Genomic DNA, 114141 nt, shown 5'->3' on the forward strand with positions numbered 1-114141 from the left:
GCTGGCCGACATCGACGCCTATGCCCGCGCCAAGGACGAGCGAGTGCGGCAGGTCAGCTGCTCGATCAGCGGCGAATGGCAGGCGGTGCAGATCATGCGCGCCGACGGCGTGCGCGTCGCCGACCTGCGCCCGCTGGTGCGCCTGAACGTTTCCGTCGTGGTTGCCGAAGGCGACCGGATGGAGACCGGCGGCTATGGCGGCGGCGGCCGCGTCACCTACGAGCACTATATCCAGCCGGAAACCTGGCGCGGCTTCGTCGACGAGGCGCTGCGGCAGGCACTGGTCAACCTGTCCTCCGTTCCCGCCCCGGCCGGCGAGATGACGGTGGTGCTCGGCAGCGGTTGGCCCGGCATCCTGCTGCACGAGGCCATCGGCCATGGGTTGGAGGGCGATTTCAACCGCAAGAAGACCTCCGCCTTCTCCGGTCTGATGGGCCAGCGCATCGCCGCCCCCGGCGTCACCATCGTCGATGACGGCACCATCGAGAATTCGCGCGGGTCGATCAGCGTCGACGACGAGGGCACGCCCGGCCAGTGCACCACGCTGATCGAGGACGGCATCCTGGTCGGCTTCATGCAGGATCGCATGAATGCCCGCCTGATGGGCATGCGTCCGACCGGCAACGGCCGGCGCCAGAGCTTCGCCTACAACCCGATGCCGCGCATGACCAACACGGTGATGCGCAACGGCAACCACACGCCCGACGAGATCATCGCCTCGGTCAAGAAGGGCATCTACGCCAAGAACTTCGGTGGCGGTCAGGTCGACATCACCAACGGCAAGTTCGTCTTCTCCGCCAGCGAGGCCTACCTGATCGAGGACGGCAAGCTCGGTCCCGCCGTCAAGGGCGCCACCCTGATCGGCAATGGCCCGGACAGCCTGACCAAGGTGTCGATGATCGGCAACGACAGCCGCCTCGATCCCGGCGTCGGCACCTGCGGCAAGGACGGCCAGGGCGTGCCGGTCGGCGTCGGCCAGCCGACGCTGAAGCTGGAAGGCCTGACGGTCGGCGGCACCGCCGCCTGACGGCACAGCACATTACACCGCCTGCGATGAAGGGGCCGGACCGGGACATGGTCCGGCCCCTGTCGCATTCGGGGCTTGGCCGGACCGATTGCATGGGTATCATTCTGCCGGACATTTTCAATTTTCCGGATGCGGTGAATACCCATGAAATCCCTTTCCCGCCTTCTCAAAGAGCCATTGCTCGCTCTCTTTCTCCTGCTGGGCCTGTCGATGGCCGCAGCGCAGCCGGGCATCGCCCAGACCGCTCCGACCGCGGAGCAGGTGGCCGTCGCAAAGGCCACGGGGTCCAGCGCCGACCAGCTGAACGCCCGTGTGGTGGTCGCCAGCTATTTCTATGCCTCGACCGACCTCACCTCCGCCCGGTATGCCGACGACTCCAAAGGGATCGACTTCTCCAAGCCGCTGGAGGTGATCGACATCCCCGCCGGTACCATTTGGTACCAGTATGTCCGCACCGGCTACGACACCGTCCGGTTCGGGAACTTCTTCTCTCCCGTCGTCACCGCCACTCCCGATTGCCTGGGCATTTCCGGCGCCGGACGGGCGGAGTACAAGGCGGTGCTGCCGTCCGGCCAGGGGCTGAAGTCCGTCGCCGCCCCCATCGTCGACAATTGGACCACGCCGGGCACCAGCGTGCAGACCGCGGGCGGCTGCGCCCAGGTGGTGGTCCCGAACAGCGTCAAGTCCGGCGTCACCAGCGGCGGCCTCGCCCAATAGCGCCGCGACCTTCAGCCCCGATTTCCTGTTCTCTGGCTGGCGGCGGACGGTCAGACTGTCCGCCACCATCCAGAGGAGGCTCCCGCCATGTCCGACATCGCCACCGCCGACGAGCTGCGCCGGCGCATCGCACGCGCCTCCGCCGGAATTGCGGCACTGGCCGGACGGGAGCCGGACAACAGCTGGCTGACCAGCATCCAGCGCCAGCTCGACTATGTGGACGGCGCGGCACGGGATGGCGCCAAGCGGCTGGACCGTGCCGCGGACCTGAATTTCGGCCTGCTCGCCTCCCACTATGTCGACGACATCGACCCGGCGCTGGCGGCGGAGCTTCACGCCATCAGCGCCGCCACCCGCCGCCTGTTCGGCAGCTGAACGCCATTTTGTGCTGGCGTTCCCGGCACCCCGCTTCGATGATCGCGCATCCGGACGGCACGGCCGAAACCGTGACCGCGAAGAATACCGACACGGGAGATGTGCGATGGCGACGGACTCGACTGCCGGGCTGGCTCTGGTTTCCACCTTCTGCCCCGACCGGGTCGGGCTGGTCTCCGGCATCACAAGCCACCTGTTCGAACAGGGCATCAACCTGCGCGACGCCACCTTCGCCGCGCTCGGCACCGGTGCCGAGTTCTCCGCCGTCTGCGAGCTGCCCGCCGGGCTGACGGTGGGGGAGGTTCAGGCCAGCCTGTCATCCCTCCCTGTTCTGGCCGGCGCCGAGGTGAAGGTCACGCCCTTCGCCTTCGATCCCCAGCCGGGTCCGCAGGCCATGATCACCCACCGGGTCGAGGTGTCGGGCGGCGACCAGCCGGGCCTCGTTGCCCGCCTGTCGGAGATCTTCACCCAGTTCGACGCCAATATCGTGCGGCTGGATGCGCAGACCCTGCCCGACCGTGCCGGCGAACGCTATGTCCTGCGCTTCTCGGTGTCGATCCCGGCGGAGCGGGCGGAGGTCTGCCTGTCGGCGGCGGCGAATACCGCGGAGACGCTGGGGCTGACCTGCCGGACGGAGGGGGTTTGAGGGGGTTTCGGTTCAAATGCCCCCACCCCATCCCTCCCCCGCTACGCGGGAGAGGGGGCAGGAAGCTTGTTAAAGTAGTTTAACGCGAAGCGGCGGAGTTCCCTCTCCCGCGTGAGCGGGGGAGGGTTAGGGTGGGGGCATTCAGAGACCACTCACCCATGCAGAACCTTCAGCCCCACGATCCCGCCGACGATCGCCGCGATGCACAGCAGCCGCAGCGCCCCGGCGGGTTCGCCGAACAGCCACATCCCCAGCACCGCGGTGCCGACCGTGCCGATCCCGGTCCACACCGCGTAAGCCGTGCCCAGCGGCAGAGTCTTCAATGCAACCCCCAGCAGCAGGATGCTCGCCAGCATCGCCGCGGCGGTCAGCACGCTCGGGACCAGACGGGTGAAGCCCTCGGTGTATTTCAGGCCGACGGCCCAACCGATTTCGAACAGGCCGGCGAAGAACAGCGTGACCCACGCCATGACGGTACCTCCGTCTTGGAATGGCGGGGTCGTCCCCACCCGGTAACCCTCTGCTCATCGGCGGGGTCGTCCCCGCGGGCAATTGGGCAGATAGGACATCCACCTCCGGCGGTCAAGCCAGGCGGCCGAGGTTGCATCGCGGCGTCTGCCCGTGCAGGATGGGGTTCCTGAATGGTTCCCCCTTCGCCGCTGGTGGCGCTGGGGGTTTTCGACGTTGGACAGCAATGACCGAAAACGGCACCCCCCCGGCTTCCGAATCGCCGGCTCCCGAGAAGGCCGAATCGCTTGAGAACCGGCGCAAGCGGCTGCGCTTCCGCTCCTGGCATCGCGGCACGCGCGAGATGGATCTGCTGATGGGCAGCTTCGCCGACGCCCATGTCGGCGAGTTCGACCATGCCATGCTCGACCGATTCGAAGCGCTGCTGGAGCTTGGCGACCCCGACCTCTACGACTGGATGTCGGGACGGGAGCCGGTTCCCGCCGAACATGACAGCGACGTGATGCACCTGTTGACGGCGTTCCGTTACACACCACGTCAAGGCTCCTGACGGAGCCGCGTTCAAGGCTCTGTCAAAAGCACTTCCCTTCTCCGAGGCATCCTCCTTTGGTCAGTTACGATCTCCAGCCCGGCCGCGCCGGCCGTCTCCTGATCGGCGGCGCGCCCGAGGGTCATGACGCCCGCATCCTGGCGGAGCTTGCGCAGAAGGCCGGGGCCTATGGCCTGCTGCATGTGGCGCTGGACGACACGCGCTGCGCCCTGCTGGCGGAGGCGCTGGCCTTCTTCGCGCCGAAGCTGGAGGTGTTGACCTTCCCGGCCTGGGATTGCCTGCCCTACGACCGGGTGTCGCCGAACGGCGGCATCGTCGCCCGCCGCATCGACACGCTGACCCGGCTGATCGCAAGGCGTGAGGCAGCGCCGAACCGCGACGGGCTGGCTCCGCTGATCGTGCTGTCCACCGTCAACGCCGTGGTGCAGAAGGTGCCCCCGCGCAGCGCCTTCAAGAACGCGGTGTTCTCGGCCAAGCTGCGCGACCGCATCGACCTGGAGAAGCTGCAACGCTACCTCGCCGGCAACGGCTACACCCGCGCCCAGACGGTGCGGGAGCCCGGCGAGTTCGCGGTGCGCGGCGGCATCGTCGACCTGTTCCCGCCCGGCACGGAGGAGCCTCTCCGCCTCGACCTGTTCGGCGATGAGCTGGAGGGGGTGCGCGCCTTCGATCCCATGACCCAGCGCACCACCGACAAGCGCGACAGTGTCGAACTGAAGCCGATGTCGGAGGTCTTCCTGGACGAGGCGGGGATCGCCCGTTTCCGCTCCGGCTACCGCGAGCTGTTCGGCGCGGTGACCGACGACGATCCGCTCTATGAGGCGATCTCCGCCGGCCGCAGCTATGGCGGGATGGAGCACTGGCTGCCGCTGTTCCACGAGAGCATGGACACGGTGCTGGATTACCTGCCGCGCGGCATCGTCAGCCTGGACCATCAGGCAAACGAGTCGCGCGACGCCCGCATCGCGCAGGTGGTCGATTTCCATGCCTCGCGCGATTCGATGATGAGCATCGAAAAACGCACCGGGTCGCCGGTCTACAAGCCGGTGCCGGTCGCCTCGATGTTCATCGACGCCACCGGCTGGAACGCGCTGATGGCGGAGCGCGCGGTGGCGCAGCTGCAGATCTTCTCCACGCCCCCCGGCATCAAGGGCACGGTGGATGCCGGCGGCAAGCGCGGCCACGACTTCGCGGAGGAGCGCAACCGCCCCGACGTGAACGTCTTCGACGCGGTGAAGGACCATATCCGCGCGCTGCGCGCCGACGGGCGCCGGGTGCTGATCGCGGGATATTCCGCCGGGTCGCGCGACCGCCTGTCCAACGTGCTGGCCGACCACGGCATTCCGGGGCTGGAGCCGGCGGAGAGCATCGAGGATGTCCGCCGTTTCGACCGCGGCATCATCGGCACCATCGTGCTGGGGATGGAGCATGGCTTCACCTCCGCCGATCTCGCCGTCATCACCGAACAGGACATCCTCGGCGACCGTCTGGTCCGCCCGGCCAAGAAGAAGCGCAAGGCCGCCAACTTCATCGCCGAACATTCGGCCCTGCATGAGGGCGACATCGTCGTCCATATGGACCACGGCATCGGCCGCTATGACGGGCTGGAGACGCTGGAGGTCACCGGCGCCCCGCACGACTGCCTGCGCCTGATCTACGAAGGCGGCGACAAGCTCTATGTCCCGGTCGAGAACATCGAGGTGCTGTCGCGCTACGGATCCGAGGACGCCAACGTCCAGCTCGACAAGCTGGGCGGCGCCGGCTGGCAGGGCCGCAAGGCGCGGGTCAAGAAGCGCCTGAAGGACATGGCCGAAGCCCTGCTGAAGATCGCGGCGGAGCGCATGCTGAAGAAGGCCGATCCGGTGCTGACGCCGGAAGGCGTCTATCAGGAATTCGCCGCCCGCTTCCCCTACCCCGAGACCGACGATCAGTTGAAGGCCATCGAGGACATCTTCACCGACCTCGGCAGCGGCCGGCCGATGGACCGGCTGGTCTGCGGCGACGTCGGCTTCGGCAAGACCGAAGTGGCCCTGCGCGCCGCCTTCATGGTGGCGATGAGCGGCAAGCAGGTCGCCGTCGTCGTGCCCACCACCCTGCTGGCCCGCCAGCATTTCAAGACCTTCTCCACCCGTTTCAACGGGCTGCCGGTGCGCGTCGTCCAGCTGTCGCGCATGGTCACCGCCCGCGAACAGACGCTGGTCAAGAAGGAACTGGCGGAGGGCACGGCCGACATCGTCGTCGGCACCCATGCATTGCTCGCCAAGGGCCTGGACTTCAAGCGGCTCGGCATGGTCATCGTCGACGAGGAGCAGCATTTCGGCGTGAAGCAGAAGGAACGGCTGAAGGAGCTGCGCGCCGATATCCACGTTCTGACGCTGACCGCCACGCCGATCCCGCGCACCCTGCAGATGGCGCTGTCCGGCGTCCGCGAGCTGTCGCTGATCGCGACGCCGCCAGTGGACCGTCTGGCGGTGCGTACCTTCGTACTGCCCTACGACCCGGTGGTGATCCGCGAGGCGATCCTGCGCGAGCATTATCGCGGCGGCCAGAGCTTCTACGTCTGCCCGCGCGTGGAGGATCTGGCGAAGGTCGCCGAGCGGGTGCGCGAACTGGTGCCGGAGGTCAAGATCGTCACCGCCCACGGACAGATGGCGGCCAGCGAGCTGGAAGATGTGATGACCGCCTTCGACGAGGGCAAGTTCGAGGTTCTGCTCGCCACCAACATCATCGAAAGCGGCCTGGATATCCCCAACGCCAACACGCTGATCGTCCACCGCGCCGACCTGTTCGGGCTGGCCCAGCTCTACCAGATCCGCGGCCGTGTCGGCCGGTCGAAGAAGCGCGGCTACGCCTATCTCACCTATGCCCCCAACAAGCCGCTGAGCAGCACCGCCCAGCAGCGCCTGCACGTCATCGAGACGCTGGACAGCCTGGGCGCCGGCTTCCAGCTTGCCAGCCACGACATGGACATCCGCGGCGCCGGCAATCTGCTGGGCGAGGAACAGTCGGGTCAGGTGCGCGAGGTCGGCGTCGAGCTCTACCAGCAGATGCTGGAGGAGGCCGTCGCCAACGCCCGCGCGGCGATGCAGGAGGGGGCGGTCGCCGCTGCGGCGGCGCAGGAATGGGTGCCGCAGATTAACCTGGGCACGCCGGTGCTGATCCCGGAAAGCTACGTCCCCGACCTGACGGTGCGGCTGTCGCTCTACCGCCGCATCGCCGATCTGGTCGACCGGGCGGAGGTCGACGGCTTCGCCGCCGAACTGATCGACCGCTTCGGCAAGCTGCCGGAGGAGGTGGAAAACCTGCTGGACGTCGTCACCATCAAGCGCTGGTGCAAACAGGCCAACATCGACCGGGTCGATGCCGGGCCAAAGGGTCTGGTCCTGGCCTTCCACGACAATTTCTATGCCGAGCCGGCCAAACTGCTGACCTACATCGCCCAGCACCTGACGCTGATGAAGCTGCGGCCCGACCACAAGCTGGTCTACAGCCGCGAATGGCCCGACCCGCAGGCCCGCGTGCGCAGCGTGCAGAAGCTGGTGAAGGATCTGGCGGAGATGGCGTCGGGCGGCGGCGTGCCGCGCGGCGAAACTCCGCCGCCGCCCCCTCCCCCGCCGCCGCTGCCACCGAAGCTGAGGCCGACCGGCGCCAAGATCGCGTCGCGCTTCGGCACGCCGTCCCGCTTCGGCCGTCCAACCGGGCGGCGCTGAGATGACCGACCTGAGCCGCAATGCGTCGCTCGCCCGCCGGCTGGCGCGCGGCGACCGGCGGTCGGTGGGCGACGCGCCCTCCGTCGCCGACGAGGTATCGGCCGACCGCGGCAAGTTGGCGGAACTGGTCGGCTGCCTGTTCGACCAGGATGCCAGCGTGCGCATGCGCGCCGCCGACGCGCTGGAACGGGTGTCGCGCGGCAATCCCGGCTGGCTCGATCCGTATGTCGACCATCTGCTGACCGACGCCGTCGCCATCGAGCAGGCGGAGGTGCGCTGGCACATCGCCCAGATCGTTCCCCGCCTGACCATGGACGACGCACAGCGCCACCGCGCCGCCGTCCTGCTGGCGGACTGGTTCGAGAACAGCCCCAGCCGCATCGTCCAGACCAGCGCGCTGCAGGCCGTGGTGGATCTGGCCGAATCGGACGCCGATCTGCGCGCCACCTCGGCCGAGATGCTCGGCCGCGCGATGCGCTCCGGCGTGCCGTCGCTGGCCGCCCGCGCCCGGCGCATCCTGAAGCCTTTCGAGGTGGACGAGGCGACATTGACAGCGGCATTGGTGCGGGAGCAGAGCGGCCTGACCCTGTCCGTGCTGCCCGACCGTCTGGCGGTGGCGCAGTTGCCGTCCGGCAGCGGCCTGCCCGACTGGCTGGACTGGACCGACCCGCTGGTCGGCGCCACCCGCACCGGCGAGGAACTGTCGATCCTCTGCCGCGAGGACCGCGTGCCCGACGGGGTGAAGGCCGAGCGCGGCTGGCGCGCCTTCCGGGTGGAAGGCGTCCTCGATTTCTCGCTGTTCGGCATCCTGGCCCGCATCGCGGTTCCGCTGGCCCAGGCCCATGTGCCGATCTTCGCGATCTCCACCTACAACACCGATTACGTGCTGGTCCGCGCCGACGATTTGGATAAGGCGGCGGACGTGCTGTCGCTGAGCTGCACGGTCAAGCGATAGCAGGGTGCGACTGCGCGTCGCATACCGCGGCCTTGGTTGCGCCTGAAAGTGAACGATGTTAAATTAATGTCATTCACTTTTACGGAGGTCCGAGATGCCGGTTGAGTGCTCAGCCGCTTTCCACCGCCTGACATCGCTCGGCGCGTTGGCGGGTCTGACAGCGATGAAGTTGGTGATGCTCGGAAGCATGTTCAGCCGAACTCCACCCTTCCCGCCTCTTGAATTCGCACCGTTGTTTGCCGCCTCAATCGGGCTTGCCGCCTTGTGTGCCGCCTTGATCGTCGCGGGTTCGCGGTGGTTCGGGCCGGCCGCCGTCCTGCTCGCGCTGGAATCGTTGCTGTCATACGGCCCGCATAAGTTCTATCCGGGCGAATCGAGCTTCTTCGCCCAGACAGCCGCGGTTTATCCGGTGCTCGCCATCGGCACTCTGCTGATTGCCGTCTTTGCCGCAAGCGGCTGGGCGCTGTTCCATTCCATGGGAGGTGGAAAATGACCGCAGCCGAAGGGAAGAAAAGCGGTGCATGGCCGTTGCGCCTGGCAGCGACCTTGTGGGCCGGGGTTATGAGCGGATTCTTCTGGTCCTTCTCGACCGTCGTCATGCCGGGATTGGCATCGGCAAATCCTCAAACGGCGATGCAGGCGATGCAGTCCATCAACACCGCCGTCCACAACGGCCTGTTCGCTGTCGGATTCTTCGGTATGCCGCTGATTTGCATCCTGGTGATCGGACATGCCGCCCGCATCCGCGACAAGGGCGCGCCCTGGGCAGTGGCCGGCGCTCTCTGCTACCTGCTCGGGACCTTCCTCGTTACCGTCATCGGCAATATCCCGATGAACCGGCGGCTGGCACCGCTCGACCCGCTGCTGCCGGAAAACGCAACGATGATTTCCGGCTTCATTCAAGACTGGACAATGCTGAACGATCTACGCACGGTAGCGGCCCTGGCAGCATTCCTGCTGCTGACGGTCAGTCTTTCATTGACCGATTCGCATATCGAATCGCAACAGGCAGTTCCCTATGGTCCGCCCGCGCAATGACGAACGGATCGACATCGAGCACCGCGCCGTCGAAGTCGCCACCCGCCTTCTTACCGAACGGGGCGCCGAACAGGTAAGCCTTCGCGATATTGCCGAAGAGGCCGGATGCCGCCCACCGGCACTCTATCGTTACTTCCCCAACAAGGATGCAATCCTTCTCGCAGTGCATGATGAAGGTTTCCGCCGCCTCTACGCCCATAAGGCGGAGGCGGTGGCTGCGGCGGGAAGCGATGCCTTCGAAAGGCTGCGGATGGGCGGCCTTGCCTATGTCCGGTTCGGGCTTCAGAACCCCAACCTTTATGAACTGATGTTCATGGAGCGTGGGCCGTTCAACCGCATGACCGAACTTCCGGACCGGGATGACGTCGCCGGCCGCGCCCTGCAACTGCTCACCGACAGCATCGTCGGGTGCCAGAAGGCCGGCTATCTGGAAGGCGTCGACCCTCTGGCGGCGGCCTTTACCTTCTGGTCGGTCGTGCATGGCGCGGTCAGCCTCGCGTTGCGCCGCCGCTCGCCCTTTCGATCCATCGATCCGGAGCAGGCGGTGGCGCAGGCGGTGGAGATCACGATGCGCATGGTCGCGGCGACCAGCCGCTGAACGGAAAATCGCGGAGATCTCAGCCCCCGCCCCCCTCGCGCTGGCTCTGTTCGATGATCTCCTCGCGCTCGCCCATCTCCTCCCATTTCTTCTGGACGGGCTTGTCGGGGTCGCCCGACGCCTTGCCGGTTTTGTCGACCAGCTTGTCCTCGATTCGCTGAGCGGCGTCCGACGGCGCGTCGGAGGTCACGGATTTGGAGCGGTCCTGGTCGGTCATGGGGTCGGTCATGGCGGCGGTCTCCCAAGAGATTGGCTGACCACACAAACACTCCAGCCCCGGCAAAGTTCACGCGCCCGCGCGCAGGGCCTCCGCCAGCCGCTTCACCAGCGCATCTGCCTCCGCCGGTTCATACGGTCGGGCATGGCCGGCCCCCCAAACCGGACCCGGCCAAGCCGGATCGCCGCGCGTCCGGCCGATCACATGGACGTGCAGCTGCGGCACCATGTTGCCCAGCGCCCCGACATTCATCTTGTCCGGCGCGAACAGCCGCTCCACCACGCGAGACGCGCGCGCGATCTCCCGCATCAGGGCACTCTGGTCGGCCTCGTCGAGCCGGTGGATTTCCACCGCGTCCTCGCGCATCGGCACCAGGATCAGCCAGGGCCACAGGGCGTTGTCCATCAGCAACACCCGGCAAAGATCCAGATCGGTCACATGACGGGTATCGGCCTGTAGGCGTTCGTTAAGGGTAAACATGCTTCACTCCGTTGGTGGCGTCCCAGGGACGCAACTCGGGGAATAAACCGGACGCTGCTGTGTTATAGCCGGCAGTGGCGGGGCAACCGCGAAGCTTGTATAGAAGGCCGTGCGCGCCGGCCATACGGCGCAGCGGCATTCGTTGGACGATTATAGAGTTCGGTCCGAGGAGATGGTCGGGGCGGCATAGGTCGCCTTGCGCCATTTTCACGGGCCGTATCCATGTTTTCTGGTGCGGCGAGCGAGAACGACCCACATGCGCAAATCAGCCTTCGCGGTTCTGATTCTGGTGATCCTCGGCAACGTCGCCCTCTGGGCGCTGTGGAACCGCCCGGTGGACGAACGGTCCTGGGCCGGCGCCATCACCGGCGTCGCCTATACCCCCTTCCACGCCGACAAGAGCCCGTCTAAGGGCGACAAGGCATCCGCCGACGACATCGAGAAGGACATGGCGGCGCTGGAAGGTGCCGTGAAGGCCGTCCGCACCTATTCCACCACGGACGGTTCGGAAATGGTGGCGGCCATCGCCGCCAAGCACGGCCTGCCGGTCACCGCCGGCGCCTGGACCGCCGGCAAGCCCGAGATCGACGAGCCCGAACTGGCCGGCCTGATCAAGCTGGCGCGCGCCAACAGCAACGTCCGCCGCGTGCTGGTCGGCAACGAGGCGATCCTGCGCGCCGACCTGACCGTTCCGCAGGCCATCGAGTACGTCAAGCGGGTGAAGAAGAAGGTCAACGTCCCGGTTTCCATCGCCGAGCCGTGGCATGTCTGGCTGAAGCACCCGGAACTGGCCGAAGCGGTGGACTTCCTCGCCGTCCATCTGCTGCCCTACTGGGAGGGCGTTCCGGTCGACCAGTCGGTCGACTACGCCATGTTCCGCTACAACGAGCTGAAGCAGAAATTCCCGAACAAGCACATCCTGATCGGCGAGATCGGCTGGCCGGCCGACGGACCGTGGCGCCGGGGCGCCGAGGCCAGCCAGGTCAATCAGGCCAAGTTCATCCGCAACTTCCTGAATGTCGCCGCCCAGAACAAGCTCGACTACTTCATCATGGAAGCCTTCGACCAGCCCTGGAAGCGGGAGATCGAGGGCACGGCCGGCACCAGCTGGGGCCTGTGGGACTATCAGCGCAACCCGAAATTCCCGATGATCGGCGGGGTGCAGGAGATCCGCAACTGGGAGGTCAAATGCGCCACCGCGGTCGCGCTGGGCTTCCTGCCGCTGGTGTTCTTCCTGTGGCGCCGCAGCGACCTGAAGATCGGCGGTCAGATCTTCTACGGCGCGCTGATCCAGGCGGTGGCCTCCGTCCTGGTCTTCACCGTCAGCGCCGCGTCCGCCGCCGGTCTCGCGCTCACCACCGAAATCGCCTGGGGCCTGCTGATCTTCTGCCAGCTGGTGCTGTTCGCGGTCATGCTGATCGACGGCATGGAGCTGACGGAGGTCGTCTGGCAGCACAAGTTCAAGCGCAAGTTCGTCCCCTGCTCCGCCGCCCCGCTGCCCAACGCGGCGAAGGTGTCGATCCATGTGCCCTGCTACAACGAACCGCCGCACATGGTCATGCAGACGCTGGATGCGCTGGCCCGGCTCGACTATCCGAACTACGAAGTCCTGCTGCTGGACAACAACACCAAGGATCCGGCGGTGTGGCGGCCGGTCGAGGAATATTGCAAGAAGCTGGGGCCGAAGTTCCGCTTCTTCCACCTCGACAACTGGCCGGGTTTCAAGGCCGGTGCGCTGAATTTCGGTCTGGCGCAAACCGCCCCCGATGCCGAGCACATCGCCGTCATCGACAGCGATTATCAGGTCCATCCCGACTGGCTGAAGGCGACCATCCCACACTTCAACCGGCCGGAGGTCGGCTTCGTCCAGTCGCCGCAGGACTATCGCGAGTGGGAACACGACCTGTTCCAGCGCATGACCAACTGGGAATATGCCGGCTTCTTCCACATCGGCATGATCCAGCGGAACGAGCGCAACGCGATCATCCAGCACGGCACCATGACCATCATCCGCAAGTCGGCCCTGGAAAAGGTCGGCCGCTGGGGCGAATGGTGCATCACCGAGGACGCCGACCTCGGCCTGCGCCTGTTCGAGCATGGCTATGAAGCCGTCTATATGCCGGAGAGCTACGGCAAGGGCCTCGTCCCCGACAGCTTCTCCGCCTACAAGACACAGCGCTTCCGCTGGGCCTATGGCGCCGTGCAGATCCTGAAGCATCACTGGCGGCAGCTGTCGCCCGGTGCCAAGGAGCTGACGGCCGGCCAGAAGTACCATTTCATCACCGGCTGGCTGCCCTGGTTCGCCGATGCCGCCCATATGATCTTCGGCATCGCCGGCATCCTGTGGTCCATCGGCCTGATGGCCTTCCCGAAATATTTCGAGTTCCCGCCCAACGTCTTCATGATCCCGACGCTCAGCGTCTTCGCCTTCAAGGTCGGCGCGTCGCTCTGGCTCTATGAGGCGCGGGTGAGGTGCGGCTTCTGGGACAAGGTCGGCGCAGCGGTGGCCGGAATGGCGCTGACCCACACGGTCGGCCGCGCCATGTGGCTGGGCATCTTCACCTCCGGCCGTCCCTTCGTCCGCACGCCGAAATGCGAGAACCAGCCGGCGCTGATGCAGGCCTTCCTGATGGCGCGCGAGGAGCTGGCGCTGCTGGTGTCGCTGTGGGGCGCGGCGCTGGCCATCGTGATGGTCTTCGGCCACGAGAACCGCGACGCCTTCATGTGGTCGGGCCTGCTGGTGGTGCAGTCGCTGCCCTATCTGGCTGCCTTCATCACCGCGCTGATCAACGTCTTCCCCACCATCGGCTTCGGAAAGAGCAAGCCGGGGGCGGCGGACGACGCGGTCGGCGCCGGAGCCGGCGACTGAACGGCCTCCTTTAGGCGATGGATATAGGCCGGCGCTTTCGCGTTGACGAAAGCGCCGGCTCTGCCAGACTTGACCACTGGGGGATACGTGTCCCGGGAGGCGGTTCATGTCCGGCACTCTCACATCCGGCCGCGGCATCGGTCCGCCGGAATTCAGCGTCCGCACCACTGCGGGTGTCGAGCGCAGCGGCAGCGCCACCGACCGCAACAGCCGCCGCAATCCCCGCCAGGAACGGCACGACCGCGAGCAGGAACGGCGCGATCATAACCCACCCAATCCGCAGCGGCGGCGCCTGTACGATCTTCTGTTCGACGAGGTCGACCAGTTCGACGGGCTGGATGAGCGCCAGCGGACCCGTCTCAAGGAAAATCTCCGCGGTCATCTGGCCCGGCGTGCCCCAGCGCCCACGACTGCGCCGCCTCCGCTCCATCATGACGAGGAGGCGATTGCCGAGGCGCTGCTGAAGGACCCGGCCGCGCCGCTACCGGTCGATCCGGAACATATCGTTCAGGCAGCAACGGCCGCGGCACCCGATCAGGACGCCGAGACCGCCCGGATGGCTGAACAATTGCGCGATTGCCTTGCCCGCAACACCGACCGCGCCCGCAAGGTCGCGGTCTACCTGCATCTGCTGCTGACGCTTGAGGGTGCCTTCAGGCCACACATGACGATGGACGTGTAGCCGAACCGGCCATCGCCCAAGCCGATCCCCTGGCTACTCCGCATCCACGAGAAAAAGGACGCCGTGGCTTCCTTCCAGGACGCGATGGCTCTTTCCGGCGGGCACGACGAAAAAGTCGCCTGCGCCCATTTCGATCAGTTCGCCTTCGACATCGAGCGTCATCGCCCCTTCGAGGACGAATAGCGCCTCGTCGAAGTCGGAATGGCTTTCAAAGGGAATGCCGGATTCGTCCATGCGGATGATCTTCAGATTGGCCCCGGCAATCTTCGCAACGATCCGCGACTTCCAGGATTGAGGGAGTTCTGCAGCCTCCTGAATGAGATCGACCATGCTCATCTCCCTTCTTTGTCCTTGATCTATGTATTTACAATCTCGGCGACTCAAAAAAAAGCCCGCTGCCCCGTCAGGCAGCGGGCTTCCTGCTCGCTTGGGAACCTCACTCCGGTGTGGAGGCTTCGCCGTCGGCTTCCGGGGTGCCCATCATGGCGTCGGCGACCAGACCGGCGTTGCCGCGGATCTTGGCCTCGATCGCATCGGCCATCTCGGGGTTGTTGCGCAGGTAGGTCTTGGCATTCTCGCGGCCCTGGCCGATGCGGGTGCCGTCATAGCTGAACCACGCACCCGACTTATCGACCACACCGGCCTGGATGCCGAGGTCGAGCAACTCGCCGACCTTCGACACACCCTCGCCATACATGATGTCGAACTCGACCACGCGGAACGGCGGGGCCATCTTGTTCTTCACCACCTTGACGCGGGTCTGGTTGCCGACGACGGTGTCGCGGTCCTTGATCGAGCCGATGCGGCGGATGTCGAGACGAACGGAGGCGTAGAACTTCAGCGCGTTGCCGCCGGTCGTCGTCTCCGGGTTGCCGAACATCACGCCGATCTTCAGGCGGATCTGATTGATGAAGATCACCAGGCAATTCGACTTGGAGATCGAGCCGGTCAGCTTGCGCAGCGCCTGGCTCATCAGGCGGGCATGCAGGCCGACATGGCTGTCACCCATCTCGCCTTCCAGTTCGGCGCGCGGAACCAGCGCGGCAACCGAGTCGACGACCAGCACGTCGATGGCGCCGGAGCGCACCAGTGTATCGGCGATCTCCAGCGCCTGCTCGCCGGCATCCGGCTGGGAGATCAGCAACTCGTCGATGTTGACGCCCAGCTTGCGGGCATAGGACGGGTCGAGCGCGTGTTCGGCGTCCACGAAGGCGCAGGTGCCGCCGGCCTTCTGGGCCTGGGCGATGGCGTGCAGCGCCAGCGTGGTCTTGCCCGAGCTTTCCGGCCCGTAGATTTCGACGATGCGGCCCTTCGGCAGGCCACCGATGCCCAGCGCGATATCGAGACCCAGGGAGCCGGTGGAAATGACCTCCGTCTCGACCAGGTTCTCACGGGCGCCGAGCTTCATGATCGAGCCCTTGCCGAACGCGCGTTCGATCTGGCTCAGGGCGGCATCGAGCGCCTTCTGCTTGTCCATGGAATCCTTCTCGACCAAACGAAGCTGTGCGGACGACATGCCCGGTACCCCTCTCTTAGAACACACGGTCGGCGCTCTTGCAACGAAGCTGAATGTACTCTCTTCGTTCTCATTTGCAAGGACTGATGTTGCCGGTGCGTTCCTATCTTATGAGGTGTACGGAATGGTGTTCTGTCCCCTCACCGCGCATCGCGGATGACCTCCTTCACCTTGGAGGCCAGCTGCTTCAGCGAGAAGGGCTTGGGCAGGAAATGGGCCACCTCGACGCCGTCGATTTCGCCCAGGCGGTCTTCGGCATAGCCGGAGATGAATATCACCCGCATCTCCGGGCGCAGCTTGCGGACATGGCGGGCGAGCGTCGGGCCGTCCATCTGCGGCATCACCACGTCGGTGATCAGCAGGTCGATGGAGGCGCCATTGGTCTCGATCTGCTGCAGCGCCGCCTCGCCGTTCTTGGCCTCCAGCACCTGATAGCCCTTGTTGCGCAGTGCGCGGGCGGAGAAGACGCGCACCGCGTCCTCATCCTCCACCAGCAGGATGGTGCCGGTGCCGGTCAGGTCGCTGCCGCGCCGCTCCCGCGGCTCGGCGGTGTCGACCGGGCGCAGGTCGCCCTGGTGGTGCGGCAGCAGGATGGTGAAGGTCGTCCCCTCCCCCACCGCCGAATCGACCAGCACGAAACCGCCGGTCTGCCGCACGATGCCGTAGACGGTCGACAGGCCGAGCCCCGTCCCCGACCCGACCTCCTTGGTCGTGTAGAAGGGCTCGAAGATGCGCTGCAGATTCTCCCGCGCAATGCCGCAGCCGGTGTCGATCACGTCGATGGAGACGTAACTGCCGGGCGGCACCGTCTCATGCTCCCGCCGCTCGGGCTGGGTGACGACATAGTTGGTGGTGTTGACGGTCAGCTTGCCGCCGCCGGCCATGGCGTCGCGGGCATTGACCACCAGATTGATGATGACCTGCTCCAGCTGGTTCTGGTCGACCTTGACCAGCCCCAGGTCGCGGCCATGGATCATCTTCAGCTCGATGTTCTCGCCGATCAGCCGGCGCAGCAGATTTGCCAACTCCGCCAGCACGTCGGTCACGTTGATGACGCGCGGCTGCAGGGTCTGCTGGCGCGAGAAGGCCAGCAGCTGCCGCACCAGATTGGCGGCGCGGTTGGCGTTCTGCTTGATCTGCATGATGTCGCTGAAGGACTGGTCGCCCGGCTTGTGCCGCAGCAGCAGCAGGTCGCAGAAGCCGATCATCGCCGTCAGCAGATTGTTGAAGTCGTGGGCGACGCCGCCGGCCAGCTGCCCCACCGCCTGCATCTTCTGCGACTGGGCGAACTGGGCTTCCAGGCTCTTGCGCTCGGTCATGTCGATGAAATGCAGGATCAGTCCGACGCCTATCGCAGTCCTCTCGGCCTCGCCGCGCCCGTCCGTGCGCACCGGATTGGCGAGGCGCCGGGCATAGAGCTGGGCCGTCAGCTCCCGGCCGCCGGACAGCCGGACCTCCAGCGGATGGGCCGGATCGGCGCCGCCCTGGACCGACTTCAAGCGTGCGCTCACCGCCTCGCGCTCCGCCGGGACGATCAGGTCGGCCATCGGGCGGTTGATGACGCTGCCGGCCTCGCTGCCGATCAGCGACAGGAAGGCCTCGTTGCATTCCGTCAGCTGGCCGGTCTCGTCGACCAGCGCGATGCCGATCGGCGCGTCCTCGAAGAAGCGCTGGAACCGCTGTTCGGACTGGCGCAGAGCCTCCTGCCATTCCCGTTCGGGCGACAGGTCGCGCACCACCGACCGGGTGTGGATCGTCCCATCGTCGGCACGCACCACGCTCTGCGCCACCGCCACCTGGAACCGGCGGCCGCGCAGCCCCACCATGGTCAGTTCGCCGCGCTGCTCGCCGCCGCCATGGTCGAACAGGTCGTAGGGCGCGGCGGACCGCGGCGGCGCGGCCAGGATGTTGTGAAGGCGCGCCTCCCCATCGGTCAGGTCACCGGGAAAGGCCTCCAGCCATTGGGCCAGGGTGGCGTTGACGAACAGGAACTGGCCGTTCTGGTCGACGGAGAAGAAACCGACCGGCGCATGTTCCATGAAATCGGCGAGCTTGGCCTGCTCGCGCAGCATCACATGCTCCAACTCGCGCCGCGCGGTGATGTCCTCGACCCGCCAATGGACGGAGCCGGCGAAACCGGGCACCGGCTGGCCCTGCACCTTGCGCCATTCCGGCGGATGATTGTCCAATGCCGGGATCGCCAGTTCGGCGGATGCCGCGGCTCCCGCCCGCACCCGTTCGCGCAGGCGGCGGAACTCGCGCGCGCTGTCGGGATCGTCGGAGAACTGGCGTGCCAGCGCATCCAGCGGCCGTTCGCCGCGGCGCCAGCCGGAAAGCTCGCGGAAAGCGGCATTGACGAAGACCACCTCGTCGGCGCCGTCGCAGACCAGCTGGCCCGCCGGCATGCCTTCCAGCGCCCCGCCCAGCAGCGCGCCGATTCGCGCCGACCGCCGGACGACGGCGATGCTGCGGCCGATCAGCAGGGCGACGCCCGCCGCCGCCAGCACCGCGCCCGCCCACCCGATCTCTTCCCGGTCCAGCAGCAGGCCGGCGGCCAGAACCAGCAGCCCGGCCGGCGCCATACAGTATTGGACCAGCATCAGAACCCCGCCGGACGGTGCCGCGCGGTTGGCCGTGTTGCGTGCGGTGTCGGAAAGGGAAGTCGAATCGTCCACCAGATCTCCAGGCACCAGAACCCCAAGCCCCCACTGTCAAGGCGCACGAAGGTCAATCGTCCCACCCGGTGCCGTCAACCGTTCCAGGCGCGCATCAGTTGCGCAGCGACCGCCCTTTCAGCTTGAAGACATAGGTAATGACTTCGGCGACCGCCCGATAGTGCTCGGATGGGACTTCCTCGTCGATATCGCATGCGGCATAGAGCGCACGGGCGAGAGGCGGGTTTTCTATGACCGGGACATTGTTCGATTCGGCGATCTCGCGAATCTTGAAGGCGACCTGATCCACACCCTTCGCCAGCACCAGCGGTGCGCCCATCTGGCTGGGATCGTATTTAAGCGCCACCGCGAAGTGGGTCGGGTTGGTGACCACCACGTCGGCATTGGGCACGGCGGCCATCATGCGCTTGCGCGCGCGTTCGAAGCGAAGCTGGCGGATGCGGCCCTTGACCACGGGATCGCCTTCCTGCTGCTTGTGCTCGTCCTTCACCTCCTGCTTCGTCATCTTCATCTTCTTGTCGAACTGGGTCTTCTGCCACAGGAAGTCCCCGGCGACGATGAAGGTCAGGACCACGAGGACCCAGATCAGCAGGCGGTGCGCCAAGCTGTCGATCTGCAGCAGCATCGCGATCATGTCGATGCCGATATAGGTTTCGACAGCCCCAAACATCGGCTTCAGCGCCATGTAGGCGACGCCGCCGACCACCGCCAGCTTGGCGATGCTCTTCAGCAGTTCCACCCCCTGGTTGGCCTTGAACAGGTTCATCAGGCCGGGCAGCGGATTCAGCTTGGAGAATTTCGGTTCGATCATCTGCCAGGAGACATTGAAGCCGATCTGCCCGATCGTCGCCATCACGCCGGCCACGACGAACAGCAGGATCGGCAGCCACAGCGCCCACATGGCATCCGCCATCACGCGGAACAGCAACGCGCCTACCCCGGCGCGGTCGAAAGTGATCTGATCCAGATTCTCGAAGTAGTAGTTCAGGCGGAAGACCATCCCCTTCATCGTGCCGGGCAGGATGGCGACCAGAACGACCAGCATCGCCGCGACCATCAACCAGTTCGCGGCCTCGCGGGTCATCGCGAACTGGCCCTGTTTGCGGGCCTCGTCGAGTTTCTTGGATGTCGGGTCCTCTGTTTTGGAGGACTCGTCCGCATCTTCCGACATCGGCGTCCTCCCTTTACAGCGGCTTCAGCAGTTCGATGAAGCTCGATTCGAACCGCGACAGCCAGAACAGCATCATGGCGCCCAGGGTCAGCGCGAACAGGAACAGCCCCATCAGCACCTGGACGGAGGTGAAAATCTGGAACACCTGCACCTGCGGCGCCAGCTTGTTCAGCAGGCCGAGCGCCAGCGCGAACAGGATGCCGGTGATCAGGAAGGGGGCCGACATCTGCACTCCCATCAGGAAGGTCTTCGACACCAGCTGCCCGATCACGTTCGCCATGTCGTCCACCGGAATCGCCGCCCCCGGCGTGAAGGTGGCATAGCTGTCGACCACCGCCATGATCAGCAGATGATGCAGGTCGGTCACGAACAGCAGGAGCAACCCCAGCCAGCCCATCAGCGCGCCCGGCAGCGAGCCCGCAGTGGCCAGCGCGGGGTTGAAGATCTGGGCGTTGGCAAGGCCGCTCTGCAGGCTGATGATGGTTCCGGCGACCTCCAGCGTGCCCATCAGCAGCCGCGCGATGGTGCCGAGGAAGATGCCGATCGTCATCTCGCCGGCCGCCAGCACCAGAAGCTGGAAGGGACCGCCGGGCATCGGCGGCAGTTGCGGCCGGATCACCGGCGCCACCAGCACGCTGACCGCCAGCGCGAACAGCAGGCGCGTGCGGGGGGTGATGAAGGCGTCGCCGATTGTCGGCATCACGCTGAAGGCGGTGCCGACCCGCAGGAAAACCAACATCCAGACGAAGATCTGCTCGCCCAGAAGCTGCTGGAGGACGTTCATCCGCCCGCCGCGGCCGCGGTCGGCGCCGGGGCCGGCGTTATGCCGGTGCCCGGCGTGAAGGGTGCGCCGCCATTGTCGTGGGCGCCGACGCCGATGGCAACGATCCGGTCGGCGACCTCATGCTCGAAGAACTCGGTCAGCTTGCCCAGCATGAAAGGCATCAGCAGGATGCTCAGCCCGAAGACCAGCATCACCTTCGGCACCATGGCGAGGGTCTGCTCGCTGATCTGGGTGACGGCCTGGAAGATCGAGATCACGGTGCCCAAAAGCATCATGATGACGAGAATCGGCCCGCACACGATCACCAGTGTGACGATCGAGGTGCGGCACAGCTCGATGACTTCGGTCTCGCTCATGACGACACGTGATTCGATGCGGTTGCGAAGGACGGCCGGCCGTCACATCGGCATGCGCAGGATTTCCTGATAGGCGTTCAGAACCTTGTCGCGAACGGCGGTGACGGTCTGCAGCGTCACCTCGGCGTTGGTCACTGCCTGGACCACCTCGTTCAGGTCGGCCTTGCCGACGGAGGCGAGTGCCGACATGTCCTCGCTCTTTTTCAGGGTGCCGATGCTCTCCTTGGCCGCCTGTTCCAGCACGTCGCCGAAGGAGGCGCCGTCGCGCGCGGCCAGACCGGGTCCGGTCGTCTTCGCGGCGGTGGTGGCGTAGGCCGCGGCGGCGTTCAGCGGATTGATCATGGCGGCGGTTCCGGTCGGTCAGGGAGATGGAGCGATTGGGCGGGAGAAATCAGGTGCGCAGAATGTCGATGGTGCGTGTCAGCATCTGGCGTGCCGTGTCGATGGCCGACAGGTTCGCCTCGTAGCTGCGTTGAGCCTCGCGCATGTCCATCGCCTCGACCACCGAATTGACGTTCGGCAGCAGGACGTAACCGTCGGCGTCGGCCGACGGGTGGGACGGGTCGTAGCGGCGCTGGAAGTCGCCCTTGTCGACGCCGACCTTGGCGACGCGGACCTTGTCCACGTCCATCGCCCGGTCCAGCTCGTTCTTGAAGATCACCGTCTTGCGGCGATAGGGCAGATCGCCCGGCGTTTCCGCCGTGGTGTTGGCGTTGGCCAGATTCTCCGCAATGACCTTCAGGCGCGTGCCCTGAGCCTTCAGGCCCGAGGCGGATACCGCCATCGACTTGTAGAGATCCATAGCAACCGCCTCCTCGAACGCCCGCAAATCCTAAACGCCCGCAAACCCTAAGCGACCTTAAACGAAGCCGGTCAACCGCCGGAGCGGATCGCCGACTTGATCATCGTGACCTGTTTTTTGTACAGGTTGGTGATGGTCTGGTAATCCATCGCGTTCTGACCCATCCGCATCATCTGCTCTTCCAGGACGACGTTGTTGCCGTCCGGCGCCGTTTCGTACGGATCGCGCACCTTCTGTTCCTTGGCGAGGCCGCCGGGGCCGCGGGTGCCGGCCAGATGGGACGGATCGGTCGCCACCGGGGTCAGGCGCCGGTTGTCGCTCAGTGCGTCGCGAAAGCTGAAGGACTTCAGGTCGCGGCTCTTGTAATCCGGCGTGTTGGCGTTGGCGATGTTCTGCGAGAGGACTTCCTGACGCTGGGTCAGCCAGTCCATCTTGCGCGACATCAGCTTGAAGATGCCGAGATTTCCGAGGTCCATGGCCCTGATCCCGTCCTTGATGCCTCCGGTCACGCGGACCGACGCCAATCGGCCGACGCCAAACCTCCGGCAGAACAGCCGTTGGAAGGCCACGCTCCCCATGGTCGCCCGTTTGCGTTAACGAAGGATGAATCCCGGCAGTCGGGAGTCGCACCGGCGAACCGCCTTTACAGTTCGTTAAGCCTACCGGTCCAGGATGCGGCGAGGAAGGACCCCTTGAAAAGGCCGCCTTTTGTCCGCGCAGCCCCGCTCCCCCGCATCGAAGCCGGCCGGTACGTCACCGCGCCCGTCCGGGCGCATGCCTGCGCGGCGTCCGGTCGCCGTCGCGCTGAAATACGAGCTGGGAACACAGACTCTGCCGCGGATCGTCGCCACCGGCAAGGGAACGGTGGCGGAGCAGATCCTGGAGGTCGCCTTCGCCAACGGCGTCAAGGTGCGCGAGGATGCCGATCTGGTGGAGATCCTGTCGGCGATCGAGGTCGACAGCGATATTCCGGTGGAGGCCATCGCCGCCGTGGCGGAAATCCTTGCCTACGTCTACCGGGCGAACGGCACCCTGCCGCCGGAACCGCAACCGGAAGAGCCCGCCGAGCCCATGGCCGCCGCACAAATGGCCGCCACACAAAGGGAGGACAAGCCGTGACCCGTCCACCATCCCCTCCCCGCTCTCCTCAGGATGCCTTTTCCGTCGCCGAACTCACCGAACGGGCGGCACGTCTCGGCGCGGCCCTGGAAGAGGCGCGGGCGGAGGCGGAGGCCGGCGTACTGATCGACCTTGCGGGGTTGGAGGACAGCGTCGCCCAGCTCTGCGCCGCGGCGGAAGGAATGCCGCGCAGCGATGCGCGGACCCTGCTCGGCCCGCTGGGCGATCTCGTCGCCGCCCTGGATCCTCTGGCGGCGTCCCTGACCGACCAGCAGGCCAAGCGCGAGCAGTCCCTCGCCGCCGCGCTGGCGGGACGCGACGATCCGCACACCGCCCGTCAGCGCGCCGCCGCCGCCTATGGGCGCAGCGGTCCCGGCCGCACAGACGATCTGCCCTGATTAGAGAAAGCCCGCCGCTTCCATGGATCTCGACCAGTATATCCGTTTCCTGATGGCGCTGTTCTTCGTGGTGGCGCTGATCATGGTCGTCGCCTGGGTGATGCGCCGCGTCGGCATGGCAGGCGGCACCATGCGCGGCCGCGCCCGCCAGCGACGGCTGAGCGTGGTGGAGGCGCTGCCCATCGACGCCAAGCGGCGGCTGATCCTGGTCCGCCGCGACGACCGCGAGCATCTGATCCTGCTGAGCGCCAACGGCGACCTGCTGGTCGACAGCGCGCCGGCCGGCGGCTTCGACAGCGCGCTGGCCAAGTCGGCCGACACGGCCCCCGCCATCTCACCTCCCGCGCCGGTCGCGGCCGGGAGCCAGCCGCAATGAGGGCGCTCCTCCTCCGCCGTCTGGCGGGCTGCTGGGCGGGCTGCTGGAAACCGCTGTCCGCCGGGCTGCTTCTGGCGCTCGCCGTCGGGGTCGTCGCCGGCCTCAGCGCCGGCCCGGCCCTGGCGCAGAGCCTGACCTTCGATCTGGGCGACGCCGGCGGCACCGCCACCGGCCGCATCGTCCAGATGGTGGCGCTGATCACGGTGCTGTCGCTGGCGCCGTCGATCCTGATCATGATGACGGCCTTCACCCGCATCGTCATCGTGCTGTCCTTCCTGCGCAACGCGCTGGGCGTGCAGCAGGTGCCGCCGACCACGGTGATGATGTCGCTTGCCCTGTTCCTGACCTTCTTCGTCATGGCCCCGGTGTTCGAGCGCAGCTACACCCAGGGCATCCAGCCGCTGATCAACCAGGAAATCGACGAGATGGAGGCGTTCCGCCGCACGGTGGCGCCGCTGCGCGAGTTCATGCTGAACCACACCAGCGAGAAGGATCTGCGGCTGTTCATGGACATGGCCCGCATCCAATCGGTGCCGGAGCCGTCCGACATGCCGCTGCACGTCCTGGTCCCCGCCTTCATGATCTCGGAGATCAAGCGCGGGTTCGAAATCGGCTTCCTGCTGTTCCTGCCCTTCCTGATCATCGACATGGTGGTGTCGTCGATCCTGATGTCGATGGGCATGATGATGCTGCCGCCGACCATGGTCGCCATCCCGTTCAAGATCATCTTCTTCGTGCTGGTCGACGGGTGGTACCTGATCGCCGGATCGCTGGCGCGCAGTTTCGGCACGCTTTGAGGAACGGATAGGGGCGGAAACCACACGCGGAGGGTGAAAGACCCTGCGCACTTCGTCGCATCCCCCGTGCTTGGGCTTCGCCGCGCAAGCGGGCGCTGGCGTCCGCCGTCGTAAACGCGTATGAGGAAGCCGATGAGCGCAGGCGGGGGACCGGCAAGGGGGCCGGACCGTCTGATGGCTCCGATCTGTCGCGACCGCCGGACCGGGGTTCGACAGTGCGGACCGTACCGTCGCACCGGGCGCCATCGCAACGACGGACCAACCTCGGACCGCAACCACCGCATGACAGACACCGCTTTTAAGGCCGCGCCGCCAGACACCGGCAAGCTCGCGACGCTGACCCTGGGCGCGCTCGGGGTCGTTTACGGCGACATCGGCACCAGCCCGCTCTACACGCTTCGCGAATGCTTCGGCGGCGAGCATGGGCTGGCACTGACCCCCGACAACATCCTCGGCATCATGTCGCTGGTGTTCTGGGCCTTGGTGATGGTCGTCACCGTGAAGTATGTGGGCTTCGTCATGCGGGCCGACAACAAGGGCGAGGGCGGCATCCTGTCCCTGCTGGCGCTGGCGTCGAAAACGCGGCCGGATGCGTCGGGCCGGCTGACCCTGCTGACCGCGCTGGGGCTGTTCGGCGCCGCGCTGTTCTATGGCGACGGCATGATCACCCCGGCGATGTCCGTACTGTCTGCGGTCGAGGGGCTGGAGGTGGCGGAGCCGGCGCTGGAGTCGGTCGTGGTGCCTCTGACGATGGCCATCCTGATCGCCCTGTTCGCCATCCAGAGCCACGGCACCTCGCGCGTCGGCGCGCTGTTCGGCCCGATCATGCTGGCGTGGTTCTCCACGCTCGGCATCCTGGGGCTGGTCGAGGTGGTCCAGCAGCCGGGCGTCCTGGTCGCCTTCAACCCGCTCTACGCCATTTCCTTCTTCGCCAACCACGGGGTGGCCGGCTTCCTGGTGCTGGGTGCCGTCGTGCTGGCGGTGACCGGCGGCGAGGCGCTCTATGCCGACATGGGCCATTTCGGCCGCCGCCCGATCCAGGTGGCGTGGCTGACCGTGGTGCTGCCGGCGCTGCTGCTCAACTATCTGGGCCAATGCGCGCTTCTGCTGAGCGATCCGTCGGCGGTGCGCAGCCCCTTCTATCTGCTGGCGCCGGAATGGGGGCTCTATCCCCTGATCGGCTTGTCGACGGCCGCCACCGTCATCGCCAGCCAGGCGGTGATCTCCGGCGTCTTCTCGCTGACCCGGCAGGCGGTGCAGCTGGGCCTCTGCCCTCGCCTGGACATCCGCCACACCTCCAACGAGGAGGAGGGGCAGATCTACATCCCCCGCGCCAACTGGGGCCTGCTGGCCGCGGTGCTGGGGCTGGTGGTGCTGTTCCAGTCCTCCAGCCGTCTCGCGGCCGCCTACGGCATCGCGGTGACCGGCGACATGATCATCACCACCACCCTGTTCCTGGTGGTGGCGCGCCGCCGCTGGAACTGGAGCCTGCCGCTCTGCCTTGCCGTCGGGGCGGTGTTCCTGACCATCGAGATCTCCTTCTTCGCCGCCAACGCGGTGAAGATTCCCCATGGCGGCTGGGTGCCCCTGGTGATCGCCGTCCTCACGCTCGGCCTGATGGCCACCTGGCGCCGCGGCCGGGCCGTTCTGACCATGCGGCTGGCCGAGGAATCGCTGCCGCTCGACGCCTTCATCAAGCGGCAGGCGAAGTCCTCCGACATCCTTCGGGTGAAGGGCACGGCGGTCTTCATGACCTCCAGTTCCAACACCGTGCCCATCGCGCTGCTGCACAACCTGAAGCACAATCAGGTCCTGCACGAGCGCGTCGTCTTCGTCACCGTGGTGGTGGAGGACGTGCCGCGCGTTCCCGCCAAGGACCGCGTGGTGGTGGAGGGGCTGGCCGAGGGCTTCTACCGCATCACCGTGCGCTACGGCTTCTCGCAGGAGCCGAACATCCCGAAGGCGCTGCGGCTGTGCAAGGCGTTCGGGCTGGAGTTCGACGTGATGGCGACCTCCTTCTTCCTCGGTCGCGAGACGCTGATTCCGCAGATGAACTCGCAGATGGCGCTGTGGCGGGAGAAGCTGTTCGTCGTGATGTCCCGCACATCGGTCAGCGCCACCGACTTCTTCAAGCTGCCGCCCAACCGCGTGGTGGAGTTGGGAACGCAGGTGCAGCTGTAGGGCCGGCAAATCCGCTGTTCCCCCCTGCCCTCCGCACCGGCAGGGGGGAACAGCAATCCGAAAGGCCTACCTCCTTCGAGAAAAGAAAATCGCTGCCCGGTCGGAGAATAGCTGTGATCCGACCGGAAGCCTCCCCCGTAACGGTGGTGTGTCCGCGGGAAGCGGACCTTCACCGATAAGAGGGAATGCTATGAAGAAGGTTGCCACCGTGGCGATCGCCACCCTTCTTTTTGCCGGTTGCGCCAATGCCGCCATGGAGAAGATGGTCGGCGGCGCGCCGATGTACCCCAGCAAGACCATCGTTGAAAACGCGTCCCAGTCGAAGGACCACACCACGCTCGTCGCCGCCGTGAAGGCCGCCGGGCTGGTCGACACGCTGAGCGGCAAGGGTCCCTTCACCGTCTTCGCCCCCACCAACGCGGCCTTCGCCGCCCTGCCCGCCGGCACCGTCGACACGCTGCTGAAGCCGGAAAACAAGGGCCAGCTGACCAAGGTGCTGACCTATCACGTCGTGCCGGGCAAGATCGACGCGAAGGATCTCGTGGCCGACATCAAGAAGGGCAACGGCAAGGCGATGCTGAAGACGGTGGAAGGCATGCCGCTGACCTTCACCCAGTCCGGCGACGCCGTGATGGTCGCCGACGCATCGGGCAACATGGCCCGCGTCACCATCGCCGACGTCCAGCAGTCGAACGGCGTGGTCCACGTCATCGACAAGGTTCTGCTGCCGAAGTAACGGCGCGGAAGGGGCGGCGGGACGGGTCCGTTCCCCCCGCAGGGTGCGTCCCGCCACCTCACCGTCGTCAGGACGTCGGTTTGTCCGCCGGCTGTTTTCCGCCGCGGTATTCCTTCAGGAACTTCTTGAACATATCCACTTCCGCCACGCGGGAGCGGATCGTTCCCACATCGATCAGGCCCATCGCCTGCTCGGGGCGGGTCAGGATGCGGAAGGCGTCCTCGTTCGGCCCGCCCTTCATCGACCCTTCGAAGTCCTTCTTCAGCAGGTTCAGCCCGTTGCCGTCGCCGGCCAGCGCCAGCGCCACCGCCCGGTTCAGCACCAGCTGCGACATGTTGGGATCCAACGGCTTGGCGGGCGATGGCGGCGGTCCGATCACCTTGTTCAGCGCCAGCGCCGCGGCATCCCATTTCTGGCCCTTCCAGGCGATGTCGACGCGCAGCAGGTTGGCATTGATGCTGTCGTCCTGAGCCAGCAGCTGCATCGCCTCGTCGCCGCGATTCAGCTCGGCCAGCGCCTTGGCCTGCATCAAGCGCCGTTCCGCCGCCAGATCGGCCGGCAGGCCGGCGATGTTGGACAGCTCCAGCGCCTTCAGTGCCTCATCCGGCTTGTTGTCGAGCAAACGGACGGAGGCGAGCCGCGTGCCGATCCGCGCCTTGTCCAGACCGGACAGGCGGAATTCCACCTGATGCTGCAGCAGGTCGGCGGCCCGGTTCAGCAGGTCGATGGAGATCAGGCGCTCCGCCAACTGCCGGATGATCTCGTCGCCGGCCTCTCCCACCGGGGTCAGCTCGCGGAACTGGTCGTAGAGCTGCAGCGCATCGAGCGTCGGCAGACGCTGCGCCCCATCCTTGAACAGGTCGGCGAAGATGCGCGACATCTCCTTGGTGATGGCTTCCGCCCGCGGCGTGTCGGCGACCAGGGCCGCCGTTTCCTTCATGGTGTTGAAGCCCTTGGCATATTCGCCGCCGGCGATCAGCACCTCGCCCATGCGCGAGCGGATCTGCATCTCCAGGTCGTCGCCGCGCCAGGTGAAGGTCAGGCCGGCCAGCTGTTCCGCCGCCGCAGTCGGCGACATCTTGCCTTCGGACAGCTCCAGGTTGGTCAGGGCCAGCCCGGCCTTGGCGCGATAGAACCGGTCATAGCTGTTGTAGGCGGCGGTCAGCTGCTCGCGTGCCTGTTCGGTCTCGCCGGTCTGGGCATAGAGCAGGCCGCGCAGATACTGGGTCTGCGGGTTCTCCTCCTGCTCCGGGCCGCTGTGTTCGATCACGCGGTCGAACAGCCGTTTGGCGGTGGCGGTGTCGCGCGTCTCCAGAGCCGCCTCCGCCGCCCGCAGTCCTAGCTTGCCGATCATCGGCTCCGGATAGCTGTTCAGGATCTGGCCCGACGCCTTGAAACCGGCCATCGCCTTCGGCCAGTCGCGCCGGTCGGCGGCGATGGCGGCACGCCACAGGTTGGCTTCCGGGTTGTTGGCCAGCGACGGGATCGACAGGTCGGCCTCGCCGCCCTCCAGGTCGCCGGTCAGCACGCGGGCGGCCCCGCGCAGAGCGCGGAATTCCGGCCAACCCTCCAGGTCCGGCTGGTTCTGCTGCAGCACGTCCAGCAGGCCCAGCGTCTCCTGGCCGAAACCGTTGGCGAAATAGAAACGGGCAAGGTCGAGCTGCGCCTTCGCCCGCTCCGACTCCGGAGCATTGACGACGGCGAGCTGGAGGTCCTGGCGCGCCTGGGTGAAATTGTCGAGATCGCCGTGCTTCCAGGCCGGCAGATTGAACAGGCGGCGTCCTTGCGCCTGGGCCGGCTGAGCCTTCGGCGGCTCCATCGACGAGGCACCGCCGGTCGCCGGAACAGGCTGCGGAGCGGCGGCGAGCTGCGCCGGCACCGGCTGCGGCGCCGACTGCTGGGCCGGGGCGGGCATGGCACCGGGCGGCGGTGCCACGGCCGGATTGCCGGAATCGGCGGCCGACGACAGGTGCAGGCCGCCGGCGGTGGTCAGTTCCACCCCCTCTTTGACAGCGCGAACCGTCACATTGTCGGAGATCGGCCGCACCACCACACCTTGATAGGAGGGCATGACCTCCAGATCCGGGTATCGATGCGGCTCGGGCAGGCCTTGCCCCGGGCTGGACAGCGGCACCACCTGGATGCGGTCGCCGACGTCGGGATCGGCGAACTGGACGACGTTGGCGGCATCGGGGGCACGAACCAGCAGCCGGGCCCCCAGCAGGAAATCGGGATCGGGTTCGACCCGCAGGTCGCCGGCACTGCCCATGTTGGCGGGACGGCCGGAGGACAGGATGCGCCAAGTGGTGCCCTGCCGCTCCACCGTCGGCCACACCATCGGGCCGATCTTGGTGCGGAACACGCTGCCGCCGGTCGCCGGCACCGGCTCCACCGCTCCCATCAGCTCGGATCCGGGGCCGCTGAGCTTGCCGGCACCGATGGGCATGGGCCGGTCGAACACGACATAGAGCTGGCCGGCCCGCGGATAGACCGCGATGGACGACGGTCCGCCGGTCTCGAAGGTCAGAACCGGCCCGGTGAGCCCAGCCGCCGGCTGACCCTTCGCATCGACGGGCGCCACAGGTGCCGCCTTTGCGACCGCCGGAGGCGCCGGTTGGGCGCTGGCCGCCGGTGCGGCGGCCGGTGTCGCGGCGGGTGTCGCGGTCGCCGCATTGGCGGCGGTGGCCGAGCGGCTGGTCGTGGTCGACGCCACGACCGGCCCGTCGGTGGCGGGCGCCTGACTGCTCCCCTGGCCGCTCCCCTGGCCAATCTGGGGCGGCATCGCTCCCTGCGATCCGGCAGCCGGCGGCATGGCTTCGGTCTTCGGCAAGCCGGCCCGCGACCCTGGATTGCCGACCGACAGAATCACGGATTTGCCCGACGCGCTGTCGCTCACCTCGGCATCCTGCGGCACGGCCAGGGTGACCGCCAGCGCCCCGTCCGGCTGACGGAAGGATTCCACGTTCTGGATGTTGCGCAGCTTCGCCTTCGCCACTGCCGACAGGTCGGCGCTGCCGCCCTTGTCGAAGAAGACGGTCACAGCCGCCCCGTCGCGCTTGACCGAATAGCCGACCGGCGACGGCCAGTCGAAGGTCAACCGGCTCTGGTCCGGCTGGTCCGCGCCCCGCACCCGGACCCGGCCGGCGGACGGCACCGGCTTGGCAGCCTCCGCCTTTGCCGGTTCCGTTCCGGCCGATGCCGTCTCAGCGGGTTGTGCCGGGGCGGGTTGCGCCGCAGTGGGTTGCGCTGCGGTGGATTGCGCCGCGGCGGGGGACAGGTCGATGGCGACGGCGTTGCCGTTGCGGAAGCTCTTCAGCGAAACCGGGCGTTTCAGGTCGAAGGAGAGCGTCTTGCCGTCCGGCTCCACCCGGCCGCCGGCCAGATAATCCGGCAGCGCCCGAACCAGACGGTCCAGTTGCGCGTTGATCGGTTCGGTGAAGCTCACCACCAGCCGGCCGCCGTCAACCGACGCTGTGAAATCCACCTTGCCCGGCCAATCGAAGACCAGCCGTCCGAATTCCTTGTGGGTGCCGCCACGCACGGGCACGGTGGCGGCGTCCGCCGAAAGAGGGGACAGCAGGACCGGCACGGCCGACAGCGCCACCGCGGCGGCACAGCCGCGCAGCCAGCGCTTTCTCCGATAGGCCGACCGGTCCGTCACCTCAATCCGCTCCTTCCTCTCGCACCACGATATCCACCGGCAGGCGTCCGCCGCCAGCCCCTTCGACCGGCATCATCACCGCCCGTGCCACCAGATCGCGGCGATAGCCGGTCTCCCGCAATGCCGCGGAAACGGCGACCGCCCTGGTCAGCGCCCGTTCCCAGGCCACGCCGCCGGCCGGATCCTCGCGCTCGGCATGGCCGACCAGCTCGATCCGATTGCCGATGCGGCCGATGACCGCGCCCAGCAGAAACAGCACCCGCCGCCCCCCCTCGGTGAAGGCGGCGCCGGTCGGGTCGAACATCCGTTCCCCCGGCAGGCGGATGACGACGCGGTCGTCCTCGCGCCGGACATCGACCACCGACAGCTCGGCGTTCGACCGCAGCTGGCTGCCCAGCAGGGCCGCCAGATAATGAAGGTCGATGGCTGCCCGCTGCTCCACCGCTTGAGCGTTGAAGGCTGCCGACGGGTCGGCCGGCCGGTCGGACGGTGCGGCGGCGGTCGAGCGAGCGGCGGGAATCGACTCCGCCACGCCCTTGGCCAGACGGGTCCAGCGCTCGGCCTCCGGCTCGCTCATCGAATACATCAGAACGAAGAAGGCGAGCATCAAGGAGATCAGGTCGGTAAAGCTGATCAGCCACAGCGTCTTGCGCTGCCCGCCGCGATCCTCGGCTCCCGACCTGCGGGATATGTTGGGAACGCGGATCACTTCCGCACCTCCGGCCGGCGCTTGGCCGTCCCATTCTCGTCCCAGCGCAGGGAAAACAGCAGGCGCACCCCGCCCGGCTCGCCGCGCTCGATGCCGACGGTGACGTTGCGGGCCGGTGCGCCGTCGGCGATCAGCGCGCGGGCCAAGGCTCCGGCACGGGCGACCGGTCCCGGCGGCTGGCTGGGCGTGCCCGTCGGGCCGATGCCGAGCAGCGCGTCCAGTTCCACCCGCTCGCCCTGGCGCGACTGGCGCAGCGCATCGGCGATCCGGTCGATCAGTCCCTGGCGATCCGGCCGCAGCGTCATGGTGCCGGCAACGAACAGGTCGTCGGCGGGCAGACGCACCTCCAGCAGCCGGCCGGGAGCGACCACCTCCACCTTTGCGACCGCGATTTCGGTGGCGAACAGCGTGCCGACACCGTCGAGCCGCTGAACCGCGAAGACCGTCCCCGCCCGCGATGCCACCGTCTCCGTCCCGTCGCGCAGGCGCGGATCGATGACGAAACTCGGGAAGGTCCGCTCCAGCGAGGCGGCGACCGCCTTCACTTTCTGCACGGTCTGCACCGAATGGGCGTTGAGCACGATGAAGAAGACCAGCAGCAGCAGGAACAGCGACAGCAGCAGCAGGATGCTGCCATTGTTGGGGTTGGCATGTTCCTGCCCGCTCCCAAGGCCCCCACCCCCACGGCCGGCCCGCAGCGTCGGAAACCCGATGCCGGCCGGACCCGGTCCGCGGCCTTGGGTCGCCCGACCGCTGGTGAACCCGCTGGTGGGTTTGCCGGCCAGCATGGCGTCAGTCGAAGCTGGCGAGCAGGCGGTCGATCTCGTCCTGGTCCATGGCGTTGCCCGGCAGCTGCGGCCCATGCAGAAGCTGCTTGTCCGCCTCCTCCGCACTCATCGGTTCGTAATGGACGGCCGCCTCCGCGTCCTCCGCCGCCAGCTTGGCCAGCCGGGGGGCATGGTTCTGGCGCACCTCGCTGCCGAAGGCGGCGACGATCATGTCCACCTTCGATTCGATGTGCTTCAGAGTCCGCACCACCTTGCTGATGCGCTGGCCGGTAATGTCCTGGAAGTTGCAGGCCTCGTAGATCGCCGTGATCTGGTCGTTCAACTTGACCGCGGTTTCCGCATCCGACTGCCCGGCGATGGCGCCGATGGCGTCGCAGGCGTCGAAGATGGCGAAGGTCGCCTTCTCGGTCGCGCCGATCACCGCGTCCAGCTCGTCCGTGGCGGTGCGGATATGCTCGTCGCGGATTTCCGCGGGCTGGAGCGCCGCGATCTCCTGCTTGGCCGTCTCGATGTATTTGGCGAGGTCGACGACCTCCTTGTAGAGGCGCAGGTCGGTGGCGGAGATGTCACCGTCCATGCTGCCCAGGATGGTCCGGACGATGTCCGTCACCTCCTCCCGCGACAGGGGCTTGGCGGCCTCCGCAAAGGCGGCGTCGAGGCGCTGTCTCAGAAGCTTCTGTTCCGTCACGGCGGAATGGGCGGAGAAGGTCATCGGGCGTGTCCAGCGAGAGGGGCTAGGCCTTGGCGGAATATGCCGGATCCTCCCCGGTCGGCGCCCTCCAGCGAGCGCCCGTCGGTGCCGCAGGGCGGAGGTTCAACGCTCCGACCGCTTGTGGCGCCCAACCGTCCCAGGAACTGTCCGAGCCGACTAAGCCTATGGCGCGAGGGTTAAGAGCCCGTAAAGACGGCCTTGCCGGAACGCCGCTGTGACCCGTTCGCCACAGTGTGATCCGCCCAGCCCGCGACCGCGGTGGGGGCGGAGCGGGCGATCAGAACAGGCCGGCGGCGACCGGCGCGCCCAGCAGGGCGATCAGGACCAGAATGGTGACGGCAGCCAGCCGTTCCGCCGGTGACCAGCGTTTCCAGTCCTTCCTGAAGCTTTTCAGTTCGTCGGCCATGACAGACCTTCCGGTTTCGAGAACTACACTGCAACGCAACGAAACTGCACCGGGTCCAGTTGACGCATGGTTAACACCCAACTCAGGAGCATACTTCCAACCGAACTGGCACAGAAATGCCACAGTCGCTGTGTCCTGACGCATGATGCAAATCAAAGATCGGCCAAATTTTCGACATTTCCCACCTCCCGCGCGGCGATGGGAGATGCGCCGGCGGCGTGCCCCTTCCGCTCGCTTCCATTGACGGTCGACCATTCCCAAATGGTACGCTCCAGATCAAGCCGCCGGGTCGGCCGGGCGGCACCGACAGGGGTTGCGGATGGCGAAAGGAACCGACCTGAAGATCGGGCTTGCGTTGGGAAGCGGTGCCGCCCGGGGTTGGGCTCATATCGGCGTCCTGCGCGCGCTGGAAGAGATCGGGATCGAACCGGACATAATCTGCGGCACCTCCATCGGCGCCGCCGTCGGGGCCGCCTACCTGACCGACCAGATGGACGAGCTTCAGTCCTGGGCGCAAAAGATGGGCTGGCTCGGCATGCTGGGCATCATCGATCTCACCTTCCGGCGCGGCGGTCTGGTCGCCGCGGAAAAGGCGTTCGGCCGTTTCGACAACGAACGCAGCAACATCCTCATCGAGAATCTGCGGCGTCCCTTCGCCACGGTCGCCACCGACCTGTCGACCGGGCGGGAGATCTGGCTGCGCGACGGGCCCCTGATGTCGGCGGTGATGGCGTCGGCGGCGATGCCCGGCCTGTTTCCCGCAGTGCGGCGCGACCATCACCTGCTGGTGGACGGCGCGCTGGTCAACCCGGTGCCGGTATCGCTCTGCCGGGCGCTTGGGGCCGACGTGGTGGTGGCGGTGAACCTGAACAGCGAACTGTCTCCGCTCGGCCGCCCCAACGGGCGGGGAAACGGCGGGCGTTCGAACGGCAAGCCCGCCGCCAAGGCCCCGGTGCCCGAGGCGGCGGCAGCCGGCGGCGATGCCGGCTCCCCCGCCCTGTCACACCTGACCAGCCAGATCTCCACCTGGCTCGGCCGCAAGCCCAGCCGGCGCACCCGCTTCATCGCCGATCAGATCGACGACGCCCATGCCCAGAAACCGATGCCGAACGCGCTGGAGGTGATGGCGGGCTCTATCGACATCATGCAGGACCGCATCACCCGATCCCGTCTTGCCGGCGAGCCGCCGGACGTTCTGATCGCACCCAGGCTTGCCCATATCGGCATCCTGGAGTTCGACCGCGCGGCGGAGGCGGTGGAAATCGGCCATGCCGCCGCTTCCATGCTCCGCCCGTCGATTGAACTTGCCCTGCGCCGCGCCTGACCGGCGCCTGTCCCACGTATCACCGGCAGGCGGGCCCCTGCCCCGCTCCTCTTCCGATCCGCACGGGAGCCAAGCGTCCATGAGCCAGTCCACGCTGACCGATTACATCTCCGCCCTCCTTCCGAGCGGAACGCCGCATTGGGGTACCGGCGGAACGGTGCTGGACGGAAGCTCCGTCGGCTCTGCTGTCACCGTGACCTATGCCTTCGCGACCAGTTCGCGTCAGGTGGCCGGTGCCGATGCAAGCGGCTTCGCGGCGATGAACAGCGCACAGCGCACCGCCGTCCGTCAGGCATTGGCGGCCTGGAGTGCCGTGGCCAACATCACCTTCGTCGAGACGACCGACGTTTCCAGCGCCACGCTGCGCTTCGGCACCAACCGCCAGAACGGCGAATCGGCTGCCTATGCCTATTACCCGTCCAGCTCGGCACAGGGCGGCGACGTCTTCCTGGCCAACGACAGTGCCGGCAACGTCAACCCCACGGCGGGTAGCTATGCCTACATGACGGTCATCCACGAGATCGGCCATGCGTTGGGTCTCAAGCATCCCGGCAATTACAACGCCGGCAGCAGCGAGGGAACCGAGGGCCCCTACCTGCCCTCGACCACGGACAATTATGCGTACAGCATCATGTCCTACAACGACAACACCGCCCTGCCGGCGGGAACCTACCTGACCGGACCGAGCCTCTACGACATCGCGGCGATCCAGTATCTCTACGGCGCCAACACGTCCACCGGTGCAGGCGATACCAGCTACACCCTGAACACCGGCAGCTTCACCACGCTGTGGGATCCGAACGGCCGCAACACACTGAACGGCAGCGCACAGACGGTCTCGCTGTCGCTGGATCTGCGGGCGGGCTATTTCAGCAGCGCCGGAGCCACGACCTTCCTGGCGCTGGCCTATGGCACCACGGTCCAACTGGCGATCGGCGGCAGCGGCGACGACAGCATCACCGTCAATACGCTGGGGAACGTCCTGGACGGCGGCAGCGGCACCGACACCGCCGTGTTCAGCGGCAGCCGGTCGCAATACCGCGTACAGCAGTTGGACGGCAGCCGTTTCATCGTCAATGGCGCCGACGGGATCGACCTGCTGACCAATATCGAGTATCTGCGCTTTTCCGATACCGGCACGACCCTGTCGGCGAGCGTGTCCGGCAGTTTCGACGCCTTGCGCTACATCGCGTCCAACGCCGACCTGATCGCGGCCTTCCGCACCGACACCGCCGCAGCGACGCAGCACCTCACCAGCTTCGGCGTCTATGAGGGGCGCAGCCTGAGCGGCTTCGATCCCTACAATTATCTGGCCGGCTATGGCGACCTGCTGAACACCTTCGGCAGCGATGTCGGCGCAGCGACCCGCCATTTCATCGAATACGGGTATCGCGAGGGCCGCAACTCCACCCTGTTCGACACGCTGTCGTATCAGGCCAGCAACCCAGACCTGATCGCCGCCTTCGGAAGCGACCGAGAGGCGGTGGAGCTTCATTACATCGTCAACGGACGTTTCGAAGGCCGCTCCTTCACCGCCTTCAATGCCACCGCCTATCTGGCCGCCAACCCCGACGTGAATGCCGCGGTCGGCGGCAGCATTGCCGGGGCAAAGCAGCATTATGTGAGCTACGGCTACGCCGAAGGACGGGCGCTCGCCTGACTGCCGACGCTTACGTCGCCGGCCAGATCCAAGTCAGCTCGTGCTTGTTGTGGTGGAGGTGGAGCACCCGGCCGCCGGGGATCGCGGCGAAGGCGCGGGCGGTCTCGTGGTCGGTTTCGGCCTGGAACTTCAGCGTGCAGACGAAGCGCTTGGCCAGCCCGCTGTCCATCCACTCCTTCACCAGCCGCAAGAGGCGGGTCGGATAGCAGATCACGTCGCAGCACAGCCAGTCCACTGGACCGACCGTCGCCGGCTTCAGGCCGAAGGCACTTTCCTGACGGATTTCCACCCGCGGCAGGGCGGCGATGGCGGGATCGAGCGGCGCCTTGTCGACGCTGACCACCGAAGCGCCCAGCTCGTGCAGCACCCAGGTCCAGCCGCCGGGACAGGCGCCGAGGTCGAGACAGCGGTCGCCCGGCCCCGGCTGCTCCCCGAACAGGGTCAGCGCCTCCCAAAGCTTCAGATAGGCGCGGTTGGGCGGAGCGGTGCGGTTCTCGACGAAGGTGACCTCGCCGTTGCGGAAGGGGCTGGAACAGCGCGCGGCGGCGATGATGGTGGACTCGTCGGTCAGGGTCCACGACCCCAGCGGCGCCGTCGGCAGCGGCGACGGGAAGACCACCGGCTTGGCCGAGACATGCGGCAGGTTCTCCTGGATCAGGGCGGCGCGGCGGTGGTGCCGTTGCGACCACAGCGCCCAATTGCGCTGGATGCCGCGCAGCGCCTTCGCCCCGCCCTTGATCGAGGCGAATTCGATGCGCACCGGGTCGTACCAGATGTTCTGCGCCCAGGCCGCCGGCCGTGCCGGGCCATCGACGAAGACCAGCCGGCCGTCGACCGCTGCGACCTCCCCCAATTCCGCCACCAGATCGTCGAGGAAGCCATCGGCCGCCAGATAGACCGTCTGGCCGAGCGGGGTCACCGCCGCGCCCGGAGCGCTCTCACCGGGAGCGGTCTCACCGGAAGCGGTCTGCGGCAGGGAAGCGGAGGTGCTTTGGGGGATGCTGTCGTCCATGCCCCAGGGGCTAACGCCGCCGGCCGGCGAATGCAAGCGCAAGGATGCGATCCTCCCCCTTTCGCGGTGACGCGATGGGGGCTGTGACAAAGCGTCTCGAAACCTCTTATATGCGACCGGTTCGCAAAGTGAGCGTTGACAACGATTCTCAGTCTCAGGTACTCCTGGGGTCAGGACAATCTTCTCACACCGACCATCGCCGAGGGCTTATGTACGTCTGCATCTGCCACGCGTTGAACGACAAGAAGGTCAAGGCTGCGCTGGACAATGGCGCTACTAACCCGGCCTCGGTGTTCCGCCATCACAATTGCCAGGTCCAGTGCGGCAAATGCGTGCCGATGATGCGCAGCATGGCCAGCGAGCATCGCGCCGCCATGGCCCAGCATGCCGCTACCGTGGCTGCGACCGCCGTGCCGGCCCCCTGCTGCGGCACTGCGGTGCCCGAACCGGCCAATGCCGAAGCGGTTCCGGCCTATGCCATCGCGGCCGAATAACGGCTGTCGAACAGGCGCCTCCGCGGCAACCTGCGTTATCGCAAGCTCTACCACTTCAGACTTTCAGGTCGATACCTGGTCTACAACCTCGCCTTTCGGCTGCGACAGAATGCGCCCCATCTATGATTTTTGGGCGGATTGACCGGGTACACCCAATCCGGCACAAAAGCGTCACCAAAACCAAAGAACGTCGTCAAAATGTCGGCGTATAAAAAGGCCAACGGGCCGGATGAAACCGGCCCCGGAGGAAACGCAATCCAACCAGGAAGACTTCCTCGGCCACCGGGTTTGCCTTGTCCGTAAAGGATCGGGCAGCCCGGCGGAATTTGGATTCGAACGGCTGTCCCGCAATTGCTCACGCATTTCGCAATCGTATCGCGGCCATCCCCCATTCGGGCTGTGTCGACTGCGCTTCCGATGCGTTTTCGCAGCAATCGCGCGGGGCTATCGTTTTTCGTCCGGCCGAGACGTCTGAAACGGTTGAGGATCAAAGGAGGATTTTTCATGAGCCGCCGCAACCGGCACGCCTTCGACACGTTGAGCCGCGATCTCGTCCTTCGCGCCACCGACCGTATGGAGACCCTCCGGTCCATGGTCGAGCGCGCTGGCAGCGACCGGCGCGAGACGTGGGAGCGTACGCTCGACCGTCTCCGCGGCCTGAACAACCGCGCCATCGCCCGCATCGAAGCCGCTCATCTGGCCGACGACGACGCATGGCCCTTCGCCCGTGCCCAGGCCGATCAGGCGATGATGGACCTCATGCGCGCACTCGACGATTTCGACGGCCACCTGCGCCTGCTGGCCGCGTAAGGCTACCGACCGGACCACAGGCCGCGGCCGATCAAAAGGAAAAGGCCCCCTCCCGGTCGGGAGGGGGCCTTTTTCATTACGAAGCCCCGAAATCCAGGCCCCAGGCCGAATAGCGTTCAGGATCGTCGACCCAGCCCTCGCGCACCTTCACGAACAGGATCAGGTGGACGCGGCGCTCCAGCATTCCCTGCAACTCGCCGCGCGCGGCGGAACCGAGAGCCTTGATCCGCTGGCCGCCCTTGCCCAGCACGATGGCCTTCTGGCTTTCGCGCTGCACGAAGATGACCTGCGAGATCTTGACCGACCCGTCCTCGAACTCCTCCCACACCTCGGTCTCGACCGTGGCGGAATAGGGAAGTTCCTGGTGAAGCTGCAGGAACAGCTTCTCCCGGGTGATCTCCGCCGCAAGCAGACGCATGGGCATGTCGGAGATCTGGTCCTCCGGGAAGTGCCACGGCCCTTCCGGCAGCCGGTCGGCCAGGAACTGCTTCAGGTCGGCGACGCCATCCTCGGTGAAGGCCGACACCATGAAGATGTCGGAGAAGATCCCCTCCTGCCGGAAGGCGTCGGCGATGCCCAGCAGGACGTCGCGCTTGACCAGATCGATCTTGTTCAGGATCAGGATCGCCTCGCGCCCCTGTTCCTTCAGGCGGGCGACGATGCTGCGGGTGTCCTCGTCGATGGAGCGGCGCGACACGTCGTACAGCACGCCGATGACGTCGGCGTCCTCCGCTCCCTGCCAGGCCGCCGCCACCATGGCGCGGTCCAGCCGGCGCTTCGGCTTGAAGATGCCGGGGGTGTCGACGAAGATCATCTGGGCATCGCCCTGGATGGTGATGCCCAGCACGCGGGTGCGGGTGGTCTGCACCTTCGGGCTGACGATCGACACCTTGCTGCCGATCATCGCGTTCAGCAGCGTGGATTTGCCGGCATTCGGCGCGCCGACCAGGGCGATGAAGCCGCAGCGCGGATGTTCCGGCATCGTCGGCAGAGGCGGCAGGACGGAGATGGGCTGCCCGCGCGGGGCATCCTCATCATCGTCCTCGTCATCCTCATAGTCGCCGTCCTCATACTCGTCGTCTTCGAAGTCGCCCTCTTCGGCGTCCTCTCCCGCGACGGCGTCGTCCTCATGGTCCAGCGCCTCATCGTCCTTTTCGGACTCCGGGGCCACGGACTCACGCGCCGGCTCCATTGCTTCGGAACCGGGCGTCTCGTTCTGCATCTTGTCGATGTCGTCGCGACCGTCAGTCATCGACCTGTACTCCCACCTGGCGCAGCAATGCGCTGGCCGCCTTCTTTTCCGCGATGCGCTTGGACGAGCCGGACCCGTTGACCGGATCCATGCCCGCCACATGCACAGCAACAACGAACAGCGGCTCATGCGCCGGGCCGCTGCGTTCGATCAGTTCATAGCGGGGCAGCGGCTTGCCGCGCCCCTGCGCCCATTCCTGCAGCGTGGTCTTGCTGTCCAGCGGCGGCGGCGTCGCCTTGTCGATCTCGCCCGCCAGGGCTTGCCGGACGAAGCGCGTCACCGGCTCCAGCCCGCCGTCGAGATACATGGCGCCCAGCACCGCCTCGCAGGCGTCGCCCAGGATGGTGCGGTTCTCGCGCCCGCCGCTCGACGCCTCCGCCGGCGACAGGCGCAGATAGGCGCCCAGCCCGATGGTGTCGGCGACCCGGCCCAGCGATTCCCGGCGCACCAGCGCGGCATGCCGCTTGGCGAGCGCGCCCTCGCGTTCGTTGGGATAGCGTTCCAGCAGCCACTGCGCGACGACCAGCCCGACGACGCGGTCGCCCAGGAATTCCAGCCGCTCATAGGCGATGCCCGGCCCCTTGTGCGACTTGCGGCCGGCCCGCTCCAGCCCCATCAGGCTGGGGTGGGTGACCGCATCGCGCAGGAGCGACAGGTCGGCGAAGTCATGACCCAGCGCGTGCGCCAGTTCCACCACATCGGCGGATTGGACGGCGCCGTCGGTTTCGGTTTCGGAGCCGGCACCCGTATCGGCGGGCGCGTTGGTGACGGTGGACACTTACCGGACTCCGTTGAACAGGCGGCTGAAGCGCAGATCGACCGGCCAGCGCCAGATCTCATAGAAGCGCGTGCCCTCGTCGAGCGAGAAGAACAGGAATTCGGCGCGGCCGACCATGTTCTCGATGGGAACGAAACCGACCTGCGACGGCACGCGGCTGTCCAGCGAGTTGTCGCGGTTGTCGCCCATCATGAACAGGTTGCCGGCCGGAACCTTGAACACCGGCGTGTTGTCGAGCGGGCCGTTGTCCGACTCCTCGATGATGCGGTGGCTGCGGCCGTTGGGCAGGGTTTCGATGAACTGCGCGGTGCGGATGCTGCGGCCCAGCGAATCCGTGGTCACGTAATCCTCGATCCGCTCGCGCTTCACCGGCTGGCCGTTGATGTGCAGGATGCCGCCGATCATCTGGATGCTGTCGCCGGGCAGACCGACGACGCGCTTGATGTAGTCGGTCTTGTTGTCGCGCGGCAGCTTGAACACCGCCACGTCGCCCCGCTCCGGCTGAGAGCCCAGAATCCGGCCCTCGAACAGCGGCAGGCCGAAGCCGACCGTGTATTTGCTGTAGCCGTAGCTGAACTTCGACACGAACAGGTAGTCGCCGATCAACAATGTCGGGATCATCGACCCGGACGGGATATTAAAGGGCTCGAACGCGAAAGTCCGCACGCCGAAAGCGATCAGAACCGCGAAGAACACCGTCTTCACGGTTTCGACGAACCCGGATTCCTTGTTCTTGGCGTTGGACGCCGTTTCTTTCTGAAGGGTCATTCTGGGGTCGCCGTGTTGGTGGGCATTGCAGACTCGATCGGTTCGGCGCTGATGACGACGAAGGCCTCGGCCATCGGGTATTCGTCGGTCAGCGTCACATGGATGCGGGCGCGCATGCCCGGCGGCGTGATCGCCTCCAGCCGGGCCAAAGCCCCGCCGGTCAGGCGCATGGTCGGCTGGCCCGACGGCAGGTTGACCACCCCCATGTCACGCCAGAACACTCCGTCGCGAAAGCCGGTGCCGAGCGCCTTGGAGCAGGCCTCCTTGGCGGCGAAGCGCTTGGCGTAGGTCGAAGCGCGGGCGTTGTTCTTCGCCGCGGAACCGGCGCGGCGCTCGGACTTGGCCTGCTCGATCTCGGTGAAGATGCGGTCGATGAAGCGCTGTCCGAAGCGCTCCAGCGACTTCTCGACCCGTCGGATGTCGATCAGGTCGTTGCCGATGCCGAGAATGGTGCCGGACATCATCATGCGGAGGCCGCCGCGGCTCGCGCCGTGTCCATGGCCTTGCGCATGCGCGCGATGGAGTTGGTCAGACCGACGAAGATCGCCTCGCCGATCAGGAAATGGCCGATGTTCAGTTCCACGATAGTCTGGATCGCCGCCACCGGGCCGACGGTGTCGTAGCTGAGGCCATGGCCGGCATGGCATTCCAGCCCGATCGCCTCGGCATGGGCCGCGGCGCGGACGATGCGGGCGAGTTCCGCCTCGCGCTCCGCCGGCTCGACGGCGTCGCAATAGGCGCCGGTGTGCAGTTCGACCACCGGAGCACCCAGCCGCTTGGCGGCGTCGAGCTGAGCCGGCTCCGGGTCGATGAACAGCGAGACGCGAATGCCGGCAGCGCTCAGCTCCCCCACCGGGCGCACCAGATGATCGTGCTGGCCGATCACGTCCAGCCCGCCTTCCGTCGTCACCTCCGTGCGCTTTTCCGGGACAAGGCAGGCGGCGTGCGGCTTGTGGCGCAGCGCGATGGCCAGCATCTCGTCGGTCGCCGCCATCTCGAAGTTCAGCGGACGGTCGATCTCGGCCATCAGCCGTTCGATGTCGCGATCCACGATGTGGCGCCGGTCCTCGCGCAGATGGGCGGTGATCCCGTCGGCCCCGGCCTCGATGGCCAGCCTCGCCGCACGCACCGGATCGGGGTGCGCCCCGCCGCGTGCGTTGCGGACGGTCGCCACATGGTCGATGTTCACGCCAAGGCGCAGGAAACGGGACATGCACGGACTCCAAAGCGTCGCCGCCCGCCGGAACGGGCGGGAGCGATTCCGTCTATATAGCGGTGCACCGGCGTTCCGTCACGCCGAACTGACCGATGCACCTGCGGATGACAGGGATTTCACCGTCGAATGACGGGGTGTTCAGCGCCCCCGAGCCCGCTCCACCGAATGGATGGCCGGTGTCGCACGCAGGGCGGCCATGATGTTGGTCAGGTGCTTGGCGTCCTTCACGTCGATATCGATCAGCAGCTCGAAATGGTCGGTGCTGCGATTCGTGATCTTCTGATGGATGACGTTGCCCTGATTCTTGCCGATCACCGTGAACAGAGTGCCGAGGGAGCCCTGTTCATTGGCGATGACGACGCTGATGCGGCCGACATGCTCCTCCGGCGAATCCGGCCCGGTCTCCCACGACACGTCGATCCAGCGCTCCGGCGATTCGTGGAAGCTCTCCAGCGTCTCGCAGTCGATGGTGTGGATCGTCACGCCCTTGCCGGTGGTGACGATGCCGACGATGCGGTCGCCGGGCAGCGGGTGGCAGCAACGGGCGTAATGCACGGCCATGCCGGGGATCAGGCCGCGGATCGGCAGAGCCGATTCCTTGCGTGCCTTCGCCTTCGGCTTCGGCGTGCTTTCCTCCGCCTCGCGGACGGCGGGGGCGGCCTGAGCCTTGTGGCCGGGGAAGACTGCGTGGAAGACCTCGCGCACCGAATGCAGGCCGGAACCGACACCCGCCATCAGGTCGTCGACCGTCGGCTGCTGGAAGATCTTGGTGGCGGCCTCCAGAGCCTTCTCGGTGAACTCGTAGCCTTCCGACTTGAACTGCCGCATCAGCATGCCGCGGCCCAGTTCCATGTACTGGGCGCGCTGCTGGGTGCGCAGGAACTTGCGGATGCGGGCGCGGGCCTTGCCGGTGACGACGAAGCGTTCCCAGCCCGGAACCGGCGTCTGCGCCTTGGAGGTGACGATATCGACCTGATCGCCGTTCTGCAGCTGGGTGCGCAGCGGCAGCATGCGGCCGTTGATCTTGGCGCCGACGCAATGGTCGCCGACCTGCGAGTGGACGGCATAGGCGAAGTCGACCGGCGTCGCGCCGCGCGGCAGCGCGATCAGGTCGCCCTTCGGCGTGAAGCAGAACACCTGGTCCTGGAAGAGCTCCAGCTTGGTGTGTTCCAGGAACTCTTCCGGCTTCTGCGCATGCTCCAGGATGTCCAGAAGCTCGCGCAGCCAGCGGTACTCGCCACCGTTCGGGCGCGGCTGGTGGTCCTGCTTATAGGCCCAGTGGGCGGCGACGCCCAGCTCGGCGATCTCGTGCATGTCCTGGGTGCGGATCTGCACCTCGATCCGGTTGCGGCCGGGGCCGATCACGCCGGTGTGCAGGCTGCGGTAGCCGTTGGGCTTGGGCGTGGAGATGTAGTCCTTGAAGCGCCCCGGCACGACCGGATAATGCGCGTGGACAACGCCCAGCGCCTGATAGCATTCGCCGACCGAGCCGACCGTGATGCGGAAGGCCATGATGTCGGACAGCTGTTCGAAGCTGACATTCTTGCGCTGCAGCTTGCGCCAGATCGAATAGGCCGACTTCTCGCGCCCCGACACCGTGGCGTCCGGCAGCCCTTCGGAGGCCAGCAGTTCGCGCAGCTCGGTGATGATGGTCTGGACGCGGTTCTCGCCTTCGTTCCGCAGGCGCGCCAGCTGGGCCAGGATGCTGTCGCGCGCGTCGGGGTTCAGCTCCGCGAAGGCAAGGTCGTCCAGCTCGTCCTTGATCTTGTGCATGCCGATGCGTTCGGCCAAGGGCGAGTAGATTTCGATGGTTTCGCGGGCGATGCGCTTGCGCTTTTCCGGCTTCTTCAGGTGGAACAGCGTGCGCATGTTGTGAAGCCGGTCGGCCAGCTTCACCAGCAGGACGCGGATGTCCTCCGACATCGCCAGCACCAGCTTGCGGAAATTCTCCGCCTGCTTGGCCTGCTCGCTGTTCAACTCCAGCCGCGACAGCTTGGTCACGCCATCGACCAGCCGGGCGATTTCCTTGCCGAACACCCGCTCGATATCCTCGAGCGTGGCGACGGTGTCCTCGACCGTGTCGTGAAGCAGCGCCGTGGCGATGGTGCCGGCGTCCAGCTTCATCTGGGTCAGGATGCCGGCGACCTCCAGCGGATGGAGGAAATAGGGATCGCCCGACGCGCGCGTCTGCGATCCATGCGCCTTCATGGAATAGACATAGGCGCGGTTGAGGAGATCCTCGTCGGCGTTGGGATCATACGCCTTGACGCGCTCGACAAGCTCGTACTGCCGGATCATGCGGCCCGACCCGGCGCGCGCGGCGCCTCTGATGTGTTCGTGGAGGTTCTGTTCGAACCGAAGGGGAGCCGGATGCTCCCCGCCTTTCTCATCGGTGAGGGGACGGTGTCGCGCCCCCTCCGGGTCCTACGGTCGTTGTCCAGAATCAGAGGTCTCCGTCGGGATCCTCGGTCATCGCGAAACCGGCGCCCGGCTCGGCGTCCATGTCGGCGGCGACGTCGTCGTCCTCGCTCAACTCCTCGCCGTCGCTCTCGCTCATGCCGTCTTCATCGCCCAGCGAGGTGTTGCCGCGGGCGGCCCAATCGTTCTCGCCGGCCATCAGCTCGACGATCTCTTCTTCCGGCTCGTCCGGCTCGACGTGCTTCTGGTGGCCCTTGATCAGGGCGTTCTTCAGATATTCGAGCGAGACCGTCTCGTCCGCAATCTCGCGCAGGGCGACCACCGGGTTCTTGTCGTTGTCGCGGTCGATCGACAGCGGAGCGCCGCTCGCGACCTCGCGGGCGCGCTGGGCAGCCATCATGACCAGCTCGAAACGGTTCGGAACCTTCAGGACGCAATCTTCAACGGTAACGCGGGCCATGCCAGACGAACTCCGGATTCATAGGAGGCTCTAGACTATATGGATGTGGCCCGATAGGTGCAAGCGCGAACGACAGCGCTGCTGCATTGCGCCAGAGGAACGGCCGCGAGCCGCGCCGGCATACTGCCAAGGCTGCCGGCAATCAAGTCGGCGGGTGTTGCCCCCTTGTATGTTTTCGCGTAATACACTAAATTTCAAAATTGGAACGCGAGCTTTTGCGCATGTTCCGTCAGATTTCCACAAGCTGCGATGAGAGGATTATAACTTTGGACCGAAATTCGACTTTGCCGCGTGACGTCAGCAAGTTGTTTTACAAGGAAGAACGTCTCGCCCTATTTATTGATGGCGCCAACCTTTACGCCGCTGCGCGATCATTGGGTTTCGACATCGATTACAAAAGGTTGCGGGACGGCTTTGCCGGGGAAGGGCGGCTGGTGCGCGCCTTCTACTATACGGCACTGGTCGAGGATCAGGAATATTCCCCGATTCGTCCGCTGGTCGACTGGCTCGACTATAACGGCTACACCATGGTGACCAAGCCGACCAAGGAGTTCACCGACGCGTCCGGCCGGCGCAAGATCAAGGGCAACATGGATATCGAGCTGGCCATCGACGTGATGGAGATGGCCGACCATGTCGATCACATCCTGCTCTTCTCCGGCGACGGCGATTTCCGCCGGCTGGTGGAGGCGGTGCAGCGCAAGGGTGTGCGCTTCAGCGTCGTCAGCACGGTGCGCTCGCAGCCGCCGATGGTGGCCGACGAACTGCGCCGACAGGCGGACAATTTCATCGAACTGCAGGAGCTGGCGCCCTTCATCGCCCGCACCCATCATCACCGCGATCAGGCGCCTTCGCACCACGATCATCAGAGCGGCCCGACGATGTACGATCCGGACGACCGCGGCTGATACGGGTAGCGAAGTCGGCATAAAAAAAGGAGCGCTCCAGCGCTCCTTTTTCGTTTTCCGGAAACGGCGTTCAGTGGGTGGCCGGCTTCTGCCGGTTTCGAGCCATCCCGTCCGCGGTCTTCAGCGCCGCGATCAGGCTCGTCGCATTCGCCGCTCCGGTCCCGGCGATGTCCAGGGCCGTGCCGTGGTCTGGCGAGGTTCGGACGAAGGGCAGGCCCAGCGTGATGTTCACGCCGCTGTCGAAATCCACCGTCTTGACCGGGATCAACGCCTGATCGTGGTACATGCACAGCGCGGCGTCATAGCCGCGGCGGGCGGCGGCGTGGAACATGGTGTCGGGCGGACGCGGACCGGACACGTCGATGCCGTCGGCGCGCAACACCGCTATGGCGGGCGCGATGACGTCGATCTCCTCGCGCCCCATCGCCCCGCCCTCCCCCGCATGGGGATTGAGGCCGGCGACCGCCAGCCGGGGCCTTTCGATGCCGAAGTCGCGAACCAGCGCCGCCGCGGTGATGCGGCCGGCATGGATGATGGCGTCCGTGGTCAGCAGGTCGACCGCATCGCGCACCGACACATGGATGGTGACCGGCACCACCCGCAGGTCGGCGGCGGCCAGCATCATGATCGGCTCCTCGGTCAGGCCGGCCAGATGCGCGAGATATTCGGTGTGGCCGGGATGGCGGAAACCGGCGGCATAGAGCGACGATTTCTGAATGGGGTTGGTGACCACGGCGGCAGCCTGCCCCGCCTGCACCAGGGCAACCGCGCGGTCGATGCTGGCGATCACCGCCGCACCATTGGCCGGGTCGGGGGCGCCGGCGACGACCGGGTTGCCGAGCCGCACCGGCAGGACCGGCAGGGCTTGAGCGAACAGGTCCACCGCTTCGCCGGGGGAGGCGACCTCGCGGACCGGTACCGCCATTCCCAGCCTCGCCGCCAGCGCACTCAGCCGGTCGGGGTCGTCCAGGACGACGAAGGGCGGCACCGCCGCTTCATGGCGTGCCGCCCAGGCCTTGAGGGTGATGTCCCCGCCGACGCCTGCCGGCTCACCCATGGTGAGGGCCAGCGGCAGGCTGTCCGGCAGGGCGGCCGTCACAGGCGCGTCTCAATGAAGGCGCTACGGCGCAGATCGCGCAGGTAGCGGCGCGACAGCAGTTCGGCCCGCTCGTTGATCAGGTCGCGTTCAACCTCCTCGCGGGCCGGCAGCTTGGCTTCCTTGATCGGAGTCGGCGCGGCAGGCGGCGGCGGAGCGGGCTGGGCTTGCGGCGGCGGCTGGATCATCGGCACGTCGCGCTTGCAGACGATCAGGATCACCGCCGCGGCCTGGCTCATCAGGACCGGGCTGGCCTGCCCCAGCGGAATACCGAGCGCGAGGTTCTGCAGGCCCGGCGCCATGTCCTTGACGCGCATGGTGCCCATGTCGCCAGACTCCGGCATGCCGGTTTCCTTGGCGCGCGCCTGGAAGTCACCACAGCTCTTGATCGACTTCCGCAGCTTTTCCGCCTGCTCCTTGACGGCCTTGGCCTGATCCGGGGATTCGATCGGAATGATGATCTGCTTCATGTTGACCGTGGCCTTGGCCACGTCGGGCCGCGGCTGCGGACGGGGAGCCGCCGGCTGGGCCGCCGGCATCGGCACCTCGCCGCCGCTGCTGCCGAACGGCCGCTGGCCGCGCACCAGCAGGATGTGATAGCCGGTGGCCGTGCGGATCGGCGTCGAAAGCTGGCCGCCGCGCATGCCCGACAGCGCCTTGTCGACTTCCGGCGACAGTTCGCCGCTGCGCACCCAGCCGAGATCGCCGCCCGACGCGGCACCGGCGGACTGCGAGAACTGGCGGGCCAGCGCCGCGAAATTGCCGCCGCGCTTCACCTCTTCCACCAGACGCTCGGCGTTGCGGCGCACCTCGTCGTCCTGGTCGGGGCTGTCCACCGCCAGGAAGATCTCGGCGACCAGATATTCGGGCTTGCCGATGTTGGCCTTCAGCCGCTCCATCGCCGCGTCGACCTCGTCCTCGCCGACGACCACCTCCTGGCGGATGCGGCGCTGCATCACCTTCTGCCAGGCCAGCAGAGCACGGATCTGGTCCTTCAGGGTGGAGACGGGCACGTTCTGCCGCTTCAGCATGTCCTGAAGCTGCTGGCCGTTCAGCCGGTTCTGTTCGGCGATGCGCTTGATCGCCTCGTCGATCTCGGCGGCCGAAACCGTGATGCCCAGGCGCTTGGCCTCCTGCATCTGCAGCCGCTCGTCGATCAGCAGGCGCATGACCTGCGGCGTCAGGCGCTGGATCGTGTCCGGGTTGCCGGCGGCGCCGGCATTCAGCAGGGCCATGCGGATGCGGGCATTGACGTCGGAGACTGACACCACCTCGTCGTTCACGACCGCGGCGATGCCTTCCGCCCCCGGCGCCCGTGCCGGGCGGGCGGATTCGTCGCCCGTCCTCGGCGCCACGGCACCGGCGGCCGCCTTGCTGGACTGCGCCGCGGCGGGCAGGGCCAGAAGCGCGCAGGCGGTCGCCACGGCGACGGTGGTCCGGACGGCTCGCAAACTCGACATGGTGCTCAAGCTCCAAAAACGGGTCGCCCGTTATTACGGTGGGGCCGGTGCCCCATGCAAACGGAATCGGACCTCGCCCTTTCAATGCAAAACCAACGGGGCGGAATTATGACCGACAGGGATAATTCCGCGCTTTGCGGCGAATGGACCCACCCTTCCCGGCAGGGGATCCGCGGCCCCGCGTCTCAGCCATCCTCCAGATGCAGCAGCGCCGCGGTGCCCAGCAGCAGGCTGATTCCGGCCGGACTCCAGGCGGCCATGACGATGGGGATCGTTTCCGACATGCCGAAGGTGCGCACCACGTCGGTCATCACGAACAGCACGAAGCCGGTCAGCACGCCGCCGGTGACCATCGCCATCGTCCCGCCCCGCCGCGGCAGCCGCAGCGAGAAGGCGGCGGCGAACAGCACCATCGCCAGGAACAGGAAGGGCTGGGCGAGCAGCGACTGGTAATGCAGCCGGTGGCGCACGGCGGGGAAGCCGGTGGTCTCCAGCGTGTGGATGAAGCGCGGCAGTTCCCAGAAGGAGATCGTCTCCGGCGGGGCGAAGCTCTCCTCGATGGTCGTCATGTCCAGTTCGGTCGGGATGGTGTAGGTGTCCAGCAGCTCCGGATCCTTCTTGGCCCGGTTCAGGATGGCATCCTGCAATTCCCACTTGCGGTCCCTCAGCACGGCGCTGGGGGCGTCGATGCGGCCCAGATAGGTCTGGTCGGCGTCGAACAGGAAGACGATGACGTTCGACAGCTCGAAGGTCACCGGGTTCACCAGCTCCGAATGGATGAAGAACTGTTCCTTCTCGTTGGTCTGGCGCAGCCACAGGCCGGAGCGGGAGATGTTCAGCGTGCTCGACTGAAGCTTCAGGTATCGGTCCTGCAGCTGTTCGTATTTGGCTACGAACACCGCGCCGACCGGGTTGATCAGCGTCACCTTCACCACGCCGATGGCGGCGGCGGCAAACATCACCGGCATCAGGAACTGCCAGGCCGACACGCCGACCGCGCGCGCCACCACAAGCTCTGCGCTGCGGGTCAGCCGCCAGAAGGTGAACATGCCCGCGAACAGGACGACGAAGGGGAAGATCTGCTGGCCGATCTCCGGCAGCTTCAGCAGAGCCATCTGGATCACCAGCCCGAAGGTGACGTTGGGCTTGCTGCCGGCGCGGCGCAGCAGTTCAACCGTGTCCAGCAGCAGCACAATGGCGAGCAGGATCACCATCAGCAGGCAGAACCAGACGATGAACTGCCGGCCGATGTAACGGGAAAGCGTTGGCGAGGAATACATGCGGTGTCCGGTCTCCGGAGCCCCGCCCGGCGCGCCGGCATGGCGCTTGGGACGGACTGGCGGGCCACCGCGGCCGATGGGCCGGTCGCGGCACCCGCCGGAACAGGTTCCGGCTGTTTACCCCCGTTGCACAGCGATGACAACTGGGCGGGGACGGCAACCGCCTCGGGGCGGCATCGGCAGCGTCAAATTCCCGCCTCCTTTTCCGGCTGGACTTCCTGCATGGGCGATCCAAACTATCGATACAGAGGCTGCACGGGAGGGTCGGTCGATGACGGACACCACGGTCGCAATCCGCCAGGCACGGGCGTCGGACGCCGCCGGCATGGCCCGCGTCCATGTGCAGAGCTGGCGGTCGACATACCCCGGCCTGATCCCGGCGCAATTCCTGGTCAACCTGTCCGAGCCGCCCGCCGCGCAGCGCTGGGCAGCCATCGCCGAAATGCGCGGCCCGGGTCAGGGCGCCTTCGTCGCGGTCGATGTCGCCGGCCTGATCGCGGCGCCCGGCACCATCGTCGGCATCGCCTCCTTCGGCACGCGGCGGGTCGCGGTGCAGGGCCATGCGGGCGAGTTCCATGCGCTCTATCTTCTTGACGACGCAAAGGGTTACGGCATCGGGCGGCGGCTGATGGCGGCGATGGCCGACCGCTTCCTGGCCGCCGGAGTCCGCTCCGCCGCGGTGTGGTGCCTGCGCGACAACCCGTCGCGCTGGTTCTACGAGCGGCTGGGCGGGATCAAGGTGGCGGAGCGCCCGATCCGCTTCGCCGACACCGATCTGGTGGAAATCGCCTATGGCTGGCGCGACCTGACGCCGCTTGCACGCTTGTCGGCGGGGCCGGAGGTGCGGTAGTGAGGGGCCTTGAGTCCCCACGCATCAGGATTCGCCGATGTCCAGCGCCGCTTCCCTTTCCGCCGAACGCGTCCTCATTCTCGATTTCGGGTCGCAGGTCACCCAGCTCATCGCCCGCCGCGTGCGCGAGAGCGGTGTCTATTGCGAGATCCACCCCTTCGGCATGAGCGACGAGCGCATCCGCGAGTATGACCCGAAGGCGATCATCCTGTCCGGCAGCCCGGCCTCCGTCACCGAGGCGAACGGCCCGCGCGCGCCGCAGGCGGTGTTCGACCTGAAGGTCCCGGTGCTCGGCATCTGCTACGGCCAGCAGACCATGTGCCACCAGCTGGGCGGCACCGTTTCCGGCTCCGACCACCGCGAGTTCGGCCGCGCCTTCATCGAGATCAAGGAGCCCTGCGCCCTGTTCGACGGGCTGTGGGAGATCGGGTCGAAGGAACAGGTGTGGATGAGCCACGGCGACCGCGTCACCGCGCTGCCGGACGGCTTCCGCGCCGTGGCGGTCAGCGACGGTGCCCCCTTCGCCGCCATCGCCGACGACAGCCGCCGCATGTATGGCGTGCAGTTCCACCCGGAGGTGGTCCACACCCCGCACGGCGCCCAGCTGCTGGCGAACTTCGTCCACCGCGTCGCCGGCATCGAGGGCGACTGGACGATGGCCGCCTTCAAGCAGCAGGCCATCGAGAAGATCCGCGCCCAGGTCGGCACCGGCAAGGTGATCTGCGGCCTGTCGGGCGGCGTCGATTCGTCGGTCGCGGCCGTGCTGATCCATGAGGCCATCGGCGACCAGCTGACCTGCATCTTCGTCGACACCGGCCTGATGCGCGCCGGCGAGTCGGAAGAGGTCGTGCGGCTGTTCCGCGACCACTACAACATCCCGCTGGTCCACCGCGAGGCATCCGACCTGTTCCTGGGCAAGCTGGCCGGCGTCACCGATCCGGAGCAGAAGCGCAAGATCATCGGCGGCCTGTTCATCGACGTCTTCGACGAGGAGAGCGCCAAGGTCGGCGGGGCTGAGTTCCTGGCCCAGGGCACCCTCTATCCCGACGTGATCGAGAGCGTGTCCTTCACCGGCGGCCCGTCGGTCACCATCAAGTCGCACCACAATGTCGGCGGCTTGCCGGAGCGGATGAAGCTCAAGCTGGTCGAGCCGCTGCGCGAGCTGTTCAAGGACGAGGTCCGCGCTCTGGGCCGCGAACTCGGCCTGCCGCCGGCCTTCATCGGCCGCCATCCCTTCCCCGGCCCGGGCCTCGCCATCCGCGTCCCCGGCGAGATCACCCCGGAGAAGCTGGAGATCCTGCGCAAGGCCGACACGATCTATCTGGAGGAGATCCGCAACGCCGGCCTCTATGACGCGATTTGGCAGGCTTTCGCCGTGCTGCTGCCGGTCCGCACCGTCGGCGTGATGGGCGACGGCCGCACCTACGACCATGTGCTGGCTCTGCGCGCCGTGACCTCCACCGACGGCATGACCGCCGACTGGTATCCCTTCCCCCACGACTTCCTGGCGCGCGTGTCCAACCGCATCGTCAACGAGGTCCGCGGCGTCAACCGCGTGGTCTACGACATTACCTCGAAGCCGCCCGGCACCATCGAGTGGGAATGAGGCGGGACGCGCGTTAAGACCGGCCCGGCGGATCGACCCGCCGGGCCGTCATGCTGTCCGGGCCTTTTCATGCTGTTCGGGCGGTGCCGCTGGTCGGCCGGCATCGTCATCACTCGCAAAGCCGGCGCTTCGGTGCGTAGGTCGAAGGAGTGCCAGATGGACGAGTCCAGTTCCCGCGCCGCCATCCTGCACGATCTGATCGCCCGCCTGCATGGACCGGCCGGCACCGGTGAAGCATTGAGGGACATCTCCCAAGCCTGCGAATCCGCGCGTGTGGCCGGTCTCGGCAGCGATATCGAGGCGATGGCCGCGCTTGACGGTGCCACGGCCGATTTGGACCCCATCCTCCGGGAATCGGCATTGGCCTATGTTTCCGGTGATCTGGGCCGTTATTCGCGCATTCTCGACATGCTGGACAATGTGCTCGATCTGGCGCCCCTGGACGGCATCAACCAGATCTATTGGAGCATGCAGCGCCAGCTGTTCCTGATGCGGATGGACATGACGTCCGTTCCGGACTTCGTAGCTGGACGGGTTTTGCCGTTCTACGAGCGGTTCCTGACGCAGATTTCCCTTCGGCTGGGACTGGCACCGGCAGCGAGACCGGTGGGGAAGCCCGCGACCGGCCGGGTCGTCATGGTCACCAACCAGTTCCTGTCCGACCAGCACCAACCATCGCGCGACCTGCTGACCCAGGTGGTCCGGTTGCAGCGGGAATTGGGCCGGACGGTTCTGGCGCTGAACACCAACATGATGCCGGACCGCTATCACAGCCCCTTCATCCCCCCCTTCGCCGCCGCGGTGGAAGAGAGGCTGTCCGGCGACCAGACGATCCGGTTCGGCAACGATACCGTCCGTCTCCTGTCCTCCACCGCACCCGGCATCACCGCGGGAAAGCTCAATGGCTTCTTCTCAGCAGTGGAGGAGTTCGACCCCGATCTGGTGATCGCCTTCGGCGGATCGGTGATCGTCGCGGATCTGCTGGTCGCCACCCGGCCGCTGTTGTGCATTCCGACCACCAGCGGCCAGACCATCTCGCTCGCCGACATCGTCCTGGACTACGGCGGCCGGACGGTTCCGCCGGGCGACGGCCGGCTGGCCCGCTCCTGGCGGCCGTTCAGGCTGGGAATGGCGCTGCGGCAGGATGACGATGTGGCCTCGCGGGCGGAGTTCGGCGCTGCGGACGACGCCTTCCTGTATGTGGTCGTCGGCAACCGGCTGGACACGGAGGTGGATACCGCGTTCATTGCGCTGCTGGAGCAGGTGCTGGATGCGGTCCCACATGGCGAGGTTCTGTTCGCCGGCCCTGTCGATACACTGCCCAAGCGTCTCGCCGACTCCCGCCATGCAGCGCGGTTCCGCTGCCTCGGCCATGTCGAACGCATCGGCGCACTCCTTCGTCTGTGCGACGTCTTTCTAAATCCCCGTCGCACAGGCGGCGGCGGCAGCGCGGCCCATGCGCTGGCATCCGGGCTGCCGATCCTGGCCTTCGACAGCGGCGACGTGGCAAGCATCGCCGGACCTGGGTTCCTGGTAAGCGACGACGACGCCTTCATCGAAAGGTCGGTTGCACTGGCTGCCCAACCGGTCCTTCTGTCCCGAAGCCGTGAAGATGCACGCAGCCGCTTCGCCGCGGTGAAGCGGGAAGAATCCGATCCGAACCAACTCCCCGTGTACATGGACGAGGCTGTCGATCTGTATCGTTTAAGGAGTTGAGCCCGTGCGTTTCCTCCTGTGTGGCCACGGCACCTCCGAAGTCCTGTGGTCGCTCCATGCTGCACTGATCGACCTTGGCCACGAATCGGTGCTGGCCCTGCCGGACATCTCGCAGGACATCATCGACCGTCCCATCGATGCCCTGCTCGTACTGAACCTCTTTCAGATTCCGCGCGACACCATCGAGATGCTGCTGGCGTATGTCGCAAGCTTCGGCAAGCGGCCCGCAGTGGTCCACATCTGCCTGAACCACCCGGTCGAGGAGATCGGTGCCCGAACGGTGGAGGAGATCAGGGAAATCGATCAGTGGATGGATCGGCAGAGTGTCTTCATGTGGTGCATGTGTCCGGCAGCGGCGCAACAGGCGAATCGAATGGGTTTGTCGCGCATATTTTACGAGCCGCTCGGCGTGCATCGCTGGATCTACACCGCACGATCGGCGGACGGCACGTCCGATCTCTACAAGCGGTGGATGTCTCTGAACGATACAGGGCTGGTCCGCCATCCCTATGCGGCTATGAAGGGTGAGGCCGATGCCGCAGAGGGCGAGGCGCTGGTCCGGAACCGAATCCTCTATCTGGGACAGGGCTGGCCGGAGCACATTCCGACCGGACCCGAGTTCTCAGACCAGTCAATCTCCGTCGCAACCGCGACTGTTGCCGGTTTCATGATGGAAAGGCCAGAGTTGAATCGGATTCAGGCAATGGATCTGTGCGGATTGGCCGAGCGGTCGGCGGATCCAGGCTGGATACTCCGCTTTAACCGCGCCTTCACCATTGCATTTTCGGTGGAGAATCGCCGCAGATTCTCTGCCGCCATCCGCCGTGCCTTCGGGGAGACCTTCTCCCTCTGGGGCAATGGCTGGGAGCGTCTCGGTATAGATGCAGGCCCCGTGTCCTCCGCTCTGCGGAACGCATACGGAAGCGCTGCCGCCTGCCTGGATTTCGGCAGCCTCGCCTATGACACCGCTGTCTTTCCCAGAACCCTGGAGATCATCAAACGGAATGGGCTGCTGGTCGGTTGGCGGCATACCGATGCCGCGCAACTCTTCGGCCCGCATGAGCAGGAGCTTACCTTCATCGATGAAGCCGACGCGGTGCGGGTCCTGGCAAGGCTGGCAGTCGATCCCGACCACCGTGAGAAGCTGCGCAAGGCCCATCTGAACTGGGCATACGAATCTTTAGCCCTCACCGGTATTTTGCCAAGGATTATCGCACGCATGCAGACCTGAGCGGAAATCCCGTCACGAGGGCCGACCTCAGAACAGCGGTTCGGCGGCCGGTGACCGGGTACCCGGCTTGGTGCCGCGCCGCCTGCCGCGGATCGGCTTCGGACTGGCGGGAAGCAACCCCTCCCTTTGGGCGCAGAGATCGTGCCAGACATGTCCCGGCCGCTCCGGAGTCCAGTACATGGGCTCGCCGAGCAGAACGTCTTCCCCGCAGCAACTGCAGGGAGGATATGGGCTGGATGTGTGTTCGGACCTGTCCATCACACCGTTATGCCAGTGACGAGGCGACCCGTAAGTGATGCGGATCAAATCCGACCGCAAGAGGGCAAAAAAATGTTCCGCTCAAGCTTGAGGGCGGAATCGCGTACGCGACCCGCCCTCTTCTGACTTTGGGGCGGGGCTGCACGCCCGCCTTTGCTATGTCCGTCCCCGTTACTGTGCGTCCGCCAGCGCCACGCAGGCGCGGTCGCGACCGGCGAGGCTGCCGCAGCCATCGGCACGCTGCGAGACGAAGCGCATCACCACGCGTTCCCCCTTGCCGACCGACTGCGGGGGCAGCAGGGCTTCGGCGACCTGGGTGGTGAATTGCGGACTGACCCGGTGAGTCGACGGGGCCGGGCGCGGCTCGGATCCTGCGACCTGGACCGGCATGGCGGGTGCGGCGGCCGGGTGCGGCAGCGACGCGACGACGATCGGCGCAGCAGCCGGGATCGGAGCCGCAACCGGCTCCGCGGCCTTCTGTTCCGCCGGGCGCGGCTCCATCCGGCGCGGTTCGACCGCCCGGGACGCCGGGGCTTCGGCGGAGGCGACCACGACCGGCGCCGGCTCGGACTGTTGCGGAGCAGGCGCCGCCGGCTGGCCGCCGCGCGGCTTCGGCGCGTCGTCCGGCACCACCGCGATCTCGATGGCGCCGGCACCGGCCGCCAAGGACGGCTCACGGGGGGCGGAGCCGCGCAGCACCGGGGTCAGCGCGGCCAGATACAGCTTGGTCTCGCGCGGCAGGCGCTGCTTGCCGGCCAGATGCTGGGCATAGCAGCCCGGTCCGCAATTGTAGGCAGCAAGGAATCCCGGGGCGCCGAACAGGTCGTACATCTCGCGCAGATAGGCGGTGCCGGCCATGATGTTGTCGCGCGGATCGGACGGATCGGGGCCGAGGCCGTATTGCGCCCGCATCAACTCATAGGTGCCGGGCATCACCTGCATCAGGCCGATGGCCCCGGCGGAACTGGTCAGAACCTTGCCGTTCCGGTTGGTGGCGCGGCCGTTGCTCTCCCGCATCATCACCGCACGGATCCACTTTTCCGGCATGTCGTAGCGCTGGGAGGCCTCGCGGATCAGCGGGACCCAGCGCGACAGCGGATCGTTCGGGTCGGGTATGTAGGCTGCTTCGACAGAGGGTGCCGTCTGCACCTGCGGCGCTTCGGTGGCACAGCCGGCGAGGCCGAGCGCGAGGCACAGCATAGCTCCGGCGGCGTGGATCGTCGCGAGGTTCCGTTTGACCACTAGGGAATTTCCGTGCTGTTGGCGCCGGCGGGACAAGAGATGGATCGCTTTTCGATGTATAGCCCACGGCTGTCAAGCGACAACGCCACCGTTTTCCGAATCCTGTCCCGAAGATGCCCCAAAAAAGCCCTATTGATCCCTTGCTCTGAGGTGGACAATTAGGATTTTCGGCAAATGTCTGTATGCCTATGTTGGCTGTCCCTTCGAGCAGGACAGTCCGGGCACAGGCCGCGACAATGGGAACCTTGACGGAACATCGGCGCCACCCTTAATGGAGAGCGACGGCCGCGCCCTCAACTGGTACCGACATTGCGGGCGTCGACACTGAAGACCACGCAGGCCTGGCCGAACTGGATCGAGCATGATGACCGCCCCGCAACGGACAGTCCCCCCGGCCCCTCAGCCGCTCAAACCGCAACGGCCATTGCCGCAGGACGACGCCCCTCCCCCACCCCGTCCGCGGCGCTTGCGCTGGCTCGGCTGGCTCGTCGTTCTGCTGGTGGCGGTCGGTGGGCTGGCCCTGTGGCGGACCCAGGGCCCGGCCGCGCCCTCCACCGCCCCGCCCGTGCCTGCCGGCGAGCGCCCGGTGGAACTGTCGGCGCTGGAGGTGACCGCCGTCGCCCCCCGCAAGTTGACCGAGACGGTCCGCCTCAGCGGCTCAGTCTCTCCCATGGAGCAGTCGGCGGTCAAGGCGGAGGTGGCGGCCCGGCTGGCCGAGGTGCCGGTGCGCGAGGGGCAGGCCGTGCGCCGGGGGGAGGTGCTGGCCCGCTTCGAAACGGTCGAACTCGCCGCCCGCCTGAGCGAGAAGCAGGCGAACCTGGAGGGCGCCCGTGCCCAGCTGGTCCTGGCGGAGAAGACGCTGGCCAAGAACCGCACGCTGAACCGCAACAACATCGTCTCCGACACCAGCCTGGATCAGGCGGAAAGCAGCTTCGGTTTCCAGCGGGCGCAGGTGGACGCGCTGGCCGCCCAGGTGGAACTGGCGCGCAAGGCCCTGCGCGATGCGGTGGTGGTGAGCCCGATCGACGGGATGGTCGCCACACGCTCGGTCAATCCGGGCGAAAATCTGGCGGTGAATGCCGGCATGTTCACCATCGTCGACCTCTCGCGGGTGGAGGTGGAGGCGACCGTCCCGGCGGAGCGGGTGGCGAGGCTGGCCGTCGGCCAGACCGCCCGCCTGCGGGTGGAGGGCTTTGGCGAGCGCGAGTTCGCCGGCCGCGTCGCCCGCATCAATCCGATGGCGCAGGCGGGGTCGCGCGCCATCCCGGTCTATGTGACGGTCGACAACAGGGACGGTGCCCTGCGCGGCGGCATGTTCGCCAGCGGCGAGGTTCTGGTGGCGGAGGCATCGGGCGCCATCGCGGTGCCGCCGGTCGCCATCCGCCACGACGACCAGGGGGATTTCGTTCTGGCGATTGCCGACGGCCGCACCGTGCGCCGCCCGGTCACGCGGGTGGCCCAATGGGCGCGCGGCGATCTGGTGCAGGTGGAGGGGCTGGCACCGGGCGACCGGGTCGTCACCGGCAACCTGCCCGGCCTGACCGCCGGCCGCGCCGTCGCGGTCGCCGGCTCCTGAACCGCGGACAAGCCCCATGCCGATCACCCGCATCAGCGTCGACAACCCGGTCTTCGCCACCATGATGATGGTGGCGCTGATGGTGCTCGGCCTCTTCTCCTACAACCGGCTGGGCGTCGACCTGTTTCCCGACGTGGATTTCCCGGTGGTGGTGGTCAGCACCAGCTATCCCGGCGCCAGCCCGGAGACGGTGGAGACCGACATCACCCGCCCGGTCGAGGATGCGATCAACACCATCGCCGGCATCAAGACGCTGACCTCACGCTCCTACGAAGGCCAGTCGGTGGTGATCGCGGAGTTCGACCTGAAGACCTCCTCGGTCCAGGCGCTGCAGGATGTGCGCGAAAAGGTCTCGGCCATCCGCGCAACCTTCCGGGACGAGGTGAAGGACCCGCAGATCACCCGCTTCAATCCGGATGACCAGCCGATCCTGTCCATCGCGGTGACGTCGGACCTGCGGACCTTGCGCGACCTGACCACGCTGACCGACCAGATCATCCTGAAGCGGTTGCAGAATGTCCGCGGCGTCGGCAAGGCCACCATCGCCGGCGGGGTGAAGCGCCAGATCCTGGTGCGCCTGAAGCCGGAGAAGCTGGAGGCCCTCAACGTCGGCGTCGACGAGGTGATCGCCACCGTCAGCGGCGAGAACCAGGACGTGCCCGCCGGCACCGTCACCGGCCAGGGGCGGGAACGCGTGGTGCAGGTGGAAGGGCGCGTGCGCAACCCGCGCGATCTGCTGGACCTGATCGTCGCCCGCCGCGGCGACAGCCCCGTTCGCCTCGGTCAGGTCGCCGAGGTGATCGACGGACAGCAGGAGCAGGACTCCGCCGCCATGCTGAACGGCAACCCGGCGCTGGCGGTCGATGTGGTGAAGGTCCAGGGCGCCAACACGGTGGAGGTCGCGCGCGGCCTGCATGCGGCGATCCAGGATCTGCGGACCAAAGGCTCGCTGCCGCCCGACGTTACGCTGGCGGTGGTGCGCGACAGTTCCCGCGGGATCACCAACTCGCTGAGCAACGTGCAGAAGACCCTGGTCGAGGGCGGCATCCTGACGATCCTGATCGTTATGGTCTTCCTGGGGTCCTGGCGCAGCACGGTCATCACCGCGCTGACCCTGCCGGTCGCCGTGCTGGGCACCTTCGGCATGCTGGCGGCGATGGGCTTCACGCTGAACATGATGACGCTGATGGCCCTGTCGCTCGCCATCGGCATCCTGATCGACGACGCCATCGTGGTGCGCGAGAACATCATGCGCCACCTCGCCCGCGGCCAGGGCCACCGGCAGGCCGCGCTCGACGGCACGGCGGAGATCGGGCTGGCGGTGCTGGCGACCACGCTGACCATCGTCGCGGTGTTCCTGCCGGTCGCCTTCATGGGCGGCATCATCGGCCGCTTCTTCCTGCAATTCGGCATCACCGTCTCGGCGGCTGTGCTGATCTCGCTGTTCGTGTCCTTCACGCTCGACCCGATGCTGTCGAGCGTGTGGTACGACCCGGCGGCCCACGGCAAGCATGGCCGCTCCATCTTCGGCCGTTTCGCGGTTTGGTTCGAGCGCGGGTTCAATGCCGTCTCGCACGGCTATGGCCGGCTGCTGCGCTGGGGCCTGCGCCGCCGCTTGCTGGTGATGATCGTGGCGCTGGCGATCTTCTTCGGCAGCTTCCTGCTGGTGCCGCGCATCGGCGTGGAGTTCGTGCCGGCCGCCGACCTGGGCGAGCAGATCGTCGAGGTGGAGACCCCAGTCGGCTCCTCGCTCGCCACCACCACCGCCAAGACCAAGCAGGTGGAGGCGGCGATCCGCGAGTTCCCGGAGATCGCCTACACCTACAGCACCGTCAACACCGGCGTAGCGATCGGCCACAACCGCGGCAGCATCTATCTGCGCTACACCCCCATCGACCAGCGCAAGCGGTCCCCGAACCAGCTCGCCCCACTGCTGCGCGAACGGCTGTCGGCGATCCCCGGCGTCACCATCGGCATCGCCATCCCCGGCGTCGGCGGCGTGCAGAAGCAAATCCAGGTGTCGGTGCAGGGCCGCGACATCGCCGAGCTGGACCGGCTGTCGCAGAAGGTCATCGGCGCCATGCGCGCCATCCCCGGCTTCGTCGACGTCGACAGCACGCTGAAGGCGGCCAAGCCGACTCTGGCCGTACGGCTGGAGCGCGACATCGCCAGCGACCTCGGCATCGGCACCACCAAGGTCGCCGACACGCTGCGCCCGTTGTTCGCCGGCGACACAGTGTCGAGCTGGAAGGCGCCGGACGGCGAAAGCTACGACGTGCTGGTCCGCCTGCCCGAGGGCGACCGCGCCGGCCGCGCCGACCTCGACCGCATCCATTTTGCCGGCGGGAAGGACGCCAACGGCACGCCGCGCATGATTCCGCTGTCCCAGGTGGCGGAGGTGGTGACGACGCTGGGCGCCTCGCAGATCAACCGGCGCGACCTGCAGCGCGAGGTGAATGTCCAGGCCAACGTCCAGGGCCGCGCCGCCGGCGATGCCGGGCGGGAGTTGCAGGCGGCATTGGCGAAGATCGAGCTGCCGCCCGGCTACCGCATCGTCTTCGGCGGCTCCACCAAGGACATCGCGGAGACCAGCAGCTACGCGGCGCAGGCATTGGCGCTCGCCGTCATCCTGATCTACCTGATCCTGGCCTCGCAGTTCGGCAGCTTCCTGCAGCCGCTCGCCATCATGGCCTCGCTGCCGCTGTCGCTGGTCGGCGTGTTCCTGGGGCTTCTGGCGGCGGGTTCGACGCTGAACATCTTCAGCGCCATCGGCTTCATCATGCTGATGGGTCTGGTGACCAAGAACGCCATCCTGCTGGTCGATTTCGCCAACCAGGCGTGCAAGCGCGGCGCCGACCTGCACGATGCGCTGGTGGAGGCCGGCATCATCCGCCTGCGCCCCATCGTGATGACCACCGCGGCGATGATCTTCGGCATGATCCCGCTGGCGCTCGGCATCGGCGAGGGCGCGCAGCAGCGGGCGCCGATGGCCCATGCGGTGATCGGCGGCCTCTTGTCCTCCACCATCCTGACGCTGCTGGTGGTGCCGGTGGCGCTGACCTATCTGGATGTCCTGTCGCGCCGGATGAAGCGCTGGTTCGCCCACACCGATCCCGACGCGCAGCAGCACCCGGCGGAGTGAATTAAGCCTTTGGAACCAAAGGGACTTTGCGTCATCCCCGCGAAGGCGGGGATCCAGGAAGCTCCGCAATGAAGCGGCTGAAGTGGCCGGATTCCCGCCTTCGCGGGAATGACGGCCGAGAAACTCGTATGTGGAATGATAGCTCGACAGAGCGTCACGCCAGGGCCGGCGTCCGCGCGGAACTTTCGGTGCCGACACGCCCCAGATTCTGCTCCACCCACCGGCTCGCCGCCTCCCGCCCGGCGTCGCGCAGCCAGTTCAGGAAGCTCCAGTCGGTCATCAGCTTGGAATAGACGCCCAGATCCTGCAGATGCTCGTCGGCATCGATCAGATGCAGGCGCGGGGCGGCGGCGCGCGCGGACAGGCAGCGCAGTTCCTGCAGCAGGGCCGCGTTGAAGGTGATCTGGTTCAGGCGGGCGGCGATGCCGGCCGGATCCTGCGGGGTGGTGGCGCAGGTGAAGGGGTTGATCGCAACCACCAGCAGGTCGGCACCGGGGCAGGCCTCCGCCAGCGGCGACAGCGGCGGGTTGGCGAGATAGCCGCCGTCCCAGTAATCCTGCCCGTCGATCCGCACCGCACGGAACAGGTGCGGCAGGCAGGCCGAGGCCAGCAGATGATCGACTTCGACCTCCGTCTCGTCGAACAGGCGCAGGGCACCGCTGCGCACATTGGTGGCGCTGACGAACAGCCGCAGCCCGCTCCGGCGGATCAGCTCCGGCTCCACCGTCTCGGCCAGCAGGCCGCGCAGGGGGTGGAAATCCGCCGACTGCGTCTGATAGGGCGTGATCCAGCGCTTAGCCCACTCCACCAGATGCGAACCCGGCGCATTGTCGACGTTCCAGCGGCCGAGCAGCCGGTCGGCCAGGTTCGGCCGGATCGGACCCAGCCGGCCGGCGGCGCTCACCCGCTCCCAAAAATTCGCCAGTTCCGCCCGCGCGCCCTCCCTCGCGCCATCCGGGCCGCCCCGCGCCCAGCCCTGCACCAGCATCGCCGCGTTCATCGCCCCGGCGCTGGCGCCGCTGACGCCGACCAGCCGGATATCCTCCTCCAGCAGCCGGTCGAGCACGCCCCAGGTGAAGGCCCCATGCGCCCCGCCACCCTGCAACGCCAGCGCCAGCGTGGGCTTCGGCGGCGGCAGGGCGAGCATCGGCCCGGGCCCCGACAGTTCCAGCGGTTCCGCCGGTGCTGTCGGCTGGACGGTCGCGGGCTTGCCGCACACGCGGTTCCACAGTCGGCGGATCATGGTCATGTCGGCACGTCCTCGCTCTGCGATGCTGCACCGCAACATGAGCGGAGGCTCGAGCTTCGGCAAGGGGGTATGCCCACGGAAGGAGAGGATTGGCGCCGCTCCGGCCGCCCCCGTATTGGAAAGCAGCCTTCTTATGCACTAAGTAGGCGCACACCCCAGACGCCGAGTGTCCCCTTGCCCAGCCCGCCCTATCAGGTCATCCCCATCACCGACCCCGAGGATCCGCGCATCGAGCCCTACCGCGACGTGCGGGAGCGCGATCTGGTCGGCCGTGACGGGTTGTTCATCGCCGAGGGGGCGGTGGTGGTGCGCAGCCTCCTCCAGTCGACCCGCACCCTTGCCCGCTCGCTGCTGATCGCCGACAAGCGGGTGGAGGCGCTGGAACCGATGCTGACCGCGCTGCCCGCCGGCACCCCGGTCTATACCGCCACCCAAGCGGTGCTCGACCGCATCGCCGGCTTTCCCCTGCACCGCGGCATCCTGGCGGTCGGCGAGAGGACCGAATTGCCCACCGCGGCCGATCTGCTGGGCGCCTGCGGCCCGGTCGCCCGCGTGGTGATGCTGTTCGGCATCGGCAATCACGACAATATGGGCGGCATCTTCCGCAACGCCGCCGCCTTCGGCGCCGATGCGGTTATCCTCGATTCCGGCTGCTGCGATCCGCTCTACCGCAAGGCGATCCGCGTTTCGGTCGGGGCGACGCTGCTGGTACCGACCGCGAAGCTTGGCATCGGCGAGGATCCGCTCGCCCTGCTCGACCGGTTCGGGTTCGAGGCGGTGGCGCTGAGCCCCGCCGGTGCCGAGACGCTGGCCGCCCTCACGCCTCCGCGCCGCGCCGCCCTGCTGTTCGGATCGGAGGGACCGGGCCTGCCGCCGGCCCTGCTGGCCCGCGCCCGCAGCGTCCGCATTCCGATGGCCGGCAGCTTCGATTCCCTCAACGTGGCGACCACCAGCGGCATCGTGCTGCACCACATCGCTTCCGGACAGGTTCCATGACAGACGATGCCAACACGAACGCGACCGACCCGCATCTGGTCCACGACCTCGCCGTCGCCCATCCGGAGGTGACGACCCTGGGGGCCGCCGGCGTGCTGCGGATGCCCGATGCCGAGGCGCGCGGACTGGTGCCGCTCGGCCTGCCGCTGCCCAAGGGCAAGCGCGACCTGCTGGTCCCGGCGGAGCGGCGGGAGGCCATCCTGCTGGAGATCACCGGCCGCATCGACCGCGCCCACCGCCGCGACGCGCTGCTGGCGCAGGGAAGGCGGGCGCTGGCCGGCAGCCATACGGCACTGCTGTCCTGCGAGGACCGCACCCGCGTCCGCGCCGTGCGCAGCGACGAGTTGCCCTGGCCCGGCCTGTCGCCCGCGATCCGGCTGCAGGTGTCCAGGACCTTCGATGCGCTGGAATTGTCGGACCTGTCCGATGCCGAACTGTCGGCACGGCTCGACCATGATCCGGCATTGCACTCAGCACTCGACGATGCGTTGTCCCGCGTGGCGACCCGGCTGCGCGACTTGGCCGAGCGGGCCGGCGACGATCCCGATTGGGGCTTCGCCAGTCTCGCCGAGCGGCTGGGCAAGGCCGCCCGCAACCGCACCGATGCCGACGAGTTGCTAGACCGCTGGGACCGCGAGTACGACCAGTGGCGCCGCGACCGGGCGGAGTCGCGCGGCCGGGCCTATGTCGACCGCCATTTCGACTTCTCCCGCTTCGAGCGGCTGTTCCCGGTGGCGCGGGGCATGAACCGCCGGCTGGTTCTGGTGATCGGCCCGACCAACTCCGGCAAGACCCATCGCGCCATCACGGCCCTGCGCGAGGCGCGCGACGGCGTTTATCTCGCTCCCCTGCGCCTGCTGGCGTTGGAGGTGATGGAGCGGCTGAACGCTGAAGGCACCCCGACCACGCTCATCACCGGGGAGGAGGAGATTCGCACCCCCGGCGCCCGCCACACCGCCTCCACCATCGAGGTGATGGACCCCGACCGCCCGGTGGAAGTGGCGGTGATCGACGAGATCCAGATGCTGGCCGATCCGGCGCGCGGCTGGGCCTGGACCGCCGCGCTGATGGGTGTCCCGGCCGAAACCGTCTACATCCTCGGCGCGCCGGAGGTCCGCCCACTGGTGGAGCGTGCCGCCGCCCATCTCGGCGAAGCGCTGGAGGTGGTTGAACTCGACCGCAAAACCCCGTTGTCGATGCTCGACCGCCGGCTGGACTGGGCGGAGGTGGAGCGCGGCGACGCCCTGATCGCCTTCTCCCGCCGCGAGGTGCACAGCGTCCGCGACACGCTGCTCGCACAGGGCCTGTCGGTCGCCGCCATCTATGGCGCGCTGGCTCCGGCGGTTCGGCGGCGCGAGGCGGCGCGCTTCCTGTCGGGCGAGGCCGATGTGGTGGTGGCGACCGATGCCATCGGCATGGGCCTGAACCTGCCCTGCCGCCGCGTGCTGTTCACCGCGCTGGAGAAGTTCGACGGCAGCAGTGTCCGCCCGCTGACCGCGACGGAGGTGAAGCAGATCGCCGGCCGCGCCGGCCGCTTCGGCCAGTTCGAGGAGGGGCATTTCGGCGTCATCGCCCGCGGCACGCCCACCGCCCTGAAACGCCTGCTGGAGGCGCCCGACCGCCGCCTGCGCGCCGACGCCCCCCTGCCGGTCCGCCCGACCCGCGCCATGCTGGCCCGCCTCGCCTCCCACATCGACAGCGATGAGACGCGCCTGCTGGTGGAGTGTTTCGGTACCGCGGAAACTGCCGGCTCCCCCTTCCGGCTGGCCGATCTGTCGGCCCTGCACCGCGCCGCGCCGATGCTGGACGCCCGGCGGCTGGCCCTCGCCGCCAAGCTGGAGCTGCTGCTCGCCCCGGCCGATCTGGAGGAGCCGGAGGATGCCAAGGTCTTCGCCGCCATCCTCGACGCGGTGGAGGCAGGGGAGGTCCTGCCGCTTGCGCGCCTGATCCCGGCCCGGCTCGACGGGCTGACCGCCAATGTGCTGGAAGCGGCGTCCCGGACCTGCGACCTCTATTTCTGGGCGTCGCGCAAGTTCCCCGACTCCTTGCCCGACCGCGACCGCGTGCGCAGCGCCCGCGACGCCATCGGCCAGCGTTTGTCGGAAGCCCTCGCCTCCCGCGCCCGCCACCGAGAGCCGCCGCCTGCCGCCGGCTTCCGTGGAGCCCCGCGCAAGCGCTTCGGTCCGCGCCGACGGTGAGGACCGCGGATGGTTCCCGGCAAAATTCGTCCGCATGGCACTGCTGCGCTGCGAACGAAGTGATTTTCCCGTTGTTCTGAACTGGACCTGCTCCGGCAGTGCCACCATATCGATAGATATTCCCTATTGCGATGTTGCGAAGCATCGATTGGACACTATCGAACTGGCCGGCCATTCTTGCATCGGCGGTCAAGTCCGTGGCCGCCATGGACCGTTCAGGAGCAACCGGCGTGAAGACCGCATCCCCCACCATCCACACCGATATTCCCACGCGCATTCCTGCACCGGGGCGCCGGTTCTGGACCATGCTCGGCCCTGGATTCGTGGTGGCGGTCGGCTATATGGACCCGGGCAACTGGGCGACGGACATCGCGGCTGGCTCCAGCTTCGGCTTCGCGCTGCTGTCGGCGGTGCTGATCGCCAGCCTGGCGGGCATCTTCCTGCAGGGGTTGATCGTCCGGCTGACGCTGGCGACCGGCAAGGATCTGGCCCGGCTGATCCGCGACCGCTTCCCCCGCCCGGTGGCGATGGGGGTGTGGGCGGTGTCGGAACTGGCGATGATCGCCACCGATCTGGCCGAGTTGCTGGGCAGCGCCATTGCGCTGAAGCTGCTGTTCGGCATCCCGATCATGGCCGGCGTGGTGATCTCCGCCGTGCTGACCTTCGGCATCCTAGCCCTGCCGGGTGCGCGGGGCCGAGCGCCCGAACTGGTCGTCGGCGCGCTGATGAGCGTGGTCGTGGTCTGCTTCGCCTGGGAACTGGTGATCGCTCGCCCCGATCCCGGCGCCCTGCTGGCCGGGCTGGTTCCGACCATCGAGTTGGCCCGCGATCCGGAGATGCTGTACCTGTCGCTGGGCATCATCGGCGCCACCGTCATGCCGCACAATCTGTTCCTGCACTCCGGTCTGGTCCGCTCGCGGCTGGCCGAGGTGAAGACGGCGGAGGAGCGCCGGCAGGCCGCCCGCTGGCTGACCATCGACCTGTCGACCGCGCTGGCGCTGGCCGGTCTGGTCAACGGCTCCATCCTGGCGGTGGCCGCGGTCGCTTTCCAGGGCGTCACCACCGGCGGCACCCCCGGCATCGAGGATGCCCATGCCCTGCTGGGCAGCAGCATCGGCGGGGCCGCCGCGCTGATCTTCGCTATCGCCCTGCTGGCCGCTGGGCAGAGCTCCACCACCACTGGCACCATGGCCGGGCAGATGGTGACGGAGGGCTTCCTGAACCTGCGCCTGCGCCCGGTCACCCGTGCGCTGATCACCCGCGGCGCCTCGCTGATCCCCGCGCTGGCGGTTCTGGGCAGCGCCGGCGACAGCGCGGTCGACGAGTTGCTGGTGCTGAGTCAGGTGGTTCTGGCCCTGACCCTGCCCTTCATCCTGATCCCGATGCTGTTGCTGCTGCGCAATGCCAAGCTGATGGGCGGGCTGGCGATGGCGCCGATGACCCTGCGGCTGGCGAGCCTGACCGTCCTGCTGCTGACCGGCCTGTCCGGCTGGCTGGCCGGCACCACGGCGATGGCGTGAGCGGAAAGGCACCCTCGACCCGGAGCGGGGAATGGTCCATCTTGCGGCCCCTCCCCGTTCTTCACTGTCTGACCGGTGCCCCATGGATCCCGCCCTCGAACAGCGTCTTATCGAAGAACGTCTGGCCGATCTCGAAAGCCGTCTCGCCCACCACGAGCGCATGGCCGAGGAGATGTCGGAGGTCATCTTCGCCCAGGGCCAGACCATCGACCGCCTGACCGCACAGCTGAAGCGCATGCGCGACCGCGTCGAGGCGGCGGAGTACGCGCTAGCCTCGCCGCAGGACGACCGGCCGCCGCCGCATTATTGAGGGTGGGAATTGCTAGCGATGCCCCCTCCCCCTCCATCGGACGGACCTTCGGCCCGCCGAGAGCGGGAGAGGGGACTGCCGCCACGATGCAAATCGCCCCCTCTCCCTCGAAGAGCTATGGCATTCACACATCTCGCCTCTGCGAAATGGCAGCAACCACCAGTGGTGAAAAGCCCTTCTCCCCTTGCGGGAGAAGGGTTGGGATGAGGGGTGCAGCCGGCCGAAGGCCCGTGGGAATCAAGTTTCCGCCCCTCACCCCAACCCCTCTCCCGCAAGGGGAGAGGGGCTTTCATCAATGTTAAGTTGCGCGTCTTTTCGCAAATGCGAAATGTGTGCATCCCGTAGCCCTCGAAGAGGGGGAGGGAGGGACCCGCGGCGAAGCCGTGGGAGGGTGGGGGCACAGGCACCTAGCCGCCCTTACCCCACCCCCTCGACCACCACCTCCGTCATCATCCCCGTCGCCATGTGCAGCAGGTTGTGGCAGTGGAGCGGCCAGCGGCCGGGGTTGTCGGCGTCGAAGGCCACCGTCACGCTGCCCATCGTCGGCACCAGCACGGTGTCGCGCACCGCCCCCACCACCGGGCGGCCATCGATCGCCACCACCTGGAAATGATGGCCGTGCAGGTGCATGGGGTGCGCCATCATCGATGGGTTCTCAAAGGTCAGTTCCACCCGCTGGCCCTGACGTACCACCAGCGGCGCATGCGTGCCGAAGGTCCGGTCGTCCAGGCTCCAGACATAGGGAGCCATCGTTCCGGTCAGCCGCACCCGCGCCGTCCGATCCGTTGCACGGGTGCCGAGTGATTGTTCGGCGACGAGCCGTCGCTCCAGCGACAGGTCGAGCGCTTCGGTCGCGGCCTCTCCCTGTTCCGCCACCCGCTGCACAATGGCGCCGGGCGTGGCGAGGATGAGGCCGGTCCGCTGCGCCGCGCCTTCGCGCAGGGCAAGGATCGGAAAGGCACCGCCTTCGGAGGGCAGCGTCAGCCGGATGTCGAGCCGCTGCCCCATGCTGATCCCGAAGCGGTTGCCGGCAACCGGCTGCACCGGATTGCCGTCCGCCGCGACCACCTCACCAGTCAGGCGCCCCAGATCGAGATGGAAGGCGGTTGATGTGGCACCGTTGATCACCCGCAGCCGCACCCGGCCGCCCCGCTCCACCCGGACCACCTCGGGGTCGGCAACCGTGCGGTCGTTGGCGAGATAGGCGTCATACTCGACGTCGTTCAGGTCCATCGCCATGCCGCCGTGGTTCATGGAGCCGTGATTCATGCCGCCGTTGTTCATGGCGCCATGCCCCATGGAGCCGTGGGAGCCATGTCCCATCTGGCCGTGACCGCCATGCCCCGTCCCGCCGGCCGATCCGGTCAGCGCGGCCAAAACCTCGGCCGGATCGCGGAAGGTGAAGTCGTGCAGCAGGACGATCACCTCCTGCTCGTCGGCACGGAGGTCGTCGGCACTGCGGACCACCAGCGGGGCGGCCATCAGCAACTGTTCCTGCAGGCCGTGATGGGAATGCATCCAGTGCGTCCCCGTCCGCGGCGCGAAGTCGTAGCTGGCGGAAGCGCCGTCGCGGATGGTCGGGCGGTTGATGTCGGCCACGCCGTCCTGGGCATAGGGCGGCGTCTGGCCATGCCAGTGGATCACCGCCTCTTCCCCCGCCCGGTTGGCGAGATCGACCAGAAACCGCCGTCCGGGGTCGAGGACGAGTCCATGCGTGCCGTCGGGCTGGCGGATTCCGAACACGCTCGCCGCCTTGCCGTTCACCTCCAGCGTGCGGCGCTCGATGATCAGGCCGACGGGGCGATCCGTGGCCGGCGCGGCGGCCAGGGCGGAGCGGGGAAAGGCGGGCAGCAGGGCGGCACAGCCGCCGGCCATGGCCGTCGACAGCAGACGGCGGCGCGAAAGCGCGAGAGTCATTGCGGACACCGGTAATTCGAGTTGGGGGAAAGTGCCGAAGGCGCCGTCAAGCCCCGAACCGGCGCGGACGGCGCGAACGCCTCATCCCAGCCGCGGTGGCGGCAGGTCGGGGCGCACCCCCTGCCCTTCGCGCAGCGGTCCGGCGGGCCAGCCCGGCATCGACCTCGCCAGTTCCACCGGAGCCATCAATCCTTCCACGGGTGCCGCCATGGCCATGACGGCGCATGCCATGCCGCCGCAGCAGGGTTGCGGCACACCATGCGGGCCGGCTCCCTGATGGCCTGACCCTTGCGGGTGGACCGGAACCGGGCACACATGCGCAGCCTTCGCAACGGGCTGCACATGATGCTGCGCCATGGCTGCGTCCGAAGGGCTGCCGCCGTCATGCGGGCATGCGGCGACGGCGGTGCCCTGCCACAGCAGCAGGCCGAACATCGCCAGGGCCACCGCCCCCGCGATACCCGTCAGCTTCCGCAGCCAGTCGGCGACGCAGATCGGCACCGCAATGCTCCCGCTCGTTACCAAGCCTTTTCAGATAGGACGTCGGGTGGATGCGGTCAATCGCCGCCGACAGCCGGACAGCCTAACCACCCATTCAGACCTAATACCAGCGGCTTTAGACATTGACCGCTGCCCACGAGCGTGAGGCGATTGAGCGAATGATTTCGGGTGCCTGGGCGAGAGCGTTCCACGCCTCGCAGCAGGCCTCGACGATGGCGGCATAGGAATCGAAGACGCGATGGCTGAGGTGGTTCTGTCGCAGGAACTGCCAGATGTTTTCGACCGGATTGAGTTCCGGGCAATAGGGCGGGAGATGCAGAAGGCTGATGTTTTCGGGCACGACCAGCTTGTCGCCCGGCTGGTGCCAGCCTGCGCCGTCGAGGATGAGCACCGCATGGTGGCCGTCGCTCACTTGGCCGCTGATCTCGGCCATGTGCAGGGTCATTGCCGCGGCGTTGGCCTTGGGCAGGACCAAGGCCGCGGCGGCGCCACGGCTCGGGCAGACGGCGCCGAACAGGTAGGCCCAGCTATGGCGCTGGTCGCGGGGCGCGCGTGGCCGGCTGCCCTTGGCGGCCCACACCCGGGTCAGGGTCCCTTGCTGGCCGACCCGGGCTTCGTCCTGCCACCAGAGCTCCAGCGGCTTGCCGCGGGCGGTGTCGGGGAGGGCGCCGGCAACCAGAGCGGCAAAGTTTTTTTGTGAGCCTCGAGCGCCTCGCCATCCTGCTGAGGATGCTGGGGGCGCACCGACAGGCGACGGAACCCCAGACGGCGCAACAGCCCGCCAACGCTGCGCTCGGCCAGCACCACGCCGAACCGGCGCTCGATCTTGCGGGCCAGATCGCACCGCCGCCACCGAACCACGCCATCCTCGGCGAGGTCCGGACCGGAGCGGACCCAGGACGCCACCTCCGCTTCCTGCTCCGCCGACAGCTTCGGCTTGGCTCCCGGTGCCTTACGATCCCGCAGCCCCGCCACGCCTTGGGCGTTGTAGCGGTGAACCCAATCCCGCAACGTTTGCCGATCCATCCCGCAAGACCGCGCGGCGTCCTCGCGAGATCGCCCCTCCAAAACCAGAGCTAGGGCGAGAAGGCGCCGCGCTACATCCGGATCGCCAAAACGCACCGCCCGCTGGCGCAACTCCGCTGAACTCAGCTCCAGCCGCGTGATCGCAATCGCCGCCATACCCGCCTCCTTCCGAGAGCTGGCAGCGAATCACAGGGCGGACCAAAAGGGAATCCACCGTGACGAGTCACACTTCAAAGCCGCTGGTATAAGAGTTTTCCCGAGCATGGAACTGCAACACAGCGCGCATATATTCGCGCTCACCCGAAACTACCCACCTCCGTCGTGACCATGTCCGCCTCCGCCCGTCCGGCCAACACCCCGCACACCGCGACCCGCCAGCTGCATTGCGCCTGCTGCGGCCGTCCATTCGTCCGTCCGTCGACGCGGGGGCCGGCACCGCTCTATTGCTCGGTGGATTGCCAGAAGCAGATGCGTGTCCGCTCGCGGGTGTGGAGCCAGCGCGACGATGCTCCGTTCGGCCTGCGGCGCGCGTCCTAGAACTTTCGATTTTCAGCGGATTTCGACGGTCGCGCTGTCGCTGTGGCCGTCCGCGTCGAGCACGGTGACGCGAACCAGCCCCGGCCCGTCCGGCCGCCAAACCACCTCGCGCGCGATGGGCGAGTGGGCGATGCGACGACCGTCGATCAGCCAGGACAGCGGCCGCCGCCCGCCGGTGGCGGTCAGAGTCATCGGCTCCCCCTTTCCGTCCGGCCCCAGCGCTTCCAGCACCATGTCGCTGACCGGGAAGGTCAGGCGCAGCCGGTCGGCCTGGCGCGGCCCGGCAATCTCGACATCGCCGGGCCGCAGGCGCCGCAGGAGTTCCGGCGGAGTCTCGTTGCGGACCGGGCCGGCGGGCCGGCCGCGGTCGGCCGGAAGCCGGTCGAAGACCTCGAACAGCAGCGGTGCCGCGGTGTTGCGGCCGTAATGGTCGGGACTGGGGGTGCCGTCCGGGCGGCCGACCCACACCCCGACCGTATAGCGCCCGGTCACGCCGAAGGCCCAGGCGTCGCGAAAGCCATAGCTGGTGCCGGTCTTCAGCGCCACCGGCCCACTGCCGCGCAGCTCCTGCGCCTGCACCACGCCCGGCGGCGGCGGCGAGCCTTCCAGGATCGCCCGAACCTGCTGCGCCGCAGTCGCCGACAGCAACCGATGTTCCGCCCCACCCGGCTCGTCGGTCCTGGTCCGCAGCGGCGCAACCAGCCCGTCGCGGGCAAGCCCACTGTAGAGCGCCGTCATGCCCCACAAGCTGATCGACGCCCCGCCCAGGGCCACCGGCAGGCCCGGCAGCGCCGTGCCATGGGGCAGCACCAGCCTTGTACCGGCCCGCCGCAACGCGTCGGCGAAGCGCAGCGGCCCCACCCGGTCGAGCACCAGAACCGCCGGCACATTGAGCGAGCGTTGCAGCGCTTCCATCACCGTCAGGTCGCCGGTGAAGCTGCGGTCGAAATTGCGTGGCGCCCAGTCGCCGAAGCGGGTGGACACGTCGGCGATCTGGGTCAGCGGGTGGATGATGCCGTCGTCGAAACCCAGCCCGTAGATGAAGGGCTTCAGCGCCGATCCCGGCGAGCGCACCGCCCGCACCATGTCGATGGGTCCCTGCCGCGTCTCGTCCAGAGCATTGGGACTGCCGAGATAGGCCAGGACCGAGCGGTCGCGGTTGTCCACCACCAGCACCGCCAGCCCGGCCTGCGGATTCAGCGTCTCCGCGGCCCGGCGGCCAAGCGCCTCGACCGCCTGTTGCAGCGTGCCGTCGATGGTGGTGGCGATCACCGCCCGGCCGGGATCGGCGCTGCGCAGCCGGTCGGCAAGATGCGGGGCCGAGGCCGGCAGGGATAGCCGCACAGACGGCACCGGCAGCGACTTCGCCTCCGCCACCGCCTTGGGCGACAACGCGCTGGCCTCCGCCACCCGGTCCAGCACCTTGTCGCGCGCCGCCTGCGCCCGCTCCGGATAGCGGTCCGGCCGCAGCCGCGAGGGCGATTGCGGCAGGGAGACCAGCAGCGCGGCCTCCGCCGCGTCCAACTCCACCGGCGGTTTGCCCAGCAGCATCAGGGAGGCCGCGCGAATCCCCTCGATGTTGCCGCCATAGGGGGCGAGCGTCAGATACATGCCGAGGATGTCGCGCTTGCTGAACCGCCATTCCAACTGCGCCGCCCGGGCCGCCTCGATCAGCTTGGCGGTAAAGGTGCGCGGTCGCGGCTCCAGCAGGCGGGCGACCTGCATGGTGATGGTGGAGGCGCCGGAAACCACCCGCCCCGCCCCCAGATTCTGCGCGGTCGCCCGCAGCACCGCCAGCGGATCGACACCGGCATGGCTTTCGAACCGCCGGTCCTCATAGGCCAGCAGCAGCTCGACGAACAAAGGCGACACGTCCTCGACCGTCGCCGGCAGACGCCACGCGCCGGCCGCATTGGTGAAGACGCGCAGCGGCTGGCCCCTGCGGTCGGTGACGATCACCGACAGGTCGGCCAACCGGTCCAGCGGCGGCGGGAACAGCCGGTCGAGCGCCAGCGCCGCACCAAGCAGGGCGGCGGCGCCGGCTGCCGCCATACCCGTCCGTCTGACCCAATGCTGGCGAAACCACCTCCGCAATCGTCACTCCGCCGGATGGACCGTGATCCGCCCGGTGGTCTGGCGAGCGAAGAAGCGCGGCTTGTACATGTCCTCCATGGTCGCTCCCGGCAGCTCGTAGGTGCCGGGGGTGATGGCGCGGACGATGAAGGCCAGCTTGAAGGTCTGCTGATCCTCCGTCAGGTCCACCGCGGCGACATAGCGGTCGTCGCGCGCCTCGGTCGTGCGGGTGTAGCTGAGCTCGCCCAGCCACTGCATCTCCTCCGGCGTGCCGCCGCCCAGCTTGGCGTTCTCGATCTCCCAGCCGGCGGGCAGCGCGTGGGTCACGATCCCCTGGTGGAACAGCTTGGTGTTCGCCTCGCCCTCCAGCACGATGACAAAGACGTCGTTCTGCCTGATGCTGTCGAGGTTCAACACCTCGCCCTTGCGGGTAAAGAAGTTGCGCTTGATGCGCAGCCCCTCGCGCGCCGCCGGCTGCGGCGCCACCGGCACGCCGGACAGCGACACCGCCTGCCACACCGCCGCCTTGCCCGAGTTGGCGACCGGGATGCCGGCCTTCAGCTGTGTCAGAGTCGGAGTCAGGTCGACCCGCGCGCCGTCGCGCCGGGTGCCGCCCAGCGTCACCTCCACCTTGGCCGGCGCGCTGCGCAGCAGCGCGTCGGCGGCCAGCACCGACCACGCCTTTTCCTGCGTGTTGGTGCGGTTGGCGGCGGTGGCGGAGGCAGGAAGCCGGTCGATCAGGGCCGGAATGCGGTTGCCGGCCATGTTGACCTCGGTCATCAGCGCCACCAGCGCCGCGGCGTCGCGGACGGTGGAGCCGTAATCGACATGCCAGTCCTCGCGCGCCAGATGGCCGACCGCGCTGTCGAAGGCGCTGGCCGCCCGCTCCTGGTCGCCCATGCGGGCCAGCGCCGCCCCGAGCTGCCCCTTGGCGAGCGGAGTCGGCAGCTTCTCCAGCGCGGTGTCGTGCAGGTAGCGCGCCGGTCCCGGCAGCGACACCCCGGCCAGCGCCAGCGTGTGCAGGGCATAGGCGCGCACCGTCAGATCCGCCGGCTCCGTCGCGCTGGCGATGGCGCGCTGGCGCAGCCAGGACAGCGCGTCGGTCAGCGGCTTGTCCGGCACCGCCTCGCCCTTCTGCTTGGCGCGGATCAGGAACTCGGTGGCATAGGCGGTCAGCCAGCCGTCGGCCTCGTCCTGGGCGCCCCACAGACCGAAGGCGCCGTCGAAGCGCTGCTTGTCCAGCGTGCGGGAGATCGCCTGCTGGACCCGCGCTTCCAGCCCGTCGTCCGGCTTGCGGTCCTTGCCCAGCGCCAGTTCCACGTCGCGCACCACCAGCAGCGGCAGGGCGCGGCTGACGGTCTGCTCCAGGCAACCGAACGGATAGCGGTCGAGTGCCCGCAGGATGCCGCCGACATCGAAGGGCGGCGCCGTGGTGAAGCTGGCCGACCAGTTGGTCGTCCCCGGCAGATAGGTGGCAAGCTCCGCCCCGTCGAAACGGACGCTCTCGCCGGGTGCGATCTGGCGGGTGACGAACTGGGTCTCGACCGCGCGGGCCGGGCGCACGGTGATGCCGTACTCGTGGCTCAGCGCCAGAGTCTCCGGCCCCTTCACCGCGACGGCGACATGGCCGATGCCGGCGGCGACGCCCTTCAGCGGCACCACCAGGGTCTTGCGCTCGCCCTTCGCCAGCGGGACCGACAGGTTGCCGCCCTCCACTGACACCGCATCGCGGGCAGTGACCGCCACCTCATAGGTGCCGGCCGCCGCCTCCACATTGTGCAGCGACAGCGTCACCCGGCTGTCGTCGCCGGGGGCGAGGAATCGCGGCAGGATGGCGTCGGCGACCAGCGGATCGCGCACCGTCACCGGCCCGGCGGCGGAGCCGACCCGGCCACGGCTGTAGGCCACCGCCATCAGTCGAAGCTCGCCGTTGAAGTCGGGTACGTCGAAGCCGATGCGGGCGGTGCCGTCGGCGCCGACCTTCACCGGCCCCTGGAACAGCGAGACCACGGTGAAGGGCACCACCGGCAGACCGGCGCCGCTGGAATCGCCGCCCTGGCGCATCGCGCCATAGGGGCCGTCGAGCGGGTCGATCAGCCGGCCGTAATCGTCGCGGATGTCCAGACCCAGTCGGCGCTTGCCGAAATAATGCTTCTCCGGCTGCGGGCTGGCGAAGTCGGTCAGCCGCAGGATGCCCTCGTCCACCGCGGCCAACGTGACATAGGTGTCCTCCATCGACCCGCCATCGGCGGCGGCCACCTTCACCCCGACCTCCAACCGGCTGAGCGGGCGGATCACCTGCGGCGCGTCCAGCGTGACTGCCAGCGTGCGGACCGACGGATCGACGCCGACCCAGGCGACGCCCATGGCACGCACCGGCTGACGCTCCCGCCCCTTGACCGGCGGACGGTAGGCGGTGGCGGTGACATAGGCGCCGGGACCCCAGGCGGCATCGACCGGGATCTCCACCGTCGTGCCCTCGGCCGGAACCGAGATGGTGCGCACGTCAAAGATGCGGTCGGTCGCCACCGTCACCAGCAGCTCGCCGGCGAAGGGCGGAGCGACGCGGATGCGGGCGGTCTCGCCGGGTTTGTAGGACTGCTTGTCGGTGGAGACCTCCAGCTTGTCCGGAATGTCAGCGGTCTCGTCGCCGCTCGCCCAGCCGGAATAGAAGCGGTAGGAGCTGGCGACGCCCGCCGCCTTGTCCGTCACCTCCAGCCGATAGCGGCCGAACTCGCGCTTGCCCAGCGTCACCTGTGCCGGCTTGTCGGCGGCGACGTCGACGGTGCCGGACGCCAGCGGCACGTCGCGCACGGTGGCGTTGTAGCTGTAGCGGCCGTCGCGGCGGAACCAGACGAAGGAGACCCGCTCCTCCACCAGATCCCACCTGATGCCGGGCTTGGCGATGGCGCTGCCGTCAGGCGCTACGGCGACGAGGTCGAAGGCGGCCTCCGCTCCCTCGCCGATGCGGCCATCGGAGAAGCGCGGGCGCAGGCCCAGCGCATGGGTCTTCGGACGAACCGGCACGCTCACCGACTTGTGGACCGGACGCCCGCCCGGCTCCGACAGGGTGACGCGGATGTCGGCCCGCAGCGGCTTGCTGGTGTCCGGCACCTCCGGCAGCGTCACCGCGATGCGCGACACGCCCTGCTCGTTGGTGGTCGGGAACTCCAACGGGTCGAGCCGCTCGGTCGGGTTGTCCTGCACCCGGCCGAACCGGTAGTCCTTGAAGGCCGGATAGGGCAACGGGTCGGTCTTCAGCGCCACCTCGGCGGTGCCGTCCAGCCCGGCGGCCGGCGGACCGTAGAGGAAACGGCCCTGCGCCGTCACCTCGAAGGGCTGGCCCGGCACCAGGATCGGCGCGCCGGCGGTCAGGTCGAGCGCCAGCTTGATCGGCACGAAATCCTCGACCTGGAACTCGCCACGGCCGATCGGCTCGCCCTTCGGATCGCTGTAGACCAGCACCTCCCAGCCGCCGAGCGGCGCGGTGCGGGTCAGCGTCAGCGGCAGGAAGAAGCCGCCGGCCTCCCGGCCCTTGAGGGCACCGCTGAAATATTCGGTGCCGCTGGGACGCAGCACCTTCACGGTCAGCGGGAAGTTGTCGACCGCCTCCGTCTTGTCGTCGCGCAGCAGGATCGACAGATTCACCGTCTCGCCCTGGCGGTAGACGCCGCGGTCGCTGTAGACGAAGGCGTCCATCGGCCCCGGCGCCTGACGCCCGCCGACACCGCGGTCGCTGAGGTCGAAGGCGGCGCCGGTCAGATCCTGCATGGCGAAATCGGTGCCGAGATAGGCCATCACCATCTCGGGCGCGTTGCCGCCGGTCTTCAGCAGGCCGGGCGCAAAGCGGGCACGGCCGAACTCGTCGGTCCTGGCGCGGGCCAATTCGGCGTTGTTGCGGGCGATCAGAGCCACATCCACTCCCGGCAGCGGCTTGGCCGAGCCGAAGGAGCGGGCGAAGACGGTCAGCCCATCGGCACCGCGGAAGCTGGTCAGGCCGATGTCGGACAGCAGGACCCACTGGGTCGCCAGCGCCTCCCAACGGTCGGACTCCTCAACGTCATGCGGACGGGCGGTGACGACATAGAGGCCGGCCTTCGGGTCGTCGCCCACCGCCTGCCGGAACGGAATGGCGGCGGTGACGTCGCGGTTGCGCTCCCCCTTAACATCCAGCGAGCCGGACCACACCAGTTCGCCATTCTCCTGGGCCAGCCGGTCGGCGGCATAGCCGGTCAGTTCGCTGAAGAGGCTGGCGTCATACTTGTTGGACACCAGCGCACGGTCGGCGATTCGGTAGACCGAGACGTCGAGCCGGTCGGTGTTGACGCTGACCACCGGGATGCCGTCGGCACCCTTGCGCGGCAGGATATAGGCGGAGCCGCGGAAGGCGGCCATCGACGGCCGGTCGGGCACGCGCACGCGCTGGATCTCGTCGGCCTTGAGCGTCACGCCGTCCTCGCCGGGCAGGCCCTGGCGCAGGGTGACGGTATAGCCATTGCCGTGGGTGACGCCGCGCAGGCACAGACTGTTCTCCCGCGCTTCGAGCGCTGTCTTGGTCGACGGCTCCACCCGGACGTAATCATCGAAACGCACGCCCTGCTTACCGCTCAGCCGGTCGGAGAACTGGAAGCAGACGCGCGGGCTGCTGCCCTCGGCGTTGACGGTGACGCCGGTCATCGCCAGCCCGGCCTTGCGGCGCATGGCGACGAACCGCTCCTCCAGCTTCGGCGCCTGGGTGTCGAGGGTGGCCGCCTCCAGCTTCGGCGCCAACTGGCGGATGGCGTTCAGCGCCTTCACCGCCTCGTCCGGCTTGCCGAAGGCCTCGTCCATCAGGGTGGCGATGCGCCAGAGGATGGCGACGCGTTCCTCGTCCTTCGGGTTGAACTGGCCGGCCATGACGGCGCTCTGCAGCGCGCGGTCCTTGTTGGGCGGAGTCGCCGCCATCCAGGCGCCACTCAGCTCCAGCCAGACCGATGGCGAGCCGCCGCCCTGGGTGATGGTCTTCTCATAGGCCTGGATGGCGCCGGCCATGTCCTTGCGGTCGCGGGCGGCGCGCGCCTGCTTCAGCAGGTCGGCGATCACCTGCGGCTTCGGCTGCGGCGGCGATTTCAGCAGCAGCCCGTTGGCATAGGCGGTGGCATCGGACAGCGCCCCCGGCGGCGTGTAGTCGGCGCGGACCGGGGTGCCTAGGAAGGCCATCACCACGAGGACCCAGAGCAGCGTCAAAAGCCGTGCCATCATGTCGCCTTACCACCGGAAACGGGATGCTGCGTTTATAACGCCGATAATCGGATGCTGGCGATATGGCGAACCGCCGATTCACCGTTCGTCCGTCGGGTGAACTCGCGGCGCTTGTTCGTATGCGGCGGATCGGGTAACGATCCCTACCATCTGATCTGCGAGACGGTCGCAACGGGATGCTGGCTTATTGCCGCGGACTGCAGGAACGGTGGGGGCTGGCGCTTGCACTCGCGCTGGCGCTGAGCCTTTTCGTCCGCATCGCCGCTCCCGCTGCCGGTGCCGCCGACCGCGACGGCTATGTCGCCATCTGCACCGGCGGCGAAATCGTCTATCTCCCGGTCGACCGGGACGGCGTTCCCCTGCGGGACAGCGCTCCCCTGACGGATGCCGACGGCACCGACACGCAAAAGCTTTCTCCGCTGCATCTGCCTTGCAGCTGGCTCGGTCACTATGTCGCGCTGCTGCCGGCCATTCAGATGCCGGTCATGCCGCTTGCGATCCTGCTGTCCGCGGAGCTGCCGAAGCCCGACGGGCTCCCTCATCCCAAGGAGCGGAAGCCCTTCCAGTCCCAGGCCCCGCCATCCGGTCGTCAGCCGAAGCACTGAACAGCCCGAATTCCGGGCGTATCGCACTGCGACGACCGAATGGAAAATCATGACTGGACCTCTGCAAGGCGGAGCCATCGGCTCTGCGCTTTATCGTGCGCTGTGGCGCTGGCATTTCTTCGCCGGGCTGATCTGCGCCCCCATCGTCATCCTGCTGTCCGTCACCGGCGCCATCTATCTGTTCAAGGACGAGATCAACGACAGGCTGCATCGCGACCTGCGCATCGTCGCCCCCCAGACGACGGAGCGGCTGGCGCCGTCCGCCCTGGTCGCCCGGGCGCTGGAGGCCCATCCCGGCACGCTCAAGGGTTACGCCCCGCCCGCCGCGCCCGACCGTCCCGCCGAGGTGAAGATCGTCGGCGCCGACGGCCTCAAGGACATCGTCTATGTCGATCCCTATGACGGCCGGGTGCTGGGCAGCCTGTGGGATGGCGGTTTCGCCGGATCGCCAACCATGTATGTCGTGCGCAAGCTGCACAGCCTGCAATATGTCGGCTGGTTCGCCGAACGCATCGTCGAAGGCGTCGCCGGCTGGATGGTGTTGATGACCGCCTCCGGCATTTATCTGTGGTGGCCGCGCGGTCAGAAGGGCGGTGTCGTGACCGTCCGCGGCCGGCCGGGGAAAAGGATGTTCTGGCGCGACCTCCACGCCGTCACCGGCATTTTCGTCAGCGTGTTCATCGTCTTCCTGGCGATGACCGGCCTGCCCTGGTCCGGATATTGGGGCAAGCAGTTCTACAGCGCCGCCTATGCGGTCGGCATGGGCATGCCGGACGGTTACTGGGACAAGTATCCGGTCTCAACCGTGCCGCTGAAGGATACCGTCGACCGCGCCCCCTGGATCATCGAAAATCAGCCGACCCCGCTGTCGACGACGGCATCCGGCGTTCCCGCGAAGCTGGACGACGTGGTGCGGACGGTCGAAGAACTGGGAATGGCGCCGGGCTATGCCATCGTCATTCCGACCAAGCCGGACGGCGTTTTCACGGCATCGGTCTATCCCGACGACATCACGAAGGAGCGCGTCGTCCATCTCGACCAGTATACCGGCAAGCCGCTGTTCGACATGCAGTTGAAGGACCTCGGCCTGTTCGGCCGTCTGGCCGAATGGGGAGTCAGCATTCACATGGGACAGGCCTTCGGACTGGCGAACCAGTTGGTCTTGCTCGCCTCGCTGGTGGCGATGGTGGGGCTGACGCTGTCGGGGCTGGTGATGTGGTGGAAGCGGCGACCGGCGGGCAGCCTGGGCGCACCGCGATTGCCGGCCGGCGCCACCCTGCCGAAGGGGTTGATCGTCATCGCAATCGCAGGCGGCCTCTTCTTCCCGATGGTGGGCATCTCGATGCTGGCCTTCGCCGCCATCGAGGCCGCCGTCTTCGGAACCCGGAGATTGCGGACGGCCTGATCCGCCATCCCGTCAGGGCGAGGCCGGCGCCGGTCCGCCATCCAGCGCGGCTCTGACGAACGCCCGTTCGGCCAGGCTGCGGTGGCGGTCCCTGTGGCGCAGCAGATGGAAGGGCCGGGCCGGCAGGTCCAGCCCCTCCAGCGCCACGATCCGCCCCGCCGCCAGATCCTCCGCGACGATCAGGTCGGACAGCACGCTGGCACCGATCCCGGCGAGCAGTGCCGCGCGGATCACTCCGCCGCCGGGCAGGGTCATGGCGACATCCAGCCCGCCGGGGTCCAGACCCACGCCGCACATTGCCGCCTCGAACAGCGCGCGGGTGCCGGAGCCGGGTTCGCGCAGAATCCAGCGGCCCGCAGCCAGTGCATCGCGATCTACCCTGCCCAGCCCGGCCCAGGGATGTCCCGCCCCGACCACCAGCCGAAGCCGGTCGCCCACGATCGCTTCGCTGACCAGTGCCGAATCGGTCACCGCACCCTCGGCGATGCCCAGTTCGGCGCGGCCGTCGCGCACCGCCTCGGCGACCTGTTCGGTGTTGCCGATGGACAGGTCCACGCGGATGCCCGGATAAGCCGCGGCGAAGCGCAGCAGCCGCGGCGGCAGCCAGTGATTGCCGACCGTCTGGCTGGCCGCCAGCCGCAAGGAGCCACGCGACAGCCCCGACAGCTCGGCCAGCATGGTCCCGGCCTCTTCCACCTTCGTCAGGATGGCACGGGCCTGACCGTGCAGCAGCTGGCCGGCGGCGGTCAGCTCCACCCGCCGGCCGATACGGTCGAACAGGCGCAGGCCATGCTCCGCCTCCAGTGCGGCGATGGCGGCGCTGACCGCCGGCTGCGACAGGTGAAGCACCTCCGCGGCGCGGGTGAAGTGCAGCATTTCCGCCACGGTGGCGAAGATGCGCAGCTGCTCCAGCGTCACGCGAACAGGCCGGTGAAGGGCAGGAAGTCCACCAGATCGCCCGGCCGCACCGCGGTGGCCTCGGCCGGCATGTCGACCAGCCCGTCGGCCTCCACCATCGAGGTCAGCACGCCGGAGCTGTTGCTGGGGAACTTCACGGCCATCGGGCGGCCGTCCTTGCCACGTTCCAGACGGGCACGGAGGAACTCGCGACGGCCGGGCTTCTTGGTGAAGCTGAAGTCGGCGACCACCAGGCTGCGCGGCGTGGCGATGCTGGACGCCCCCGACAGGCGCAGAACCAGCGGCCGGCCGACCAGCAGGAAGGTGACCATCGCCGACACCGGGTTGCCGGGCAGCCCCAGGAAGGGCGTGTCGCCGACCCGGCCCAGCGCCAGCGGCTTGCCCGGCTTGATCGCCAGCGTCCACAGGTCGATGGAGCCAAGTGCATTGACCGCCGCCTTGACATGGTCCTCCTCGCCGACCGACACGCCGCCGCTGGTGACGATCAGGTCGGCGGTGCCGGCGGCGTCGGCCAGTGCCGCACGGGTGGCCTCCGGTCGGTCGGGCAGGATGCCGAGATCGCGCACCTCCACCCCCAGCGCGTCGAGCTGTGCCGCCAGCGTGTAGCGGTTGGCGTCATAGATGGCATGGTCGGGCTTCGGCGTCCCCGGCTCCCGCAGCTCGTCACCGGTGGAGAACAGCACCACCGTCAGCCGCTTGCGCACCGTCAGGCTGGAACGGCCGACCGCGGCGGCGAGACCGACCTCCTGTGCGCGCATCCGCTGGCCGGAGTGCAGCACGACGGCGCCGGCCGTCATGTCCTCCCCCGCCGAACGCACGTTGGAGCCCCGCTTCAGCGAGGCCGGGACCAGAACGGCGTCGCCGTCCGTCCGGCAATCCTCCTGCATCGCCACGGTATCGACGCCGGCCGGGACCGGCGCGCCAGTGAAGATGCGCACCGCCTGCCCCGGCCCGACGGTTCCCTCGAATTTGGAGCCGGCCGGCACGCGCCCGACGATGGCGAGGCGCCGGAATCCCTCCCCGGCGTCGGCGGCATAGGCCCAACCGTCCATGGCGGACACATCGGCCGGCGGCACATTCACCGGGGCCACCACCTCTTCCGCCAGCACGCGGCCGAGCGCCTGGCGCAGCGGCACCTCCTCCGTCCCGGTCACGGCGCCGTACCCCTGCGCGACGCGTGCGACCGCCTCGTCCAGCGACAGGGGGGTGGGGCCGTGTGCGGAGCAATCGTCCATGGTCTCGATGTCCTCGATAAGGGTGTCCGCCGACAAGCTGGTTCGCGTCGGCTATCGCGCTCGCCCGAAGGAGAGGCCAATCTGCAAGATCGCTACCGTCAACTGCAGCGCGCGACCTTGATCGACGTCAAGACCCTGTTTCGGCATGCGTTGCGTGCGCGGTCCTCCTATCCCCGCCGGTCAGGCCGTTTCCGTCCGCAGCCAGTCCAGATAGGGGGGATTGCCGCGCCCGACCGCGAGTTCCACCACGCAAGGGGTGTCGTAGCCGTGCAGGTCGCGCACCCGTGCGGTCAGCCGGTCGAACAGCGAGGACCTTGTCTTGGCGATCAGCACCGCCTCCTCCGCCTGTTCGACGGCGCCGTTCCATCGATAGACGGAGGTCATGCCGTCCAGAATGTTGACGCAGCCGGCCAGACGCTCCTCCACCAGGGTGCGGCCGATGCGGAGCGCCTCGTCCCTGGACCCGGCGGTGATATAGGCGAAGACGAGAGGGTCGGTGCCGGTCTCTGGCATGGAAGGGCTCCTCCTTTTCGATGCATCCGGAATGCGCTTTCGCGTAGGATGCCCGCACTTTGCCACAGCCCCCGCCGGGGCCGGCAATCCCCTGTCCCTTCCCGCATCCGCAAGAGTCGCCCGTCCATGGCCAAGCCCCGCCGTTCCCCGTCCCGCAGCGCCCCGTCAGATGTCCAAGGGGCCTGGCTGCGCCGCGGTCTGAACCAGCCGGGCGGCAAGCTGCCGCTGTTCGACGAGCGCGGGCAGCGCGTGAAGAAGGCGACGGTCGAAGCCTGCCTGAAGGCCGGCTGGGCGGAACGCTGGTTCGACAACCCGCTGAAGCCGGACTGGCTGGTCTGCCGCCTGACCGAAGCCGGCCGCACCGCTCTGTCCGGGAATGTCCGCGACGACGAAACCTCCGCCGACGGGACGGAGGACGATGCACGCCAGGGCGCGCTGATTTGAGTCGATTTGTGGGGAGGCGGTACGGCCGCCCCTGCCCTGCCCTTACTGGGCGGCCTGGGCGACGCCGTTGATGCGCTTGATCCGAAGCTGCCGGTCGACCTCGGCCTGCAGCTGGCGCGGGGTCACCGGCTTGTGCAGCACGGACACGCCATGGGCGGAGACGTCGGCCAGCGTATCGATGCCGGTCTCGCCGGTGAGGATCAGAGCGGGAATCTCCGCCCCATAGCGTTCGCGCACCCGGCGGATCACTTCGGTGCCGACTCGCCCCTCGCGCAGCCGGTAATCGGCGATGACGATGTCCGGCGCCCGGTCCAGTGCCTCCAGCCGGTCCATCGCCCGGTCGGGGCCGTCCGCCGCGACCACGCGGAATCCCCACTCGGTCAGCACCGTTTGCAGCCCCAGCAATACCACGGCGTCGTCATCGACCAACACGGCCAGCCGCGGCCGGTCGATCACCGGCCGGCGATCCACCCCGCCCGCGCGGGTCGGGATGAGGCGGGCCGGCGCCAGCGGCACCAGCACCCGGAAGGCGGAGCCCTGTCCCTGCACCGAGCGCACCTGGACCGGATGGTCGAGCAGTTGCGACAGCCGCCGGACGATGGCAAGCCCCAGCCCAAGGCCGCGCAGCCGGTCGCGCTCCGGATTGCCGACCTGATGGAACTCCTCGAAGATGCGGTCGAGATGTTCGGGCGGAATGCCGATGCCGGTGTCCTGCACCTCGATCGCCAACCTCTCGCCATCCACCCGGCAGCGGATGCGGATGGCGCCAGCCTCGGTATAGCGCAGGGCGTTGTCGACCAGATTGCGCAGCAGCTGCATCAGCAGGCCGCGGTCGGTGCGCAGAACGGCGTCGCAGCCCTCCACCCGCCAGACCAGCGCCTTGGCGATGGCCTGCTCGGCATAGGCGGCGTCGAGCGCGTCGGTGATTTCGCTGGCGGCAAAGGTGTCCAGCACCGGCGTCACGACGCCGGCCTCCAGCCGGGAAACCTCCAGCAGGCCGTCCAGCAACCCCTTCATGGTGTCCAGCCCCTGGTCGAGCCGGGACAGCAGGTCGCGCCCGTTGTGGTCGCCGACATGGCGGGCCAGGGCCGCGGACAGGAAGAACAGGGCTTGCAGGGGTTGGCGGAGATCGTGACTGGCGGCGGCGAGAAACTTCGCCTTTGCGAGATTGGCGCGCTCGGCCTCCTCCCGGGCGGCGTCGCGCTCCGCTTCCAGTGACTGAAGGCGATGAATGAGACTCATGCGACCACGGCTCTCACGGAGGATGGGGGTCCCGAAGGCGCCCCGTTTCCATTTTAAAACAGAACCGGGGTTAATGTTAAACTGCATTAACCATAACTGTGCTGCAGCGCGCAACCCCTCCCAGGCATATGTGCCGCATGGGCAGGGTCGATGAAGAAAAGGTTAATGCCTGTGCATATGCGAAAGCCCCGGCAATCTTCCGAGGCTTTCCGCATTTGGGACTCAGATGGGCCACCGCCCGCCAGACGCTTTGGGCAATCCCTTCGATAGCCAGACTGTCAGAAGCCGCGGCGAACCGCATTGTGGATCTCGCCCCGAGTCAGACCAATGTCGGACAGTTCGGCGTCGGACATATGGTGCAGCTCGCTTTCCGCGCGGCGAAGTTCAATCCGTTCGCGGACCCAATGAACGACCCGTTGAAAGACAGTGCTTCCCTTTGTTCCAGCGCCAAACAATTCGCCGGACGTTGACTGCATCGAAGAATAGGCCATGATGAACTCCTGCGCTTGGCGCTCGATTACATGAGCCTATTTTGCCTTTTGCACCCGCGAAATCAATGGTGGGGCCTCTGCGGCGCGGCGGCGGCAGACCTGCGCGAATTCGATAGAACCTTCGTAGGCAAATGGATCCAGATCAAAGCGGGAACAAAAAAACGCGCGGAGGTTTCCCTCCGCGCGTCTTCGAAAACAAAGGCTTGGGCGCCAACCGGCTTACTTGACGGCCGGCTTGCGCGACAGGTTGTGGTGCGCCTCGATGTAACGGACCGTGCCCGACTTGGAACGCATGATGACCGAGTGGGTGTAGGCGCCGCCCGGAACGCGGCGGACCCCCTTCAGCATGGCGCCGTCGGTGACGCCGGTGGCGGCGAACATGACGTTGCCACGCGCCAGCTCGTGCAGGCTGTACTTCTTGTCCAGGTCGGTGACGCCCCACTTGGCGGCGCGGGCGCGCTCGTCGTCGTTGCGGAACAGCAGACGGCCCTGGAACTGGCCACCGATGCAGCGCAGCGCCGCAGCGGCCAGCACGCCTTCCGGCGCACCGCCGGAGCCGACATACATGTCGACGCCGGTGCCGGCCTGGCTGGTGGCGATGACGCCCGACACGTCGCCGTCGTTGATCAGCATGATGCGCGCGCCGGCTTCACGGACGCGGGCGATCAGCTCGGCATGGCGCGGACGGTTCAGGATGCAGACCAGCAGCTCCTCGACCTCGGTGCCCTTGGCCTTGGCCAGCGCCTTCAGGTTGTTGGCGGGCGTCTCGTCCAGGTCGACGACATTGTCCGGCAGGCCGGCGCCGACAGCGATCTTGTCCATGTAGACGTCGGGGGCGTTCAGGAAGCCGCCCTCTTCCGCCATGGCGATGACGGCCAGCGAGTTCGGGCCGCCGGTGGCGCAGATGGTGGTGCCTTCCAGCGGGTCGAGTGCGATGTCGACCTTCGGGCCGGAGCCGATGCCGGCACCGACCTTCTCGCCGATGTACAGCATCGGGGCTTCGTCGCGCTCACCCTCGCCGATGACGACGGTGCCGTCGATGTAGAGCGTGTTCAGAGCCTGGCGCATGGCGTCGACCGCGGCCTGGTCGGCCAGCTTCTCATCGCCGCGACCCATCAGCAGCGAGGCCGACAGGGCGGCGGCCTCGGTCACGCGGACGGCCTCCAGCGCGAGGTTGCGGTCCATGTGGGACAGGTCGACATGCGTAGACGGCGTAGACATCGTGTGCTCCCCCCGACTCTTCGGTCGTATCAGGCTGTGTTTGGTCAGGCTGTGCTTGGTTGTTGTGGGAAACGGTCCCGATCAGAACTGCTCGATCCGGATCATCCGCGGCGGCTCCAGCACGTTGTCGCTGGCCGCGATGGTCGCAAGCGCGCGCTGCATGGCCGCCTCGTCGGTATCATGGGTGGTGAGGACAACCGGAACGCCTTCGCCCGGCGAGCGGCCGCGCTGCAGGAACTGCTCCATGGAGACGTTCTGGTCGCGCATCGCCGCTGCGATATCCGCTATCACACCGGGGCGGTCCACCACCATCAGGCGGACGTAGTACGACCCGCGGCGCGATTCCATCGGCGAGGGGGTTGCCGCGCCCAGCCGATCGGCCGGAACGCCGAAGGTGGGCGTAGACCGGCCGCGCGCGATGTCGATCAGGTCGGCGACCACCGCCGACGCGGTCGGGCCGGAGCCGGCGCCGCGGCCGACGAACAGCACCCGGTCGGCGAAATCGGCCTGGGCCACCACGGCGTTGAACACGCCGTCCACCGACGCGATGGGGGCGGTCTTCGGCACCATGCAGGGATGCACCCGCTGCTCGACACCCGCATCGGTGCGGCGTGCGATGCCCAGCAGCTTGATGCGGAAGCCCAGCTGGTCGGCATAGTCGAAATCGACCGCCGAGACCTGCCGGATGCCTTCGATGTAGACGGAGGGGAAGTCGACCGGCGTTCCGAAGGCGACCGAGGCGAGGATCGCCAGCTTGTGCGCGGCATCGACACCATCGATGTCGAAGCTGGGATCTGCCTCGGCATAGCCGAGGGCCTGGGCATCGGCCAGCACATCGGCGAAGTCGCGGCCGGTGGTCCGCATCTCCGTCAGGATGTAGTTGCAGGTGCCGTTCAGGATGCCGTGGATTTCCGATACGGCATTGGCTGCCAGACCTTCGCGCAGCCCCTTGATGATCGGGATGCCGCCGGCCACCGCCGCCTCGAAGGCGACGGTCAGGCCGCGGGACTCGGCCTTCCGGGCGATCTCGGTGCCATGAACCGCCAGCAGGGCCTTGTTGGCGGTGACCACATGCTTGCCGGTCTCGATGGCGGTGGCGACGGTGTCGCGCGCCGGACCTTCGGAGCCGCCGATCAGTTCCACCACCAGATCGGCGCCGGACTGGGCCGCCATGGCGACGGGATCGTCGAACCATTGGACCTTCGACAGATCGACGCCACGGTCCTTGCCCTTGGAGCGGGCGCTGACCGCGACCACCTCGATCCGGCGGCCGCAGCGCTGTTCGATCAGCGAGGCTTGGGCGTCCAGCAGCTTCAGGACGCCGGCGCCGACCGTACCGAGGCCGGCGACGGCGATTTTCAGGGGGGCTTGCTGGGCGTTCGACATCAGGCTTTCGCTTTCTCGGAATCCAGAAGGGCGGCGCGGGCCGCCGGGTCCTTGCTCGCCGCGACGCCACCGGCGTTGGAGCGGAAGAACTCCTTGATGTTGCGGGTCGCCTGACGGATGCGGTGGACATTCTCCACCATCGCCAGACGGACATGGCCGTCGCCATATTCGCCGAAGCCGATGCCGGGCGCCACCGCGACCTCCGCCTGCTGCAGCAGCAGCTTGGAGAACTCCAGCGAGCCCAGATGGGCGAACTGCGGCGGGATCGGCGCCCAGGCGAACATCGATGCCTTGGGGCTGGGGACTTCCCAGCCGGCGGCGGCCAGACCCTCGATCATCACGTCACGGCGCTGCCTGTACATGTCGCGGACCTGCTGCACGCAGTCCTGCGGACCGTTCAGCGCGGCGGCAGCGGCGACCTGGATCGGCGTGAAGGCGCCGTAGTCGAGGTACGACTTGATGCGGGCCAGCGCGGTGATCAGCGTCTTGTTGCCGGTGGCGAAGCCGATGCGCCAGCCGGCCATCGAATAGGTCTTCGACATCGAGGTGAACTCGACCGCGATCTCGCGCGCTTCCGGGATCTCCAGGATCGACGGCGGCGGGTCATTGTCGAAGAAGATCTCGGCATAGGCCAGATCGGACAGGATGTAGATGCCGTGCTTGCGGCAGAACTCGACGATCGGACGGTAGAAGTCCAGCCCGACCACCTCGGCCGTCGGGTTCGACGGGTAGTTCAGCACCAGCGCCAGCGGCTTCGGCACGCTGTGGCGCACGGCGCGCTCCAGCATGATCATGAAGCTGTCGATGTCGGTCGACGCCCCGTTCTCCATGCCCACCGGCAGGTGGCGCACCGAGGCGCCGGCCAGGATGAAGCCGAACGGGTGGATCGGATAGCTGGGGTTCGGCACCAGGATGATGTCGCCGGGGCTGGTGATCGCCTGGGCGAGGTTCGCCAGACCTTCCTTCGAGCCGATGGTGACGATGCACTCCGTCTCCGGATCGACATCGACGTTGAAGCGGCGCTTGTAATAGGCGGCATGCGCCTTGCGCAGGCCGGGGATGCCGCGGGAGTTCGAGTAGCGGTGCGTCTTCGGATCGCGCACGGCCTCGACCAGCTTGTCGACGATGTGCTGCGGGGTCGCCTGGTCGGGATTGCCCATGCCGAGGTCGATGATGTCGGCGCCGTTGGCCCTAGCTCGCGCCTTCATCGCGTTCACTTCGGCGAAGACGTAGGGCGGCAGGCGCTTGATGCGATGGAATTCGGTGTTGGACATGGACGCTCCGGAAGACCGCTCCGGTCACGCCACGAACCCAAGAGACCTGCGGACCGGGACTGACGTTCTACCGCCCTGACGCGACGGAAGCGAGGCAAATTTCGCGGGATGCGCGGCCGGCACGGCGCTTTGGCGGCAAGGCGCCCGGAACGGAGCGCCTTGATGCCAGGGCGGCGGGAGCGACGGGGAAATGCCGAGTATTTCTCTCAACTATATCGTGGTTAAACCTAACTGTGCCTTAACTCATTAGCTTCCATACCTTCATGGCGGAATGCATGGCAGAAGCACCCGCACGCGATCGGACGGTCCGGTCTGCAGGAGATACGAGATGGTTTCGCTTTTGAAGGTCGTCGACCGCCTGCTCGGCAATATGCGCGTCATGCGGAAGCTGGCGCTCGCCCTGTCCATTCCGATGGCCGGCGTGGTCGTGACATCGTCGCTGCTGGTGTGGGACCAGTGGCAGGCGAGCCGCCGCGCCGAGGATCTGGCGTCGGTCACCCGATTGTCGGTCGGCATGACGAGCCTCGTGCACGAGCTGCAGAAGGAGCGCGGCTCGTCATCGGTGTTTCTCAGCGGCAAGCTTGACGAGGACCGCCGGCGGATGGAAACGGTGCGGACGGCGTCGGACGGCAAGCTGGCCGAGCTGATGCCGCAATTCGCCGATGCACGCATCCGCGATCCCCATGTGGCTGCGGCGATTGCCAGCGCCCGCGACGCATTGTCGCAGCTGCCGGGCCTGCGCAGCGGCGTGAACGCCATGAGCCAGTCGCCCTTGGAGACGGTGGCGAGCTACACGGTCATGATCCGCAAGCTGCTGGACGCCGCCGGCCAAGCCCGCACGATGTCCGACGACAGCGACCAGCTGCGCGCCGCCGATGCCATGGTTTCCCTGTCGGAGGCGAAGGAGCGGCTGGGGCAGCAGCGTGCGGTCGGCGGCGCCGCCTTCCGCAAGGACCGGTTCCCGGCGGACGCGCATCAACGCTTCATCGAGCTGAACGGCGAATACAAGGCGCTGATGTCCGGCCTGAAGGCCAAGATGACGGCCGACGAAGCGGCCTTCTTCGACCGGACCGTCTCCGGCGGCGTCGTGGAGGAGGTGGAGCGGATGCGCCGGATCGGCGTCGCCTCCGCCTATGGCGCCGGTAACCAGGGGGTGGATGCCGGCAAGTGGTTCGACGCCATCACCGTCACCATCGATATGCTGCGCACCGTCGAAACACGGGTGGCCGACGACCTGATCGCGCTGGCGAGCCGCGACGTGCGGGAGTCGATGGCACGCCTTACCGGCGTGATCGCCGGGGTGGCCGTTCTGCTGGTGGCGATGACGCTGGCCGCCGTGCTGGTCGCCCGAAACATCACCCGTCCGATTGGCCGCCTGAACACGGACATGGCGCGGATGGAAGCGGGCGAGCGCGAGCTGACCGTCGCCGGGGCCGAACGCGCCGACGAGTTGGGTGCCATGGCCCGCCGCCTGGACCAGTTCCGCCTGAGCCTTGCCGAAGCCGACCGGCTCGCCGCCCAGCAGCAGCGGCAGCAGGAGGACCGCCTGCGCGAGGCCGAGCGGCTGGAGAGGCTGGTGGCGGAGTTCGACCGCCACATCGAATCCGTAGCCGAACGGCTGGCCGGCGCGGCCTCCGGCCTGCGTGGCAACGCCGAGCAGATGAGCCGCATCGCCTCCGTCACCGAAGAGCATGTGCTGTCGGTCGCCCGCGCATCGGAAGGCGCGTCCAGCAACGTCCAGGCGGTGGCCGCCGCAACGGAGGAACTGACCGCCTCCATCGCCGAGATCGGGCGCCAGATGGCGGGCTCCACCGAAATGGCGGAACGCGCCGTCACCGATGTGCGCCACACCGCGGGCGTGATCGCCGATCTCAGCGACGCCGCGCAGCAGGTTGGCGAGATCGTGCGGATGATCACCGACATCGCCAGCCAGACCAACCTTCTCGCCCTCAACGCAACCATCGAGGCGGCACGGGCCGGCGAGGCCGGCAAGGGCTTCGCCGTGGTGGCGAGCGAGGTGAAGCAGCTGGCCAGTCAGACGGCCAAGGCGACCGACGACATCACCGCCAAGGTCGCCGAAATCCAGTCCGCCACCGGCCAGACCGTGCAGGCCATCGGCGACATCGGCACCGTCGTCACCCGCATCGAGGAGAACATCTCCGCCGTCGCCGCCGCGGTGGAGGAACAGAATGCCGCAACTGCCGAAATCGGCCGCAACGTCCGGCAGGCGGCCGACGGCACCGATCAGGTCTCCCACAACGCCGCCCTGGTCAGCACCGAGGCCAGCCGCGCCGGAAGCATGGCGAAGGAGGTGCTGTCGATGGCCGACGCCCTCAAGCAGAACGCCGACAGCCTGCGCAGCGACGTGACGGATTTCATCGGGCAGATCAGGGCGGGGTAATGGGATGGGGAGGGCGTCCCCGCTGTTCTCCCCGGGGTGAGGCGTGTATCCTGACGATGCCCTGCCGCGCTCCCGTCCCGCCCCGCGTCCGCCCCGGAGGCTCCTGCGATGCCCGTTTCCCGAATGCCGCCGGAACACCCCCGGCAGGTGACGACCACCATCCTGGCAGAAGAGCTGCCGCGGGCGATCGCCGCCGCGCTGCCCTTCCGCCCGCAGGCGGGGACGCGCTTCCGCGTGACGGTGGAGCCCGTCGAGGAAAGCGAGGACGAGCGCGTTCAGGCGTTGCGGGACGACATCGCGGTTGGCATGGACGATGCCGAGGCCGGCCGGACCATCGACGGCGAGCAGGTGTTCGAGCGTCTGATCGCGAAATACGCCGGGGCGAAACACCCGGGTCGGGACTGACCGCCCGGCATGGCGAGGCTCGAACTCACGGCGGCAGCGGAAGCCGACCTGGAGCAAATCGGCGATTACATCGCACACGAGAATCCACTCGCCGCCGTTCGTCTGGTGTTGGATATCCGGGAACATTGCCGGAAGATTGCCAAGGTTCCCGGCATCGGCCGCCCACGACCTGATCTCGGCACCTGTCTGCGCAGCCTGGCCTTGCCGCCATACGTCATCGTCTACTGCCACACCGAACCGGATCGGGTGGTTGTGATCCGGATCATTCACGGCGCTCGTGACCTGTCCCGGCTGATCCAGGAATAGGACAGCCTCACCCCCGCCCCATCTCCGTCGCCTTGGCGTATTTCCGCTTCGCCACCTCCAGCGAGGCCAGCAGTTGCTGTCCGGTCGCGCCGCCGTCGCCGCTGACGCGGCCGGTCATCACCGCCTTGATCGCGTCCACATGGGCCTTGAAAAGCAGGTGCTCGTTGGCGGTCACCGCGGTGAGGCCGCCGCAGGTGGCCTCGTAGAGCGACTTGGCGATGTGGGTGATCAGCGGATAGCCGAAGATACCGCCCTGCCCGCGCATCTCGTGGGCGGAGCGGTTGACCTGGGCCAGCAGGCCGGACACGGCGTCCGGTTCGCGCGGTAGACGGTCGACGCGGCGGCCCATCTCCTCCACCTCGGCCCCGATCCAGACGGCATAGTCGCCGGCCCGGTTGAGGATTTCCTCCTCCGCGGCGGCCAGCACCTCCGGCGGCAGGGTGGGAACCGGGTCGCGTGGGGCGAGGCCGACCTTGGCGCCCAGCCGGTTGGGCAGGTCGAAATAGATCACCGGGAAGCGGTCGATCCCACGTGCCTTCGACGCGCTGTGCACCACCAGGATTTCCGACGGCGCGGTCGTCCGGCAATCCATGGCGACCGGCTTGTCAGTGCGGCGGCGGTCCGGGCCGAAATAGCCCTTGGCGAGAACGAAGCGGCGCGGCCGGGCGATGGCGAACAGCAGCCGGCTGGCGATGGTATGCGCCGAAAAGGGCTTGGCGATGAAGTCGGTGGCGCCGAGATCCCGCGCCTGCTCCACATACTGGCGGTCGGCGGCGCCCGACAGCATCAGGACCGGCAGGAACTTGTCCGGGCTCTTCGGGCTGTAGCGGATCCAGCGCAGCAGCATCAGCCCGTTCACCTCGGGCATCACCAGATCGGACAGGATCAGGTCGACCGGGGCGGTCCCCGGCGGCAGTGCGGCACGCCGTTCCTCCAGCCAGCGGATGGCGTCGGCACCGCTCGCCACCCCCTCCACCCGGCCGATGCCGATGGTGCGCAGGGTGGCGGTCAGAACCGCGCGGATGAAGCCGCTGTCCTCCACCACCAGGACGGACAGAAGATCGAGCTTCGGCTGGGTCATCGCCATCTGATTGGCGCCATCTGTTTGGTAGAACGGGCCATATCCCCGCATTCAATACGCCCGGTTCTGGCACAGCCAGTCAGCTTTGGCGAGAGACAAGCCGTACGAGACAGGAGGCGCCGCCGCGGTTACCCTCCGCCCGGCAAACAGACGCACCAACCAACAACGAGAGGAATCGCCCGATGCCGCAGCCCGATCACGTCATGGCCCTTCCCCTGCCGGAAAAGCCGGAGCTCGACCCCGACATGCAGGCGCTGTTCGACAAATGCGTGGAAAAGCTGGGCTTCGTCCCCAACGTGCTCCAGGCCTACAGCCTGCGACCGAAGAAGCTGCGCAATTTCGCCGTGGTCTACAACGAGCTGATGCTGGGTGAGAGCGGCCTCAGCAAGCTGGAGCGCGAGATGATCGCCGTCGTCGTGTCTTCGGCCAACCACTGCTATTACTGCCTCGTCGCCCATGGGCAGGCGGTGCGCAAGCTGTCGGGCGACCCGGAACTGGGGGAGATGCTGGTCGCGAACTATCGCGTCGCCCCGCTGGAACCGCGCCGGCGCGCCATGCTCGACTTCGCCTGGAAGCTGACGAAGGAGCCGATGTCGGTGGGCGAGCCTGACCGCGAGGCCCTGCGCGCCGTCGGTTTCAGCGCGGAGGACATCTTCGACATTGCCGATACGGTCGGCTTCTACAACATGTCCAACCGTCTCGCGACCGCGGTGGACATGATCCCCAACCGCGAGTACCACAGCCAGGATCGTTAACGCTGATTCTTCAGCGCCGGTCGTCCGGCACCACCGAGGCCACACAGGGTTGGAATCATGAGGATCGTCCGCTTCTTCGTGCGACTGTTCGCCGTCATCGGCTTCCTGCTGGTGGCCGGGGCGGTGGCGGTGGTGGTGCTGGCCGTCCGCCACGAACCCGCCCTGCCCGACGCGGTGGTGCTGGAACTCGACCTGACCAAGCCGCTGGCCGAGAGCGAAAGCGGCAGGATCGGCAGCTTCTTCGAACACCAGACGACCCTGCGCGAGGTTCTGGACGCGCTGGACGGCGGCCGGCGCGACCCCAAGGTGAAGGGCGTGCTGGCCCGCTTCAGCGACGACAGCATCGGCTTCGCCCAGACGCAGGAGCTGCGGGCGGCCATCGAGCGCTTCCGCGCCTCCGGCCGCTTCGCCGTCGCCTTCGCCGAGGAGTATGGCGGGGGCGGGCCGGGCAACCGCTCCTACCTGCTGGCCAGCGCCTTCGACGAGGTGTGGCTGCAGCCGCTGGGCACGCTGGGCATCACCGGCCTGTCGGTGGAACTGCCCTTCGCCCGCGACGCCTTCGACCAGATGGGCGTGCAGCCGCAATTCGCCCAGCGTGAGGAATACAAGAGCTTCGCCGACACCTTCACCAAGTCCGGCATGACCCCGGCCAACCGCGAGATGATGGAGGCGCTGGTCGCCGACCTCACCAACCAGCTGGTCGAGGGCATCGCCAGCAGCCGGCGCCTCGCCCCCGCCGCAGTGCGGGCCGCCATGGACAATGCCCCGCTGCTGAGCCGCGAGGCGCTGGACCGGAAGCTGGTCGACCGGCTCGGCTATGCCGACGAGGCCCGCGACGAGGCGTTGAAGCGTGCCGGTGCCGGGGCGGAGCTGGTGGAGCCGTTCGATTACCTGTCGGTGGCCGGCGGTCCCCACGATGCCGGCCCGACCATTGCGCTGATCCACGCCGTCGGCACCATCACCGGCGGCAAGAGCGAAAAGCCGGCGCTGGGCGAGGTCGCAGCCGGGTCGGAGACCATCGTCGAAGCCATCGAGGAGGCGGCCGACGATCCGGAGGTGCGCGCCATCCTGTTCCGCATCGACAGCGGCGGCGGCTCCGTCTCCGCGTCGGAGGCGATCCGGCGGGCGCTGGTCAAGGCGCGCCAGAACGGCAAGCCGGTGATCGCCAGCATGGGCGACGCCGCCGCGTCGGGTGGCTATTGGATTGCGCTGGCGGCCGACCGCATCGTCGCATCGCCCGCCACCGTCACCGGCTCCATCGGCGTCGTCGCCGGCAAGTTCGGCGTTGCCAGCCTGTCCGACAAGCTGGGCGTCCATTGGGACCGCGTGCAGAGCGCCCGCAATGCAGGCATGTGGTCGCCCGTGCGCCCCTTCGACGACGGCGGGACAGAGCGGCTGAACGCCATCCTCGACGACACCTATGCCAACTTCCTGCAACGGGTCGCCGAATCCCGCCGGATGTCGCCGGATCAGGCGCGCAACGTCGCCAAGGGGCGGGTGTGGACCGGCGCGCAGGCCCGCGAGCTCGGCCTCGTCGACGAGCTGGGCGGGCAGGACCAGGCGCTGACCCTGGCCCGCACCGCCGCCGGCCTGTCCCCGGATGCCGCGGTGACGCTGACCCCCTTCCCACCGCCCAAATCCGTCACCGACCAGCTGATGGAGCTGATGTCCGGCCGCGGCGAACTGGTCGGCGCCCTGGCCGCGGTGGCGGAGCTGCGCCCCCTGCTGGCCCAGCTGCGCCCGCTGGTCGCCGCCGTCCAGGGCGACGGCGTGCAGGCCCGCATGCCGGCGATGACGCTGGAGCGCTGAGGACAAAGCCGTGCCAACCGGCGGGGCCCGCTTCAAATCCGCGGGGTCCCGTGCTACATCCTCGCCGCTATGCTGCACATCAATGACCTGACCTTCCGCTTCGGCGGCCGAGTGTTGTTCGACCACGCCACCGCGGTCGTGCCCAAGGGGCACCGCGTTGCGCTGGTCGGCCGCAACGGCACCGGCAAATCAACCCTGCTGAAGCTGATCTCGGGCCAGCTGCAGACCGATGCCGGCGCGGTCACGCTGCCGGCCGGCATGCGGATGGGCATGGTGGCGCAGGAGGCCCCCAGCGGCCCGACCACCCTGATCGACGCCGTGCTGGCCGCCGACACCGAACGCACCGCCCTGCTGGCGGAGGCGGAAACGGCGACCGATCCGATGCGCATCGGCGAAATCCATGCCCGTCTCGCCGACATCGAGGCGCATTCCGCCCCGTCGCGGGCGGCGCAGGTCCTCTCTGGCCTGGGCTTCGACGCCGAGGCGCAGCAACGGCCCTGCTCCGACTTCTCCGGCGGCTGGCGCATGCGCGTGGCGCTGGCCGGCGTGCTGTTCTCCCGCCCCGACCTGCTGCTGCTGGACGAGCCGACCAACCACCTCGACCTCGAGGCCACCATCTGGCTCGAGGGCTATCTGAAGAACTACCCGCACACCATCCTGCTGGTCAGCCACGACCGCGAGCTGTTGAACGCGGTGCCCACCACCACGATCCACATCGACCAGGGCAAGCTCGTCACCTACAGCGGCAATTACGATCAGTTCCTGACGCAGCGCCGCGCCAACCAGGAACGCCTCGCCTCCATGGCCGCCAAGCAGGAGGCGCGGCGCAAGCACATGATGTCCTATGTCGACCGCTTCCGCTTCAAGGCCAGCAAGGCCCGTCAGGCACAGAGCCGCCTGAAGCTGCTGGAGAGGATGGAGTCGATCACGCTGATGGAGGACGATCCCGAGGTCGTCTTCAACTTCCCGCCGCCGGACGAGCTGGCGCCGCCGCTGATCGCGCTGGAGGGGGTCAGCATCGGCTATGGCGACAAGGTGATCCTGCGCCGCGTCAACCTGCGCATCGACATGGAGGACCGCATCGGCCTTCTGGGCGCCAACGGCAACGGCAAGTCGACGCTGGTCAAGCTGCTGGCCAACCGGCTGCAGCCGATGGCCGGCGAGATGCGGCGGTCGTCCAAGCTGCGCATCGGCTATTTCGCCCAGCATCAGGCCGAGGAGCTGGACCTGTCGCTGACGCCGATCCAGCAGACCCAGCGCATCATGCCGCTGGCGCTGGAGGAGAAGGTCCGCGCCCATCTGGGCCGCTTCGGCTTCCCGCAGGCCAAGGCGGAGACCAAGATCGCCAGCCTGTCGGGCGGCGAGAAGGCGCGGCTGCTGCTGGCACTGATGAGCCGGGAAGTTCCGCACATCCTGATGCTGGACGAACCGACCAACCATCTGGACATCGACAGCCGCGAAGCCCTGATCGAGGCGATCAACGATTTCCCCGGCGCCGTCATCATCATCAGCCACGACCCGCACCTGATCGAGATGACCGTCGACCGGCTGCTGCTGGTTGCCGACGGCACGGTGCAGAGCTATGACGGCGACCTGGACGATTACCGCCGCTACCTGCTGGACCGCGCCAAGGCGGAACGTGCGGTGGCGAAGGGCGGCCCGGACCGCGACGCCGGCCCGAACAAGAAGGACCAGCGCCGCGCCGCCGCCGAGGCGCGCACCGCGCTCGCCCCGCTGAAGCGCAAGGCGACCGATGCGGAGGCGCTGGTGAACAAGCTGAGCGAGGAAAAGCGCAAGATCGAGGTAAAGATGGCCGACCCCGCCCTCTACACCGGCCCGTCGGACAAGCTGACCAAGCTCCAGATCGATCTCGGCACGGTGGAGAAGAAGCTGGCGACCGCCGAGGAAAGCTGGCTGGAGGCGCTCGAAGCCTACGAGAGCGCCGCGGCGGAGGCCGGCGTTTGAACGCCCGCCCGCACATCGACGACGCCGGCAGCGGCGCGTTCGACAGCGAGGCGCTGGACCGCGACGCGCAGCCGGACGGCGCCATCGCCCTGCCGGCGGTCTCCGCCGAGGTGGAGGAGGAACGCACCTCCGACGTGCTGGCCCGCTTCCGCGCCAACCTGCCTGCCGGCCGGGTCACGTTGGGCGACCTGATCCGGGCGCTGGGCGACCGGTCGCTCGGCACCATCCTGCTGGCCCTGTCGCTGCCCACCATCGCGCCGGTGCCGCTGGGCGTGTCCTGCCTGTTCGACCTGCCGATCCTGCTCTATACCGCCCAGCTCGCCTTCGGCCGGCGCGGGGCGGGGTTGCCGGATTGGCTTCTGCGCCGCTCCATCGGCACCGGGCTGGCCGCCCGCACGCTGGATGCCGCCATGCCGCGGCTGGTGTGGATCGAACGGATGCTGAAGCCGCGGCTTCACCGCCTTGCCCGCATCGACCAGGAGCGCTGGTTCGGGATGCTGCTGTTCATCCTGACACTGACCTGCATCATCCCGTTGCCGCTGACTGGCTGGCTGCCGGGCTTCGCGCTGGTGCTGATCTCGCTGGGGCTGATCGAGCGCGACGGCGGCGCCATCGGTGTCGGGCTGGGGCTGACCTTGGCGGCGCTGGTGTTTTTGACGCTGGTGGCGAGCAGCCTGTCATACGCAGGTCACCAACTTCTGGCAGCAACGCTGTAGCAAGGCGGTCGCCGAGGGCCGTCCCGACACAGGGAGGCTCCGATGACCGAGACGGCACCCGCCGCGCTTACCGAATCCTGGCTGTTCTTCCGCCGCTGGCTGGCCGATCCCTGGGCGATGGGGTCCATCGCCCCATCCTCCCGATCCCTGCGCCGCCGCATCACCCGCGAGATCCGCTGCGATGCGAACGAGGTGGTGGTGGAGTTCGGCGGCGGTACCGGTCCCGTCACCGCCGCGATCCTCGAGTCCGGCATTCCGGCAGACCGCCTGTTCAGCTTCGAGCTCGACCAGGATCTCGCCCGTCATCTGCGGCAGCGCTGCCCCGCCGTGACCGTGCTCGCCGAGGATTGCCGCAAGGCGCCGGAACTGTTGGGCGAGTCGCTGTGCGGCAAGGTGGGCACCGTGGTGATCGGCATCCCGATGATCACCTTCCCGCTCGCCTTCCAGCGCGAAGTGCTGGACGCGACCTTCCGCATCCTGCGGCCGGGCGGCCGTTTCCTCCTCTACAGCTTCATGCCGCATTCACCCCTGGACCGGGCGGCGCTGGGGCTTGAAGGCCGAAGGCTGGCCTTCACCCTGCAGAACCTGCCGCCCGCGTCCGTCTGGGGCTATTGGCGGGCCTGACGGCCCAACACCGGCTTCAGGCCTCGCGCACCGACATATGGACATTGCCGCCGCCCTCGCGGTCCAGCAGGGCGGAGACTTCCCGTTCCTGCTCCGGCGTCGTGACACGCACCCACAGGATGACGCCGCCGGCCTCCAGGGCGCGGGTGAACTCGTCGGGCTTGGGGTGGCTGGTCAACTCGTCCAGATAATCCTTGATCGCCGCCCCGCCGACACCGGCGGCGACCAGGGCGGCCAGCGCCGCTTCGATGGGGCCGCCGACGATGGCGATCAGGCCGGCGGTGGTCAGGGGGAAGGCGTATTTCAGTTCGCCCACCAGACCGGTCAGCGCCTCGTCCCGCGGCCTCCCCTTCGGGTCGGCCGCATCCAACGAGGCATGGCTGGCCAGCACCGACAGGTCGGCGCGGTCAAAACCGGCGGCCAGCAGCGCGTCGACCGCCTGGTTGAAGCCGGCGCGGGTGGAAAAGAGGGCAACGACCTCCCGCACCTCGGCGGGCGCCGCGTCCTGGGTCGTTTGCGTCATGATGGCCGTCTCCCTATTTTCATGGTCGGAGTTCCGTCCGATCGCGCTGGTTCCCCCGCAAGCATCCCAACGGGGCCCTGCCCTATTGTAGCGACCGGCGGCAAGCGCCAGTCAACCGCCATGGGGACGCAGCCGGGGTCGGTCATCCGCGCCCGATTGCCCCGACACCGGCCATCCCGCCTATCCCGCGGCTGCATATCCCGTGATAGGGTGCGCCCCTGAAACAACACCCATCCACCGCCGCATGGTTCCCGTGTCCAACACCGCAGAAATCGTCATCCCGCCCGACGCCACCCCGATGATGGCGCAATATCTGGAGATCAAGCAGGCGCATCCCGATTGCCTGCTGTTCTACCGGATGGGCGACTTCTACGAGATGTTCTTCGAGGATGCGGTGAATGCCGCCGCGGCGCTGGACATCGCGCTGACCAAGCGCGGTCAGCATCTGGGCGAAGACATCCCCATGTGCGGCGTGCCGGTGCACAGCCACGAGAATTACCTGCAGCGCCTGATCCGCCAAGGCTTCCGCGTCGCCATCTGCGAACAGATGGAAGACCCGGCGGAGGCGAAGAAGCGCGGGGCGAAATCGGTGGTGAAGCGCGGCGTCATTCGCATCGTCACCCCCGGCACCCTGACCGAGGACAGCCTGCTCGATTCCCGCTCCTCCAACTGGCTGGCGGCGGTGGCGGAGACCGCCGGCGGGCTGGGGCTGGCCTGGCTGGAGATGTCGACCGGCGAGCTGGTGGTGCAGCCGGTGGAACGGACCGGGCTGGGTGCCGCACTCGGCCGGCTCGACCCGCAGGAAGTGCTGATCTCGGAAAAGCTGTCGCAGACGCCGGAGCTGTTCGAGCTTTGGGGGGAATGGAAGTCGCGGCTGACCGTACAGCCCACCCCGCGTTTCGACAGCGAGAACGGCAAGCAGCGCCTGCTGACCCAATATGGCGTCGGCACGCTGGACGCCTTCGGCCGCTTCACCCGGGCGGAGGTCGCGGCGGCCGGCGCGCTGGTCGGCTATGTCGAGCTGACGCAGAAGGGTCGCGTCCCCCGCCTGTCGCCGCCGCGGCGTGTCGGGCCGGGCGCGGTGATGGAGATCGACGCCTCCACCGCCCGCAACCTGGAACTGACCCGGACGCTGACTGGGGATCGGCGCGGCAGCCTGCTCGCCACCATCGACCGCACGGTGACGGGGGCCGGCGCCCGGCTGCTCTGCGCCCATCTCGCCGCCCCGCTGACCGATCCCGCCGCCATCGGCCGCCGGCTCGACATGGTGGAGTTCGCACTGGCGGAGGAACGGCTGCGCGGCGACCTGCGCCAGTCGCTGCGGAGCTGTCCCGATCTCGAACGCGCGCTGTCGCGCCTGACGCTGGGCCGCGGCGGTCCCCGCGATCTGGCCGCCATCCGCGACGGGCTGCGGCAGGCGGGAGTGATCCGCGAACTGCTGGCGAACGCCATGCCGCTGCCGGACGGGCTGGCGGCGCTCGACAAGCGGCTCGGCGCCCATTCGGAACTGGTCGACCAGCTGACCCAGGCGCTGGCGCCGGAGCTGCCGCTGCTGGCCCGCGACGGCGGCTTCATCGCCCGCGACTACAGCTATGCGCTGGACGAGTTGGTGACGCTGCGCGACGAGAGCCGCCGGCTGATCGCCGGACTGCAGGCCAAATACGCCGAGATCGCCGGGGTGCCGTCGCTGAAGGTCAAGCACAACAACGTGCTGGGCTATCACATCGAGGTCACCGCAGCCCATGCCGACAAGCTGATGTCGGACAAAGGGCGCGAGGTCTTCATGCACCGCCAGACCATGGCGAATGCCGTGCGGTTCGGCACGGTGGAGCTGTCGGATCTGGAACGCCGCATCTCCGAAGCCGCCGACAAGGCGCTGGCGGTCGAGCTGGAGCTGTTCGCCGGACTGGTGGAGTCGGTGGCGGCGAAAGCCGATGCCATCGCCCAGGCCGCCCATGCGCTGGCGGCGCTGGACGTCGCCACCTCGCTGGCCGAACTGGCGGAGGAGCGGCGCTACAGCCGGCCGCTGGTGGACGACAGCCTCGCCTTCGCCATCAAGGGCGGCCGGCATCCGGTGGTGGAGGCGGTGCTGGACGCCGCCCATGGCGGGCCGTTCGTGGCGAATGACTGCGACCTTGCGCCCGACAACCGGCTGTGGCTGCTGACCGGCCCCAACATGGCCGGTAAATCGACCTTCCTGCGCCAGAACGCGCTGATCGCGGTGCTGGCCCAGATGGGCAGCTTCGTTCCGGCGGAGCGGGCGCATATCGGCGTGGTCGACCGGCTCTACAGCCGCGTCGGTGCCGCCGACGACCTCGCCCGCGGACGGTCCACCTTCATGGTGGAGATGGTGGAAACGGCGGCGATCCTGAACCAGTCGGGATCCCGCGCCCTGGTGATCCTGGACGAGATCGGCCGCGGCACCGCGACCTTCGACGGCCTGTCCATCGCCTGGGCCTGCGTCGAGCATCTGCACGACGTCAACCGCTGCCGCGCGCTGTTCGCCACCCACTACCACGAATTGACGATGCTGGCCTCCAAGCTGCCGGCGCTGTCCTGCCACACCATGCGGATCAAGGAATGGCAGGGCGACGTGGTGTTCCTGCACGAGGTGACCGCCGGTGCCGCCGACCGCAGCTATGGCATCCATGTCGCCAAGCTGGCCGGCCTGCCGCCCGCCGTGGTCGGACGGGCGGACGAGGTGCTGAAGCTGCTGGAATCGGGCGACCAGAACGCGACGATCCACCGGCTGGCCGAAGACCTGCCGCTGTTCAGCGCCGCGTTGAAGCGGCCGGCGCCGAAAGCGGAAGTGGTGGCCGAGGCGCCTGCGGGACCGTCGCCGGTCGAGGAAGCCCTGGCGGGAATCGACCCGGACAGTCTGACGCCACGGCAAGCGCTCGACGAGCTGTACCGCCTGCGCGGGCTGCTGCGGCACTGAGCCAAAGCCCCTGCCCCGCTCGCCGGCATCGGACGCCGAATGCAAAAAGCCCCTCCCCCGCTGCTGCGAGGGAGGGGCTTTTTTCGTTACCGCTCGCCGACGATCAGCCGGCCAGCATCTCCAGCGCCTTCTGCAGCTTGTCGCGGGCCTGGTCGGCGGCCTCGCGGCGGTCGCGCTGCTCCTCGATCACCTCTTCCGGAGCCTTGGCGACGAACTGCTCGTTCGACAGCTTGGCGTCGATCTTCTTGATCTCGCCGGTCAGCTTGTCGATCTCCTTGGACAGCCGCGCCTTCTCCTTGTCGAGATCGACGATGCCTTCCAGCGGCAGCACCAAGGTGGTCTCATCCAGCACGGCCTGCACGCTGCTCTTCGGCACGTCGCCCTGCAGCGGCTCGGCGCTGGTCAGGCGGGCCATGCGCAGGATCAGGTCACGGTGGGTGTCCAGCCGTTGCAGGCTGACCGCGTTCGGATCCTTCAGCTTCAGCTCGATCTGCGCGGCCGGCGGGACGTTCATCTCCGACCGCATGGAGCGGACCGAGGTGATCAGCCGCACCACCCAATCCATCTCGTCACGCGCGGCCGGATCGACCATGTCGGCGGCGAACTCCGGCCATTCCGCCGAGATCAGGCGGTTGGCGCGGGCCGGCGACAGCTGCTCCCACAGCTCTTCGGTGATGAAGGGCATCAGCGGATGCAGGATGTGCAGGATCTGGTCGAGCACCCAGGCGGTGGTCGCCCGAGTCTCCGCCTTCGCCGCCTCGTCCGTACCGGCGAGGATCGGCTTGGTGAATTCCATGTACCAGTCACAGAAGGTGCCCCAGGTGAACTGGTAGGCGGCACCGGCGGCCTCGTTGAACTTATAGGCGTCGATCGACTCGGCGACCTTCTTCGCCGCATCGGCCAGAGCGCCGACGATCCAGCGGTTGACCGTCTGGGTCAGGCCGACCGGCTGGTAGCCGGCGACCGGCTCGCAGCCGTTCATCTGGCAATAGCGGGCGGCGTTCCACAGCTTGGTGGCGAAGTTGCGGTAGCCCTCGACCCGGTTCACCGCCAGCTTGATGTCGCGGCCCTGCGCGGCCATCGCCGACAGGGTGAAGCGCAGCGCGTCGGTGCCGTACTGGTCGATGATCTCCAGCGGGTCGATGACGTTGCCCTTCGACTTCGACATCTTCTGCCCCTTCTCGTCACGGACGAGGGCATGGATGTAGACGGTGCGGAAGGGCACATCCTTCATGAAGTGCAGGCCCATCATCATCATCCGGGCGACCCAGAAGAAGATGATGTCGAAGCCTGTCACCAGCACGTCGGTCGGGTAATAGCGGTCCAGTTCCGGCGTCTGGTCAGGCCAACCGAGCGTCGAGAAGGGCCACAGCGCCGACGAGAACCAAGTATCCAGCACGTCGGCGTCGCGCGTCAGCTCGACGTCCTTGCCGTAATGCCTGGTTGCGGCGGCGCGCGCCTCCTCCTCCGTCTCCTCGACAAAGAAGGTGCCGTCCGGGCCGTACCAGGCCGGAATCTGATGGCCCCACCAGATCTGGCGGCTGATGCACCAGGGCTGGATGTTGCGCATCCATTCGAAATAGGTGTTCTCCCACTGCTTGGGCACAAACACGGTCTTGCCGGTCTCAACCGCTTCGATGGCCGGCTTGGCCAGCGTCACGGCGTCGACATACCACTGGTCGGTCAGCCACGGCTCGATGGCGACGCCGGAACGGTCGCCGTGCGGGACCATGTGGGTGTGCGGCTCGATCTTCTCCAGAAGCTCCAGCGCTTCCAGTTCGGCGACGATCCGCTTGCGCGCCTCGTAGCGGTCAAGCCCGCGATAGGCCTCGGGAACATTGTCGTTCAGCCGGGCGTCGCGATCCATGATGTTGATCTGCTCGAGCCCGCAACGCTTCCCGACCTCGAAATCGTTGAAGTCGTGGGCCGGCGTGATCTTCACCGCGCCCGACCCGGTCTCCGGATCGGCATACTCGTCGCCGACGATGGGGATCAGGCGGCCGACCAGCGGCAGGCGGACCATCTTGCCGATCAGGTCCTTGTACCGATCATCCTCCGGATGCACCGCGACGCCGGTATCGCCCAGCATGGTTTCCGGCCGCGTGGTGGCAACCACGATGAAGCGGCCCTCCTCCCCGTCGATGGGATAGCGGAAGTGCCAGAGGTTGCCCTTGATCTCCTTCTGCTCGACCTCGAGGTCGGAGATGGCGGTATGCAGCTTAGGGTCCCAATTGACCAGCCGCTTGTCCTTGTAGATCAGGCCCTGGCGGTGCAGTTCGACGAACACCTTGCGGACGGCGCGGCTCAGCCCCTCGTCCATGGTGAAGCGTTCGCGCGGCCAGTCCGGCGAGGCGCCCAGGCGGCGCAGCTGGCGGGTGATGGTGCCGCCCGACTCGGCCTTCCATTCCCAAACCTTGTCGATGAAGGCGTCGCGGCCGAAATCGTGGCGGGTCTTGCCGTCCTTGGCCAGATTGCGCTCCACCACCATCTGGGTGGCGATGCCGGCATGGTCGGTGCCCGGCTGCCACAGGGCGTCGCGGCCGCGCATGCGGTTGTAGCGGGTCAGCACGTCCTGGATGGTGAAGGTCAGCGCATGGCCCATGTGCAGGCTGCCGGTGACGTTCGGCGGCGGCATCATGATGGTGTAGGGCTTGCCGTTCCCCTGCGGCTGGGCGGCGAAGGCGCCCGACTCTTCCCACAGGCGGTAGTGCTTCTCCTCGACCTCGGCGGGCCGGTACGTCTTTTCCAACATCACCACGAACTTTCGCTAGAAACGTCTCAACCAGGGCTCAAAGAGGCGGGGCTCAGGAAAGGCCGGATCAGAACTTCTGCGACCGCCGGATCATCCGGTCGATCTCCTGCTGAACGAGCCGCTCGACCACCGTCGGCAGATTCTCGTCCAGCCACTCCTTCAACAGCGGCTTCAGAAGTTCGCGCACCACCTCCTCCACCGTGCGGATGCCGATGGGCATCGGGCCGATGGACAGGTCGTCGCCCAGCTCGCGCGCCAGATGGGTCAGGTGATGCGAGGCGTCTTCCGCCGTCCGGCGGGAGATCAGCCCGTCATCCACCTCGACCGGCCGGCGGCGCGGACGCGGCGGGGGGGGCGGCTCGTCATCCTCGAACTCGTCGAAGGCCGGCATCGGCCGGCGCGCCGGGCGCGGCGGCGGCATCGGCTCGGGCTCCGGCTCCTCCCAACGGGGCGGAGGCGGCGGCGGGGGCGGAGGAGGCTCCGGGAAGGCCGGTTCGTCGGGCCAGGGATCGGGGTCCGGCTGACCGAAGTCCGGGCGTTCGTCCGGCTCGTCCTCCACCATCTGGGTCAGTTCCAGAACGTCGTCGTCCTCCTCCTCCACCATCGGGGGTGGCGGGGGCGGCGGCGGCGGAGGGGGCGGCGGAGGTGGAGGCGGCGAAGGCGCCTGGGTTTCCGACTTGGCCGGCTCGCCGTCCTCGGAAATGATCCGCCGGATGGAGGCGAGGATCTCCTCCATCGAAGGTTCTTGCTGGCCCTTATCGCTCATCGTGGCAACCCGAGACGTCAATCCGACCCAAACCTAGGGCAGGCCTGACAAAAAAGCCATAATACAAAAACGGCCCGCTTTCGCGGGCCGCTTCGTTCATTCGGTCACCGAAGTTCCGAACCACTTGCCCCGCGTCTTATCGTAATTCGCCTGCGGGTCGTATTTCTCGACCGGCAGATTGAGCCGGTCGGCGGTCAACTGTCCGCTGGCCGACAGAACATTGAAGGCCGCGACCATCTCGTCGTGCTGGGCACGGACCAGGAAGACGCGGGCGTTCAGCAGTTCCTGTTCCTGGTTCAGCACGTCCAGAACGGTGCGCGACCCGACCTGAGCCTCCTGACGGACGCCTTCCAGGGCGATCTGCGCCGCCTTGATCTGCGCCGAGTAGGACTCGATGCTGGCGCGCGCGGTCTGCAGGGCCTGCCAGGCGCTGACCGCCGATTCGGTCACCTGACGGCGGGACTCCTCGATCTGCAGGCGGGCCTGGTTGGCCGTCTGCTTCGCCTCGCGGACCAGCGCTTCGGGCTGGCCGGCCTGATAGAGCGGGATGGTCACCTGTGCGGTGATCTGCGCGCTGTCGGTCCGGTTCAGCTCGACGCCGGACGAGCGGCCCGGATCGTAAGTGCGGGTTCCGCTGGCCGACAGGTTCACCGAGGGCAGCAGGCGGCCATATTGCTGATCCACCGCCTCGCGCTGGGCCGCCTCGGTGTAGGAAGCTGACAGGACGTTCGGATTGTTGGCGCGGGCCAGCTCGACCAGCTCGTCCAGGTTCTTCGGCAGGCGGAAGGCCGGCTTGGGCGCCTTCAGCTCGCCGGGGGCCGACCCCACCAGACGCTCGTAGGTCGCGCGGGAGGCACGAAGCGTGCCCTCGGCCGAGATTTTCGACGCGATGGCGGCCGACAGGCGCGACTCGGACTGGCTGACGTCGGTGCGGGTGTATTCACCGACGCGGAATCGGTCGCGGGCGGCGTCCAGCTGACGGCGCAGCACCTGCTCGTTGTTCATCTGCAGCTGCAGGATGGCCTGGTTCTGGACGATGTCCAGATAGGCCTGGGCGGCGGCGAGCAGCACCGACTGTTCCGACGCGATCAGCGTGGCGCGCTGCGCCTCGACCAGACGTTCGGCGCGGCGCACGGCAGGGGCGACGGTAGCGTCGTAGACCGGCTGAGTCGCGGTGACGCCGAGGGTTTTCGCGTTGGCCTCGGACCCCGTCGAACCGCCGTCGAACTTGGAATCGCCCATCGAGCGCGAGATGCCGGCGGTGACCCGCGCCGTCGGCCGGTAGCCGGACAGCGCCTGGGGCACGCCTTCGTCGACGGCGCGCAGGCGGGCGCGCTGGGCGCCGATCGTCGGGTTGTTCGCATAGGCCTGGGCGAGGGCCTGTTCGAGGGACTGCGCCTGGGCCGTACCACCGCCGGTCACTGCTGTGCCCATGGTGGCGGTCAGGGTCAGGGCCGTCGCCAGCAGCCAGCGGCGCGCAAAACGGCTTCGCACGGTCATGTTCAGTAGACCTTCATGTTCGGGTCGATTCGGCGCGCCCAGGCATCGACGCCGCCATCGAGGTTGATGGCACGGTCGAAGCCCTTGGAACGCAGCCACATGGTGACCTGCGCGCTGCGCCCACCGTGATGGCACACGACGACGACGTCGCGGTCCGTCGGCAGCTCGTCCACCCGTCCGGGAAGCCCGTTCATCGGGATGTGCAGGCTGCCGTCGATGGCGCACAGCGCGAACTCCCACGGTTCGCGCACGTCGAGGACGACCATCTCGTCGCCGGCCTTCCGGCGACGGTCCAGCTCTTCCACCTCGATCTCAAACGGTGCGGCCATGGATGTTCACTTTCGTGCAAGGATGGCGGCGACGGTAGCGCAGAACCGCGCAGAGGTAAACTGCACGGTTCAGTTCAAGACCTCTCCAACCGGCAAAACCGGTCAGAACACGAAAGACGCCTTCTTTTCGAAGCCCGGCAGCGCATGCGGCTTGGCTTCGAACAGGATGCGGCTGGACACGATTCCGGCGGTGCGCTGGAACAGGCGGACCTCCCCGACGCTGCCGCTGCCCTGAACCACCGCGACGAGGCGTCCGCCTTCGGCCAGCTGTTCGGTCAGTGCCGCCGGCACCTCCGGCACGGTACCTTCGACGACGATCACATCGTAAGGGGCGTTTTGGGCGTACCCCTCCGCCAGCGGGCCGGTGACGGCCTTGGCATTGGCGATGCCCTGCCCGGCCAGCGCCGCGGTCGCGGCGGCGGTCAGCCCCTCGTCGCAGTCGAGGCCGATCACCGAGGTGGCCAGACGGCCCAGCACCGCGGTGGAATAGCCGCCGGCCGCACCGACGTCGAGCACCCGGTCGGTCTCCTGCACGGCGACCGCCTGCAGCATGCGGGCGAACACCATCGGCTCCAGCAGGAAGCGGCCCTTGCCGATGGGAAGATCGTCGTCGACATAAGCGACGCCGCGCGCCGACTCAGGTACGAAGGCTTCGCGCGGAAGCTCCGACAGGACATCGACGAGACGATGATCCGTCACCTTGTTGGGGCGGATCTGTCCCTCGACCATGAAATAGCGTGCGGCGGCGAAATCGGTCATGGCGGTCGCTTATTGATGTGTTGTGACGACACCGGCACCAAGCCGAACAGCGGACGGCTTCCTGCCATGGCGGTATATAGCCGCAAAGGCCGGGCGAACACAACGCCACAGGGCTCCCGGCCACGGCTGTGGCGTGGCTTTGCCGGTGACTGGAAAATCGGCCCCGGTAAGAGACCTGGGCCAGGCGCTTCGGACAAGGCTCACGGACCGGTCTGCGCGGGACGTTCGGAGATGTTCAAAAATCGTCACCATTCGCCTTGACCGCTCCGTTCCGTGCCGCTATACCACCGCTCCACACCGAGGGCGCACCGGAAACGGCGCGCCGGTGCCGGTCAGGATGGCGCGGTGGCAGAGTGGTGATGCAGCGGACTGCAAATCCGTGTACGTGGGTTCGATTCCCGCCCGTGCCTCCATACCTGACAGCTTGACGATACAGTCAGAGATAGCGGCCAAAGCCTTAGGCAACGGCCCGACCACAGCCCCGCTCCGGCGGGGCTTTTTGCATTTGTGCCTTGTTTTCGCTGACGAATTGCCCGCCCGCTGCCTTCCGAAAATAAATTCGTTTTCCTGTCGGAATTGGCTTGGCAGGGCGGAATGGTTCGGCTATACACCCGCCACGCCAACAACGGCGGCCGCCGAAAGGCCGGTCACCGATCCCGGTTAGCTCAGTTGGTAGAGCAGCGGACTGTTAATCCGCTTGTCGCTGGTTCGAGTCCAGCACCGGGAGCCAGATTGAAAAGGCCGGATGCCCAGCGCATCCGGCCTTTTCTCTTTTCCGGCTATTGCCGCTTGACTGTGGTGTTTCAGTACCCGAATTCGGTTTAAAGCGGCCGGGCTAGGTCCGACGGCCGTCCGCTCTACTCAGAACTAGACCCAAAAGACGATCCAGACTTGCCGGAAGCGAAATGCCGCGCGATGCCACACGGCGTTACACTCGATAACAATTCCGGACCTAAGTCGTGGGCCGGGCGTCTCCAGACGATGGAGGTTCGCCGTGCTTCTGCCAATCCAGTCCGAACGCTTCCGCACCGCTCCCCCGGCCGACGGTCCCGGCAGTCATCGTTCGCCGGACACCGGCGAACAGCCGGTCCGGACCATCGATTGCGTCACCGCCATCCTGCTGTTCTTCGCAGCGGTGCTGCTGACCCTGCTGGCCTTCAGCGCCGATTGGGACAGGACGGCGACCGACAGCAGGCCGCAGGCCTACGAGAACACGCCGGTCCTGGTCATCCCGCCCCATCCGCGGTAACGCCCGGCCTATTCGACCAGATCGTCGTAGATGGTCCCGTCGGGGTCGGAGGGATCGGCGCCGGCCATGACGGCGACCCGTTTCCACTCCCCGCACCAGTCGGTGGACAGGGTGATGGGGAAATCGCCTTCCGGGCTGCGCGGGGTAACCACCGGCGGATAGCGCCGGCAGGTCCCCTTGGGCCCGCGCTGGCGGAGCCCCTGCCCCTCCCAGAATCGGCAGGTGTAGCAGGTGTCGAGTCGCTTCATCGCGGACCGGTCTCCTTCTCATCGCCGGCCTCATGGCCGGCCGCCCCGCCCGGTTGCCGCGATCCCTCACCTCAGCCGGTGGAGGGCGGCTTTCCCGGCCGGAGCGTGTTGGCGCACTTGGCGTAATACGCCTTGATGTCCGCGTCCAGAACGCTGCGGCGGCGTCCCTCCTCCGACTCGTCCGGCGCGTCGCTCAGGCGCTGGAACTCCTGCACCGCCCGCTCCAGGTCCTGATCGCTGTTGATGGGCATGATATCGCCTTTCCGTATGACTCTCTGGGTCGCACAGGACAACAGCGGGCGGCCCCGGTATGTTTCCGCACCTCCTGCCGGGCTCAAGACGAATGACGGCTTGATGCGCGGCGACTCGCACGCAATGTCATGTGAGTGTCACCCGAGTCGCGACGGACAGGGCCGCGCGGCGGCGGGGGTGCCCTCAGGCCCTGCCATTGCGCGGGAGTTCGGTGTCATGCGGGTCGTCTCAACACCGGTCGCGCCGCGCTGGGCGGCGGGCATCCTGTTCCTTGCCTTCGCCCTCGCCTTCGGCCCGGCCCCGGCGGCCGAACCGGAGCAGCTGGACCCGGAGCGCGTCGTCCGCTCCGTCGTCGGCATCCGCGCCGTCGTGCCGCCCGACAGCCAAAGCGCCCGCAGCCTGGGAACCGAGCGCGAGGGAAGCGGCGTCGTCATCGACGGCTCCGGCCTGATCCTGACCATCGGCTACACGGTGATGGAAGCCTCGCAGATCCAGGTCACCGCCGCGGACGGGCGCAGCTATCCCGCCAACATGATCGCCTACGATCCCGTCAGCGGGTTCGGCCTGCTGCGGGCGGAGTTGGGATTCCAGGCGCCCTGGCTGCGGCTGGCCGATTCGTCGGCGGTGAAGGAAGGCGATACGCTGCTGGCGCTGAGCGGTGGCGACGGCCGCGGCGCCGCCGCCGTGAAGCTGGTCAGCAAGCGGGAGTTCGCCGGCTATTGGGAATATCTGCTGGACGAGGCGCTGTTCACCTTTCCGCCGATCCGCGCCTTCAACGGCGCCGCCCTGGTGAACCGCGAGGGCCGGCTGGTCGGCATCGGGTCGCTTCTGGTGATGGAGGCGATGGAGGGCCGCGGCCTTCCCGGCAACATGTTCGTCCCCATCTCCGCCCTGGAACCCATCCTGGCAGACCTGCTCGCCTACGGCCGGCGGCAGGAGCCGGCGCGTCCCTGGCTGGGCGTGACCCTGCGGGAGGAGATGGGGCGGCTGATGGTGGAGAAGGTATCGCCGCGCAGCCCGGCCGAATCGGCGGGCCTGCGCCCCGGCGACCTGATCGTCGGCGTGGGCGGGCAGCGCTTCAGCGGACTGGCCGATTTCTACCGCAAGCTCTGGGGCCTGGGGCCGGCCGGGGTGGTCGTGCCGCTGGAGGTGATGCGCGGCGCCACCCTGACCCCGGTGCCGGTGCCGTCGGCCGACCGGGTGCGGTTTCTGCGGCTGAACCCGACGCTGTGACCGGGCAATCCATCTCCGTGCCCGGCCGCGTGCTTGTCGGCGCCGGTCCGGCGGTGCACCCTGCCGGCAACAGCCATCCCGTGGGACCGCGCCGACCATGAATCATCCCGATATCGAGATCCTCGACAAGAAGACCCCCTATAAGGGCTTCCTGACCATCGACGTCTACCGCCTGCGCCACAAGAAGTTCGACGGGACCTGGACCGACGTGCTGCCGCCGCGCGAGGTCTGCGACCGCGGCCCGGCCGTGGGCGTTCTGCTATACGACCCCGACCGCGATACCGTGGTGATGATCGAACAGTTCCGCGTCGGCTCCGCCGCGGCGGGCGGCCCCGCCTGGATGACCGAGATCGTCGCCGGCATGGTCGGCGCTGGCGAGACTCCGGAAGAGGTGGCACGCCGCGAATCGCTGGAGGAGGCCGGCTGCGAGATCCGCGAGATCGAGCAGATTTGCGACTATTACGTCAGCCCCGGCGCCTTCACCGAGCTGGTCACCGTCTTCTGCGGCCGGGTCGACAGCCGCAACCTCGCCGCCACCGGCGGGCTGGAGGAAGAGCACGAGGACATCCGCATCATGGCCCTGCCGGCGGATGAGGCGATCCGCATGATGGACGAGAACCACCTGCGCAACTCCGTCGCCATCATCGCCATCGGCTGGCTCGCCCGCCACCGCGAGTCTCTGCGCAAGCGCTGGCTCCAATCCTGAACACGTCCGTATTTTCACACAGCCAGGACGTTCAATGCAGCATTTCACACCCTCATCTTGAAACCGCCGACCCGAGCCCTGATAGTATCGTCAGCATTCCACATCAGACCTTGGGAGTACCCGCCTTGGACATCCGCAACGGCTTCATCGGCGCCATCGGCAACACGCCGCTGATTCGCCTGGAAGGCCCATCGAAGGCGACGGGCTGCGAGATTCTGGGCAAGGCGGAGTTCCTGAACCCCGGCGGGTCGGTGAAGGACCGCGCTGCGCTCGCCATCGTCCGCGATGCCGAACAGCGCGGGCTGCTGCGCCCCGGCGGCACCATCGTCGAGGGCACGGCCGGCAACACCGGCATCGGGCTGGCCCTGGTCGGCAACGCGCTGGGCTATCGCACCGTCATCGTGATGCCGGAAACGCAAAGCCAGGAAAAGAAGGACATGCTGCGC

The 114141-nt window shown here is 67.7% G+C and carries 102 protein-coding genes and 2 tRNA genes (2 of these 104 running past the window's edge); 52 read left to right on the forward strand and 52 right to left on the reverse strand.

The genetic code is table 11. The features are described 5' to 3' along the window. From tldD to AZOLI_RS06405, 4 genes are all read left to right on the forward strand, one after another. Positions 1-1027, forward strand: the 3' portion of a protein-coding gene (gene tldD, locus AZOLI_RS06390; protein ID WP_014247780.1) for a metalloprotease TldD. 407 nt of this gene lie to the left of the window's left edge; the window shows 1027 of its 1434 coding nt (coding positions 408-1434); its start codon lies off the left edge, out of view; its stop codon occupies positions 1025-1027. A gap of 144 nt (positions 1028-1171) precedes the next feature. Next, entirely contained in the window at positions 1172-1744 is a 573-nt protein-coding gene (locus AZOLI_RS06395; RefSeq protein WP_014247781.1) for a polymorphic toxin type 46 domain-containing protein, read from the forward strand. Positions 1745-1831: 87 nt separating this feature from the next. Then, entirely contained in the window at positions 1832-2119 is a 288-nt protein-coding gene (locus AZOLI_RS06400) for an immunity protein Tsi6 family protein (protein WP_014247782.1), read from the forward strand. 106 nt (positions 2120-2225) lie between these two features. After that, positions 2226-2765: a glycine cleavage system protein R gene (locus tag AZOLI_RS06405; protein WP_014247783.1), complete on the forward strand. Its 540-nt coding sequence runs from the start codon at positions 2226-2228 to the stop codon at positions 2763-2765. 152 nt (positions 2766-2917) lie between these two features. Here AZOLI_RS06405 and sugE read toward each other — a convergent pair whose 3' ends face one another. Further along, entirely contained in the window at positions 2918-3235 is a 318-nt protein-coding gene (gene sugE / locus AZOLI_RS06410) for a quaternary ammonium compound efflux SMR transporter SugE (RefSeq protein ID WP_014247784.1), read from the reverse strand. Between the two features lie 224 nt (positions 3236-3459). Between sugE and AZOLI_RS06415 the strand changes: the two genes are divergently transcribed. The 6 genes from AZOLI_RS06415 (at position 3460) to AZOLI_RS06440 (ending at position 10084) form a co-directional block, all read left to right on the forward strand. Beyond that, positions 3460-3783, forward strand: a complete 324-nt coding sequence (locus tag AZOLI_RS06415) for a succinate dehydrogenase assembly factor 2 (RefSeq protein WP_014247785.1) — start codon at positions 3460-3462, stop codon at positions 3781-3783. 56 nt (positions 3784-3839) lie between these two features. After that, positions 3840-7493: a transcription-repair coupling factor gene (gene mfd, locus AZOLI_RS06420; protein ID WP_014247786.1), complete on the forward strand. Its 3654-nt coding sequence runs from the start codon at positions 3840-3842 to the stop codon at positions 7491-7493. 1 nt (position 7494) lies between these two features. After that, positions 7495-8448 carry an ACT domain-containing protein gene (locus AZOLI_RS33155; protein WP_014247787.1) on the forward strand — a complete coding sequence of 318 codons (954 nt, stop codon included), beginning with the start codon at positions 7495-7497 and terminating at the stop codon, positions 8446-8448. A gap of 94 nt (positions 8449-8542) precedes the next feature. Continuing rightward, positions 8543-8941, forward strand: coding sequence for a hypothetical protein (locus tag AZOLI_RS06430; protein WP_014247788.1), 399 nt, complete (start codon positions 8543-8545; stop codon positions 8939-8941). Beyond that, the gene (locus AZOLI_RS06435; RefSeq protein ID WP_044549805.1) at positions 8938-9486 is read left to right on the forward strand and encodes an anthrone oxygenase family protein; all 549 of its coding nucleotides are present in this window, start codon (positions 8938-8940) and stop codon (positions 9484-9486) included. Before AZOLI_RS06430 ends, AZOLI_RS06435 begins: the two co-directional genes overlap by 4 nt. Further along, a complete protein-coding gene (locus AZOLI_RS06440) occupies positions 9467-10084 on the forward strand; it encodes a TetR/AcrR family transcriptional regulator (protein ID WP_014247790.1) in 618 nt (205 codons plus the stop codon). Before AZOLI_RS06435 ends, AZOLI_RS06440 begins: the two co-directional genes overlap by 20 nt. A gap of 19 nt (positions 10085-10103) precedes the next feature. On the opposite strand, the gene AZOLI_RS06445 is transcribed toward AZOLI_RS06440, so the two are convergent. Then, entirely contained in the window at positions 10104-10313 is a 210-nt protein-coding gene (locus AZOLI_RS06445; RefSeq protein WP_014247791.1) for a hypothetical protein, read from the reverse strand. A gap of 57 nt (positions 10314-10370) precedes the next feature. Next, positions 10371-10781 carry an HIT domain-containing protein gene (locus tag AZOLI_RS06450; protein ID WP_014247792.1) on the reverse strand — a complete coding sequence of 137 codons (411 nt, stop codon included), beginning with the start codon at positions 10779-10781 and terminating at the stop codon, positions 10371-10373. 256 nt (positions 10782-11037) lie between these two features. Here AZOLI_RS06450 and AZOLI_RS06455 point away from each other — a divergent pair, with 256 nt between their 5' ends. Together AZOLI_RS06455 and AZOLI_RS06460 are read left to right on the forward strand one after the other, a co-directional pair. After that, a complete protein-coding gene (locus AZOLI_RS06455) occupies positions 11038-13650 on the forward strand; it encodes a glycosyltransferase family 2 protein (protein ID WP_014247793.1) in 2613 nt (870 codons plus the stop codon). Between the two features lie 106 nt (positions 13651-13756). After that, positions 13757-14332, forward strand: a complete 576-nt coding sequence (locus AZOLI_RS06460; RefSeq protein ID WP_014247794.1) for a hypothetical protein — start codon at positions 13757-13759, stop codon at positions 14330-14332. Between the two features lie 33 nt (positions 14333-14365). On the opposite strand, the gene AZOLI_RS06465 is transcribed toward AZOLI_RS06460, so the two are convergent. The 9 genes from AZOLI_RS06465 to flgB form a co-directional block, all read right to left on the reverse strand. Next, complete coding sequence (locus tag AZOLI_RS06465) at positions 14366-14668, reverse strand: cupin domain-containing protein (RefSeq protein ID WP_044549806.1); 303 nt, start codon at positions 14666-14668, stop codon at positions 14366-14368. A gap of 100 nt (positions 14669-14768) precedes the next feature. Continuing rightward, the gene (gene recA / locus AZOLI_RS06470) at positions 14769-15848 is read right to left on the reverse strand and encodes a recombinase RecA (protein ID WP_014247796.1); all 1080 of its coding nucleotides are present in this window, start codon (positions 15846-15848) and stop codon (positions 14769-14771) included. A 140-nt stretch (positions 15849-15988) separates the two neighbouring features. After that, positions 15989-18523 (reverse strand): ATP-binding protein, encoded by a 2535-nt coding sequence (locus AZOLI_RS06475; protein ID WP_014247797.1) that lies wholly within the window; start codon positions 18521-18523, stop codon positions 15989-15991. A 94-nt stretch (positions 18524-18617) separates the two neighbouring features. Further along, complete coding sequence (flhB, locus tag AZOLI_RS06480) at positions 18618-19694, reverse strand: flagellar biosynthesis protein FlhB (protein ID WP_014247798.1); 1077 nt, start codon at positions 19692-19694, stop codon at positions 18618-18620. A gap of 13 nt (positions 19695-19707) precedes the next feature. Continuing rightward, complete coding sequence (fliR, locus tag AZOLI_RS06485; protein ID WP_014247799.1) at positions 19708-20478, reverse strand: flagellar biosynthetic protein FliR; 771 nt, start codon at positions 20476-20478, stop codon at positions 19708-19710. After that, entirely contained in the window at positions 20475-20834 is a 360-nt protein-coding gene (locus AZOLI_RS06490) for a flagellar biosynthetic protein FliQ (RefSeq protein ID WP_014247800.1), read from the reverse strand. Before AZOLI_RS06490 ends, fliR begins: the two co-directional genes overlap by 4 nt. Positions 20835-20876: 42 nt before the next feature. Further along, a complete protein-coding gene (fliE, locus tag AZOLI_RS06495; protein ID WP_014247801.1) occupies positions 20877-21176 on the reverse strand; it encodes a flagellar hook-basal body complex protein FliE in 300 nt (99 codons plus the stop codon). Positions 21177-21225: 49 nt separating this feature from the next. Next, positions 21226-21636, reverse strand: coding sequence for a flagellar basal body rod protein FlgC (gene flgC, locus AZOLI_RS06500; protein WP_014247802.1), 411 nt, complete (start codon positions 21634-21636; stop codon positions 21226-21228). A 71-nt stretch (positions 21637-21707) separates the two neighbouring features. Next, entirely contained in the window at positions 21708-22112 is a 405-nt protein-coding gene (flgB, locus tag AZOLI_RS06505; protein ID WP_014247803.1) for a flagellar basal body rod protein FlgB, read from the reverse strand. A gap of 298 nt (positions 22113-22410) precedes the next feature. Between flgB and AZOLI_RS32145 the strand changes: the two genes are divergently transcribed. The 6 genes from AZOLI_RS32145 to AZOLI_RS06535 all read left to right on the forward strand — a co-directional run bounded on the left by AZOLI_RS32145 (position 22411) and on the right by AZOLI_RS06535 (position 27243). After that, entirely contained in the window at positions 22411-22755 is a 345-nt protein-coding gene (locus AZOLI_RS32145) for an EscU/YscU/HrcU family type III secretion system export apparatus switch protein (RefSeq protein WP_244442541.1), read from the forward strand. Beyond that, positions 22752-23153, forward strand: coding sequence for a hypothetical protein (locus tag AZOLI_RS32340; RefSeq protein ID WP_014247804.1), 402 nt, complete (start codon positions 22752-22754; stop codon positions 23151-23153). The genes AZOLI_RS32145 and AZOLI_RS32340 overlap by 4 nt, the downstream gene beginning before the upstream one ends. A 22-nt stretch (positions 23154-23175) precedes the next feature. Further along, positions 23176-23529, forward strand: a complete 354-nt coding sequence (locus AZOLI_RS06520) for a FliO/MopB family protein (protein WP_014247805.1) — start codon at positions 23176-23178, stop codon at positions 23527-23529. Then, complete coding sequence (fliP, locus tag AZOLI_RS06525; RefSeq protein WP_014247806.1) at positions 23526-24326, forward strand: flagellar type III secretion system pore protein FliP; 801 nt, start codon at positions 23526-23528, stop codon at positions 24324-24326. Before AZOLI_RS06520 ends, fliP begins: the two co-directional genes overlap by 4 nt. A gap of 282 nt (positions 24327-24608) precedes the next feature. Further along, positions 24609-26507, forward strand: a complete 1899-nt coding sequence (locus AZOLI_RS06530) for a potassium transporter Kup (RefSeq protein ID WP_014247807.1) — start codon at positions 24609-24611, stop codon at positions 26505-26507. 190 nt (positions 26508-26697) lie between these two features. Then, the gene (locus AZOLI_RS06535; RefSeq protein WP_014247808.1) at positions 26698-27243 is read left to right on the forward strand and encodes a fasciclin domain-containing protein; all 546 of its coding nucleotides are present in this window, start codon (positions 26698-26700) and stop codon (positions 27241-27243) included. Positions 27244-27310: 67 nt separating this feature from the next. Here the strand turns inward: AZOLI_RS06535 and AZOLI_RS06540 are convergent, their stop codons facing one another. The 5 genes from AZOLI_RS06540 to AZOLI_RS33590 form a co-directional block, all read right to left on the reverse strand. Continuing rightward, a complete protein-coding gene (locus tag AZOLI_RS06540) occupies positions 27311-30904 on the reverse strand; it encodes a tetratricopeptide repeat protein (protein ID WP_014247809.1) in 3594 nt (1197 codons plus the stop codon). Between the two features lies 1 nt (position 30905). Next, on the reverse strand, positions 30906-31613 hold the full coding sequence (locus AZOLI_RS06545) for a flagellar motor protein MotB (protein WP_014247810.1): 708 nt from the start codon (positions 31611-31613) through the stop codon (positions 30906-30908). Beyond that, on the reverse strand, positions 31610-32401 hold the full coding sequence (locus AZOLI_RS06550) for a flagellar motor protein MotB (RefSeq protein ID WP_014247811.1): 792 nt from the start codon (positions 32399-32401) through the stop codon (positions 31610-31612). Before AZOLI_RS06550 ends, AZOLI_RS06545 begins: the two co-directional genes overlap by 4 nt. Before the next feature lie 4 nt (positions 32402-32405). After that, the gene (locus AZOLI_RS06555; protein ID WP_014247812.1) at positions 32406-33113 is read right to left on the reverse strand and encodes a protein phosphatase CheZ; all 708 of its coding nucleotides are present in this window, start codon (positions 33111-33113) and stop codon (positions 32406-32408) included. Positions 33114-33390: 277 nt separating this feature from the next. Continuing rightward, complete coding sequence (locus AZOLI_RS33590) at positions 33391-33519, reverse strand: hypothetical protein (protein ID WP_014247813.1); 129 nt, start codon at positions 33517-33519, stop codon at positions 33391-33393. Positions 33520-33838: 319 nt separating this feature from the next. Between AZOLI_RS33590 and AZOLI_RS06560 the strand changes: the two genes are divergently transcribed. Further along, positions 33839-34843, forward strand: a complete 1005-nt coding sequence (locus AZOLI_RS06560; protein ID WP_014247814.1) for a patatin-like phospholipase family protein — start codon at positions 33839-33841, stop codon at positions 34841-34843. Between the two features lie 79 nt (positions 34844-34922). Then, positions 34923-36503: a M10 family metallopeptidase C-terminal domain-containing protein gene (locus tag AZOLI_RS06565; RefSeq protein WP_014247815.1), complete on the forward strand. Its 1581-nt coding sequence runs from the start codon at positions 34923-34925 to the stop codon at positions 36501-36503. 10 nt (positions 36504-36513) lie between these two features. On the opposite strand, the gene AZOLI_RS06570 is transcribed toward AZOLI_RS06565, so the two are convergent. Then, entirely contained in the window at positions 36514-37515 is a 1002-nt protein-coding gene (locus AZOLI_RS06570; RefSeq protein WP_244442542.1) for an SAM-dependent methyltransferase, read from the reverse strand. A 209-nt stretch (positions 37516-37724) separates the two neighbouring features. Between AZOLI_RS06570 and AZOLI_RS06575 the strand changes: the two genes are divergently transcribed. Next, positions 37725-38009 (forward strand): (2Fe-2S)-binding protein, encoded by a 285-nt coding sequence (locus AZOLI_RS06575; protein ID WP_014247817.1) that lies wholly within the window; start codon positions 37725-37727, stop codon positions 38007-38009. Between the two features lie 504 nt (positions 38010-38513). Beyond that, entirely contained in the window at positions 38514-38819 is a 306-nt protein-coding gene (locus tag AZOLI_RS06580; RefSeq protein WP_014247818.1) for a hypothetical protein, read from the forward strand. Positions 38820-38895: 76 nt separating this feature from the next. On the opposite strand, the gene era is transcribed toward AZOLI_RS06580, so the two are convergent. From era to rpoZ, 7 genes are all read right to left on the reverse strand, one after another. Continuing rightward, entirely contained in the window at positions 38896-39801 is a 906-nt protein-coding gene (era, locus tag AZOLI_RS06585; protein ID WP_044550586.1) for a GTPase Era, read from the reverse strand. Between the two features lie 262 nt (positions 39802-40063). Then, entirely contained in the window at positions 40064-40849 is a 786-nt protein-coding gene (gene rnc / locus AZOLI_RS06590) for a ribonuclease III (protein WP_014247820.1), read from the reverse strand. Continuing rightward, the gene (lepB, locus tag AZOLI_RS06595; protein WP_014247821.1) at positions 40850-41617 is read right to left on the reverse strand and encodes a signal peptidase I; all 768 of its coding nucleotides are present in this window, start codon (positions 41615-41617) and stop codon (positions 40850-40852) included. Beyond that, entirely contained in the window at positions 41614-42084 is a 471-nt protein-coding gene (gene acpS / locus AZOLI_RS06600) for a holo-ACP synthase (protein WP_014247822.1), read from the reverse strand. The genes lepB and acpS overlap by 4 nt, the downstream gene beginning before the upstream one ends. Then, the gene (locus tag AZOLI_RS06605; RefSeq protein ID WP_014247823.1) at positions 42081-42830 is read right to left on the reverse strand and encodes a pyridoxine 5'-phosphate synthase; all 750 of its coding nucleotides are present in this window, start codon (positions 42828-42830) and stop codon (positions 42081-42083) included. Before AZOLI_RS06605 ends, acpS begins: the two co-directional genes overlap by 4 nt. A gap of 141 nt (positions 42831-42971) precedes the next feature. After that, positions 42972-45131 carry a RelA/SpoT family protein gene (locus AZOLI_RS06610; protein ID WP_014247824.1) on the reverse strand — a complete coding sequence of 720 codons (2160 nt, stop codon included), beginning with the start codon at positions 45129-45131 and terminating at the stop codon, positions 42972-42974. Positions 45132-45276: 145 nt separating this feature from the next. Then, positions 45277-45711, reverse strand: coding sequence for a DNA-directed RNA polymerase subunit omega (gene rpoZ, locus AZOLI_RS06615; RefSeq protein ID WP_014247825.1), 435 nt, complete (start codon positions 45709-45711; stop codon positions 45277-45279). Positions 45712-46016: 305 nt separating this feature from the next. Here rpoZ and AZOLI_RS06620 point away from each other — a divergent pair, with 305 nt between their 5' ends. Continuing rightward, positions 46017-46619: a LabA-like NYN domain-containing protein gene (locus tag AZOLI_RS06620; protein WP_044550588.1), complete on the forward strand. Its 603-nt coding sequence runs from the start codon at positions 46017-46019 to the stop codon at positions 46617-46619. Between the two features lie 70 nt (positions 46620-46689). Here the strand turns inward: AZOLI_RS06620 and pdxA are convergent, their stop codons facing one another. The 3 genes from pdxA to lptG form a co-directional block, all read right to left on the reverse strand. Beyond that, on the reverse strand, positions 46690-47718 hold the full coding sequence (gene pdxA / locus AZOLI_RS06625) for a 4-hydroxythreonine-4-phosphate dehydrogenase PdxA (protein ID WP_014247827.1): 1029 nt from the start codon (positions 47716-47718) through the stop codon (positions 46690-46692). After that, complete coding sequence (locus AZOLI_RS06630; RefSeq protein ID WP_014247828.1) at positions 47715-49175, reverse strand: peptidylprolyl isomerase; 1461 nt, start codon at positions 49173-49175, stop codon at positions 47715-47717. Before AZOLI_RS06630 ends, pdxA begins: the two co-directional genes overlap by 4 nt. 185 nt (positions 49176-49360) lie before the next feature. After that, positions 49361-50455 (reverse strand): LPS export ABC transporter permease LptG, encoded by a 1095-nt coding sequence (gene lptG / locus AZOLI_RS06635; protein WP_014247829.1) that lies wholly within the window; start codon positions 50453-50455, stop codon positions 49361-49363. 271 nt (positions 50456-50726) lie between these two features. Here lptG and AZOLI_RS06640 point away from each other — a divergent pair, with 271 nt between their 5' ends. The 4 genes from AZOLI_RS06640 to AZOLI_RS06655 all read left to right on the forward strand — a co-directional run bounded on the left by AZOLI_RS06640 (position 50727) and on the right by AZOLI_RS06655 (position 55858). Next, positions 50727-51305, forward strand: coding sequence for a GNAT family N-acetyltransferase (locus tag AZOLI_RS06640; RefSeq protein ID WP_014247830.1), 579 nt, complete (start codon positions 50727-50729; stop codon positions 51303-51305). A gap of 37 nt (positions 51306-51342) precedes the next feature. Continuing rightward, entirely contained in the window at positions 51343-52911 is a 1569-nt protein-coding gene (guaA, locus tag AZOLI_RS06645) for a glutamine-hydrolyzing GMP synthase (protein WP_014247831.1), read from the forward strand. 69 nt (positions 52912-52980) lie between these two features. Continuing rightward, positions 52981-54627, forward strand: a complete 1647-nt coding sequence (locus tag AZOLI_RS06650) for a glycosyltransferase (protein WP_244442543.1) — start codon at positions 52981-52983, stop codon at positions 54625-54627. Positions 54628-54631: 4 nt separating this feature from the next. Beyond that, positions 54632-55858 carry a glycosyltransferase family protein gene (locus AZOLI_RS06655; protein ID WP_014247833.1) on the forward strand — a complete coding sequence of 409 codons (1227 nt, stop codon included), beginning with the start codon at positions 54632-54634 and terminating at the stop codon, positions 55856-55858. A gap of 429 nt (positions 55859-56287) precedes the next feature. Here AZOLI_RS06655 and AZOLI_RS06660 read toward each other — a convergent pair whose 3' ends face one another. Then, a complete protein-coding gene (locus tag AZOLI_RS06660) occupies positions 56288-57358 on the reverse strand; it encodes a lytic transglycosylase domain-containing protein (RefSeq protein WP_162488003.1) in 1071 nt (356 codons plus the stop codon). A 424-nt stretch (positions 57359-57782) separates the two neighbouring features. Between AZOLI_RS06660 and AZOLI_RS06665 the strand changes: the two genes are divergently transcribed. After that, positions 57783-58934 (forward strand): efflux RND transporter periplasmic adaptor subunit, encoded by a 1152-nt coding sequence (locus AZOLI_RS06665; RefSeq protein WP_244442544.1) that lies wholly within the window; start codon positions 57783-57785, stop codon positions 58932-58934. A 16-nt stretch (positions 58935-58950) separates the two neighbouring features. After that, on the forward strand, positions 58951-62076 hold the full coding sequence (locus tag AZOLI_RS06670; protein ID WP_014247837.1) for an efflux RND transporter permease subunit: 3126 nt from the start codon (positions 58951-58953) through the stop codon (positions 62074-62076). Positions 62077-62230: 154 nt separating this feature from the next. Here the strand turns inward: AZOLI_RS06670 and AZOLI_RS06675 are convergent, their stop codons facing one another. Further along, entirely contained in the window at positions 62231-63325 is a 1095-nt protein-coding gene (locus AZOLI_RS06675) for a patatin-like phospholipase family protein (RefSeq protein ID WP_014247838.1), read from the reverse strand. 174 nt (positions 63326-63499) lie between these two features. Here AZOLI_RS06675 and AZOLI_RS06680 point away from each other — a divergent pair, with 174 nt between their 5' ends. The 4 genes from AZOLI_RS06680 (at position 63500) to AZOLI_RS06695 (ending at position 68349) form a co-directional block, all read left to right on the forward strand. After that, complete coding sequence (locus tag AZOLI_RS06680; protein ID WP_014247839.1) at positions 63500-64321, forward strand: TrmH family RNA methyltransferase; 822 nt, start codon at positions 63500-63502, stop codon at positions 64319-64321. After that, complete coding sequence (locus AZOLI_RS06685) at positions 64318-66519, forward strand: helicase-related protein (RefSeq protein WP_014247840.1); 2202 nt, start codon at positions 64318-64320, stop codon at positions 66517-66519. Before AZOLI_RS06680 ends, AZOLI_RS06685 begins: the two co-directional genes overlap by 4 nt. A 230-nt stretch (positions 66520-66749) precedes the next feature. Further along, positions 66750-68039 carry an Nramp family divalent metal transporter gene (locus AZOLI_RS06690; RefSeq protein WP_014247841.1) on the forward strand — a complete coding sequence of 430 codons (1290 nt, stop codon included), beginning with the start codon at positions 66750-66752 and terminating at the stop codon, positions 68037-68039. 82 nt (positions 68040-68121) lie between these two features. After that, positions 68122-68349 carry a SlyX family protein gene (locus AZOLI_RS06695; RefSeq protein ID WP_014247842.1) on the forward strand — a complete coding sequence of 76 codons (228 nt, stop codon included), beginning with the start codon at positions 68122-68124 and terminating at the stop codon, positions 68347-68349. 417 nt (positions 68350-68766) lie between these two features. On the opposite strand, the gene AZOLI_RS06700 is transcribed toward AZOLI_RS06695, so the two are convergent. The 3 genes from AZOLI_RS06700 to AZOLI_RS31015 all read right to left on the reverse strand — a co-directional run bounded on the left by AZOLI_RS06700 (position 68767) and on the right by AZOLI_RS31015 (position 71949). Then, complete coding sequence (locus AZOLI_RS06700) at positions 68767-70266, reverse strand: multicopper oxidase family protein (protein ID WP_014247843.1); 1500 nt, start codon at positions 70264-70266, stop codon at positions 68767-68769. 81 nt (positions 70267-70347) lie between these two features. Then, positions 70348-70767 (reverse strand): hypothetical protein, encoded by a 420-nt coding sequence (locus AZOLI_RS06705; RefSeq protein WP_014247844.1) that lies wholly within the window; start codon positions 70765-70767, stop codon positions 70348-70350. Between the two features lie 115 nt (positions 70768-70882). Next, positions 70883-71949 (reverse strand): IS630-like element ISAli3 family transposase gene (locus tag AZOLI_RS31015; RefSeq protein ID WP_076611116.1). Its coding sequence is split into 2 segments (ribosomal slippage): positions 70883-71463 and positions 71463-71949, totalling 1068 coding nucleotides; the frame shifts between segments, so codons are not numbered across the junction. 171 nt (positions 71950-72120) lie between these two features. Here AZOLI_RS31015 and AZOLI_RS06720 point away from each other — a divergent pair. Further along, positions 72121-72330, forward strand: coding sequence for a hypothetical protein (locus AZOLI_RS06720; RefSeq protein WP_081505952.1), 210 nt, complete (start codon positions 72121-72123; stop codon positions 72328-72330). Between the two features lie 12 nt (positions 72331-72342). Here the strand turns inward: AZOLI_RS06720 and pbpC are convergent, their stop codons facing one another. Beyond that, complete coding sequence (gene pbpC, locus AZOLI_RS06725) at positions 72343-74382, reverse strand: penicillin-binding protein 1C (RefSeq protein WP_014247846.1); 2040 nt, start codon at positions 74380-74382, stop codon at positions 72343-72345. A gap of 45 nt (positions 74383-74427) precedes the next feature. Then, positions 74428-79644, reverse strand: a complete 5217-nt coding sequence (locus tag AZOLI_RS06730) for an alpha-2-macroglobulin family protein (protein WP_014247847.1) — start codon at positions 79642-79644, stop codon at positions 74428-74430. Positions 79645-79820: 176 nt separating this feature from the next. Between AZOLI_RS06730 and AZOLI_RS06735 the strand changes: the two genes are divergently transcribed. After that, complete coding sequence (locus tag AZOLI_RS06735) at positions 79821-80249, forward strand: hypothetical protein (RefSeq protein ID WP_014247848.1); 429 nt, start codon at positions 79821-79823, stop codon at positions 80247-80249. A gap of 49 nt (positions 80250-80298) precedes the next feature. Beyond that, positions 80299-81654: a PepSY-associated TM helix domain-containing protein gene (locus tag AZOLI_RS06740; protein WP_014247849.1), complete on the forward strand. Its 1356-nt coding sequence runs from the start codon at positions 80299-80301 to the stop codon at positions 81652-81654. 12 nt (positions 81655-81666) lie between these two features. Here AZOLI_RS06740 and AZOLI_RS06745 read toward each other — a convergent pair whose 3' ends face one another. The 3 genes from AZOLI_RS06745 to cutA all read right to left on the reverse strand — a co-directional run bounded on the left by AZOLI_RS06745 (position 81667) and on the right by cutA (position 84320). After that, positions 81667-82572: a LysR family transcriptional regulator gene (locus AZOLI_RS06745; RefSeq protein ID WP_014247850.1), complete on the reverse strand. Its 906-nt coding sequence runs from the start codon at positions 82570-82572 to the stop codon at positions 81667-81669. Beyond that, on the reverse strand, positions 82569-83807 hold the full coding sequence (locus tag AZOLI_RS06750; protein ID WP_044550600.1) for a molybdopterin molybdotransferase MoeA: 1239 nt from the start codon (positions 83805-83807) through the stop codon (positions 82569-82571). The genes AZOLI_RS06745 and AZOLI_RS06750 overlap by 4 nt, the downstream gene beginning before the upstream one ends. Before the next feature lie 180 nt (positions 83808-83987). After that, positions 83988-84320 carry a divalent-cation tolerance protein CutA gene (gene cutA / locus AZOLI_RS06755; protein ID WP_014247852.1) on the reverse strand — a complete coding sequence of 111 codons (333 nt, stop codon included), beginning with the start codon at positions 84318-84320 and terminating at the stop codon, positions 83988-83990. A gap of 126 nt (positions 84321-84446) precedes the next feature. Between cutA and AZOLI_RS06760 the strand changes: the two genes are divergently transcribed. Continuing rightward, on the forward strand, positions 84447-84764 hold the full coding sequence (locus AZOLI_RS06760) for a hypothetical protein (RefSeq protein WP_014247853.1): 318 nt from the start codon (positions 84447-84449) through the stop codon (positions 84762-84764). Positions 84765-84806: 42 nt separating this feature from the next. Here the strand turns inward: AZOLI_RS06760 and AZOLI_RS06765 are convergent, their stop codons facing one another. The 5 genes from AZOLI_RS06765 to AZOLI_RS06780 all read right to left on the reverse strand — a co-directional run bounded on the left by AZOLI_RS06765 (position 84807) and on the right by AZOLI_RS06780 (position 90378). Continuing rightward, positions 84807-86006 (reverse strand): sensor histidine kinase, encoded by a 1200-nt coding sequence (locus tag AZOLI_RS06765; RefSeq protein ID WP_014247854.1) that lies wholly within the window; start codon positions 86004-86006, stop codon positions 84807-84809. 278 nt (positions 86007-86284) lie between these two features. Next, a complete protein-coding gene (locus AZOLI_RS31020; protein ID WP_081505914.1) occupies positions 86285-86497 on the reverse strand; it encodes a DUF1127 domain-containing protein in 213 nt (70 codons plus the stop codon). A 219-nt stretch (positions 86498-86716) separates the two neighbouring features. Then, a complete protein-coding gene (glpX, locus tag AZOLI_RS06770; protein WP_014247856.1) occupies positions 86717-87718 on the reverse strand; it encodes a class II fructose-bisphosphatase in 1002 nt (333 codons plus the stop codon). 81 nt (positions 87719-87799) lie between these two features. Further along, complete coding sequence (locus AZOLI_RS06775; protein ID WP_014247857.1) at positions 87800-89104, reverse strand: homoserine dehydrogenase; 1305 nt, start codon at positions 89102-89104, stop codon at positions 87800-87802. Next, positions 89104-90378, reverse strand: a complete 1275-nt coding sequence (locus AZOLI_RS06780; RefSeq protein ID WP_014247858.1) for an LL-diaminopimelate aminotransferase — start codon at positions 90376-90378, stop codon at positions 89104-89106. The genes AZOLI_RS06775 and AZOLI_RS06780 overlap by 1 nt, the downstream gene beginning before the upstream one ends. A gap of 328 nt (positions 90379-90706) precedes the next feature. Here AZOLI_RS06780 and AZOLI_RS06785 point away from each other — a divergent pair, with 328 nt between their 5' ends. The 3 genes from AZOLI_RS06785 to AZOLI_RS06795 all read left to right on the forward strand — a co-directional run bounded on the left by AZOLI_RS06785 (position 90707) and on the right by AZOLI_RS06795 (position 93490). After that, positions 90707-92779 (forward strand): methyl-accepting chemotaxis protein, encoded by a 2073-nt coding sequence (locus AZOLI_RS06785; RefSeq protein ID WP_014247859.1) that lies wholly within the window; start codon positions 90707-90709, stop codon positions 92777-92779. Positions 92780-92887: 108 nt separating this feature from the next. Beyond that, positions 92888-93184 carry a hypothetical protein gene (locus AZOLI_RS06790; protein WP_162488004.1) on the forward strand — a complete coding sequence of 99 codons (297 nt, stop codon included), beginning with the start codon at positions 92888-92890 and terminating at the stop codon, positions 93182-93184. Positions 93185-93193: 9 nt separating this feature from the next. Beyond that, positions 93194-93490 (forward strand): type II toxin-antitoxin system RelE/ParE family toxin, encoded by a 297-nt coding sequence (locus AZOLI_RS06795; RefSeq protein ID WP_014247861.1) that lies wholly within the window; start codon positions 93194-93196, stop codon positions 93488-93490. A gap of 7 nt (positions 93491-93497) precedes the next feature. Here AZOLI_RS06795 and AZOLI_RS06800 read toward each other — a convergent pair whose 3' ends face one another. After that, positions 93498-94577, reverse strand: a complete 1080-nt coding sequence (locus AZOLI_RS06800) for a response regulator (RefSeq protein WP_014247862.1) — start codon at positions 94575-94577, stop codon at positions 93498-93500. Positions 94578-94753: 176 nt separating this feature from the next. Between AZOLI_RS06800 and AZOLI_RS06805 the strand changes: the two genes are divergently transcribed. The 5 genes from AZOLI_RS06805 (at position 94754) to AZOLI_RS06825 (ending at position 100440) form a co-directional block, all read left to right on the forward strand. Next, positions 94754-95326, forward strand: coding sequence for a peroxidase-related enzyme (locus AZOLI_RS06805; protein WP_014247863.1), 573 nt, complete (start codon positions 94754-94756; stop codon positions 95324-95326). A 57-nt stretch (positions 95327-95383) separates the two neighbouring features. Further along, a complete protein-coding gene (gene sppA, locus AZOLI_RS06810; RefSeq protein WP_014247864.1) occupies positions 95384-97135 on the forward strand; it encodes a signal peptide peptidase SppA in 1752 nt (583 codons plus the stop codon). A gap of 69 nt (positions 97136-97204) precedes the next feature. Continuing rightward, the gene (locus AZOLI_RS06815) at positions 97205-99100 is read left to right on the forward strand and encodes an ABC-F family ATP-binding cassette domain-containing protein (RefSeq protein WP_014247865.1); all 1896 of its coding nucleotides are present in this window, start codon (positions 97205-97207) and stop codon (positions 99098-99100) included. Further along, positions 99097-99816, forward strand: coding sequence for an exopolysaccharide biosynthesis protein (locus tag AZOLI_RS06820; RefSeq protein WP_014247866.1), 720 nt, complete (start codon positions 99097-99099; stop codon positions 99814-99816). Before AZOLI_RS06815 ends, AZOLI_RS06820 begins: the two co-directional genes overlap by 4 nt. Positions 99817-99858: 42 nt before the next feature. After that, on the forward strand, positions 99859-100440 hold the full coding sequence (locus AZOLI_RS06825; protein WP_014247867.1) for a class I SAM-dependent methyltransferase: 582 nt from the start codon (positions 99859-99861) through the stop codon (positions 100438-100440). A 16-nt stretch (positions 100441-100456) separates the two neighbouring features. On the opposite strand, the gene AZOLI_RS06830 is transcribed toward AZOLI_RS06825, so the two are convergent. Beyond that, positions 100457-100963, reverse strand: coding sequence for a hypothetical protein (locus tag AZOLI_RS06830; RefSeq protein ID WP_014247868.1), 507 nt, complete (start codon positions 100961-100963; stop codon positions 100457-100459). A gap of 244 nt (positions 100964-101207) precedes the next feature. Here AZOLI_RS06830 and mutS point away from each other — a divergent pair, with 244 nt between their 5' ends. Next, positions 101208-103901: a DNA mismatch repair protein MutS gene (gene mutS, locus AZOLI_RS06835; protein WP_014247869.1), complete on the forward strand. Its 2694-nt coding sequence runs from the start codon at positions 101208-101210 to the stop codon at positions 103899-103901. A gap of 103 nt (positions 103902-104004) precedes the next feature. Here the strand turns inward: mutS and AZOLI_RS06840 are convergent, their stop codons facing one another. From AZOLI_RS06840 to AZOLI_RS06860, 5 genes are all read right to left on the reverse strand, one after another. After that, positions 104005-106653, reverse strand: a complete 2649-nt coding sequence (locus tag AZOLI_RS06840; RefSeq protein ID WP_014247870.1) for a valine--tRNA ligase — start codon at positions 106651-106653, stop codon at positions 104005-104007. A 67-nt stretch (positions 106654-106720) separates the two neighbouring features. Continuing rightward, positions 106721-107419 (reverse strand): DUF2497 domain-containing protein, encoded by a 699-nt coding sequence (locus tag AZOLI_RS06845; RefSeq protein ID WP_048816479.1) that lies wholly within the window; start codon positions 107417-107419, stop codon positions 106721-106723. 96 nt (positions 107420-107515) lie between these two features. Next, positions 107516-108919 (reverse strand): TolC family outer membrane protein, encoded by a 1404-nt coding sequence (locus AZOLI_RS06850; protein ID WP_014247872.1) that lies wholly within the window; start codon positions 108917-108919, stop codon positions 107516-107518. A 2-nt stretch (positions 108920-108921) separates the two neighbouring features. Continuing rightward, positions 108922-109248: a rhodanese-like domain-containing protein gene (locus AZOLI_RS06855; protein ID WP_014247873.1), complete on the reverse strand. Its 327-nt coding sequence runs from the start codon at positions 109246-109248 to the stop codon at positions 108922-108924. A gap of 102 nt (positions 109249-109350) precedes the next feature. Then, the gene (locus AZOLI_RS06860) at positions 109351-110007 is read right to left on the reverse strand and encodes a protein-L-isoaspartate O-methyltransferase family protein (RefSeq protein ID WP_014247874.1); all 657 of its coding nucleotides are present in this window, start codon (positions 110005-110007) and stop codon (positions 109351-109353) included. A 339-nt stretch (positions 110008-110346) separates the two neighbouring features. Here AZOLI_RS06860 and AZOLI_RS06865 point away from each other — a divergent pair. The 3 genes from AZOLI_RS06865 to AZOLI_RS06875 all read left to right on the forward strand — a co-directional run bounded on the left by AZOLI_RS06865 (position 110347) and on the right by AZOLI_RS06875 (position 111256). After that, positions 110347-110420 (forward strand) — tRNA-Cys (locus AZOLI_RS06865). Positions 110421-110661: 241 nt separating this feature from the next. Next, positions 110662-110737, forward strand: a tRNA-Asn gene (locus AZOLI_RS06870). Between the two features lie 264 nt (positions 110738-111001). Further along, positions 111002-111256, forward strand: a complete 255-nt coding sequence (locus AZOLI_RS06875; RefSeq protein ID WP_014247876.1) for a hypothetical protein — start codon at positions 111002-111004, stop codon at positions 111254-111256. A gap of 8 nt (positions 111257-111264) precedes the next feature. On the opposite strand, the gene AZOLI_RS06880 is transcribed toward AZOLI_RS06875, so the two are convergent. Continuing rightward, the gene (locus tag AZOLI_RS06880; protein WP_014247877.1) at positions 111265-111504 is read right to left on the reverse strand and encodes a hypothetical protein; all 240 of its coding nucleotides are present in this window, start codon (positions 111502-111504) and stop codon (positions 111265-111267) included. Positions 111505-111575: 71 nt separating this feature from the next. Then, positions 111576-111755, reverse strand: coding sequence for a hypothetical protein (locus AZOLI_RS06885; protein WP_014247878.1), 180 nt, complete (start codon positions 111753-111755; stop codon positions 111576-111578). Positions 111756-111972: 217 nt separating this feature from the next. Here AZOLI_RS06885 and AZOLI_RS06890 point away from each other — a divergent pair, with 217 nt between their 5' ends. From AZOLI_RS06890 to AZOLI_RS06900, 3 genes are all read left to right on the forward strand, one after another. Next, positions 111973-112989: a S1C family serine protease gene (locus AZOLI_RS06890; RefSeq protein WP_014247879.1), complete on the forward strand. Its 1017-nt coding sequence runs from the start codon at positions 111973-111975 to the stop codon at positions 112987-112989. Between the two features lie 97 nt (positions 112990-113086). Next, positions 113087-113695: an NUDIX domain-containing protein gene (locus AZOLI_RS06895; RefSeq protein ID WP_014247880.1), complete on the forward strand. Its 609-nt coding sequence runs from the start codon at positions 113087-113089 to the stop codon at positions 113693-113695. A 125-nt stretch (positions 113696-113820) separates the two neighbouring features. After that, positions 113821-114141: the beginning of a cysteine synthase A gene (locus tag AZOLI_RS06900; RefSeq protein ID WP_014247881.1), read on the forward strand. Its footprint extends 681 nt past the window's final position; 321 of the gene's 1002 nt are visible here — the first part of the coding sequence; its start codon is at positions 113821-113823; its stop codon lies off the right edge, out of view.

The organism is Azospirillum lipoferum 4B, from assembly GCF_000283655.1.
GTDB lineage: Bacteria > Pseudomonadota > Alphaproteobacteria > Azospirillales > Azospirillaceae > Azospirillum > Azospirillum lipoferum_C.

Excerpts from the sequence above, each read along its gene's own strand:
- AZOLI_RS06395 (WP_014247781.1), top strand. The coding sequence starts at position 1,172 with ATGAAATCCCTTTCCCGCCTTCTCAAAGAGCCATTGCTCGCTCTCTTT.
- AZOLI_RS06400 (WP_014247782.1), top strand. The coding sequence starts at position 1,832 with ATGTCCGACATCGCCACCGCCGACGAGCTGCGCCGGCGCATCGCACGC.
- AZOLI_RS06405 (WP_014247783.1), top strand. The coding sequence starts at position 2,226 with ATGGCGACGGACTCGACTGCCGGGCTGGCTCTGGTTTCCACCTTCTGC.
- sugE (WP_014247784.1), bottom strand. The coding sequence starts at position 3,235 with ATGGCGTGGGTCACGCTGTTCTTCGCCGGCCTGTTCGAAATCGGTTGG.
- AZOLI_RS06415 (WP_014247785.1), top strand. The coding sequence starts at position 3,460 with ATGACCGAAAACGGCACCCCCCCGGCTTCCGAATCGCCGGCTCCCGAG.
- AZOLI_RS33155 (WP_014247787.1), top strand. The coding sequence starts at position 7,495 with ATGACCGACCTGAGCCGCAATGCGTCGCTCGCCCGCCGGCTGGCGCGC.
- AZOLI_RS06430 (WP_014247788.1), top strand. The coding sequence starts at position 8,543 with ATGCCGGTTGAGTGCTCAGCCGCTTTCCACCGCCTGACATCGCTCGGC.
- AZOLI_RS06435 (WP_044549805.1), top strand. The coding sequence starts at position 8,938 with ATGACCGCAGCCGAAGGGAAGAAAAGCGGTGCATGGCCGTTGCGCCTG.
- AZOLI_RS06440 (WP_014247790.1), top strand. The coding sequence starts at position 9,467 with ATGGTCCGCCCGCGCAATGACGAACGGATCGACATCGAGCACCGCGCC.
- AZOLI_RS06445 (WP_014247791.1), bottom strand. The coding sequence starts at position 10,313 with ATGACCGACCCCATGACCGACCAGGACCGCTCCAAATCCGTGACCTCC.
- AZOLI_RS06450 (WP_014247792.1), bottom strand. The coding sequence starts at position 10,781 with ATGTTTACCCTTAACGAACGCCTACAGGCCGATACCCGTCATGTGACC.
- AZOLI_RS06455 (WP_014247793.1), top strand. The coding sequence starts at position 11,038 with ATGCGCAAATCAGCCTTCGCGGTTCTGATTCTGGTGATCCTCGGCAAC.
- AZOLI_RS06460 (WP_014247794.1), top strand. The coding sequence starts at position 13,757 with ATGTCCGGCACTCTCACATCCGGCCGCGGCATCGGTCCGCCGGAATTC.
- AZOLI_RS06465 (WP_044549806.1), bottom strand. The coding sequence starts at position 14,668 with ATGAGCATGGTCGATCTCATTCAGGAGGCTGCAGAACTCCCTCAATCC.
- recA (WP_014247796.1), bottom strand. The coding sequence starts at position 15,848 with ATGTCGTCCGCACAGCTTCGTTTGGTCGAGAAGGATTCCATGGACAAG.
- flhB (WP_014247798.1), bottom strand. The coding sequence starts at position 19,694 with ATGTCGGAAGATGCGGACGAGTCCTCCAAAACAGAGGACCCGACATCC.
- fliR (WP_014247799.1), bottom strand. The coding sequence starts at position 20,478 with ATGAACGTCCTCCAGCAGCTTCTGGGCGAGCAGATCTTCGTCTGGATG.
- AZOLI_RS06490 (WP_014247800.1), bottom strand. The coding sequence starts at position 20,834 with ATGAGCGAGACCGAAGTCATCGAGCTGTGCCGCACCTCGATCGTCACA.
- fliE (WP_014247801.1), bottom strand. The coding sequence starts at position 21,176 with ATGATCAATCCGCTGAACGCCGCCGCGGCCTACGCCACCACCGCCGCG.
- flgC (WP_014247802.1), bottom strand. The coding sequence starts at position 21,636 with ATGGATCTCTACAAGTCGATGGCGGTATCCGCCTCGGGCCTGAAGGCT.
- flgB (WP_014247803.1), bottom strand. The coding sequence starts at position 22,112 with ATGGACCTCGGAAATCTCGGCATCTTCAAGCTGATGTCGCGCAAGATG.
- AZOLI_RS32145 (WP_244442541.1), top strand. The coding sequence starts at position 22,411 with ATGCCTGCGCGGCGTCCGGTCGCCGTCGCGCTGAAATACGAGCTGGGA.
- AZOLI_RS06520 (WP_014247805.1), top strand. The coding sequence starts at position 23,176 with ATGGATCTCGACCAGTATATCCGTTTCCTGATGGCGCTGTTCTTCGTG.
- fliP (WP_014247806.1), top strand. The coding sequence starts at position 23,526 with ATGAGGGCGCTCCTCCTCCGCCGTCTGGCGGGCTGCTGGGCGGGCTGC.
- AZOLI_RS06530 (WP_014247807.1), top strand. The coding sequence starts at position 24,609 with ATGACAGACACCGCTTTTAAGGCCGCGCCGCCAGACACCGGCAAGCTC.
- AZOLI_RS06535 (WP_014247808.1), top strand. The coding sequence starts at position 26,698 with ATGAAGAAGGTTGCCACCGTGGCGATCGCCACCCTTCTTTTTGCCGGT.
- AZOLI_RS06550 (WP_014247811.1), bottom strand. The coding sequence starts at position 32,401 with ATGCTGGCCGGCAAACCCACCAGCGGGTTCACCAGCGGTCGGGCGACC.
- AZOLI_RS06555 (WP_014247812.1), bottom strand. The coding sequence starts at position 33,113 with ATGACCTTCTCCGCCCATTCCGCCGTGACGGAACAGAAGCTTCTGAGA.
- AZOLI_RS33590 (WP_014247813.1), bottom strand. The coding sequence starts at position 33,519 with ATGGCCGACGAACTGAAAAGCTTCAGGAAGGACTGGAAACGCTGGTCA.
- AZOLI_RS06560 (WP_014247814.1), top strand. The coding sequence starts at position 33,839 with ATGGCGAAAGGAACCGACCTGAAGATCGGGCTTGCGTTGGGAAGCGGT.
- AZOLI_RS06565 (WP_014247815.1), top strand. The coding sequence starts at position 34,923 with ATGAGCCAGTCCACGCTGACCGATTACATCTCCGCCCTCCTTCCGAGC.
- AZOLI_RS06570 (WP_244442542.1), bottom strand. The coding sequence starts at position 37,515 with ATGGACGACAGCATCCCCCAAAGCACCTCCGCTTCCCTGCCGCAGACC.
- AZOLI_RS06575 (WP_014247817.1), top strand. The coding sequence starts at position 37,725 with ATGTACGTCTGCATCTGCCACGCGTTGAACGACAAGAAGGTCAAGGCT.
- AZOLI_RS06580 (WP_014247818.1), top strand. The coding sequence starts at position 38,514 with ATGAGCCGCCGCAACCGGCACGCCTTCGACACGTTGAGCCGCGATCTC.
- era (WP_044550586.1), bottom strand. The coding sequence starts at position 39,801 with ATGCCGGAACATCCGCGCTGCGGCTTCATCGCCCTGGTCGGCGCGCCG.
- lepB (WP_014247821.1), bottom strand. The coding sequence starts at position 41,617 with ATGACCCTTCAGAAAGAAACGGCGTCCAACGCCAAGAACAAGGAATCC.
- acpS (WP_014247822.1), bottom strand. The coding sequence starts at position 42,084 with ATGATGATGTCCGGCACCATTCTCGGCATCGGCAACGACCTGATCGAC.
- AZOLI_RS06605 (WP_014247823.1), bottom strand. The coding sequence starts at position 42,830 with ATGTCCCGTTTCCTGCGCCTTGGCGTGAACATCGACCATGTGGCGACC.
- AZOLI_RS06610 (WP_014247824.1), bottom strand. The coding sequence starts at position 45,131 with ATGATCCGGCAGTACGAGCTTGTCGAGCGCGTCAAGGCGTATGATCCC.
- rpoZ (WP_014247825.1), bottom strand. The coding sequence starts at position 45,711 with ATGGCCCGCGTTACCGTTGAAGATTGCGTCCTGAAGGTTCCGAACCGT.
- AZOLI_RS06630 (WP_014247828.1), bottom strand. The coding sequence starts at position 49,175 with ATGTCGAGTTTGCGAGCCGTCCGGACCACCGTCGCCGTGGCGACCGCC.
- lptG (WP_014247829.1), bottom strand. The coding sequence starts at position 50,455 with ATGTATTCCTCGCCAACGCTTTCCCGTTACATCGGCCGGCAGTTCATC.
- AZOLI_RS06640 (WP_014247830.1), top strand. The coding sequence starts at position 50,727 with ATGACGGACACCACGGTCGCAATCCGCCAGGCACGGGCGTCGGACGCC.
- guaA (WP_014247831.1), top strand. The coding sequence starts at position 51,343 with ATGTCCAGCGCCGCTTCCCTTTCCGCCGAACGCGTCCTCATTCTCGAT.
- AZOLI_RS06650 (WP_244442543.1), top strand. The coding sequence starts at position 52,981 with ATGCTGTTCGGGCGGTGCCGCTGGTCGGCCGGCATCGTCATCACTCGC.
- AZOLI_RS06670 (WP_014247837.1), top strand. The coding sequence starts at position 58,951 with ATGCCGATCACCCGCATCAGCGTCGACAACCCGGTCTTCGCCACCATG.
- AZOLI_RS06675 (WP_014247838.1), bottom strand. The coding sequence starts at position 63,325 with ATGACCATGATCCGCCGACTGTGGAACCGCGTGTGCGGCAAGCCCGCG.
- AZOLI_RS06685 (WP_014247840.1), top strand. The coding sequence starts at position 64,318 with ATGACAGACGATGCCAACACGAACGCGACCGACCCGCATCTGGTCCAC.
- AZOLI_RS06695 (WP_014247842.1), top strand. The coding sequence starts at position 68,122 with ATGGATCCCGCCCTCGAACAGCGTCTTATCGAAGAACGTCTGGCCGAT.
- AZOLI_RS06700 (WP_014247843.1), bottom strand. The coding sequence starts at position 70,266 with ATGACTCTCGCGCTTTCGCGCCGCCGTCTGCTGTCGACGGCCATGGCC.
- AZOLI_RS06720 (WP_081505952.1), top strand. The coding sequence starts at position 72,121 with ATGTCCGCCTCCGCCCGTCCGGCCAACACCCCGCACACCGCGACCCGC.
- pbpC (WP_014247846.1), bottom strand. The coding sequence starts at position 74,382 with ATGGCGGCAGCCGGCGCCGCCGCCCTGCTTGGTGCGGCGCTGGCGCTC.
- AZOLI_RS06730 (WP_014247847.1), bottom strand. The coding sequence starts at position 79,644 with ATGATGGCACGGCTTTTGACGCTGCTCTGGGTCCTCGTGGTGATGGCC.
- AZOLI_RS06735 (WP_014247848.1), top strand. The coding sequence starts at position 79,821 with ATGCTGGCTTATTGCCGCGGACTGCAGGAACGGTGGGGGCTGGCGCTT.
- AZOLI_RS06740 (WP_014247849.1), top strand. The coding sequence starts at position 80,299 with ATGACTGGACCTCTGCAAGGCGGAGCCATCGGCTCTGCGCTTTATCGT.
- AZOLI_RS06750 (WP_044550600.1), bottom strand. The coding sequence starts at position 83,807 with ATGGACGATTGCTCCGCACACGGCCCCACCCCCCTGTCGCTGGACGAG.
- cutA (WP_014247852.1), bottom strand. The coding sequence starts at position 84,320 with ATGCCAGAGACCGGCACCGACCCTCTCGTCTTCGCCTATATCACCGCC.
- AZOLI_RS06760 (WP_014247853.1), top strand. The coding sequence starts at position 84,447 with ATGGCCAAGCCCCGCCGTTCCCCGTCCCGCAGCGCCCCGTCAGATGTC.
- AZOLI_RS06765 (WP_014247854.1), bottom strand. The coding sequence starts at position 86,006 with ATGAGTCTCATTCATCGCCTTCAGTCACTGGAAGCGGAGCGCGACGCC.
- AZOLI_RS31020 (WP_081505914.1), bottom strand. The coding sequence starts at position 86,497 with ATGGCCTATTCTTCGATGCAGTCAACGTCCGGCGAATTGTTTGGCGCT.
- glpX (WP_014247856.1), bottom strand. The coding sequence starts at position 87,718 with ATGTCTACGCCGTCTACGCATGTCGACCTGTCCCACATGGACCGCAAC.
- AZOLI_RS06775 (WP_014247857.1), bottom strand. The coding sequence starts at position 89,104 with ATGTCGAACGCCCAGCAAGCCCCCCTGAAAATCGCCGTCGCCGGCCTC.
- AZOLI_RS06780 (WP_014247858.1), bottom strand. The coding sequence starts at position 90,378 with ATGTCCAACACCGAATTCCATCGCATCAAGCGCCTGCCGCCCTACGTC.
- AZOLI_RS06785 (WP_014247859.1), top strand. The coding sequence starts at position 90,707 with ATGGTTTCGCTTTTGAAGGTCGTCGACCGCCTGCTCGGCAATATGCGC.
- AZOLI_RS06790 (WP_162488004.1), top strand. The coding sequence starts at position 92,888 with ATGCCCGTTTCCCGAATGCCGCCGGAACACCCCCGGCAGGTGACGACC.
- AZOLI_RS06795 (WP_014247861.1), top strand. The coding sequence starts at position 93,194 with ATGGCGAGGCTCGAACTCACGGCGGCAGCGGAAGCCGACCTGGAGCAA.
- AZOLI_RS06800 (WP_014247862.1), bottom strand. The coding sequence starts at position 94,577 with ATGGCGATGACCCAGCCGAAGCTCGATCTTCTGTCCGTCCTGGTGGTG.
- AZOLI_RS06805 (WP_014247863.1), top strand. The coding sequence starts at position 94,754 with ATGCCGCAGCCCGATCACGTCATGGCCCTTCCCCTGCCGGAAAAGCCG.
- sppA (WP_014247864.1), top strand. The coding sequence starts at position 95,384 with ATGAGGATCGTCCGCTTCTTCGTGCGACTGTTCGCCGTCATCGGCTTC.
- AZOLI_RS06815 (WP_014247865.1), top strand. The coding sequence starts at position 97,205 with ATGCTGCACATCAATGACCTGACCTTCCGCTTCGGCGGCCGAGTGTTG.
- AZOLI_RS06825 (WP_014247867.1), top strand. The coding sequence starts at position 99,859 with ATGACCGAGACGGCACCCGCCGCGCTTACCGAATCCTGGCTGTTCTTC.
- AZOLI_RS06830 (WP_014247868.1), bottom strand. The coding sequence starts at position 100,963 with ATGACGCAAACGACCCAGGACGCGGCGCCCGCCGAGGTGCGGGAGGTC.
- mutS (WP_014247869.1), top strand. The coding sequence starts at position 101,208 with ATGGTTCCCGTGTCCAACACCGCAGAAATCGTCATCCCGCCCGACGCC.
- AZOLI_RS06840 (WP_014247870.1), bottom strand. The coding sequence starts at position 106,653 with ATGTTGGAAAAGACGTACCGGCCCGCCGAGGTCGAGGAGAAGCACTAC.
- AZOLI_RS06845 (WP_048816479.1), bottom strand. The coding sequence starts at position 107,419 with ATGAGCGATAAGGGCCAGCAAGAACCTTCGATGGAGGAGATCCTCGCC.
- AZOLI_RS06850 (WP_014247872.1), bottom strand. The coding sequence starts at position 108,919 with ATGACCGTGCGAAGCCGTTTTGCGCGCCGCTGGCTGCTGGCGACGGCC.
- AZOLI_RS06855 (WP_014247873.1), bottom strand. The coding sequence starts at position 109,248 with ATGGCCGCACCGTTTGAGATCGAGGTGGAAGAGCTGGACCGTCGCCGG.
- AZOLI_RS06860 (WP_014247874.1), bottom strand. The coding sequence starts at position 110,007 with ATGACCGATTTCGCCGCCGCACGCTATTTCATGGTCGAGGGACAGATC.
- AZOLI_RS06880 (WP_014247877.1), bottom strand. The coding sequence starts at position 111,504 with ATGAAGCGACTCGACACCTGCTACACCTGCCGATTCTGGGAGGGGCAG.
- AZOLI_RS06885 (WP_014247878.1), bottom strand. The coding sequence starts at position 111,755 with ATGCCCATCAACAGCGATCAGGACCTGGAGCGGGCGGTGCAGGAGTTC.
- AZOLI_RS06890 (WP_014247879.1), top strand. The coding sequence starts at position 111,973 with ATGCGGGTCGTCTCAACACCGGTCGCGCCGCGCTGGGCGGCGGGCATC.
- AZOLI_RS06895 (WP_014247880.1), top strand. The coding sequence starts at position 113,087 with ATGAATCATCCCGATATCGAGATCCTCGACAAGAAGACCCCCTATAAG.